The following is a 114595-nucleotide window of genomic DNA, read 5'->3' as shown; positions in this document are numbered from 1 at the left end:
CCTTTTGGCGGCTCTTGAACCTGAAGACTTCGCGTATCTGGAGCCCCATCTGGAAGGCGTGATCCTGCCTAGGGGTACGATTCTCTACGAGACGGGCGAGACTATCCGTTACACCTACTTTCCTCATGACATCATCGTATCGCTCGTCGATGTGATGGAGGACGGCGGCAGCGCCGAGATGACCGTGTTCGGCTGCGAAGCTGTGATTGGCTTCATCAGTGCGGTTGTCACCCGTGAGTCGGTCGGTCGCTACATTGTTCAAGTCCCCGGTACTGCATCCCGAATTGCCACCGATAAAATGCATGAGGCGATCTCGACCCGTCCGAAGCTTCGACGCCTGATCCTCCACTACACCGAAGCCCTGATCGCCCAGCTTGTTCACACTGTGGCTTGCAATGCGGTTCACAGCGTCGAGGCTCGGTGTTGCCGCTGGATTTTGAGCAGCCACGACCGACTTGACGAGGATACCTTACCGCTCACCCATGAGTTCTTGGCTGAAGTCATTGGGGTGCAGCGCTCCACCGTCAGCACTGTCATGGGAGCACTCCACAAGAGAGGGCTGATTCAGCAGGGCCGAGGAGACATCACCGTGACAGACCGGACTGGCCTCGAAGGAGCAGCCTGCGAGTGCTACGGCAAGATACGCCGCCGCTTCGAGCGACTTCTGCCTCATACCTTCACAAAAGGCTTTCCAGAGAGCGAACAAAGCTGATGTCGCATTGTCTCTTGTTAACGGAATTGCGCGATCAATCCAGTGCCGCCGACCCAGCCAATAGATCGGCCAACAGGAGTGCAGATGGATCGATATCATCCGGGACTGGCATTGGAGCGGAGCGGCAGCGGTTCCTCAACTATCCAGCATTTCACAGAGACGCGATCTGATACGATTGCTTGCGCCAAGAGTCCCGCCGTTCCCGCTGAGCCAGCATTCGATCCATCCCACTCGCATCGGGTCTGGCGCATGATGAACGCCTTGATCGACGCGAAGCCAGAATGGGCCGACCAAGATACGTTCGAAGCCGACCGGAGGAAGATGCTTCGGTACGGCCTCTCAGCCGGGATGTCTCTGGAGGAGCTTTTCAAACTCACTGACCCAGACGCTATTCTGGGCCTGTGGACGGCGGCTGAAGCTAAAAATGTAGAGGTTTAGAGGGTCCTCACACCCATAGAGCAGACCACATACAAGTTGCGTTGTGTGTTGCTGCTCAGCCAATCAACTCTCAGGGACACCCGCCTTAATCAATCCCTCCACAACAATCGGACCATTCGCAACTTTCCGCAGGTCGCTTCGGACCAAATTGACCGTGAACGGTGGTGCAGCAAGAGAGTTCCTGTGTGCCAAAAGCGTCTTCGTCTGATCTGGAAGTCCCAGATGGCCATAGCAGCTAATCAGCATACAGTGATGGGCAGGGAAGCTTGGAAAGGCTACAAAGGCTCTGCGAAGATAGGGAAGCGCATCCTCAAAACGACGAGCGGCCATGAGCGCTAAGCCGTGGGCGAATTCATAGAAGCTCAGGAACGTGTCGGCGGGGCTGAGGCGAAGAGCCGTCTGCGTCTCGACGACCGCATCATCAAATCTTCCGGCCTGAGTTAGTGCCCATCCATAGATCGTGTGGGCCAACCCAAAACTCGGGTTGACCCGCAGCGCAGCTTCAAGTTCCGGCAAAGCTCGTTCATGTTGTCCATCGGCGCTGAGACACAGGCCCAAGATCATGCGAGCCCATGGTTCGCTTGGGTCAAGAACAAGCGCCTGTTCCGCATGTTTTTGGGCCTGCGCAATACCTTTTTCTTCATCAGGAAGCCAATAGTTGTAGGCGGCCCACCACACGGCCCAGCTTAGGATCGCATGGGCCTTCGCATAGGTTGGCTCGATTGTGACCGCCCGTTCGAGCAGCAATCGCGCCTGCTCATTTTCGTGGCGTCCGATCTTGCTGACCAATCCGATAGCGCGGACAACAAGGCCCCATGTGCTGATGTGATCAGGAGGCTGGCTTGCTGTACGAGCACCTTCCTCGGCATACAAGTGCGGCTCTATGGCAGCGATGACGCTTGCTGTGATCTCGTCTTGAACCGCAAAAACATCATCAAGCTGTCTGTCGTAGCGTTCGGCCCAGATGTGCCTGCCGCTTGCAGCCTCGACCAACTGGCTGGTGATCCGAATACGACTTCCCAACACCCTGACACTGCCTTCAAGCACATACCGAACACCGAGGTCTTGGCAGACCTGACGAACATCCACCGTCCTCGCTTTGTAAGCGAACGTGGAATTGCGAGCGATGACGAACAGCCACTTCAAGCGCGAGAGACCTGTGATGATATCTTCGGTCATGCCGTCTGCGAAATACTCCTGCTCGGGATCACCGCTCATGTTCGTGAACGGCAGCACAGCAATGGACGGCTTGTCGGGGAGAGGAAGTCTACTGACCGAAGTACCTGCCTGAGCGGGTTCTGTGCCTCCGAACGAATACACCCGCACCGGTCTGGTGATGTTCTTGACCGTCTGCTCGCCCCGGCTCTCGAATGCGCGGTCGATCTTTCCCTCGATCTCATCGAAGACCTTGCCAGAGATCAGGACTCCACCAGGATCACATAGTGCCTCCAGGCGAGCGGCAACATTCACTCCCTCCCCATAAACATCACCGTCTTCCTCGATAATGATATCGCCAAGGTTGATGCCGATCCGAAGTTGGAGAGGACCAATTGCCGTCTTCTCCTGGATAGAGATGGCGCATCGCACAGCTTCCACTGGGCTGGGAAACTCGATCAGGAATCCATCGCCCGTGGTCTTCACCGTCCGTCCATGGTGCTGCGCCACATACGATTCAACGGTCTCCCGCTGGAGTGCTTTGATCCTCACGAGGGTGCCCTCGTCGTCCTTCTCCATCATGGACGAGAAGCCCACGACATCAGCAGCGAGAATGGCAGCGAGGCGGCGGGTGCTCATTCGGGGACCCCCACAGCTATGTCAGCGGCGAAGATGGCGGCGAGCCGCCGTTCAACCTTGGGCTCCTGCCGATCCATGGGACCCTCGGTGCCGTTCCAGAAGGAATTGTGCGGCTGGCTGGGTGAGGTGTCCAGCCTCCATACATGATACGCGGTGCCCGAAAAGCCAAGCTTCGCCGGGGGCTCCCATGGGAGCATATTTGGTCGTCGAAGGTTAGCAAACGTGATCTATGAGAACGTGTACCGTTTGCCGACAGCCGACGGTGCAACCACCGGCTCGCCGAAAGCCTGCGTCAGTGCCATGACCGCGCGCCATCCTGTGCAATGGGCGGCGGCTATGGTCTTCAGGTCGAACGCCCTCATGCCCTCGATCGTCTCAGGGATGATCTTTTCGTTCCCACCCGAGAGGTGAAACCCGCCCACAACGGCATGGAGCGGCACATCGGGAAAGCAATCCTGAGCATGCCTGAGGACATTGACCACCCCAGCATGCGAGCAGGCCGTGAACACGATCAGGCCCTTGTCCTTCACGTTGGCGGCAACCCAGCGTTCATCCATGAGCAGGGGATCAGGCTCCCAGCCACCATCCGCTGTTTGGCGGTGCTGCCCTGGAAAGCCATGCTCGAAGGCTGTCACACGAGGAATTTCGCCGCTGACATAGAACACGTCGTCCAGGAGGCTCTGCGGCTCTGTCGTGTTGATGACCTGTGCGCCGTGTGCCGTCAGGGCCTCGACGCTCGGAATGTCCTCCATCAGCCGCATGCTGCCATCCGGCTGCTTCATCGCACGGGTCGCGTACATGCCAGGATGGGCATAGAACGGCACCTGCTGCCCACCATTGCGCTCACGGATCAGGTCGAGCGCCAGCAGCATTCCGCCTGCATGATCCCAGTGGCCATGGGAAAGAACGATCCCCTCAACAGTGCCGAGATCAACTCCAAGCCGAGAGACATTGCGCGCGAAGACATCCTCTTCTGGCCCCGTGTCGAAGAGGATGGTGTGCCTGCTCTCGCCGCGATAGGCTGTAATCAAGCATGACAGACCATGGGCGGCACAGCAGATGCACCGGCCTGACAGTCTTTTCATCCCATTCCGCCAGAGATAACTCCATTCGTTCTCGACGTAGCTTGGAACAGTGGACAGGCTGTCGGTCACATTATCCACGAGGACATGGACCTCAACCCGATCAACCGCTGCGGCAGACGTCATGAATGCCTCCCGATCCAGCCCCCGGTGGTGATCCCATCAGTAGACAATGCTGCGGGTTCTGCGAACGAGAGCCACCTGTTACTCGGGAGATCCCGCAAGCCTCAGCCCCGCCATAAAGATGTCGCGCCCTGCCGATGGCATGTAAATCCGCTTGATGAAGTCGAGACTATACGTCGGGTCGATCTCCAGGAGCCGCACCACGACGGCTTTCGCTTCTTCGACCCGACCCAGGTGAGCGAGACTGCATGCCAAGGGGCGATAGCTGCCGGTCCATCTCGGCTGTTCCTGAACGGCTCTCTGCCCCCACTCAACCGCTTTCTCGTGCTGGCCGGTCATGCAGTAGGCAACCGCCAGTGCTGATTGGAACATGAAGATGTTCCGGTCGATGGGGCTGAGGCGCAACGCCGCTTGAACCTGGGGGATTGCAATCTCTGGGAAGCCTGAACAACAGCGGCTCCAAGCGCTAAAGCAGTAGGCTGAAGCGGAGTTCGGATTCAGGGCGAGCGACCGGTCCAGGAGAGCCAGGGCTGTCTCGTAGTCCCGCGTCAGAAATCCGAGTGCGTGACCGGCCATCCACAGAACCGTGGGGTCCTCCCGGTCACGTTCGAGGGCCGCATGCGCCAAGCGTTCCCCCTCGGCCTGATCCCGCGCTCGGTCATCAGTCCAACCCTGCGTGATGTAGTAGACGTGGCATTGCGCAGCCAGGGCATAGGGCGGGCCATAATCAGGGTCGAGCCTGATGGTTTCTTCGAGGAGCCGCAGCGTCGCCGCCATGCCATCCCGGCTGGCGAGATAGAACTGCGCCAGAGCCCGAAGAAAGCGGTCATAGGCGTTGAGGCTCTCAGGGCGCTTTCTCTTAGCTCGCTCCATTTCGGCCACGCGGAGGCGCGGCTCGATGGCTCCGACCACGTTCTCGGTGATCCGGTCCTGGAACTCGAACACGTCCTCCACAGCCCCCTCATAGCGGTCGGCCCAGAGGTGGCTTCCTGTCTCAGCCTCGATAAGCTGACCCGTGATCCGGAGACGTTGACCAGCCTGTCGCACGCTCCCCTCCAAGACGTAGCGCACCCCGAGGTCGCGTCCCACCTGCTTTGTGTCAGTGGCTCGCCCTTTGAAGGTGAAGCTGGAATTCCCAGCGATGACGAAGAACCACCGAACCTTGGCCAGTGCTGTGATGATCTCGTCGGTAATGCCGTCAGCCAGATACTCACGTTCGGGGTCGCCGCTGAGGTTTGCAAACGGCAGCACCGCCAATGACGGCTTGTCGGGTAGCGGGAGCGCTCTGAAGGGCTGTGTTGATGGGCTCGAAGGTGCAGGCTCCGATCCCACAGGTCCCACAAGAAAAGCCCTGACCGGCTCCTCAATGTTCTTGACAGCTTGCGGCCCCAGATCAGCGTAGGTCATCGGCAATGACTTGCGTACATAGTCGTAAGCCGCACCCGAGATGCACACCCCTCCTGGCTCAGCAAGAGACTGGAGCCGAGCGCTGATGTTCACGGCATCGCCGAGAATGTCACTGCCTCTGACGAGCACATCCCCCAGATGAACGCCAATGCGGAACCGCAGGCGGTCGTATTCCGGTATGCCATTATTGCTTGCCGCCAACTGATCTTGGACAACAACCGCACACTGCACCGCATCGATGACGCTGGGAAACTCGGCCAACACGCTGTCACCAGCGGTATTCGCGATGCGACCACCGTGTTCGGCAATGAGCCGATCCAGGACCTCGCGGTGGGCCGAGAGTGCTCGGAGGGTCCCGGTCTCATCGGCGCTCATCAGGCGCGAATAGCCTGCAACATCCGCCGCGAGGATCGCGGCCAGCCGCCGTTCCACGCGCAACTCCTGCGGAGGCATACGTTCCCCCAAGCGGTGACTACGGTTATAGTGATACGTCTGATCGAGGGATATGTCGAGGATTTTAACCGTCAGGGAGGTCCAAATGGGATGGGCTGGATCAGCGGCTTTGATCGCATGGCACGATGTCGAGGAGGGCCGCGAGGCCGAATACCTCGACTGGCACTCCCATGAACACATGAAGGAACGGCTCGCGATCCCCGGCTTCCTCCAGGGTCGCCGGTACTCCGTTGTCGGCTCTGGGCCTCAATTTCTGATCCTGTACACGGTCATGAACCCCGATGTCTTTACCTCCCAAACCTACCTGGAGCGTCTGAATCATCCCTCAGACTGGACCCAGCGAGTTATGCCTGCGCTACGGAACATGAACCGGAGTCTGTGTCGCGTTGCGGCATCAAGCGGATTTGGTGCTGGCGGCTGTCTCCAGACCATTCGGTTCTCGCCTGAACTCGGACGCGAAGCACACCTGCGTGGCGCATTGACGAGTGAAGCGCAGTCGCTCACACACCAAAGGGGCGTCTGCGCCGCTCATCTCCTGATTGCAGATAAGGATAGAAGCAAGGCACCGACCCGCGAGACAGCCCTTCGGACAGGCCCAGATGCGGTGGCCAACTGGGTGCTGCTCGTCGAAGGCTATGATGAAGCTGTTGTAGCTCAAGACCGATCCGGACTGTTAGAGCAAAGCGGCGCTGGCCCAGACATTATCGGCGATTTCTACAGGATGGATCACATCTGCTTCTGAGACGAGATGTGCGCTCCCTGAACACCACCTCGGCATTCTTTCTGCGGTAGGTCTCGTGGCAGCCGCCGCAGTTCTGGCCAACCCGCTGCACCGCAGCCAGTAAGCTGGCCTGACCCGTGATTCCGGCCTGAGGCGACTTGCCGTTATGTTCGAGCTTGGCTGTATGCACAGTTAGTCTCGAGGCCGTGTCTTTGGAAGCAGACCTCAGCGATCGTGTTTGAACTCGGGAACCGTCCGCAAATCATCCTTGGTGACGCTCATCATCAGAATGGCATGATTGGGGGTGGAGCCCCTCTTGCCTGATGCTTCTGGTGCAGCAGAGGCAGGAATGTTGTTCGTAACCATAGCCGAAGGACCAGGACTGTTGGAGCCTGCTGGCACTGCTGCCGTTCCCGTCGCTGCCGGTGAGGCAGTAGTGCCGCCACCGGGGCTGGTTCCCGCCAGTCGAGCCTCGCCCGTTGTTGTGCGGGTGGTGTTGACGCGCGGCTCGTTGACGAACCTGATCTGGTCGAAAGGCACTGCAACGTCGCGTTCGCCAATTCCCAAGTATCCGCCAACCCCGATCACCACCGCCTGGAGCTTGCCGCTGTGATTGAAAATCAAGTCGCTGATGTCGCCGATCTTATCGCCGTTATTGCTGCTATAGACATCCAGCCCCTCCAGGTTGGAAGCCTGCTATTGATCTGGCTGCAACTGGGTGGTCCCACCGCCGATCTCAGTCTGCGGGGCAGGCGCTGTGGTCTGGCTCGGTTGCGCCAGACCTGGAGTGCTAACCAGGACTGCCCCGAGGAAGGATAGCCACAAACGATGGACGCGCATGTCACCCCTGTGGGTACTTGTCGCGATGTGGGGCGTAGCCCTGGCGAGTTCTGCCGTAATTCGGCACTCCCGTACCTTGACCTTGCCACCCACCATGGATCATCCAGGCCAGCGCGTAACCCGCAGCCGCCGCCAGGAGAAGCGACAACAGGGGGCTCTCAGTGGCTTGCCGCCTGAGAACTTGCTGGCCTTCACGGTAGTAGCGTTCAGCCTGCGGATAGCGTTCGCCTGCTTGGTGGACGTAGTGCTCGCCTCGCCGATATACCTCATGGGCTGCTCCGGACGCTTGATCTGCAACGTCGTTGAGCGCCTCCCGCACCTGATCAAGAACATGCTCGGTTGAGCCCCGCTCCGATTGGCTCTGATGGTCATCCGCCGATGACGAATGAGCGTCCTGGTCAGCGTGATCAGGCTCAGGGCCTTTGGTGATGGTCACGGAGACCGGATCACTGGTCGGGAAGGTCTCCTCAATGGCATGATCGAGCCTCGCATCGAGGTTCGCCTGCGAGTTCTCAGGCAGCTTATTGTCTGGGGGACACTCCGAAGACTGACGCTCCTCTCGGTCAGGGGCGGATTGGCTGTTAACACCGGATGCGTTCACCATTTGAGCCTTCCCGAACATTCAGAGCAAGTTTATCGGCAACCTGCACGAGCGAAACGCTAAGGCTGTGACCGCCGTTCCAGAATTGGCTTAACCTATGCAAGGAGCTTGGCTGACGAGCTTAGCCCATCCACTCTTCAATCCTGCCAAGCTTCCAGCCCATATAGCAGCAATCTCATGTGGTTCTCACGGCAGGATGAGAAGGGACGTTAACATAGCCGACAGAAGCGGCTATAATGTTCACGAAGTTAGTGCTGCGTCGATCTGGGCGTTCTCTCCAACACTGCGAGGGGGCCTGCGATGACAAAGCCTCTCCTGGCCTTGGGCCTTTGGTGTGTTGCCTTTGCGGTTGGCGTCGTGGGTCTCATCACAACCGGTCCTGGCAATCCCCGCTTCACCGGCACGGTTGTTTTCGATTTCAAGCCGTTCTGCCAGAGCTTCGTTGTCCAGACCGAGCGGGGCTTTGTGCTGCTGGAGTGGGAGGACGGCACCCTGTTTTTCGGTGAAGGCGACAGCCTCGTGGGGCCGCTGCACACAACAGGGGTTCAAACCTTGAATGTAGAGGGGCGTGGTGCGATGACGGCGCGATTCGAGACCTGGGTTCCTGATCTTGCTGCCGCGCAACAGGTGTTTCGGGAGCGCTGCCGCCTTGCTCCCAACACACCCCTGGCTGGGGCAGCACGAAATTAGCTCTCCAACATGGTCCTGGGTGGCCCCAACCGCCACTCGATCCTATGCTCCTGCCGATTTATAGGACGCTCGGCGCAATCCCGCAGCGAATTGTGCTGTGGGTCGGATGAGGTGTCCAGTTTATGCTAAAGCACCGCCAAGCCTGTTACAGAGCCTCAGGCAGGCGCGAATGAGAACGGCGGTGCAAAATTTGACCACGGTAGCGGCGGGATAGACCCGCTGCGGGCGGCGCAAAAGTCGTCCACCTATTCCCTTTCTGCCGGTTGCAGGGAGGGCTGGGGGATTTTCACCGTGGAACTTTACCGGAAGGTTCGGCTGGCGTGCTCTGAAGGCATGAGCCAGCGCGAGGCGGCGAAGCATTTCAACATATCGCGCGACAGCGTTCGCAAGATGATGGCCTATGCGGAGCCGCCCGGCTATCGGCGTCATGCTCCTGTCCGGCGCCCGAAGCTGGAAACGTTCGTCCCGATCATCGATGCCTGGCTGGAGGGCGATCGGTCGGTTCACCGCAAGCAACGCCATACGGCGAAGCGGGTGTTTGACCGGCTCCGGGAGGAGCATGGGTTCACCGGCGGCTATACGACGATCAAAGACTACATCCGCGAGCGCGAGCGGCGATGCCAGGAGATGTTTGTGCCGCTGTCGCACCCACCCGGCCATGCGCAGGCCGACTTCGGGGAGGCGGTGGTCGTGATCGGCGGGGTGGAGCAGAAAGCGCATTTCTTCGTGCTTGATCTTCCGCACAGCGATGCGTGTTTCGTCCGGGCCTATCCCGCGGCTGTGTCTGAGGCCTGGGTGGACGGCCACATCCAGGCCTTTGCCTTCTTCGGTGCGGTGCCGCAGTCGGTGCTCTATGACAATGACCGCTGCCTGGTGGCAAAGATCCTGCCGGACGGGACGCGCAAGCGGGCGGCGTTGTTCAGTGGTTTCCTGTCGCACTACGTGATCCGGGATCGCTACGGTCGTCCGGGCAAGGGGAACGACAAAGGGAATGTGGAGGGCCTCGTCGGTTATTCCCGTCGCAACTTCATGGTGCCAATCCCGAACTTCCCGAGCTGGGAGACCTTCAACACCTGGCTGGAGGGGCAATGTCGCAAGCGGCAGGATGACAAGCTGCGGGGGCCGGCCGAGACGATCGGCCAGCGCCTGCAGCGGGATACCGCGGCCATGCGTCCCCTGCCGGCCTCGCCATTTGAGGCCTGCGATCAGGCCAGCGGGCGCGTCTCATCGCAGTCGCTCGTGCGCTACAAGACCAACGACTACTCGGTGCCCGTGGCCTGGGGCCATCAGGATGTCTGGATCCGGGGCTATGTCGACGAGGTGGTGATCGGCTGCCGCAGCGAGGTCATTGCGCGCCATCCCCGCAGCTACGAGCGGGAAGAGGTGATCTTTAATCCGCTACATTACCTCCCGTTGATCGAGAACAAGATCAACGCACTCGATCAGGCCGCTCCTTTGCAGGGATGGGACCTGCCCGAGGAGTTCGCGACCTTGCGCGGCTTGATGGAAGTCCGCATGAACAAGCAGGGCCGGCGCGAATATGTGCAGGTGCTGCGGCTGCTGGAACTCTTCAATCTCCCGGATCTCCATGCTGCGGTGAAGCAGGCCCTGCAGATGGGGGCGATCGGCTTCGATGCGGTCAAGCATCTGGTCCTGTGCCGGGTGGAGCGCAGACCGCCGCGGCTGGACCTCGATGTTTACCCCTATCTGCCGAAAGCCAGGGTCGAGAAGACATCGGCGGCGGCCTATATGTGCCTGATCTCGGAGGATGCCGCATGAGCGCTGAAGCTCCCGAGATTTTGCTCGCCCACCACCTCAAGGCGCTCAAACTGCCCACATTCCTGCGCGAGCACCAGAAGCTGGCCCGCCAATGCGCCACCGAGGGGCTTGACCATGTCCGCTTCTTGGCCCGGCTCGTGGAGATGGAGCTGATCGACCGCGAGCGGCGGATGGTCGAGCGGCGCATCAAGACCGCGAAGTTCCCGGCCGTCAAAAGCCTCGACAGCTTCGACTTCGCCGCCATCCCGAGACTGAACAAGATGCAGGTCCTAGAGCTGGCGCGTGGCGAGTGGATCGAGCGGCGCGAGAATGTCATTGCCCTCGGCCCCTCCGGCACCGGCAAGACCCATATCGCCCTGGGGCTCGGGCTGGCCGCCTGCCAAAGGGGACTGTCCGTCGGCTTCACCACAGCCTCTGCCCTGGTCAGCGAGATGATGGAGGCCCGTGACGAGCGCCGCCTGCTTCGTCTCCAGAGGCAGATGGCCGGATACAAGCTGCTGATCATCGACGAACTGGGCTTCGTGCCCCTCTCGAAGACCGGGGCGGAGCTGCTGTTCGAGCTGATCTCGCGACGCTACGAACGCGGCGCCACCCTCATAACCAGCAATCTGCCCTTTGACGAATGGACCGAGACCCTTGGCTCAGAACGCCTTACGGGCGCACTTCTCGACCGACTGACCCACCATGTCAGCATCCTCGAGATGAACGGCGAGAGCTACCGTCTTGCTCATAGCCGATCGCGCAAACGGCAAACATCGTCCTGAAATCAACCCGATGACAATTGGCCCAGGGGGCCAATGCGCCATGGCACGCGCCAGCTATGTGGTCAGCGCGCCCGCCACTGGCCCAGTTTTGCGCCGCCCCGTGGTCGACTTTTGAACCGCCGTTGACACGCGCGGCCTCGGCTTTTCACATTGACGCGCCACTGCATGAAGTCGGGATTTTCCAATCCGAAGCTCATGTCGACATGCCAGCCGCCATCGCCCGGGTCATCCTCGGAGGGAAACCGGATCGGAAACGTTCCTAGTCCAGTCGGCCTCAGCCAGCGTCCTTCGCCGACAAGCGCATCATAGGCGTTGTGCAGTCGCGGGGTGTTTGCGGCCGCGACGAAGGTCCGCCCCGTCATGAAGCCGAGGCGGATGACCGGCCGTGTCCACGTGTGTGGCTCGTCGAGTGAAAGCCCCATTGCTGCCCAGAGTTCGTCTCGTCCTTGTCGGGCGAGCTCAGCATCGAAAGCCTGTTCGAGCTTCAGGTAGCCATGTTCAATGAAATCGTTGATCCGAGCGTTGCTCAGACCGGAAGAGCTGGTATTCGGCATGTCCATAATTCTCCGTTCGGCCGTCAGTTCTGATCGGCCGTGAAACCTGATTGGCGCTCATTGCGCAGCGACGACGGAAGTCGTTCAGATCAGGGGGAAGAATGTGGACATGAACATCATGAGGCGGACGATAGGCGACCAGACCAGAGAGCGCAAGCAAGCAACTTGGAAGGCTCTTTGCCGCGCGTGCGCAAAACCGAGAGTGGTGGCGTAACTCCTAGTACGCAAACACTGAACCGTAGCAGACGCAAACTATGTTGGAATAGCTAGAGTCAGATCTGGGTCAAACTCGGTAGGAGCCCAGGTCCGAACGAAGGTCCGCTCATCCCAGCAGCGGGGAAGTACGGCTAAGGTCAGCCTCGTGCCATTTGCTGACCTTCCTTCATTCGAGGTCGCGGTTGGTTTCCGCTTTTGGCCATCGGGAAACTTCAACCCGCATCCCCGAACCAGATGGTTCAAATATCATCCAGGGCTGGCACAGCCGCGCCGGACTTCGCGATGTCCCGGATGACCTGCATCACTGTCCGGCATGCGAGGGTCATCTCGCCGTGGCGCGACATCGACAACGCAATGTGGCGGGTTATGGGTGGATCGATCAGCCTAGATGATTGCAGGCGGTAGTCCTTAGACGCACCCGCGATCGCATGCGGCCCGAGCAATGCGTAGGCGCCGCCGTCGGCGACGATGTGCGCCTGCAATCGCAGGGAATCCGCCTCCAAGGCGACATTGAGCGTCATGCGGCGCTCGGCTGCGAGTTGCTCAAGGTGATCGCGCCACGAGCTGGGGCGGCAGAACAGCACCAGCGGCAGGTCATGCAGGGCCGAGAATGGTACCGTCGGCTTTGAGGTCAGCGGATCGCCAGCCGCGCTCATGAGATAGGTTGGAGCCTCGACGAGGTAGGTATCGCCATCCCTGGGGACCGGACCGGTGCGGAACAGGATCGCGAGATCGACGCTGCCGTCCTCGAGCCATGTCTCGAGCTGGGCACCCTGGCCCTCCCGGACCGCGAGCTGGACGAGCGGGTATTGCTCCGCAAGGCGTCTGTGCAACGAGGTCACCAGCGGGTGTGCTGTCGACGGCAGGCTGCCGATCCGCACCTTGCCGATCGGCGTGCCGGCCGAGGTGCGGACGTCGTTGACGAGCTGCTCGGTGCTGGTCAGCCACCCGCGCACCTTGGGCGCGATGCGCTGCCCCAGTTCTGTCAGCGCCACTCCCCGCCCGGTACGCTGGAACAGGCGCCCGCCACACTCCTGCTCCAGCTCGCCGATGCGGCGGCTGATGTGCGGCTGGCTCGTGCCATAGGCCAACGCCACCTTGCTCAGGCTGCCGAGCTCGGCCGCGTCGATGAACAGCTTCCAAGCTGCATAATCCATTGAGGATCGGCTCCAGGTATACCCGATCAAGTATAGCTGAAATGTCCGCCCTATGCATTCCGATATAAAGCGTTTGCGACTACTGTTTTCCTCATGAGTTGACGGCACCCGAACGATGAAGCCGCCACCGAGCCGCTTCCCCGGTGCCGACAGCCAAAATGCTGAGTGTAAGCAAGCGTTGCCGCGAGGATCGCGCCAACCCAACCACCGATGCAACCTGGAGGAAACTGACATGACATCCACCGATCTCAGAGGACTCGTTCCCGCTCCCGTCACCCCCTTCACCCGCGAAGGCGAGGTCGACCACGACGCGATCCAGCGCCTCGGCGCCTGGCTCGGCAGCTTTGACGGCGTCAAGGGCTTGGTCGTGCTCGGCCATCCCGGCGAAGGCACCTTCCTCACCCCGGACGAACAGACCGCCGTCATCGAAAGCTTCGTCAAGTCGACCGACAGCCGGATTCCGGTCATCGCCGGCATTACCCTTGAGGGCACGAAGGTGGCGACGCTGGAGGCCAAGCGGGCCGTTGCGGCCGGAGCCGCGGCTGGTTTGGTGTATCCGTCGCACGGCTGGCTGCGCTTCGGATATCAGAAGGGCGCGCCGCAGGACCGCTATCGTGCCATCTTCGAGGAGAGCGGCCTGCCACTGATCCTGTTCCAGTACCCGGACGTGACCAAGGCCACATACAACCTCGAGACCCAGCTCGAGATCGCAGCCCAGCCGGGCGTCTTCGCTATGAAGAACGGCGTGCGCAACATGCGCCGCTGGGACACCGAGATCCCGGTGATCCGCCGCGAGCGTCCCGATCTCCAGATCCTGACCTGCCACGACGAGTATCTCCTGCACACGATGTTCGACGTCGACGGAGCTCTGGTGGGCTACGGCGGCCTGGCCCCCGAGCCGCTGATCGAGTTCATCGCCGCCGGCAAGGCTAAGGACTATGCCAGGGCCCGCGCCATCCATGACCGCCTGCTGCCGGTGACCCGCACCGTCTATCACCGCGGGTCGCACATGGAAGGAACCGTCGCGCTCAAGCATGGCCTCGTCGCCCGTGGCATCCTCGATCACGCGACGGTTCGCTCGCCCCTGCTGCCCCTGGAGCCGGGCGCGGACGTCGAGATCGCCGATGCGCTGCGCTCGGCCGGCCTGATCGGGCAACCGACCGCCATTGCCGCGGAATAGCCTGCCCGACGACAGGGCGGAGCGGATCCACGCTCCGCCATCGATCAGGGAGTTTCCGTGCGGCGTCGATGGCGAACTGCGCAACTTTCCGGGGAACCGCCGCGGATATACCCAGCCGCGTATATCTGAAATGTCTGTTCCGGTCATTCCGGCATAGGGCTTGTCGTCGTATGAAGGTCTCGTGCGCTGATCGGTAGTCGCCGATCAGAGGCGGGTTGTAACTCTCACGGGATAGGTGGACTTGCCATGAGCGCTGTCACTGCCATCAATGTGTTGCTGCGCATCCGTGAGACCGCAGCCCAAGGCAGGCCCCTGGCACGCGACGATGCCCGTTACTTCATGTCCGCCGTCGACGAATGGCTCAGCGGAACCGAATTCGCCGAGGCGTTCGGGGTGAAACCCGCCCGTGGAGAGGCCGATCCGCGCAAGACGATCATCGGGAGTCGCCGAGACGAGTTGATCCGCATGGCAGCGCGACACTTCCTCGAACACCAGCCGCTGAGGCAGCGTGCCGAGGAATTGCACCGAGCGTGGATCCGCTATTTCGACGGGGCGTGGCATACAAGAGATCGCAAGCTAAGCGACTGTCCGGAGCACTATTCAGGCAAGCCCGAGGGGTTGCTGTTTCATATCACGAGCCTGAAGCCGCAAGTTCTTAGCGAGCGCCAGATCCGCCGAATTCTGGCCACGGAACCAGGTGGTTCCGTGGCCACGGAACTGTGCTCCAACAAAGAGATCCGACGGAGGCGGCCCAAGGATGCTGCCATTACGCTCCAGGGGAGCGGAGCGATGCACGGTCCCGCAAACGATGCTGGCGTCCCCGCGCATCCGAGCGGGTGACAACGCCCAAACTTCATAAGTCGAAGAATCATTTCGCGTCAACAGGATCATTGCAGGGAGAGAAAACGTCCATGGCCCTCGAAACCACGTCTGCCGAACTCCCACGGTTGCGCATCGCCGTCGACATCGGCGGGACCTTCACCGACCTCGCCGCCTTCGACGAGGCAGCCGGCGAGCTGCGTTTCGGCAAGGCCCTCTCCACCCACGACAAGCTCGTCGACGGGATTCAGAACACCCTGGACGGTGCCCGTGTCGCCTTTCGCGATGCGCACCTGTTCCTCCACGGTTCCACCATCGCCATCAACACCCTGCTCGAGCGCACGGGTGCCCGGACGGCGCTCCTTGTGACCGAGGGCTTCCGCGACATCTACGAGATCGGCCGCGTCAACCGCCCCGACGCCTACAACCTGTTCTTCCGAAAGCACGTGCCGCTGGTGGACCGGTCCTCGCGGCATGAGGTGCACGAGCGCCTGCTGGCGAGCGGCGCCGTGCACAAGCCGTTGGACGAGGACCACCTCCGCTCGGTTGTGCGCTCGCTCAAATCACAGGGCGTCGAGGCGGTGGCGATCCTGCTGCTGCATTCCTATCGCAACCCGGCGCACGAGGTTCGGGTCAAGCAGATCGTCGAGGAGGAGCTGCCCGGGGTCTTCGTGACCGCCTCCCATGAGCTGTCGCAGGAGTACAGGGAATTCGAACGCGTCTCGACGGTCGCAGCCAACGCCTATGTCGGGCCGCGCGTCGCGACCTACCTCGGCGAGCTGTCGGATCATCTGGACCGGCACGGCTTCGGCGGTGCCTTCTTCGTGGTGCAGTCGACCGGCGGCCTCTTTCCCGTCGAGCACGCGCAGCGCGACTGCGTGCGCATGCTGGAGTCGGGTCCCGCCGCAGGCGTGATCGGCACGCAGGCAATCTGTGAAGGACTCGGCCTCACCGAAGCCATCGCCTTCGACATGGGTGGCACGACGGCGAAGGCCGGCGTGATCTACGAGGGCAAGCCGCTCACGACGGGCAGCGCCCTGCTCGGCGGTTACGAACAGGCGCTGCCGATCCAGATCCCGATGACCGACATCCACGAGGTGGGCACGGGCGGCGGCAGCATCGCGCGGTTGGCGCAGGGCAACGCGCTGCGCGTCGGGCCGCAAAGCGCCGGCTCGACGCCAGGCCCCGTCTGTTACGGCCGCGGCGGTACCGAACCCACGGTGACCGATGCGAACCTCATCCTGGGGCGTCTCGATCCCGACCACTTCCTCGGCGGCGAGATGGCCCTCGACCTGCCCGCGGCCGAGCGCGCCATGCGGGAGAAAATCGCCGATCCGCTCGGCATGGACGTGCTTCGCGCGGCGGAGGGCGTCCTGCGCATCGCTGTCACCACCATGTCCTACGCGGTCAAGGCCGTGACCACGGAGCGCGGCCTCGACGTCGGCGGCTTCACCATGGCGGTCTATGGCGGCGCCGGTCCGCTGCACGCCTCCGCGATCGCGCGGGAGATCGGCATCCGCCGGGTGCTGATCCCCTACTCGCCCGGTTACTTCTCCGCCTACGGCATGCTCTTCAGCGACCTGCGCTACGACTACGTGCGCTCCTGCTTCCGCAGGCTCGCCACCGTCGACTTCGCGGAGCTCGAGGCCCTCTACGCCGCGATGGAGGGCGAGGGCACGGCCGCCGTCGAGGGTTCTTCTGTTCGGCCCGAGAGCGTCGTCCTGGAGCGCGCTGCGGACATGCGTTACGTTGGGCAGGAGCACGCCGTGACGGTGGAGCTGCCGCGCGAGCTCTTCGAGCGAGGCGACCGCGAGGCGATCAAGAAGCACTTCGATGCCCAGCACGCCATCCGGTACGGCACGAGCGCACCCGGCGAGCCAGCCGAGCTGGTCAGCCTGCGCACCACCGTAACGGGAGTCATGCGCAAGCCGCCCCGGCACACCGTTCCCGCGGGCGGGGCCGAACCCGAGCCGGAGGCGCTGAGCCGCCGCAAGCCGGTCTACTTCGGCGACCTGCTCGACACGCCCGTGTACGAGCGCGACCTCCTGAAGGCCGGCAACCGCATCGCCGGGCCCGCGCTGATCGAGGAACGCGCCTCCACCACCGTCCTGGCCCCCGGCGATACGCTGGAGGTCGACACCGCCGGTAACCTGCTGATTGCAATCGGGAGCGACGCGCGATGAACGTCAACGTCAAGACTGCCCAAGCCGACGCCGCCCCGGCGGTGGATCCCGTCACGGTCGAGATCGTCCGCCGCGGCCTCCTCGCGGTCACCGAGGAGATGAAGACCAACCTGACGAGGACCGCCTACAACCTCATCATCTACGAGGCGCTCGACTTTACCGTCGGCCTGTTCACCAAGGAGGGCGAGACCCTGTCGATCGGGCTCGGCCTGCCGATGTTCATCCGCGGCATGTCCGAGACGGTGCGCGCGAAGATCAAGCACTTCGGCTACGACAACATCCACCCCGGCGACATCCTGGTCACCAATGATGCCTACACGACGGGCAGCCACCTGAATCACTTCACCTTCACGATGCCGGTCTTCCACGAGGGCGAGCTGATCGGGTTCACCTGCTGCATGGCACACTGGCTCGACGTCGGCGGCACCCTCGGCACGGTCACGACGGACATCTACTCCGAGGGGATCCAGATCCCGATCGTGAAGTACCAGCGCCGCGGCGAGGTCAACCAGGAACTCGTCGACATCATCGCCATGAACGTGCGCCTGCCCGAGAAGGCGCTCGGCGACCTGCGCGCCCAGATCGTGGCGGTCACCACGGGCGAGCGGCGTTACCTCGAACTGGTCGGGCGCTACGGCTGGCAGGCGGTGCACGACTCGTTCCGCGTCATCATGGACCAGTCGGAGGCGCTCGCGCGCGCCAACACCCTCAACATCCCGGACGGCGTTTATGAGGCGGAATCCTTCATGGACGACGACGGCCTCGACGTCGGCGAACCCGTGCCGATCCGCGTGCGGATTGAGAAGCGCGGCGAGGAAATGACGATCGACCTGTCCGACGTCAGCCGCCAGGTGCGCGGGTTCTACAACTCTGGCGTCACCACGGGCATCGCCTGCGCCCAGGTCGCGTTCAAATGCCTGGCGGCGCCGACGGACTATCCGGTCAACGAGGGCAGCTTCCGGCCGCTGAAGGTCATCATGCCGATGGGCACGGTGGTCAGCGCCGAGCGGCCGGCGCCGATGAGGGTCTGGATGACCTACCCCATGACGGTGATCGACACGATCTTCAAGGCGATGGCGAAGGCCATTCCCGACCGCGTGGCGTCCGGTCACCATGCCGACCTGGTCTTCCCCAACATCCACGGCATCAACCCGGCCGATGGCAAGTTCTACATCGTCGGCATCGGCCCGCTCGGCGGCGGCTGGGGGGCCAAGGCCACGGAGGACGGCGTCTCCGCCACCGTCTGCATCAATGACGGCGACACCCACAACAGCCCGTCGGAACAATTGGAGGCGAAGTTCCCGGTCCTCGTCGAGCGTTACGTGCTGCGCGAGGACAGCGGCGGCGCGGGCCGCAACCGCGGCGGCCTCGGCTGCGAGATGGTGGTGCAGGCGCTGGCGCCGTTCCAGCTCACCACCCGCATCGACCGTGTGCACTGCAAGCCCTGGGGGCTCGAGGACGGTGGCGAGGCCGCGGGCAACGGTATCGGCCTGCGCCGGGACGGCAAGTGGGAGACTGAGTTCCCGAATGCCAAGGTCTTCAACGTCCGCCTGAAGGCCGGCGACGCCTACATGATGCGCTCCGGCGGCGGCGGCGGCTTCGGGCGTGCGACCGAACGCGATCCGCAACTCGTCGCCCGCGACGTGCGCGAGGGGTATGTCAGCCGGAAGGTCGCGCTCGACACCTATCGCGTGGTCATCGACGGCGACGGGACGGCGGACGCGGCGGCGACCCGGGCACTGCGCGCCCGCAGCGACATCGCTTCCGCGGCATCGGCGGAGGTTGCGGACGATACTGGTCCGCAGTTCGACATGACGCCGGGCTGAGGAGGGCAACATGACCACGCAACGGGACGGCGGGCCGGCAGACGTCGCGGGGCAGGTCCAGCGCCTCGCCTCCCTGTGGCGGGCAGTGACGTCCCGTCCGATGCATCCTGCCGGATGTACCTGCATGGGGCACTTCCTGATCCCCGCGCTCAACCCGCGGGACATGGAGGCTGACATCCTCGACTACATGCGCGGCCGCTACGCTGCCGAGGGGCTCGATGCGCTCGTTGCGCTGCTCGATATCCGCGAGGCGGAGCGGGAGGCGGACACACCCTTGGTCCCGTTTCGGACCTGGCTGCTCCGCCTTCCGGAGAGCGGCCTCGCGGTGGCGACGCTGGAGCGCTTCGTCACCGATCTCGCCGACACCCTGGAGTCCTTTGGGGCGGATAGCCGCCCGTCGGGTTCGGGGAGCGGGATCATCTGCACCTGAACACGAACATTTTGGGGAATTGCCATGCGTCTCGTTTCCTTTGTCCATGATGGCCGAACTGCCTGCGGTGTGCTGGAGGGCGACCGGATCCTCGTCGATCCAGACTCCCGCCAGGCGGACCTGAAGACCGTGCTGGAGCAAATGCGGCTGTCCGGATTCGCCGAGGCCTGCGCCGCCTCAGGCAAGCGCGTCCCGCTCGACGGGGTCATGCTGCTGCCGGTGATCCCGAACCCCGGCAAGATCCTTTGCGTCGGCCATAACTACGAGGAGCACCGCCAGGAAACCGGCCGCGCCAAGACCGCGCATCCGTCGCTCTTCGTGCGGTTTGCCGACACGCTGATCGGCCATGAGGCACCGATCGTGCGACCTCCGGTCTCCACCTCGCTCGACTTCGAGGGAGAGCTGGCGGTCGTCATCGGGCGCGGCGGCTTCCGCGTCAAACCCGAGCAGGCCCTGGACCTTGTGGCCGGCTATTCCTGCTTCAATGACGGGAGTGTCCGCGACTGGCAATGGCATACGCAGCAGTTCACGCCGGGAAAGAACTTCCCGTCGACGGGGGCGTTCGGGCCGGCACTCGTCACGCCTGACGAGGTCGGGACGCTGGACGATCTCAGGATCGAGACCCGGCTCAACGGCGACGTAGTTCAGTCCTCGACGCTGGGCCACATGATTTTCCCGGTGGCCGACATCATTGCCTACGTCTCGAGCTTCACCCGGCTTTCGCCGGGCGACGTGATCGCCACGGGCACGCCCGGCGGCGTGGGGGCGAAGCGCCAGCCGCCCGTCTGGCTGAAGCCGGGCGACGTGGTCGAGGTCGACATCGCCGGCGTCGGCGTGTTGCGGAACGGTGTCGTGGACGAGGTGGCCTGACCCGGCCCCTCGCGGAATGAACGTCAGCCGACGAAAGAGAGCAGCGACCGGAGCGACTTCAGGCTCCGCCATCAATCAGGAGGGAACGCCAATGACCAAACGGAATGCCGAAAGAGCCATCTCACGCACCGCTACTGCCCTGCCGGTCGCCCGCCCGCGGGCGACCAAGGGAAGACGCCCATTCCTGAAGGCGCTCTTGACCGGTTTGATCTCGATCGCGTGGGTGCACGGTGTGTCGGCCCAGCCGGCCAAGTATCCGACCCACCCGATCAAGATCATCGTCCCGTTCGCGGCCGGTGGCGGCGTCGATGCCTTCGCCCGCCTGCTCGGCAAGCAGATCGAGGAGAAGCGTGGTGTCACCGTCGTGATCGAGAACCGGGCCGGTGCCAACGGGACCGTTGGCGCCAACGGCGTCCTCCAGTCCGAGCCAGACGGCTATACGCTGCTGTTCTCAGCCGCCACCCACGTCATGGCAAAGCAGGTCATGAGCAAGGTCTCGTTCGATCCGGTCACCGATTTCACCAACATCGCGCGGGTCGGCGAGGCGCCGATGCTTGTGGTGATATCCCCGAAGAATTCCCAGAAGACGATCACCGAGGTCGTCGAGGATGCCAAGAAGAACCCCACCCAGTGGCAATTCGGGGTCTCGGCCATCGGCTCCCCCGGTCACATCGCGACGATCGCCTTCAACCACCTGGCCGGGGCGAAGATCACGATCGTGCCGTACAGGGGCACGGCACCGGCACTGACCGACGTCATGGGCGGTCACATCCAGCTCATGATCGATCCCGTCATCGCACTGCTGCCGATGGCGCGGGATGGGCAGGTCAAGGCGCTTGCGACAACGACCGCGAAGCGCAGCCAGCTTGCCCCTGAGATTCCGACGGCGGCGGAAAGCGGCCTGCCGGGGCTGGAGTTCAGCTCGTGGTACGGGCTCTGGGGTCCGAAGAACATGCCGGCCGAGACGGTGGCGTGGCTCAACACCGCGATGGCGGACGCGACCCGCGAACTGGCCGCCGCCGGACGGTTGGCGTCTCTCGGCATCGAGCCGGTCTACGAGAGTCCGGAGGAGTTCGGTACCTTCATCAAGCGCGAGGTGGCCCGAAATGCCGAACTGCTGAAGGCGGCCGATTTCAAGCCCATGTAGCGGCAGTCCAGGCCTCCCCGACGAGCGCGACTGTTCGTCGGGGGATAAGCCGGGCGGCGGCAGGCACCCAGACCGCCGGAATGGGAACGATCGCACGGTGCCTTGCGCCAAGGAAGGTCACGCATGCCCGAAGTCACGTCGGCCAATATCGGGACCACGCGCCCCGGACCTGTTCGCTCATCGCAAAGCTTGGCCGGGGGGATTCTCCTCGTCGCTCTTGCCGCCCTCGCGCTCTGGCTCACCCGGGATCTCGATCAGGGCACGCTCAACGCCATGGGTCCGGCGATGCTGCCGCGCTGGCTCGCCATCGGCGTCGGCCTGTCCGGCCTCGCCCTTCTGGCCTTCGCCTTCATCAAGGAGGGCGATGCCCTGGAGCGCTGGGGCCTGCGCGGCCCGGTCTTCGTCATCGGCGCCATCGTTGCCTTCGCGCTGACCATCCGCCCCTTCTCCTTCGGCGGCGGGCTGGCCACGCCGGGCCTCGGCCTGCTCTTCGCCGGGCCACTCGCCATCATCCTCGGCGGCTATGCCACCCCCGAGGCGCGCTTGCGCGATCTCGTTCTCCTGGCGCTCAGCCTCACCCCCTTCTGCATGGTGCTGTTCGGCGACCTCCTCAACCTGCCGATCCCGGTCTTCCCGCAGGCGCTCACCAGCCTCTTCCCCTCCGACTGGTCGCAGAAGGCGGTGCTGCGCGCCACCGCCGGCATCATGGCCGCCGCCGCCATCATTCTGTTTCTCACCACCCGCAACCGCCGTCCGGCCCCGGTTGACGTGGCCGATCACAGCGGGAGGATCTGATGGGTGATTTCTTCTCCAACCTGAGCCTCGGCTTCGGCGTCGCGCTCAGCCTGCAGAATCTCGGCCTTGCCTTCCTCGGCTGCCTCGTCGGCACGCTGATCGGCGTGCTGCCCGGCGTCGGGCCCATCGCCACCATCGCCATGCTACTGCCGATCACCTTCGGGCTCGATCCCACCGGCGCGCTGATCATGCTCGCCGGCATCTATTACGGCGCACAATACGGCGGCTCGACCACGGCGATCCTGGTCAACATTCCCGGCGAGGCGACCTCCGTGGTCACCGCGCTCGACGGCCACCAGATGGCGCGTCAGGGCCGCGCCGGCGTGGCGCTCGGCATCGCGGCCATCGGCTCGTTCTTCGCCGGCACCGTGGCGACCCTCGTCATCGCGGCGCTCGGCGCTCCGCTCACCAAGCTGGCGCTGGTCTTCGGCCCGACCGAGTATTTCTCGCTCATGGTCATGGGCCTGGTCTTTGCCGTGGTGCTCGCGCGCGGTTCGATCCTGCGGGCGATCGCCATGATCCTGGTCGGCGTACTTCTCTCCACCGTCGGCACCGACCTCGAGACCGGCGAGGAGCGCATGACCTTCGGCCTGCCGTTCCTGGCGGACGGCATCGACTTCGCGGTGCTCGCCATGGGCATTTTCGGCATCGCCGAGATCATGCGCAACCTCGACCATACCGAACATCGCGACGTCGTGCGCCAGGCCATCGGCCGGCTTCTGCCGAACAAGGAGGACTTCAAGCAGTCCTACAAGCCCGTGCTGCGCGGTACCGTCATCGGCGCGATCCTCGGCATCCTGCCCGGCAACGGCGCGGTGCTCGGGCCGTTCGCCTCCTATACGCTCGAGAAGAAGCTCGCCAAGGATCCGCGCCGCTTCGGGCGCGGCGCGATCGAGGGCGTGGCCGGGCCCGAGAGCGCCAACAATGCCGGCGCGCAGACCTCGTTCATCCCGCTCCTGACGCTCGGCATTCCGCCGAATGCGGTGATGGCGCTGATGGTGGGTGCGATGACCATCCACGGCATCATTCCCGGACCCCAGGTGATGACCAAGAACCCGACCCTGTTCTGGGGCATGATCGCCTCGATGTGGGTCGGCAACCTGATGCTGCTCGTGATCAACCTGCCGCTGGTCGGCATGTGGGTGCGGCTCCTGAAGGTGCCGTACCGCCTGATGTTCCCGGCGATCCTGATGTTCTGCTGCATCGGCATCTACTCGATCAACTCGCTGCCGACCGATGTGATGTTCATCGGGCTGTTCGGGTTCGTGGGCTACGTGCTGATCAAGTTCGGCTTCGAGCCGGCGCCGCTGCTGCTCGGCTTCGTGCTCGGCAAGCTGATGGAGGAGAACCTGCGCCGTGCGCTCATCATCTCGCGCGGGTCGATGGAGACCTTCATCACCCATCCCGTCAGTGGGAGCCTGCTGGCGATCGCTGCCATTCTTCTCGTGATCGCTCTCCTGCCTTCCATCCGAAAAGGACGGGACGAGGTCTTCGTAGAGGATTGAGATCTTGGCGGCTGCCATTCACGTGTGCTGAACCGTGAAGGTCCGGAAGGGGTCAATCTGAGTCCTCAAGCGAGGTCACGTGAAGGTCGCCTCGCAGCCGCATTGCGGAAATACGGCTAAGGTCAGCCCTGTGCCAGGAGGAGCCGTCAGGGCTTGAGCATGGGACAGTTATAGAGCCATCAGCGACGTCCCCACAGCGGCTCTATGATGAGCCGATCGAGCAAAGTCGAAGTGCCATATTCAGCGTGACATGCCGCGTGTGATGAGTTCCCTCTCACTGGCTGGCATTCTCCCAAAGACGCCATCAGTTTCTATCACATCACATCGACGCCGCAGTCCCTTTGGTGAAGCAACAGGTCGGGTATTCCGTCGTGGCAGGATGTTGTACTTGGGCGTATAGTACCATCGATAATGTCCATAAATTGCACGGCTCGGGCGCGTTCTGCTCCGGCCCCTCCTCGCCTGGGTTGTCCGGCCGTCCTTGCGGTTACATCGGCGATGGGAGAGCGCCATGCTTCAACAGCGTTCGCGGCGCGAGGCGCAACGGATTTCGCGTTCAGCCGCTTCTTGTCCCACCACAACTGGAAGGCACGGATCTGGCAGACGAGCCGTGGTGGCCCTCACCGCTCTCACCGGCCTGCTTGCATCTACAGCATCCGTCAGTGGCCAACCGGCGAACGCGTCATCTGACCCGGCAGCGAGCGGATGGCAGCCTTGGGTCCTGAGCTCCCCTAAGGAGTTGCAGATTGGGCCGCCGGCCGAGCAAGCACCTGACCTCCAACAGCTTCATAGCTTGGCCAACCAGCGCGACCCAGCCACGTTGGAGCGCATTCGCTACTGGGACTTCTGGTCTCCTTCATACCGCTGGAACGAGATGCTGACCGACATTTCGGTGGCCAACCCGCTCGGCACGGGCCAAGCCTCTCGCGCCTATGCCATGATGCATGTGGCCATTGACGATGCCCTGACAGCGGCATGGGACGCCAAGTACACGGTCAACCGAAAGCGCCCTAGCGAGATCGACAATACCCTCGCCGCTGCCGTTGCTGTCCCGGCCAGTCCCTCCTATCCTTTCGAGGACTCGGTAGCGGCTGGGGCCGCGGCGGCCATTATCGCTCACATCTACCCGAAAGAGGCGCAGCGCGTCATGGCCGCGGCCGAGGAAGCGTCCCGCAGTCGCGTCCTCGCTGGGGTGGCGTTTCCCAGCGATGCGCAGGCGGGCCTTGACCTCGGGCGGAAAGTGGCTGAGCGCGTGATCGCCTATGCCAAGATCAGTGACACGAAGTGGTCCGGGAGCATGCCCTCAGGCCCTGGCTATTGGAAGGGCGAGAACCCCGGTGGGGTAAATGATGTGGAGTGGAAAACCTTTGCTCTCACGTCACCAAGCCAGTTCCGCCCTGGACCACCGCCTGCACCGGACTCGCCCAAACGTTTAGCCGAACTTGAGGAGGTGAAGACCCTGAAGCGCACCCCTCTCATGATCGCCAAAGCAAACTACTGGCAGTACGGGCAACAGGGTCAGCCGGGGCTGATCTTCCGCTTGGGCGAGGAGGTTGGCCTGCGGTTGGCCGAGGCAGGGGTCGAGAACAACACCCGACGCGCGGCACGGGCCTATGCTCTTGTCTATGTGGCTCATTATGACGGCTGGGTCGCGTCGCAGGATGCGAAGTTCCACTACTGGGCGGCGCGCCCCAATCAGTTCGACCCGACGGTCACAACAGTCTTTCCAACCCCCAACTTCCCGACCTACCCTTCGAATGCCGCCACGCTGGGAATGGGACCCGTGGTGGTCCTGAGTTATCTCTTTCCACGCGAAGCAGCGCGTTACGCCGGATGGGCGCGGGAATGGGGCGAGTCGCGGTTCTGGGCTGGCATTCACTTTAGAAGTGACATCGATTCCGGATGGGAGATTGGCCAGCACGTGGGCGAAGCTGTGGTGGAGCGAGCCCGGCGTGATCCTGCCCAATAAGATCCTGTGCCGCGGGCCTGTGGTCCCCTCAACAAGCCTGGTCGAGAGCGCCGTAACACAGCCGAACGGCAGGGGCCCGTGAAGCTGCTACTGTGACCGGATTTGCGCCAGAACCGCGGCAAGACCCTCGCCGCGGAGGTAATGCCCTCTTCTCGACGCCAGAAGGGTGGGCGCTGATATGGCGAATGGAAACCTCGGCTGGAAACCTCAAGACAAGAGTGGTGAATGTTGGGACGTGGTCAAGGCCGAAAGAGTTCCCGCGAGAGGATCCTCGACGCGGCTGCGGAGCTTGTGAGCGGGATCGGTTCGGGACGGCTGACGCTGGATGCCGTCGCCGAACGGTCAGGTCTCAGCAAGGGTGGGCTACTCTACAACTTTTCCACCAAGGAGGCGCTGCTTCAGGCCATGGTCCAGCGCCTCGTCGACGAGGTTTCGGCGGAGCGAGAGGCGCTCCGAGCCGAAGCCGAGCCCGGGCGGAACCTGGAAGCACGTCTGTGCACGGCGGCGCTGCTCAAACTGCGCAAGGGCAAGACGAAGGAGGTTGCCAGTGGCATGCTGGCCGCTTCGGCCGAGAACCCGCGCCTGCTCGATCCCGTGCGCGAGGTCATCAAGGCGACCCTGGAGAACCTGAAAGCCACGTCGGATGATCTCGACGCGGCGCTGTTGGGTTGGCTGGCCATTGAGGGCCTGAACAGCCTGGAAATGCACGACCTCAATCCCTTCTCGGAGGAGGAGCACCAGCGGGTCGTCGAAGCAGTCAACCGCCTCTTACGCCAGGGCATCGCTGAGTAAAGCCCTTAGGCGCAACACCCGGGGAATTTGTCGTGAAGAAGACAGCTCCGCCGCGGGTTGTTGGACCGGGTTAGGCACGTCAGGCAAGGCGGACGAGGCACATTGGAGGCGCAGCACGCAACCTGCGAACTGCTTGAGATGGCTCATTCATGAACTTTCGCACGGAAGGTCTGAAACGGGTCGCCCGAGGAAATTACAGGCCCCCTGGGCAGGCCCCCTGGGAGGGTCTGCAACTCCCCGCTCGACCGGACATTCGACCTACTTCGCAGATGTGCCATATGCGGAAGTCGGGTCTGCTTCGTACGGCTCTCGCGATGGATCACCAACTATCGGACAAGAGGAAGCCTGATCCGGAACGACGCGCCGCCGTGATCCCGGTTTTCTGCCCATATCTGCCCATCGTGCGCCTCGATAATGGTGCGAGCGATGGACAGCCCCATGCCCATGCCTTCGGCCTTGCTGGTGAAGAACGGTTCGAAGATCTCGTTCAGTTTGTCTTCGGGAATTCCTGGACCGTTATCCGATACGGAGAGTTCGGCAAAGTTCTCGGCGCGCGAACTCTGAATGCTGATGATGCGGTTTTGGGTCGGCGTATCTCTCATCGCGTCGATCCCGTTCACGACAAGGTTCAGAATGACTTGTTGAAGTTGAATGCGGTCGCCCAGTATCGGAAGCGCGTCCGGTGTGAGCACACTAACCAGTTCGACTTTTCGTCCGATCGCCTGCATCGAAAGAAATTTGACAGTTTCCCGCGTGACATCGTTAAGATCGAGCTTTCTCAGCTCGGACGGTGACTTTTTCAGGAGACTTCGTAACCTTTGGATGACTTCAGCGGCGCGTTGGTCATCATTTATAATATCTCCCAATATTTCGCTCACTTCCGCGATGTCAGGCTTCGGCGATTTAAGGATGGTCTGTGCCGCCTCGGCATTCGCCAGGATAGACCCAAGCGGCTGGTTGATTTCGTGAGCGATTGAGGCGGACAGTTCGCCAGCGGTCGAGAAGCGGTTGACGTGGGCCAGTTCGACCATACGCTGCCGCGACTGCACTTCTGCCAACCGACGTCGACGATGCTCAAACAACAGGACAGAGATCAGCCCGGCTTGTAGGAGAAGAACTGCAAATGTGAACGCAATTTGCCAGGAATATCGCTCCCACGCCGTCGGCTCCCGAAGCAAGATTTCGCTCCCCGGTAGCAGGCGGCTCTCGCTGATGTTCCAGCGCTGAAGTTGTCGCCAATCGTATTTCGGCATTGAAAATTCGGTTGGGGGAACCTTGATGCCACCGGCTTTCTCTCCACCCAATATTCGGACGGCAACGGCAGCAGTCCGTCGGGCACCCTCGGCCGGTGAAAACATCGGGCCGCCAACAACCTCGCCGTTAAAGTAAGACTCGTCGAACGTAAAAATCGGAGCGTTGGCGACCTCACCGATGCGCTTCAAGGGCTCCTTGTCGCCATAGACGACACCTGCGCCGTCGACATTGAGCTGCTGAAAAAAGATTGCGCTGTGGGGAGGCAAACCCGCAACCGCCTTCAGGGTCTCCTCCAACGGCCGCTCGCCGAAAAAGAGCAATTCAACCTTTTTCTCCAGCAGCGGACCCAGCACCCGTTGCATCTCGCCAGCCCAAAATCGCTCGGGAGGTGAGTTTCCGTTGATCAGCGCGATGGTCTTCGTCTCCGGCAACAGCCGCAGAATGTTTTCGAACAGAGCGACTTGATTGAACCGAACCCCGACCATGGCGTCTTGCTCGGACAACAGGGACGAATCAACCCTGCGCGGCTCGACTGCCGCGAGCAGCATCGGCGTTGTCGGAAACAGGTCTGCCCTATATCGCTGGACGAAGCGAGCCGCGGGGGCAGCAAGGGCGATGATCAAATCGGGCGGTTGTTGAGCGTAGAGTGCCTTGAGATATTCAACAAATTTCGCCTCAGCGGCCTCGTCACCATTCCGAGCCGTGACGAGGGAATATTCTTGAACGTCCAGCGGCCAAGGCGACTGTCGGTTCAGTTCACTGCGTATGGCTGTGCCCCATGTGGCCCAGGACTGGAAGTGCTGGCCATACGAATACAGGACCACGATTCTTTTTGGCTGAGCGGCAGGCGCGCCAGACTGAGGCTGCGCGGCAGGCGCGCCAATTGAAATCAAGAGAATGACGGCGACGGTAGTCCAGATATTGATCAGCCGCTCCAACCTCAATGTGCATGATACGGTCATGCGGCCTCCATGGGGCCCGCCAGTCCGCCTGGAATTTTCCGCCACCCGGTAAGGACATCCAAGGTAGCTACCTCGGGGCTCCCATAGGAGCATCCCTCCCATGTCAGCCGCCAGACCGTTGTCCGTCGCCGTTCTACTCGCTCAGTGGTCATCGAAATGCCCCCATACGACCCGTGATCACCCAGAATAATGCACGGCGGGCTGACTTGGGCTAGGGTTCAACTTCCGCAATGGGTCAGGCAGTGAAGTCCATTCACTTTTCGGAATGTCTGGTTCCGTGAGGATTGCTGCCCTCGGTGTAGCGTCTCAGGTGTGCCGATTTTGTTCTCTAATGAGTCAAGGGGTAGCTCTCCGATCCTGAGCGGTTGTGCGAACCCAAAGGGTGTCTGCGTTCTCTACGTGCTCCAGGGCACTTGATGGGGTCAGCTGGGGTGGAGCGACTTGGTTGAAACCGCAGTCGGCCCTTGGCACAGGCCGCATGCGACAGAATCGGCGTCGTCATCCACACCCTCCCTTGGGCGGCGCTCCGCTCGGGAGCTCGTCTCGACCTTGTTTCTTCTGCTCCTCCTAGGCTGCCTGGAATGTGGTGCCATGCCGGAGCATAGCATGCATGATGATCGCCAGCCGGCGGGCCAATGCCACGCGGGCCTTCCTCATGGTCGAGCGTCGCGCAATTCCCAGCGCCCACTCCTTGAGGGCCAAGGCGCCGCGGTAGCGCGTCAGCATCACATTGGCGGCCTCATACAACAAGGTCCGCACTCGCCGGTCCCCACATTTGGAGATGCTGCCGACATAATCGATCTCGCCGGATTGGAAGCGCCGCGGCACCAGACCGAGATAGGCTCCCACATCGCGCGAGCGGCGGAAGCGCTCCGGCACGTCGATGGTGGCGACAAAGGCCAGCGCCGTCAGCTGGCCGACACCGGGAATGGTCATCAGCCGCTGGCAGGCTTGCGACGAGCGGGCCAGCAGGCGCATGTCGCGATCAATCGCCATAACCGCTTCCAGAACGGCCTTGCGGGCGGCAAGCAGGCCCTGCATGGCACCGGACAGGCCTGCGATCCCCTGGCTGGCTTGGATCACCTGTTCAGTAAAGCGCGGACTGAGCCCGCGGGGTAGCCGAACCCCGAACACGACAGCCAGGCCGCGGATCTGGTTCTCCAAGGTGACGCGCTGCCCGATCAGCTTCTTGCGGGCGATGATCAGGGCGCGCACCGCATGAGCCGGCAGCGATTTGACATGCACGGGCTTGAAGAAGCCGGTGCGGGCGAGATGAGCCAGACCGCGGGCATCGTTGCGGTCGGTCTTGTGCGTGGCGAGCGACTTCAGCGCCTGGTAGGCCTGCCGGCTCTCGATGCAGATCACCGGCAGCCCAAGCGCGGCCAGGCCATGGAAGAGCATCGGGGCCATACGACCGGTCTCGAGCACGATCTTCGCGCACGTGGGCGCCGTCTCCAGCACGGCGGCAATGGCCTCTGGGGTGCTGGAGGCCATTGCCTCCAGAACAACACCTCCGTCCCGCTCGACCACACAGATGTGGGTCTCATTCATCGAGACATCTAAACCAGCGTAGTAGTCCATGGCTGCTCTCCTGTGCACGTGGCCAGCCGATGTTACCGGCATCCAGGGAGAGCCGCCCCATTACCCAATGTTGATAAAGTCCGCAACCGCTGATTTTTGCGAAGTCAGTATACAGGATATTGAGCCCGATTGAGCACGCTACACAAGTAATAGATCGGCGAAGCAGCGCCCGGGAGTTTTTCAACAAAATCTGCCAATTGGAGACATTCTCACTATCTAAATTTGGGACAGATCAATCTGGAATATCCGCCCCAAGACTCGCCGATCGTCCTTCCAACCTTGTCGGCCATTTAGTACCCGCATCAGGATGCGGGCGTCGACGTCTCGCCTTTCTCGGCCCGGGCTGGCTGGTAGGGCCTGATCGAGAAGGTCTGCATCCGCACGAGCGCGGCACTCAGACGAGCGGCCTCCTCGTAGCGGGTCTCGTCATGCGGCGGCTGATCTACGCGGGCGCTGGCGAGCGCCTCCGCGGACTGCCTGGCAGAGGCTCCGCGCCTTGGAAAATCGTCAAAGCTTGAGGCGCATTTCCTTGGCCCGCTCAAAGCCAAGCTCCTCATAGAGCTTCTCGCCGGCATCGGACGAATGAAGCACGGCAATCGTACATCCAAGCGCCTTGAGATGGGCGAGTGCGGCCTCCATCAGGTGGCGGGCAACTCCCTTCCTTCGGAAGTCAGGTTCGACGTAGACGCTCCAGACATAGCCCATGAGGCGATGGGCAGGCATGACCACCTCCGGATAGGGCGCCAAGTGCAACTGACATGCGACCGACCCGGCGATCCTGCCGTCGCTCCTGGCGAGGAAGGCCTTGAGGCCACGCTGCCGGCGCCCGTCCTCGATGAAGGCAGCGATCCTTGATGTCGCATCGGGCTCGATGTGGTCCGGAGGAGTGCCGTAGCTGTCCCACAAAGCGAGGTAGTGCCTGACGAGTGTGGCATCGTCGTTTGGAGTTGCTTCGATGATCTCCACCTGTTCCTCCGCCGTTCACAGGGATCGTCGCCGTACCTAAAGCCACAGGCCCTCGAAGCAAGAGACGTGCGTGCTCTTCACGGAGAGCCCGATCATGGAAAAGGCGTCATCCAACGTTCGACAGTGGTTCGGAAACCGCCGTTCATCGACGTTTCGCAACGTCTGATGTCCCTCTTCCAAGCGGACGTTCGACCTACTTCGCAAGTGTGCCACAAGCGGCCCTTCGATGCTGGACAGCTACGCTTCTGACATTGGCTAGATCCGTGCCCGCCGTGGGAGGGTTAGGGAAGGCTCGCTCCCTCAGCTCTCAAGGCGTAAACTGGTCAGGTGGCTACGAGCGTCTGCTCTGCGGCACAGCGGAGCAGACGCTGGCATGGCACCAGCATTGGGAGTTCGGCATGGAGCGCCGCTTGGCCGCGATCATGGTCGCCGACATCGTCGGCTACTCGTCCCTCATGGAAAATGCTGAGGAGCAGATTGCCGATGAAGTCGCACGCTGCCAGGAGCTGATCCGGGAGAAAGTATCCCCTCTCGGTGGAAGAGTCTTCAACACGGCAGGTGACTCGTGCTTGGCGGAGTTCGGCAGCGCCATCAATGCCCTGCGTGGCGCGACCGAAATCCGCAACGCGCTGGCCAGCAGCTCAGATAGCGATCCGCTGAAACTGCGGATCGGGCTTCATCTCGCCGACGTCGTTGTCCGGGGTGGCGATCTCATTGGGGACGGCGTGAACGTTGCAACCCGCATTCAACAGGAGGCGGAGCCCGACAGCATCTGCGTGAGCGGCGTGTTCTTCGACAACATCCGCCGCAACTCGCCCTTTATCTTCGAGGATCTGGGCACGCGATGCCTCAAGAACCTGTCCAAGCCGCTCCGCGTCTACCGGCTGCGGGAGGAAAGCGCCCGGCACAGACTACAAACCGCCCCGACCCGAACCCAGGCGATCAGGGAAAAGCGGCCCTGTTCTGTTGCGGTCCTGCCCCTCCGGGTCATGGGCGGAGATGAAGAGCAGCGGTTTCTCGCCGAGGGTCTGACGGATGAGTTAATCGTCGAACTCGCCCGCTTTCGCCGCCTGTTCGTCAGCTCACGCAGCGCGAGCTTTGCCATTGCCGACGCCAACCCGGATCCAGTCAAGGTCGGCAACACGCTGGGAGTTCGCTATGTGCTGGAGGGACAGGTCAGGAAGATCGGCGATCAGGTGAGGATCAATCTTACGCTCTCTGAAACGGACGGGGGCTCGGTGGTGTGGAGCGACAAGGTCGCTCGCCCGTTCGCCGAACTCCTGGATCTGCTCGACAGCACAGCGGCCAAGATCGCTGCGACCGTGTTCGGCCGGATGGAAGACGCCAGCATGATCACGGCCCGACGCAAGCAGCCTGAGAACATGTCCGCGTTCGAGTGCCTGCTGCGGGGGATTGATCATCACCGCCTTGGCGGGGTGTTGGAGGAGCATTCCCGAGAGGCGGTGGAATGGTTCACCAGAGCCATTGAGCTGGATCCGAACTACGCGGCGGCGTACGCTTGGCGGGTCTGTGCGGCATCCGACCTCCCGGAGTTCAGCTTTCCCGAAAGCGAACCTGACATTCGACGGGCGCTGGAACTGGACCCTTGTGATGCCGAAGCCAACCGGATTGCCTCGTTCTTCGAACTGCTCAAGAGCGACTTCGATCAGGCGGCAATGCTGATGCGGCGGGCGATGGAGCTGAACCCGTCCGATGCCTACATCAAGGCCCGTTGTGCGGCGGTCTCCACCTTCATGGGCGAAGGTGAGACCTCGTTGAGACTGCTCGATGAGGCAGAAGCCCTCGACCCGCTTCTTCCGGTGTGGTGCATTGAGGAGCGCGGCATCGCTTATTATGCACTGGGCCGGTACGAAGAAGCCCTAGAGGCTCTGAGCAAGCTCGTGTTCCAAACCTTCCGCTCGCGGCTGTATCGAGCGGCGGCGATGATGGCGCTCGGCCGGCCAGAGGATGCCAGCAAACTCGTCAAGGAAACGATAGCGAGCAAGCCGAACTTCACTGTGTCCCGGTTCCTGTTTCAGGAGCGCTACCGTGATCCGCTGCTGTGTCAGCAGTTGCGCCGCCGGCTGGAGGACGCGGGACTACCTCCCTGAACTCCAGTGTAACATCTTCTCCAACTCGCTTCGGCAGATCACGAACGTCCGGAGCCGATCACCGACAGCCCTTCAGCGCGACCATAAAAAGGTCTGCTGACCGGGACTTTGCAGAATTTCAGCGTACTTCAGGAACGTGCCACATCCTGACCTTCGGCATCGCGACTCAAGCGCGAGCGGGTCGGTTAGTACGAGTAGCCGCAAGCACTCTGGAACATTCCCAGGATCTGAAGAAGGAAGGCCTGCTCCCGTAGGCCCCAGGTGCTGAGATACAGGGCTTGGGTGCCGTAGGCGTCCGCCTCCAGCACTCCTGGGCATTGGACGTGCTCATGCGCGCGGCTCGTGAACTGCTGCGCATGCACCAGTTCGTGAACAAGATAGCTGCGTGTGAGAAGCGTGCCAGGATTTAGATCGTCAGCTAGGAGGATCTCTCGCGTGGCCGGAACGTAGACGGCAGCCACGGCCTCGCCGAGGGCAACCGGGAACACGAGCCCGTCCAGTCGCTCCTTGCTGGCCAGGCGCACGCAAGCCTCGGGGGCCGGAATGCCTGTCTCGTTCGTCACGAAGGCTCTTGCTTCGGCGATCCAATCGGCCTCAAGGCATCCGCCGGATCCGTCCGCGTGGGCTGGCGCAGAACCAAAGGCGGCCAACGGCAACGCGAGGACACAGGCGACCAGGGTGGTCACATGGGACGGGCCGTTATGGCCGCCTTGGTATTGAGCTTTCCTCATGGACCAATACTCCCGGGTGTGGTGCTTGCAGGAGTTGGGCTGACGGAGCGTTAGGGGAGCGTTAGGTGGGTGCCTTCCGGCGTTTCGCGTATCCTGAAGCGGTGCTAGACTGGTCCTGCTGCGACAGCGTCCGAGGCATCCATGACGGAACTCGAGATTGCATTGCTCGGCGGGCTTCGCCTGCGGCATCCCGACCGCGGACCCATCGAGCTTGCGGGGGAGAAGGGTTCCCAGCTTCTCGCGCGTCTGGCCTGCCCTCCCGGAACGAAGCACCGGCGCGTCACCCTCCAGGCGTTGCTGTGGCCGGACGCGGACCCGCCGCACGCCCAAGGCAACCTGCGCTTCGTCCTGCATCAGCTCAGGAAGCTCCTTGGCGGAAGCGAGGGGCCGCTCCGCAGCGACAGCCGATTAATCTGGCTCGACCCAGATCGCATGGCCGTTGATGTCGTGCGCTTCGAGGTTCTCGCGACTGAAGGGACGCTTGAGGCCCTCGCTACGGCCTGCGATCTGTACCGCGGCGATCTCTTGTCGGATGTCGGCGATCTCAGCCGCGAGTACGAGGACTGGCTGCTGCCCGAACGGGGACGCTTGCGCGATCTGGCCCGATCTGCCTTCTGGAACCTGTTCTCGCTCAGGCTGTGGCGTGGCGAGGTGACGGAGGCCAAGGCCTGTGCCCAGCGCTATCTCGGGATCGATCCCTATTGCGAGCGCATGCACGCGGCGCTGATGCGGCTACATTTGACCCAGGGCGAGCGTAGGCTTGCGGCCGGACACTATGGCGAGTTTCGTGCCCGCCTGGCACGGGATCTCCAGATCCAACCGGGCGCCGAGGTCGAGCAACTCGCCCGGGCCGTGAGTCAGATCGGTGGGCGCTCTGCCCCGGAGCCGTTCAATGCCGCCTGGGTTCTGGGCCGCAGCGATGTGTCCTCAGCGGGCAAGCCCCTCGTGGCCGTGCTGCCGTTCCGGGACCTCTCCGAGGACCAGACGCTGGTCAGCCTGCCAGCGGCCCTGACGGAGGACGTCATCGCCGATCTGGCGCGCTTCCGGCGGCTCGGTGTCCTGGCCCGACACACGTGCTTCGCACTCGGTCGCGATCCCGATCCTGAAGTCCGGCTGCGCCAGCTCGGCGCCCGCTACACGGTCGAGGGCAGTGTCAGGCGCACCGGCAACCGATTGAGTGTGACGGCTCGTCTTGTCGACAACACCTCACAGCGGCAACTCTGGGGCGAACACTACCAGGGTGACTGGGAGGAGCTGCCGTCGTTCCAGGAAGAGGCGGCTATGGCCATCGTGGCCACCATCCCAGTGCAGGTCGAGCAGGCGGAGCTGGAGCGGATACGCCACCGGGAGATCCATTCATTGAGCGCGTATGAGCACTGCCTGCGCGGCCGCGAGCACCAGCGCTCGATCGCCCACGCCTCGCATGCCAAAGCGCTCGAGCATTTCAGCCGCGCGCTGGAGCAGGATCCGACCTCGGCGGCCGCCCATTGCGGGCTCGCCGTGTGCTACGTCTCGACCGGCGGAATCACGCCTGGGGAAGAAGACCGCCGGCGGGAGCGGGCGATCAGCCATGCGCAGCAGGCGATTGCCCTCGATCCCCTGGATCCTCAGGGACATTGGCTGCTCGGCATGCTGCTCCAGATGCGGCGCGACTTCTCCGGAGCCCACTTTCACCTGGATCGGGCCATGACGCTCAGTCCTGGTGATGTCGAGACGCTCGGCTACACAGGGTTGGAATACGCCTATGCGGGTGAGCCCGAGCGCGGCATCGGGCAGGCCGAGCAAGCGATCCGGCTCAATCCTTACTTTCCGCCTGTATCCGCCGAGCAGATCGGCAAGGCCTGCTTCGTCGGCCGCCGGTACGAGGAGGCGCTGTTCTGGCTCAGGCAGACGCCGGACCGGATCACGACCAACCGCGGCTGGCTGGCCGCGGCAGCGGCCTATGCAGGACATTTGGACGAGGCGGCCATGCATGCCCGGCGGATGCGCGCCACGCTGCAACACCGTCTAGGCGAGGAGGAGCTGCGGGCAGTCGGCGGCCCGATTGGGTGGCTCCGGTTGCCGGCCCGGTTCCAGCACGCGGCCGACCTGGAGCACTACGAGCGCGGTTTGGCCATGGCCGGCCTCGAATAGGGATTTCGACGACGGGTCATGCGAGCCGACCCCGAGAGGGCCGAACCCTCCTGCCGGCATGGAAAACCATCCGTTCGTTGCTGTTTCAGGTGTATAATCGATGCTCTGACCCGGGATCCCGTCGGGTCTTCGGGTCGCACGGCGCAAGAGGATGCCATGCGGGCCAACGTCGAACTGATCCAGATGCTTTACGAGGCCTTCCGGAACGGGCGGATCGACACCATCCTGGAGCACTGCTCGGACACGATTGCTTGGGACTGCGTCGGCAACCCGGACTGGGTGCCATTGGCCGGAACCCGCAGCGGCAAGGAGGCTGTCCAGCGCTTCTTCGCGGAGCTCAACCGCGGCTACACGTTCGAAGAGTTCGCGCCGGAGCGCTTTCATGACGCGGGGGATCATGTGTTCTGCTTCGGCCACGAACGGGCGACCGCGGCCGCGACAGGACAGACCATCGACATCCGCTTCCTGCATGCCTTCCGGATCGACAGCGGCAAGGTGGCCGCGTTCACGCAGTTCTCGGATACGGCGGCAGTAGCCGTCGGGAGTGGAACCCTGCGGGTAGCCGGAGAGAAGAAGGCGGCCTAGCACGACGCACCGATACATCGACCTCCGTGGTGATTGGGGATAACCGACATTGGGAGACAGTGTCATGATCAACGCTCTCGCATTGATTGCCGTCGGCCTGACGGCAAGCCTGCTCGCAACGGCCGCCTCGGCCCAGGCGACACTGAACAGCGTGAAGCAGAAAGGGGTTCTGACCTGCGGCTCGAACCGGGGCGCCCCCGGTTTCGGCGCGCCGGATGCGCAGGGCAATTGGTCAGGTCTCGACGTCGATCTCTGTCGCGCCATCGCGGCCGCAATCTTCGACGACCCGGCCAAGGTGCAGTTCGTCCCCCTCTCCGCCCAGGACCGCTTCACGGCACTCACGTCCGGCCAGGTTGATGTCCTTGCCCGCAACTCAACAGTTACCATGTCGCGAGACACCCAGCTCGGCCTCGAGTTCCCGGCGATCAACTACTTCGATGGCCAGGGCTTCATGGTCCGCAAGACACTTGGACTTGCCTCGGCCAAGGAGTTGAATGGCAAGTCGGTCTGCACCGACCAGGGCACCACGACCGAGCTCAACCTCGCCGACTACTTCCGGGCCAACAACCTGACGTATCAGCCGGTGAGCTTCGCCAACGCGACGGAGGCGAAGAAGGCCTACGAGGCCGGCCGCTGCGAGGCTATGACGACCGACGTCTCGGGCCTTTATGCCGCGCGGCTGACCCTCCCCAACCCGGACGATCACGTCATCCTGCCGGACGTCATCTCCAAGGAGCCGCTTGGGCCGGCGGTGCGCCAGGGCGATAACCAATGGGCCGACATCGTGCGCTGGACCTTCAACGCCATGCTCGATGCCGAGGAGCTCGGTGTCACCAAGGCCAATGTCGAACAGATGAAGGCCTCCGAGAACCCGGAGATCAAGCGCCTGCTCGGTACCGAGGGCAGGTTCGGTGAGGCCATCGGTCTGAGCAACGACTGGGCCGTGCGCATCATCAGGCACGTGGGCAACTACGGCGAGAGCTTCGAACGCAACGTCGGCGAGGGATCCCCGCTCAAGATCAAGCGCGGCCAGAACGCCCTGTGGACCAAGGGTGGCCTGCAATACGGCATTCCGGTCCGCTAGCGGGCCGACGGCTCCGGAGCGCGGGATGCGGCAGGACGCTGGGTCTCGTGCTACCCTTGGGCCAAGGATTGTCGCAGGAGCCTTCCGAATGGCGAGCACCCGGACCGAACGGCGGCTGGCCGCGATCCTGGCGGCCGACGTGGTCGGCTACTCCCGCCTGGTCGAGCAGGATGAGGAAGGCACGCTCGCGGCCCTGAGGGACATCCGCCACGCTGTGGTCGACCCACTGCTGGCCGAGCATCGCGGCCGGATCGTCAAGCTGATGGGCGACGGGCTACTGGCGGAGTTCGGCTCTGTGGTCGACGCGGTTGCCTGTGCCCTTGCGATCCAGGCCGAAACGCCAGCCCGCCAGGACGACACCCTGCCGGAGCGCCGGATCATGTTTCGGATCGGGATCAATCTCGGCGACGTGGTGCTCGAGGGCGAGGACCTCCTGGGCAACGGTGTGAACATTGCCGCGCGGCTGGAGCAGCTCTGCGAGCCAGGTGGGGTGATGGTCTCGGGAACCGCCTACGATCACCTGAAGGGCAAGCTCAATGTGCCCTTCGATTTTGCCGGACAGAAGCGCGTCAAGAACATCTCGCAACCCGTACGCACCTACACCCTGAGAATGGCGGGCGTCCAACGGAGCTGGTCGTGGCGCACCCGGCTCGTCCGCCGTTGGCATCTGGCAGCCACTCTTGCGGCGGTGTTGCTCGTCATGGGGCTCGGCCTCTGGTGGTGGTCTCAAAGGGTCGAGCCCACCATCGGCAAGCCCTCGATCGCCGTGCTGCCGTTCGACAATCTCGGCGGCGACGATGCGACAGGCCGTCTGGCGGCTGGAGTGACCGAAGACATCATCACGGATCTGTCCCGCTACCGAGACCTGGACGTCATGGCGCGCAACGCCACCGCGGCCTACGCCGGCAAGGCGGTCGACATCCAGGCGGTCGGCAAGGCGTTGAAGGTCCGCTACGTGCTGGAAGGCTCGATCCAGCGGCGCGGCGAACAGGTTCGCGTGACGGCGCAATTGATCGAAGCCGATCGCGGCACACATCTGTGGTCCGAACGGTGGGACAGGCCTGCCACGGACGTCTTCGCGGTGCAGGCCGAGGTCGCCAAGCAGGTGGCGACCCGGCTGGCGGCCTCCGGCGGGGCGATCCCGGAGGCCGAACGGGCGGCCAGCCGGCGCGCGCGACCGGAGGACCTGAAGGCCTACGACCTCTACCGGCTGGGCCAGGAAGCGATGGGCCGCTTCACCAAGGAGAGTACCGAGGAGGCTCTCCACTGGCTCGAGCAGGCGGTGGACAAGGATCCGAAACTCGCCCGCGCCTGGGTCGCACTGGCCGCCGCCCACGACGCGACGATGCATTATGGCGCGGATGCCGACACCGCGCGGGCGGCCGCGATGCCGGCGATCCGGCGTGGCCTCGAACTCGATCCCCAGGATGCTGCCGCCCATGCAACGTTTGGCCATATCCTCGGGATGGCCGGCGACCTGCCCCGGGCAGAAGCCGAGTTCGAGACGGCGCTGCGGCTGAACCCGAGCGATGCCGGCATCCTGACGAACTATGCCGGGTGGGCGAGCACCTTCGGTGATCCCGAGCGTGGTGCCCAAGCCGCGGATCGAGCCATGCGCCTCAACCCGAACTACTCGGTTTCGGCTGCGGGGTTCTACCGGCTGGCCTACCTGATGGCCGGCCGCTACGAGGATGCCCTGCGTCTCGTGGAACGTGAGGACCCTCAGACCCGCACGCGCGGCGGTTGGGTGCAGCGAGCCGTGATCTATGCGGCGCTCGGCCGTCAGGAGGAAGCGAGGGCAGCGGTCCTCGAAACGCTCAAGCGCCATCCCGACCTCACGATCGAGAGCTTTGCCCTGAACAGCCCCGGCTACAGCGACGCCGAGCGGCAGCGGCTGGTCGAGGGGATGCAGTCCGCCGGCTTCCCGCCTTGCGCCAAGCCTGAGCAGTTGCAGGCCATGGCGGCGCCAGTCCACCGCCTCCCGGAATGTCAGACGGTCTTTCCACAGTAGGCCGGGCGGCTTCACGGTGTGGGCGGCGACTTCGGGTCTCCTCGTCTGCTCCGCATCAACACACGGCCTGGAGCAGGCAGCGGCCGCCGTCTATAAGGACAAGTTCCCGGCGGAGGAACCCTCGAGCATCGATAAATCAGGATGGCTGCTGATGCCCGATCAAGCACGTCTTGCCAAAATGCGCGCCTCTTCCGGAGAGGAGCGTGACATGCAACGCATTCCTCCCGTCCTCGCCTGCAGCACAGCTTTCGACAGCAAATACGAAGGTCCGATCGTCGCCACATCACGGACCTTCGGCGTACTTCCGCCTCGTGCCAAGAGCCGACATCCACATCGATTGCGTCCAAACCTTCTGCTACCGCTGCGTCGTACGTGAGTAGGCAGTTTTCCCGCAAATTCCGGCATCGCACCTCGGTATGCGACGTTCGTGTGGCTAAGCTCGATTAGGCTCACTGTCGGGTCCTATGGCCAAGGGTGGCGCTCGGTAACCTGGCCAATCGCGACAATAGCCTCGGAACCACCCAAGCTCTGCGGAATTGGTCTACATTGAATAATTCTTCGGCAGGAAAGTCGGCAATGGCCGACCGTCACACGACGCGCGCCGACAGAACAACGCCTGGGTGTCACCCGGCCCAAGCTCTGCTTGAGTTTCGTCGACGGACAATCCGGACGGAAGCGCGCTTCCGGAAGAGGCGCTCAAGGAGGCTAGGACCATGAGCAACTTGGCCTTTAACTCCGCCGGAAACATTTACGACGTTCCGTCTGAGTGGAGCCACCGCGCCTATCTGGACGATGCCGGCTATTTGGCGAAGTACGAGGCTTCCATCAAGGATCCGGACGCCTTCTGGGCCGAGGAAGCCAAGCGCATCCACTGGTTCAAGGCCCCGACCCGGATCAAGAACACCAATTTCGGCCCCGGCAACGTCGCGATCCGCTGGTTCGAGGACGGCGTCACCAACGTCGCCTATAACTGCATCGACCGGCATCTCCACACGAGAGGCGATCAGGTCGCGATCATCTGGGAAGGCGACGACCCAGCCGAGTCGAAGACGATCACCTATCGTGAGTTTCACGACGAGGTCTGCCGCATGGCCAACATCATGCGCAACCGCGGCGTCGAGAAGGGCGACCGGGTCACGATCTACATGCCGATGATCCCGGAAGCGGCCTATGCCATGCTCGCCTGCGCCAGGCTCGGCGCGATCCACTCGGTCGTGTTCGGCGGCTTCTCGCCGGATTCGCTCGCAAGCCGCATCCAGGACGCCAAGTCCGCCTTCATCATCACCGCCGACGAGGGCCTGCGCGGCGGCCGCAAGGTGCCGCTGAAGGTGAACGTGGACGCCGCCATCGAGCGCGTCGGCGCGGGCGTCGTCGATCACGTGCTGGTCGTGCGCCGCACCGGCTCTCCCGTCAACATGGTGCCGGGCCGCGACGTCTATTACCACGAGGCCGCCGAGCTCGTGTCCGACGAATGCCCCTACGAGGAGATGAACGCGGAGGATCCGCTCTTCATCCTCTACACCTCGGGCTCGACCGGCACGCCGAAGGGCGTGCTGCACACCACCGGCGGCTATCTCGTCTACGCCGCGATGACGCACCAACACGTCTTCGACTACCACGACGGCGACATCTACTGGTGCACGGCCGATGTGGGCTGGGTGACGGGCCATTCCTACATCCTCTACGGACCGCTGGCGAACGGCGCCACGACCCTGATGTTCGAGGGCGTGCCGACCTATCCCTCGATCTCCCGCTTCTGGGAGGTGATCGACAAGCACAAGGTCAACATTTTCTACACCGCCCCGACCGCGATCCGCTCGCTCATGCAGGCGGGCGAGGAGCCGGTGAAGCGGACCTCGCGCAAGTCGCTGCGCCTCTTGGGCTCGGTCGGCGAGCCGATCAATCCGGAAGCCTGGGAATGGTACCATCGCGTGGTCGGCGACGACCGCTGCCCGATCGTCGACACCTGGTGGCAGACGGAGACTGGCGGCATCCTGATCACGCCGCTCCCCGGCGCGACGAAGCTCAAGCCGGGCTCGGCCACACGGCCCTTCTTCGGCGTGAAGCCGGAGGTGGTGGATGCGGACGGCAAGGTGCTCGACGGCACGGCCGAGGGTAATCTCGTGATCGCCGATTCCTGGCCCGGCCAGATGCGCACGGTCTACGGCGACCACGAGCGCTTCGTGCAGACCTATTTTTCGACCTATCCGGGCAAGTACTTCACCGGCGACGGCTGCCGGCGCGATGCGGACGGCTATTACTGGATCACCGGCCGCGTCGACGACGTGATCAACGTCTCCGGCCACCGCATGGGCACGGCGGAGGTGGAATCGGCGCTGGTCGCCCATCCGAAGGTGTCGGAGGCCGCGGTCGTCGGCTACCCGCACGACATCAAGGGCCAGGGCATCTACGCCTATGTCACCCTGATGGCGGGCGAGGAGCCGTCGGAGGACCTGCGCAAGGAGCTGGTCGCCTGGGTGCGCAAGGAGATCGGCCCCATCGCCTCGCCCGACCTGATCCAGTTCGCCCCCAGCCTGCCGAAGACCCGCTCAGGAAAAATCATGCGCCGCATCCTGCGCAAGATCGCCGAGGACGAGTTCGGCGCGCTCGGCGACACCTCGACGCTCGCCGATCCGGCCATCGTCGACGACCTCGTGGAGAACCGCCAGAACAAAACTCGTTGACCGTCTCTGATGGAGGGTTCCAGCCATGGCTTCCCGTGACTACGACCGAGTTATCCAAAGCCCGAGGTTTCAGGAGCTTGTCCGCCAGAGAACCAGGTTCGCCTGGACTCTGACCATTGTGATGCTCGTCATCTATTTCGGGTTCATCCTCCTCGTGGCGTTTGCCAAGCCCCTCCTCGCCATGAAGGTCGGCGACGGCGTCACCTCCTTGGGGATCCTGCTTGGGCTTGGCGTTATCATCGCCGCCTTCGTCCTGACCGGCATCTATGTTTACCGCGCGAACAGCGAGTTTGACGAACTGACCCGCAATCTCACGAGGGAGTTCATGTGATGCGCAGGCTCCCCATCATCGCGGTCGCGGCTGTTCTCGTGGTCGATGCCGTTCTCGCGAGTTCCCTTGCAGCGGGTTCAGACTTGGGCGCGGTCCAGAAGCAGCCATTAAACTGGGCCGCGATCGTCATGTTTCTGCTTTTTGTGCTCGGCACGCTCGGGATCACTTACCGGGCAGCCACTCAGACAAAGACTGCCGCGGATTTCTATGCGGCGGGCGGCGGCATCACCGGGATGCAAAACGGCTTAGCCATCGCCGGCGACTATATGTCGGCAGCATCCTTCCTCGGCATCTCAGGTCTCGTCTTTGCCAGCGGCTTCGACGGTCTGATCTACTCGATCGGATTCCTGGTCGGCTGGCCGATCGTTCTCTTCCTCATCGCCGAGCGCTTGCGGAACCTGGGCAAATTTACGTTCTCCGACGTGGCCTCGTTTCGTCTCGACCAGACCCAGATCCGCATTCTGTCGGCGGTCGGTACGCTTGTGGTGGTTGCCTTCTATCTCATCGCGCAAATGGTCGGTGCGGGTAAGCTCATCGAACTGCTGTTTGGCCTGGACTACCTGTACGCGGTTGTCATCGTCGGCGTGCTGATGATCGTCTATGTTGTGTTTGGCGGCATGAAAGCCACCACATGGGTCCAGATCATCAAAGCGTGCCTTCTTCTTGCCGGTGCAACTCTGATTGCCCTGATGGTCCTCTGGCGATATGGCTTCAGCCCTGAGGCAATGTTCGCGGACGCCGTTGCAATCCACCCGAGAGGCGACGCCATCATGGCTCCCGGCGCCCTCGTGGCCGACCCGATCTCGGCCATCTCGCTCGGGCTCGCGCTGATGTTCGGGACTGCGGGACTGCCACACATCTTGATGCGGTTCTTCACCGTGTCCGATGCCCGCGCGGCTCGGAAATCGGTATTCTACGCCACTGGCCTGATCGCCTATTTCTATGTTCTCACCTTCATCATCGGCTTCGGCGCGATCACGTTCCTGATGAACGACCCGAGTTACTTCAAAGTCGGCCCGAACGGAGTTTACGACAAGGTCAAGGACCTGATCGGCGGAACGAACATGGCCGCGGTCCATCTCTCCGCGGCCACCGGCGGCTCGCTCTTCCTCGGTTTCATCTCCGCCGTTTCCTTCGCGACGATCCTTGCCGTTGTCGCCGGGCTCACCCTTGCGGGCGCTTCTGCCGTCAGCCACGACCTCTATGCGGAGATCATCGCACGCGGCCGTGTTTCCGAACAGAAGGAGGTCAGGATCTCGAAGATTTCGGCGATCGCGATCGGGATCGTCGCCATTATCCTGGGCTACATCTTCGAGAACCAGAACGTGGCGTTCATGGTGGGCCTCGCCTTTGCGGTGGCCGCGAGCTGCAACTTCCCGGTTCTGCTCATGTCCATTCTCTGGAAAGGAACGACAACCCGGGGTGCTTTGGCCGGCGGGCTCCTTGGACTCGTCAGCGCCGTCGTGATGGTGGTGCTGAGCAAGGCCGTCTGGGTGCAAACCTTCGGCTTCCCAAAGGAAATCTTCCCGTATGACAACCCCGCGATTTTCTCGATGCCGATCGCGTTCCTCGGAATTTGGGCTTTTTCCAAGCTTGACGCCAGCGAACGGGCGAAGGCGGAGATCGAGGCGTTTGATGCCCAATATGTTCGATCCGAGACCGGCATCGGCGCCACTGCTGCCCACGTGCACTAGCGATTAGGAGATCTCCACCTTCCGGTTGATCAACGGCGGAGGGCTCGCGATCCATGCCAAGTCAATCCATGCAGGGCTTCGACACCGCCAATCCGCCGTTCGACCGGCTCGCACATCAGGAGGTCGAGGAGCTCAGGGCGGTGCTCGACATCGGGTATTTCAGCCCCGATGAGATGATCGTCCGGCAGGGACATGCGTCGGACCTGCTGCACATCGTCATCAAGGGAGCCGTCGAGGTTCGGGACGGAAACACACTCCTGGCCGTGCTCGGCCCCAAAGACAGTTTTGACTCGCGCGCCGTTGTGCACGGGGCGGCAGGTGAAGACTTCGTCGCGGTGGAGGAGACGCTCTGCTACCTGATCCCCCGCAACGTTGTTCTTGATCTCATCCGTCACAACGCAGCCTTCGCGGCCTTTTTCTATGCGGATGTATCCCGCAAGCTCGATGCTTTTGCCCAGCAGAGGAAAACAGAGGGAGTCGAGAGCGTGCTGCGGGCACGCATCCGCGAGGCGCGGCAAGGGGGCGCCGTCTTTGTCGATGGTGCGACCACCATCGAGCAGGCCGGGCATTGCATGAAGGACAATGACATCAATGCCCTTTTCGTGCGGGATGGACAGCGGGTTGGCGTGGTCACGGGCATGAACCTGTCGAAAGCAGTCGTCCTGCGTCGACTTGCGCTCGACACGCCGGTCCGGGAGGTCTGCCATTTCGATGTTGTCTCGGTCGACGGGAGCGACTTCATTTTTGACGCGCTGCTTTTGATGACGAAGCACAACAAGCGGCGTCTCGCAATCCGGTCGGACGGCGATTATGTCGGCTTCCTCGAGGACATCGACATCCTGGGGCTATTGGCCGGCAACTCCCAACTCATCCCTGGAAGAATTGATCGCGCCCGCAACCTCGACGACCTGGCGGGCGCAGCTCGTGACATCCAGGGCCAAGTCGAGCGGCTCCATCGGCAGGGGTTGAAGGTTGACCTGATCGCCGAAATCACCTCAGACTTGAACCGACGGTTGTTCAGAAAGCTCTTTGAGATGGTGGCCCCACTGGCCATCCGACAGGATGGCTGCCTGCTGCTGATGGGTTCGGAAGGGCGTGGCGAGCAAACCGTGCGGACTGACCAGGACAACGCCCTTCTTCTTGCCGAGGAGGTTCCAGACGGTGACCTCGCGCAGTTCCGCGAGGCCTTTTCCGGCGCCTTGGACAGGTTTGGTTTCCCGCCCTGCCCCGGGAACGTCATGGTTCGCAACCCGGTCTGGTCGCAGACCCTCGAGGGCTTTATCCGCCAACTCAAGGCCTGGGTGTTCAGCCGCGATGCGGCAGCCGCCATGAACATCGCCATCTTCTTCGACGCCGTGGCGGTCGCTGGGAACCCGGACCTTGTCGTCCGAGCAAAGGAAGCGCTCATCGATCTCATGCGCGGCGAGGCTGCCCTCTTGGCGCATTTCGCACACTTGATCGAGACCTTCACGACCCCGAACCTTGGTGTCCTCAGCACGATCATGGCATCGGTGGGTGTCGGCTCCGGCGAGATCGATCTCAAGAGAGCCGGCACATTCCCTATCGTGCATGGTGTCCGGACGCTGGCGATCGACAAGGGCATCCTTGTCAATCCGACAGCCGCGCGCATCGATGCTCTGGTCCAGATTGGATCCCTGGACACGAGGTTCGGCCGGGAATTGACCAGTGCGCTTCATGCCTTCATGGAATTCCGTCTCAGGTCGCAGTTACGCGCCTTGCACAGGGGAACCATCGGAGCCGAGTCCGTCGTGCGGCTCGACGAGATCACCACAGTGGACCGGGATATGCTCCGGGATGCCCTCCGGGTCGTCCGCCAGTTCCGCGAACTGGTCCGCAACCATTACAATCTCGGGGCATTCTGAATGATGCGCTGGTTGCGGAATATGTTCTATCGCGTCTCCCTGGGAGATCACTCCTATCGATTTCTGTTCGAGCCTGGCCCTCCTGACGAGATCGTCGTTCTCGATTGCGAGACCACAGGGCTCAATCCAAGAACCGATGAGGTGATCGCCATCGCGGCACTGATCGTCCGCGGCCAACGCATCATGATGAGCACGCCCTTCAGGGCCGTCATACGGCCCGACAAGGATCCGACCTCCACGTCGATCAAGGTGCATCGGCTCCGGGCCCAGGATGTGGCGGTGGGACGGGCAATGCACGAGGTGCTTCCCGAACTTCTCCGGTTTATCGGTGGGCGGCCGATCGTCGGCTACTATGTCGACTTCGACATCCGCATGCTGGACAAATATATCCTCCGCTATATCGAGGCGAAGCTTCCGAACCGTCGCATCGAGGTGTCCTCCATGTATTACGCCCTGAAATACGGTGGCGCTCCACCCGGAACGGTGCTCGACCTGCGGTTCGCCTCCATTCTTGCGGATCTTGGTATCCCAAGCCTTGAGCAGCATGACGCGTTCAATGATACGCTTATGACGGCCATGATGTACGTTCAGCTCCAAGACATGCAGAAGCGTGGCACTCGCCTTAGCCGCACACGGATCGTGCATCAGGTTGCGCCGATTGGCGCTTGAGGAGGATCATTCTCGAGAATTTGGCCTAACACTACAGTTGCACGCTGCACAGGCGCCCTAATTACCTCCTGATCTGATACAGGAGGCTGCCATGTCAGGCGTGGCCATCGAGCAGATGCTCGAACTCTGGTGTGTGGAGTTGCGTCAGGTCAAAGCTGATCTCAAACTCCAGTTTGCTCATCCCAGTGTCGCGGCCTCTGCGGCCGCCTTCCTCGACGGTCTGCTCGGGCCGGAGCGGCGCAAGACCGGCTGGATGCGGGCGGAAGCCGCCGGTGATCCGGGACCATGGCGCCAGCAGGCGGTGCTCGGGCGCAGCCACTGGGACGCGGATGCTTTGCGGGACATGGTGCGCGACTATGCGCTCGAGACGCTCGCCTCTCCCGGAGCGGTACTGGTGATCGATGAGACCGGCTTTCTCAAGCAGGGGCAGAACTCGTGCGGGGTGGGACGCCAGTACACTGGGTCAGCCGGCAAGATTGCCAGCTGCCAGATCGGCGTGTTTGCCGCTTACGCGTCGGACAAGGGCTGCGCCTTGATCGACCGCCAGCTCTATCTGCCCAAGGACTGGACGACGAAGCCCGAGCGCCTGGCCACGGCTCACGTGCCCGATGCGATCCGCTTCGTCACCAAGCCGCAGATCGCCGCCGCGATGATCGAGCGGGCCCTGGCGGCCGGCGTACCGTTTGAGTGGGTGGCCACCGACACCATCTATGGGGCCCTGGCCATGCAGCTGCGCCGAGCTGGCAAGGGTTACGTGCTGGGCGTTCAAGCCACAGACCGCTTCAATTCCTGGGACAAGAGCCCGCCGGTGGCCGGCACGGCCGCGACGATTGCACAGGGGCTTGCTCCCAAGACCTGGCAGCGTCTGTCGGCCGGGATCGGCACCAAGGGGCCGCGCCTGTATGATTGGGCCTATGTCGCGTTGGCCGATCTCGAGGCCGAGGAATTCAACGAGGCGCTGACCGGCCTGTGGACGCGCGGCCTGCTGATCCGGCGCAGCATCAGCGATCAGGATCTGGCGTTCTTCTCGACCTGGTGCCCGGCCGGCACACCGATGGAGACCCTGGTGCGGGTGGAGGGCCAGCGCTGGGCGATTGAGGATGCGTTCGAGACCGCGAAGACGGAGTTGGGGCTGACGCACAATGAGACGCGTTCGTGGCACGGTTGGCATCGGCATGTGTCGCTGGTGATGCTGGCGTTTGCCATGATGACGGTGGTGCGTGAGCACGCCAACCGCCTTACCTCACCCCAAAAACGAAACGACGAAGCCCGACTGCAGCGCTGGTATGCTGGTCTGTCCAGGAAATCCGCCGGGTCGCCACACGTCTCCAGCAGCGCCGGATCGAGCCTGCCTTCGTGATCGCCTGGTCCGCGTGGCGACGAGCGCATCAGGCCATGGCGCAAGCCTCACATCGCAAACGAAAGGTGCAACTGTAGTGCTAGGCATTCAAGGAGCCCGGAAACGGCTCGAAGGTCCGCCTTGGGTGTGCGCCGTGACAAGGCGGCGCTTTCCAGTGGGTGCAAGTCCCACCCGGCCACCGCTCCAGCCGGAAGCAACCGGAGCAGTCATGGAGGTAACGAAATGGCTGAAGCCTTCGGATAGCGGGTCACGAATTGGTGACCGCGCGAGTGTGCAGGCCGCAACGTGAGTGAACGCTGAGCAAGCCTCGAAAAGGACGATGTGCAGGCCGACCCGACAACCCTTTCGGGGAAGGCTGATACGGCTGGGTGAATGAGCAAAGAGTACGCCCAGGCGCTGCACCGGGGTAGTGGCGGCAGCATGGACACAAGGAAAGCGCACGCAACACGGGAAGCCCCAGGACGTGGTCAGGGATGACCAACCGGAGGCCCGCGAGGGACAGGCCGGGCGCCCTGGGGTGGCGGAGAGGTCCGTAGTACCGCTGAAGCCAGTCAACGCTGGTCGAGGAAAGGGACCTCAGTTCAAGACAGACGCACGACGTGGTGAGGGATCTGGAGATTGGGCAACCTATCAACTCCGAAGAGTGTTCAGAAACTGCAGACGGCGTTGCACGCGAAAGCGAAGGCAGAAGCCGGTTATCGCTTCTACGCCCTGTACGACAAGATCAGCCGCGAGGACATTCTGGCGCATGCCTATGCCCAGTGCCGCTCCAATAAGGGCGCACCGGGTGGCGACGGTCAGGACTTTGCGGACATCGAGGCGTATGGGGTCGAGCGGTGGCTGGGTGAACTGGCGCTTGCGCTCAGGCAGGAGACTTACCGACCGGACCCGATCAGACGCGTGTTCATCCCGAAGGCCAACGGCAAACTCAGGCCGCTGGGCATCTCGACCGTGCGGGATCGGGTCTGCATGACAGCAGCGATGCTGGTGCTGGACCCGATCTTCGAGGCCGACCTTCCACCAGAACTCTACGCCTACCGGACTGGGCGCAATGCCCAGCAGGCGGTGATCGAGGTGGAAGAGCTGCTGTTCCGAGGCCATCCGGACGTCGTGGACGCCGACCTCGCGGACTACTTCGGGAGCATTCCCCATGCCGAGCTGATGACGTCAGTGGCGCGCCGCATCGTTGATCGGCGCGTGCTGCACCTGATCAGAGGGTGGCTGGACTGCCCCGTGGAAGAGACCGACACACGAGGACGGACGACACGGACAACGGAGGCGCGCGATCAACGGCGCGGCATCCCGCAGGGCTCACCCCTCTCACCCTTGCTGGCCAATCTGTACATGCGCCGGTTTGTGCTGGGATGGAAGAAGCTCGGGCTGGAGCACAGCCTCGGCAGTCGCATCGTGACCTATGCGGACGACCTCGTGATCCTGTGCAGGAAGGGCAAAGCCGAAGAGGCCTTGCACCGGCTGCGCGAGATCATGGGCAAGCTGAAGCTGACGGTGAACGAGGAGAAGACACGCATCTGCAAGGTTCCGGAAGGTGAGTTCGACTTCCTGGGATACACGTTCGGACGGATGTATTCGGCGAGAACCGGCCAGGCCCGCCTGGCGCAACGGCCCTCGAAGAAGAGCATCCGGCGCGCGGTCGAGAAGATCCACGCGCTGACCGCCCGAGCGGGAACATGGCAAGAGACCACAGTGCTGGTGGGCAAGTTGAACCGCACGCTGCGCGGGTGGGCGAACTACTTCTCAGTAGGCACCGTCAACCCGGCGTATCGGGCGCTCGACACCTACACAGCGGTGCGGTTGCGCCGGTGGTTGCGCTCCAAGCATAAGCTCAGGCGACGCAAGGGCGGGGCTTATCCCCTCTCGCATCTTTACGGGCACTTCGGGCTCGTCCGCCTGAGCCGGCTTGGGCACGACGTGCCGTGGGTGAAGGCGTGAGGTCTTGTCCGAGAGCCGGATGCGGGAGATCTGCATGTCCGGTTCGATGAGCGGGGTGTGGAAACGGAGCAACGGCTCGGCTAGTGAGGCACCGCTCGGCGAAAGCGGCGGAAACAGATAGGCTGATCCTACCGCCACCGCGCCACACCTCGACTCTACCAATCTGAGCCATACAGCGCGACCGTAACAAGGTCCGCTCTCTGGCTGATTCCTGACATTCGCTGATTCTGGCAGTAAGGTTCGACCTGCGGGAGAACCGATGCGATCGCAGAGGAAATAGCTCACTCAATGAGCGTGCTTCCCATACGCTTCCCAATCCGGTTTTCTGGGAAGCAGGACCAAACCCGATCAGCATTTAAGTGCTTGATAAAGCTTGGTGAGCGCGCTGGGACTCGAACCCAGGACCCTCTGATTAAAAGTCAGAGGCTCTCCCTGATGCTGGGAAACGGGTGTTCGGATGTAAATCAGGTTGGGAGCGTGCCTGCTCGACCTGGGAGCCTACGGGGTCTCTTCAAGCACCTTGCGGACGGCGGCAAGCGGCAGGCCAAAGTGCTTCGCGACTTGTGCCGGAGCCACCCCAGCCAGAAGGGCAGCGCACACCGCCTTGCGTTGGCCCTCCTGTAATGTGGATGAGCTCTTGCTGAATCGTGAGGGCTTGACCCGGCGTTTCGATGGGTGCGGAATAAGTCGCTCAAGCAATACGCTGGCATTGCTAACCGCTGCCTTCAACTCAGGCCCGCTCTCCCTGCCCGCCTCCATCCGGCGCTGCACTTCATCCAAAAGCTGGCCAAGGTGCTTTGCCAGTCGTGCATCGGACAGACCGGCAAGCTCCCACAACTCGGCCGAGGTAGGAGCCGGTTCGGACCGAGGGGTCGGTACAGTCAACGTGACCTCGAACAGGTCGAGCGTGCGAGGCGAAGATCCCTTGTGCGGCATAGGATTTATATGGGTATTCCGCTGCCCTCATCCAAGCCTGGAGGGAGTTCGTCGCACCATGGTCAGAGGGATCCAAACGCTCCTGGTTCCGGTGAGTTGGGAGGTCATTTCCACCATTTCACGAACCCGTCCGGGGTCAGTTCGATCTCAGGCTTGGGCATTGTCCGCTGACCCTTGCCTTTCACGGCCTTACGATCTCGGATCCGCTTGGGCGCCTTTTGAGGCGTGGAGTCATCGAGGGGCCGAGTTTGCGCAATCGGCGCAGCGGAATGGGGCGTTCTGCCGGCCTTGCCGGTTTCACAGATCTGCCGTGCCAGTGGTGCGGCGTGCGTGTTCGCCTTTGGTGCAGCGGGTGCCGGGCGTGACCGAACGACAGTCTTGCGTCCCACCGCCGTTGTGCTGGTCCGCTTCTGTCCAACTCGGGCCACCGGCTCGGGGGCAGCTGGTATGGTTGGGACCGCACCTCCGGTCTCCGCTATGTCCAGACCGAACAAGGCCGAGATGTCGTCAGTCTCCAGGACCTTTCCGGCATCAAGCGGCTGGCTCGAGATTGACAGCGCCGTATCAAGATCGGCCACCAGATCCTGCGCGTCGACTGATCGTAGCCGGAACAGAAGCTCGGGCCTCTCATCGAGACGGGCACCGACGCCATACAGCACGGCGGCGACGTGCTTGCACATCGAGGCTCCGTCCGGGCAGGTGCAGGAGAACCGGATATCCGACGGCTTGGGGAACAAGCCTCTGTCCTGGCGGCAGATCCGCTCCATCACGCCCTGGGAGAGCCGGCCTTGCAGCAGTTCGACCAGGGAGTCGATGCCGCCGGCACAATCCGTGCAGATCGACCGCCACAGCGTCGGTGCCAGCGCTGTGATGCTGACATTGACCCTGTAGATTGACGATCCGCTGACCCTCGCGCTGATCTCCAGCGGCGCCATCTGAAGGTCGATGACCGCGCCTTGGCGCACGTAGGTCCGGCCGCGCGGCAGGCGGTTGTCGAAATCGCGATAGCTCTCCAGGTTGTCGCACCACGCCTGGCCCCAGAAGGTCCGGGCGATGGTGCGCCCCTCCAGGATGACAGGGGCGACCGGGTGTCCTTTCTTGCGCAGCTTCTCGATCTCGCGCGCGGCTTGCTTCCGACGCTCTGCCACCGGAACGTAGAGGGGCCATCCGTCCTCAAACCCTGGAGCCATCCGCCTTACTCCGCTGTGACCGATTTCAGATCAAGAGCCACCATGCGCAGCAGATCCTCGTCCTTCATCTCGGTCAGGTTGATCTCGTCTCCGCCCGCCAACAGATCATCCGACAGGCCCTTCTTCGCCTCGATCAGCGCGTCGATCTTCTCCTCCACTGTACCCTGGCAGATGAATTTGTGGACCAGCACGTTGGTCTTCTGGCCAATCCGGAAGGCGCGGTCGGTCGCCTGGTTCTCCACTGCCGGGTTCCACCACCGGTCGAAGTGGACGACATGCGACGCCGCGGTCAGCGTCAGCCCCGAGCCCCCCGCCTTCAAGGACAGGACGAAGAACGGCACGTTCTCGTCCTCCTGAAAAGTCTGGACCAGCGCCCTGCGGTTCTTGACCGCGGTATCTCCATGCAGGACCAGCCCGCTTCGACCGAAGATCCCGCCAAGATACGCCGCCAGGGGCGCCGTCATCTCGCGGAACTGGGTGAAGACCAGCATCTTCTCCTGGCGGGCCGCCACCACCTCGGCGATCTCGCGCAGGCGGGCCCACTTGCCGCTGTCCGCCTCGGCCCACTTGCCATCATTGAGCCACTGCGAGGGATGATTGCAGATCTGCTTCAGCCGCATCAGTGTCGCCAGCACGATGCCCTTGCGCCGGATGCCATCGGCATCCTGCAAGGCTGCGGCCAGGCCCGTCACTGTCTCGGCATAGAGGGCAGCTTGCTTGCGGCTTAACGGGCACAGCGCCTTGACCTCCGTCTTGTCCGGCAGGTCAGTAATGACAGTCTTGTCGGTCTTCATCCGCCGCAGGATGTAGGGTCGGACCAGATCGCGCAGCGGGCCATACGGATTGTGCGGCCGCTCGGCCAGAGCCTTGGTGGTGCGGCCGAATTCCTTGGCGCTGCCAAGCAGGCCGGGGTTGATGAAGTCGAAGATCGACCACAGATCGCCGAGGTGGTTTTCCACCGGGGTTCCGGTCAGGGCAATCCGGGCTTCAGCTTGCAGAGCCTTGGCGGCGCGCGTCTGCTTGGCGTTGGGGTTCTTGATCGCCTGCGCCTCGTCCAGCACCACGAAGCGCCAGGACGTTTTCTCCAGCACCGGCAGGCGCAGCAGCGCGCCATAGCTGGTGATCACCAGGTCCAGGCCAGACAATCCCTCCACCGTCATCTGATTGAGGTCTTCGGCCGACATCGCCGAGGGATGCACGATCTTCGCGTTCAGCTCGGGGGCGAAGCGCTCGAGCTCCGCCGCCCAGTTGGCCAGCAGCGATGCCGGCGCTATCAGCAGGCTCGGCTTGTGCGCGGCTCCCGTCCGCTTCTCGATCAGCAGCAGTGCCAGGATCTGGATCGTCTTGCCCAGACCCATGTCGTCGGCCAGGCAGGCGCCCAGCCCAAGTCCGCTCAGCAGGTGGAGCCATTCGACGCCCGCCTTCTGGTACGGGCGCAAGTGTCCCTTCAGGGCTGGACCTGGATCAACCCCGGCACCGTCCGGGGTACGCAGCGCCTTCAGCGTCTCAGTCAGCCACGCTCCGGCCGTGACCTGCGACCAGTCGGCAACTGCGTCGGGCTCGTCGTCCCGGGTGGCCTCAGCGCCGGCCAACAGGCGCATGGCCTCTGCGAAGGTGAGCCCCTCCTGTTCGGCGAGCTCCTGCACCTCCTGGAAGCGGCGCATCGCCCGGTCCAGACGCGGACGGTCGATTTCCACCCATTGACCGCGCAGCAGCGCCAGCGTCTCGGTCCCGGCAAGCAATGTGGCCATTTCCGCGGCGGTGAGCGGCTCACCCTCCAGGGTCACGTCCATGTGGAAGTCGAGCAGGGCATCAAGGCCTGTCCCGGATGGCGGACGGGCGCCAACCGTGGCGGTGACCTGCGGGCGCGGCGGGCGGCCCGCGCGCCAATGAGCGGGCAGGCGCACGACCACACCGGCGCTTTCCAGGTCGGGCACGCTGTTCAGGAGCCGTGCGGCCTCGGCCGGACTCCAGCGTAAGGGATGAAAGATCTCGCCGGCATCGACCATGGCCTTGAGCCAACTGACGCGCTCCGCCGCACGCTGCACCGGCACCAGCAGCGACAACAGCTTCTCCCGATGGGCAGCGCCGGCGTATTCGCGCATGGCCTGGCTGAGCGGCACATGCTGGGCCTTGGCCTGGGCCGACAGGCGCGTGGTGTAGGTGGCCAGGAAGGCAAAAGGCCATTCCGGGTCGCGGCGGTTCTCGGCCAGATTGAAGTGGACACGGCCGATCAGATTCCAGGCCGGGTTCAGCGTCTTGAGGAAGGCTTGCAGGTCAGTGCCGGCTGCGGTGAATGCCGTGGCCAGCGCGATGCTGAGATCGACCCATAGCCCACGCAGGATTTCGGCGGTCAGGTATTCCGCCCCCGGCATTATCGGGGCCGTCAGGACGAATGTGGCGAGTTCGGCCTCGGCCGGCGGGGCAATGACGGACAGGACCGCGGACGGCATCTCTCCGGCCCCACCCAACCCGTGAAAACAGACCGACTCCACATAGCGTACGGCGAAATCGCGCCACCAGACGAAGGCGGGCGGCAAGGATTGGCCGATCTCGCCCGCTCCGAGCTGCAACAGCCCATACCCGGTGCCACGGCCAAAGGCCTCGGTCAGCCGTGTCGCCACGTTGTCATCCAGGGTGGGCGCGTCGTTCGCCTCCTCCAGCAGGAGGTGCCCACGCGGGGTAAGGCGCAACTGCATCCGGGGCATTGTGGGTGAGTGAACTCCGAAGTGTTTCAATCCGCGCTGCTCGTTTTGCAGGGGCGGCAGTCCCCATTGAACACCGCAGAGGGCCCTTCACAAGAAGTACTGGAAGGCGTCGGGCCGTTGTCGCGATCGGGTCCAGATCGCTGCCGCTCCGCCTGATTGGGCGCCACTGGAACAGGGCGGCACTGCGGGCAACAGGGATGACCTACAGATCCTCATGCTCCCGATCTCGTCCCACCAGGTGTCACGCTGTCGTGATTTGGTCCTCCCGTCCCTCGACCGGCGTCTCGGCGGCACGCCGCAGGATCCCGCGCCGCCGATCATACAGGGGCATGATTCTATCGGGCGCCAGTGCGTCCGGCCAGAACCTAAAGCCGGCGTGCTGCTGCAGGAATGGGTCCCGTCCGCACCCTGGGACCAGGCATTCCCGCTTGCCCTTCGGGCACTGCGAGAAGGAGCAGAGCCGGCCGCAATAGGCGTTCACTTCTCCTTGCAGGATGAAGATCTCGACCTGATGGTGAGCAACCCCGATCTGCTTTTCCTTGAACAACTGGTGGAGGGCCAGGCTACGGGCCCGATTGAGGGTCTGGAGCCGGTCCAGGCGATCGAGCCACACCGCCAGATCGACATCCTTGCATTCGTGCCAGATCGGAATGTCCCAGTATCGGAACGGCTGAAACCGCGGTACCTCTCGCCACAACGGCCGAGCCACTGAGCCGATCAACGCCACCGCCTCGACCTCAGGCACCCCAGCGAGCGCTGCGGTCACGGCATCCGCTGCCAAGCGAAACTGCGCCTGTCGGTCCAGCATGTGGCGGTCCTGCGCGGCAATCTCCCGGTGTGTGGGTCGTCTCATGGTCAAACCCGTTCCAATCGGGCGTCATAAATGCGGATCGTAACTGACTCCATCCCCGTTGAGATCAAGACCTCCGCCAGGGACTAGTAAGCGGGGCATTTTCGAAGGCATTCGTTTTCATGGGGCATGGGCGACAAGCGTCCGCCAGGAGGTAGAGCAAGCCCCGCGCACATTGCGAAACATGCGCTCCGTCTGGGTCAAGGAGTTCGAGGCCGTCGTGGAGAACGATCAGGTCTCCCAGTTCCGGGCCATCCTGAAGATTGCGTTCAAGCTCGATGAGGGCGCCAACGCGCGGAGCACAAGGAGCATGGGAAGCGAGGAGATCCTGGGCTTGGGCTAATGCTCCGGTCAGCTTGGCTCCATCACATCAGGTCCTCACTCCTTCGGCCCAGGCGACACCATGCCAAAGCGCAGCGTCCGGTCGCCTGTGCCATGTGGCAAGCACATCCAGCAGAGCTTGCACGGTCTCGCGCGGCGTGCCGGTCTCGACAATCGCGTCCATGGCTTCCTCGATGATCTTGACCAGGTTGGCGACATAGCCCTCGAAGTCCGGCTGCCCGGAGCAGCCGCCAAAGAACACCCAGGTGTTCCGCCGGGGCTGCGCGCCAGCCTCATGCAGAAGCTGCACGAGGCGGCGGCCGACAATAGGATCGTTGCCGTGGCGGTCGTACGTGCGCTGGTAAGCGTGCCAGACCGGGGCCAGCCCCGGCGGCTCCGGCCAGAGCCGCATCACGTCGTAATCATCGTCCGCCAGGATGATCCGTCCGCCCGGGCGCACAGCGCGAACCATGGTTCGCACGATGAACAGCGGATTGGAGACGTGCTCGAGTAGAAACCGGGCATGCGCCAAGTCGAAAGCGCCCCACTCGCCGTCGGTCAAAGGTGCGATCTCTGCATTTCCCTGCCGCATATCGATGAGATGGGCTTCGCCGTCAGCGTCGGCCTGCCTCTTCGCTTCGAGGATCTGCTCATTGCTGCGTTCGATCCCCACAACCGGCACGCCTGTTACCTTGGCCATGGCTCGCGAGAACTGGCCCAGACCAGCGCCGAAATCAACGATGCGTTCTCCGGGGGCGAGAGCGGCTTGTGCGAGGAACCGCTCGTTGAGGAGATGGTTCATCGCCGTGAGCCGTTGCTGCTCCTCGGGGCTGGTTCCGTGGATGTAGTGAGACGAGGACATGCAGCGCTCCCAGGATGATCTAGCGCGACATCCCAAGCCATGGCCACGAGCGTTCACAGCTTGGTTCCTCTGCTTGCATGAGGTCACCGTGCTGCCGGCGCAGGATACCACCAATGCGTTTCGGCGGCGACGTTGTTGGATGGACGATCGCTCGGTCGGCAGCGCAGTTCCAGGGACCGCATCGGCTCAGGCTGTGATGCCCTTAACAGAACCCGCATGAGCCGAAGCGCTGACCAAAGCGCCTGATCGCTTGATCGGCTCACCCGCGAGCAGCCTGCGACGGCTGGTCGGAACCGCCGTGAGCCATGACGCTCCTGAACCTGTTCTCCTCCCGTGCCCGCGCGGGCACGGGGACGCTCCAGCCGACGACCGCAGCATCGTGCTGATGGTCTTCCTCCTGCTCGGCTCTTCTTCGCGCCCGTCATCGGCCTGCACATCGCGGTCACCGCCGTCAGCCCGTCCCCTGAGGCAGCCTCGCCGGACAGCCTTTCCCGCCACACTATCCCACCGGCGAAGCCGACGCGCGGCTGATCCCATACGCTGAGGATTACCCGATGAGGAACTTCCATGGCCTGGGTCAGGGCCGTCTTGTGCGCCTCGCGCACCCGTGTTGGGGTGCAGCCTTTCATCTCGGCTTGACAAACCGGGGGCTTGGGCCGACAGGCGGTCAAGTCCCGTAGCCGCGCAGCGGTGCGCCAGAGGCGCAGGGCTTGACGGCATGGCGGAGCCCCAAGCGATCAATCATAGGCCGGGATGAATTCGGTCGGACACTGTCCGTCAAATCAAGTCCAGGATTCGACACACCTGTCGTGATGAGGCGTCGCCCGTCTACCTCTTCAGTGTGGCTGGGGGCTGACCACCTGTTGAGGTGGTCCACCTTGAAGGAAGTCCTGTGGCCGCATTCGCCCTCGTCTTGGGATCCATCCTTGTTTGAGCTCCTCACGCTGACCATATCAGCAGTGCTTCCCCCACTGATCTGAACTGCTTACCCGAACGGGTGCCACGATGGCAGAGCAACCGAGATCCGAGATCATTGGCGCTGATTTTGAGCGATTGGTAACAGAGTACAACAAAGCACTCGCCAATGGCGAGGCCGGCCCCATCAGCGCGATCCAGTGTGACGGGACTGAAGCAAGCTCGTGCGCGAGCGAGCAGACATTCCGAAAGCTGCTCGATGCATTCCCGGCCCCGGTCTACACCACAGACGCTGCGGGCCGGATCACCTTCTACAATGAAGCCGCCGTCAAGTTTTCAGGGCGGCAGGCACGGCTAGGCACCGATCGATGGTGCGTGACGTGGCGCTTGTACTGGCCGGATGGAACGCCGCTGCCGCACGACGAATGTCCGATGGCAATTGCACTCAAGGAAGACCGAGCCGTCCGGGGAACACGGGCTGTCGCCGAACGGCTGGACGGCACGCGCGTTTCGTTCATCCCTCATCCGACCCCGCTGCGGGATGCTTCGGGCGCTCTCGTCGGGGCCGTCAACATGCTGCTCGAGATCGATGAGGTCGCGCTGGACGGTGTGCAGGTGCTGATCGTTTCCGATGACATCTTCGTGGCTGCTGAACTTGACCTGTTGATCGACGAGGCTGGAGGCGTTGCGGTGGCCATTGCAGCAACCGGCAGCGAGGCCCTTGCGCTGCTCGACGAGCATTCGATTGACGCCACGCTGGTGAGTCTGCCGCTGCGCGAGGGGCATGGACCTCTCATCAACGCACTTGTGAGACAGGATATCCCCTTTGTGCTGCACGAGGGCAACGAGGAGCATGTTATTCAGATGCTCGGGGATGCCCTCAAGCTTCGTGGCAGGAGGAACCAAGAAGCGATCCTCTAGGATCGCAGACCCCATGCACACGACAAGGTTGCTCGGGGGGCCTGAACCGTGGGTCTGGCGCCCTTAGCAAGGTAAGAGCCGATCCACGGGACTCGGCCTGGCCCGAGACAGATCTCTGCAAGAGGGGTATCATTCATCCTCGCTTCAAGGGGACCATAGTCTGCCGTGAGGATGAGCCATGAAGTCAATCCTCATTCCTGTTGAAGAGCATGTTTTGATCCATCCGGTGCTGGAGACCGCGCTGCTCCTGGGGCAGGTCCTGGACGGCTATCTGGAGGCCATGGCGATCACACCCAACATGCCGCCGTACATCGCCTCCGACATCACCATTGGTGACCTGTCGTTTCTCGATCCCGAGCTTCGCCGCGAGCGGGCCACCGCTTCCCGGCGGCTGTTCGAGACGTTCATGGCAGCACAGGGTGTTCCGCGGTTCGACGCAGAATCCACGGGTCTGTCCTTTGGCTGGCGCAGGATCGATCTGGAGGATGACGACTTCGTCGGCAGCTATGGACGAGCCTTCGACATCATCGTTCTCGGGCGACCCAGCGATCAGCCCAACCACCCGCGCCTGCCATCGGTCGAAGCTGCGCTGTTCGACAGCGGCCGGCCGGTTCTGCTCGTGCCGCCGACCGCACCCGCCACTCTTGGTACGACGGTGGTGATTGCCTGGAACAGAAGCACCGAGACGGCTCGGGCGGTGGCCTTAGCCATGCCGCTTCTGGCTGAGGCGCAACGGATCGTCGTGATCGACTTTGACGACTGGGGCGTGTCCGGCCCCTCAACCCAGGATCTCAGCCACACGCTCGCACGGAACGGGTTGCCGGTGGAGACGCGAACCGTCCCGAACCCGCATGGACATGCCGGCGAGGCCATCCTGACAGCGGCTGTGTCGCTCGGGTGCGATCTGCTGGTCAAAGGTGCTTACACCCAGAGCCGGTTGCGGCAGTTCATTTTCGGCGGGGCCACCAGCCACATTCTGTCGAACACCACAATGCCGGTCCTGATGGCGCACTAGGTTGGGGCGCCCCAGTTCGCCATCGCGGCGGATCACCAGAACGGCAGTTCGATTGTCGCTCGCGAGCCAGAGGCGTATAATAGATGAGTGCGAAGCAGCCGCGCCACGCGGCGCCGGTCTATCAGGACATGCCTCGTGACGCAGGGAACTCCTTGCCAATGGGAGGCACATCATGACGATCGCACCCACACTCCAGAAGTACATGGACGAGCAAGGGATTCGGTACGACCTGGCCCCGCATGAACCGACCCGGTCGGCGCTTGGGTCCGCCCACGCGGGTCACATCCCGAGTGACAGGCTGGCCAAAGCTGTGGTGCTCAACGATGGTGGCCGCTACACGCTCGCCGTTCTCCCCGCCTCGCATCATCTCCGGCTGTCCGACCTCAGGACGGAGCTCGGTCATGAGATTCACCTGGCCAGCGAACCGGAAGCCGCGGAGGTCTTCCGCGACTGTGCGCTCGGCGCGGTTCCGCCAGTGGGCGCCTGCTATGGGCTGGCTGTGATCATCGACAACAGCATCGACCAGAAGCAGGAGCTGTATTTTGAGGGTGGTGACCACGCGACTCTGGTCCATGTGAGCGGGGCCGAGTTTGCCCGGCTCAATCCTCAGGCTCAGCACGGATCCTTCAGCGCCCGCGATTGATGGCAGGGCTCAGGTGAAGGTGGGCATGGAGTCAGACAGAATACGGCTCAAGCTAAGGAGAATGATCATGAAAGCAGCTCTGGTGTTTGCCGGCAGCGGACCCATCGTGATCCTGACATCGCACCCGTCCTTGTCCGACACTGGCCTGTTGCGCGCTCTGAAGGCGCACGGGATCGGCAAGTTCATTGCGTACGAGCTTCCGCTCGATATCGTAGCAGCCCGCTATGGCGGCCATTTCCAGGTGGTGATGAACGACGCGCGCGACAGCGATGACCTGCGGGTGCTCGACGTCAATGGCGATCGTGCCTTCCGGCTCTTCCGGTTTTCCGAGCTTGGTCCGCCGGTCATGCATGACGACGAGCAACCGGATCGGGCAGAGACGGCAGCCTGAACGGCTGTGTTGCAGCGGTCGTCTCGACCAGGTGTTAGGGATTGATCGGCGGATGGGACGACTCGAGGATCGCTCCGGAAGCGCCTATATTGAGCAGACGCCCTATACAGGGAGCCCTACTGATGAACGGGCCGACGAATGCGATGATGCCGGGGTTCGACTGGTGACCAAGATCGAGTTTGGGGATCGTGCTGTCCTGATCGACGCCTCCATCCTTGGTGAGGGGCTGGGCCTTGAGGCATCATTTGTACCGGTGCTGATGCGGAAGGGAGCGATCACCAGTTTGTGTGAACGCGGCATTGACGCGGACGCCGGACGCTTTCGCATGACTTTCTTCTACAAGAGCCGACGGTTACGCTTGGTCGTCGACGCTGCGGGAAACATTCTCCAACGTTCGACCATCGACTTCGGAGATCGTCCTCTTCCCGACGCCCTGCGCATCCCCGCTTCCATTAGACATCGTAGTACAGGACAAACTCGTAGGGGTGGGGCCGCATACGAATTTCGTCGATTTCATGCGCGCGCTTGTAATCAAGATAGGTCTCGATGACCTCCGTCGTGAATACATCACCCTTGACGAGGAATGCGTGGTCGGCCTCGAGAGCATCAAGGGCCTGATCGAGGGAACCTGGGGTCGATGGCACTTTGGCCCGTTCCTGCGGCGGCAGGTCGTAGAGGTTCTTGTCCAACGGCTCTCCGGGATCGATACGGTTCTGAATCCCGTCGAGCCCGGCCAGCAGCATTGCCGCAAAAGCCAGATACGGATTGCACGACGGATCGGGGCAGCGGAACTCCACCCGCTTGCTTTTCGGGCCCGTCGAGTACATCGGGATGCGGCATGCCGCCGAGCGATTGCGGGCCGAGTAGCCGAGATTCACCGGTGCCTCAAAGCCCGGCACCAGCCGCCGGTAAGAATTGACGGTGGGAGCGCACAGGGCAAGGAGTGCCGGTGCATGCCTGAGCAGACCGCCAATGTAGTAGCGCATCAGGTCGCTTGATCCGGCATAACCCTCGCCTGCGAAGAGCGGCCGCTCCTGCTTCCAGAGGCTCTGGTGCACATGCATGCCTGAGCCATTATCTCCGAAGAGCGGTTTCGGCATGAAGGTCGCCGTCATGCCGCGTTCGTGGGCGACGTTCTTGACCACGTATTTGTAGATCATCACGTTGTCGGCCATCCGCTTGAGCGTCGTGAACCGCATGTCGATCTCGCCCTGTCCGCCGGTGGCAACCTCATGGTGATGGGCCTCGACCGAGATGCCAATCTCCTCCAGAGTGAGCACCATGCTTGTCCGGACATCCTGGAGAGCATCGGCCGGTGGGACGGGAAAGTAGCCCTCCTTGGGGCGGAGTTTGTGGCCGAGGTTCGGCCCGTCGCTCCTCTTCGCATTCCAGTTCGCCTCGAGGGCATCGAGTTCATAGTAACCGTAGTTTGTTCCTTGATCGTAGCTGACCTCATTGAAGACGAAGTGCTCCAGTTCGGGGCCGAGATAGGCAGTGTCGCCGATCCCCGTGCTGGCCAAGTAGGCCTCGGCTTTGTGAGCGATATGGCGCGGATCGCGCCCGTAGGGCAGACCACTGACGGGGTCCATGACGTTGCAGATCAGGACCAAGGTCCGCGCCTCGGTGAAGGGGTCCAGAAATGCGGTGGTTGGATCCGGAACGACGAGCATGTCGCTTTCCTGGATTTCCTGAAAGCCGCGGATGGATGAGCCATCGAAGCCAACGCCATCGGTAAAGCTGTCCTGGTCAAGGGCGGTTGGGGGAACAGAGAAGTGCTGCCACAGCCCGGGAAGGTCGGTGAAGCGAAGATCAACCATGGCGATCTCGTCATCCTTGATGACCTTGAGGACTTGGTTGGGTGTCTCACAAGTGTACGCCATCGCCGTCTTCTCCTTCAGAGCCGCAGTTGCAGGAGGAATCTCGAATCCGTCGAAGGAGCCGCAGCAAGGGCCGGTTATGAATCCGATCCCCTCCTCCGACCGTACCTTGCCAAGACACCCGCGACCGAGATCACCGAGGCTGCGTTTGTTCACGGGCCGTCGGTAAAGGCTCCATGCCGGGCGCGGGTGTTGAGCCGCGCAAACTCAGCTTGGCCCATGTGGATCAGTGTGGCGTGATCCCCGCCTTCGAGGTAAAGCTCCGGTTGCTGATCGATGCTGGAATCGATGATCACATCCAGCCCATAGCATTCGCCAACCGGCGGGATGGCCCCGCGGACACAGTCTGGGAAAATCTCGGCAACCTCGTCCTCGCCAGCCAGATCCACGCGGCCGAGGTCCAGCTTAAGCTCAGACAACCGAAGAAAGTGCGACGCCGGCAGGACCGCGAGCCAGTAGCCCTGCTGATCCCGGAGCAGAATACCCTTGGCCAAGCGGTTCCCCGGGATATGGCTAATCTGGGCCGTGTCCCACGACGACCCTGTCGGCTCATGTGAGATCACATCGTAGGTGACATCTCGGTCGTCCAGGTATTTTTGGAGTGTTGCGGCAATCGCCATCACGACCTCCGGCGCTTGCGCATGTCGCCGAAACAGTCCGCTGTGAAGACCGTCGCCTTCCTGCGCCGTCATTCAGCTCCACGATTTTACGTCGCTTCTCGTCTGCCCACAATGAGTTTTGCACGGGATAACGCCCTGTGCCCTTTCCCCGTCATCCAAACATCCAAATCTGGGATAGCGCTACAGCTGTGGAGAGCGGGGCCCGACCAAGAAATCCGAGGGTGATCGAAATGGATGTGGTTTCAACGGCTAGAGCCGTGAGGACAAGTGAGCGCCTCGTGCGGAAAACCGGGTCCAGTTTTCCGCACGAGGCGCTGGACGCACAGGGTGTCCCGGCACCCGCGCCGCTTAATTCGACTTATTCGTGGGTCATCGCTCTGAAGATCCGAAACGGGTCAAACACGGCCCATCGGCGCGACCATGTAAAGGTCTGCTCGGTGCGTCTCTCCGGAAGTCGGGCGTACTTTCGAGGAGTGCCAGTCGCGGCCCTTTAGCCACTGTGACGATCCATGCCCGTGCGGAAATAACGTGCTATCATGCGGGCGTCGTCGACCTGCGGAAAAACGTGGCACGCGTCACCTGCTCGAGGAGATGTGCCATGAGCATCACGCCATCCATTGCCCGTCCGGACAGGACTCGCCGGCCCTCTCAGCGCGTGCTTGATTACTACACGAGCCAGTCGAGCTTCAGCACCCCGGGCCGCCAGGCCATGCGACTGGATGCTCTGCCATTCGATCCGGCTAGCGTGGCACGCACCGTCCAGGGTCTCCTCATCTATGAGCACGTGGCTGAACCATTCTATGGTTGCCCAATTCCCGCGGAACGCCGTGCCGAGAGCCCTATCCGGCCGGTGGAGCGGATCATTGACGCGCTGATGGCGCTCGACCGGCAGCCTCTCGACGTCGCCCGTTCGCCCGAGAGGCGGCTGGTCGGCATCTGCCGCCACTTCATGCTGCTCGCCATCGCCATCTTCCGCCATCACGGTGTCCCGGCCAGAGGCCGGGGCGGCTTCGGCACGTACTTCAATCCAGGGATGTTCGAGGATCACTGGATTTGCGAGTACTGGAAGGCGGACGAGGAGCGCTGGGCGCTGCTCGATGCGCAGTTCGATGACGTGTTCATCCGCAACCTCTCCATCAGCCACGATGTCCTCGACGTGCCGCGCGACAAGTTCCCGCTGGCATCCGAGGCTTGGCGTAGATGCCGCAGCGGCGAATTGAACCCGCAACGGTTCGGCATTGAATTTTCGCACTTGCGCGGCCTCTGGTTCATCGCGGGCAGTCTGGTTCGGGATCTGGCGATGCTCAATGGCCGTGAAGTCCTGCCTTGGGATGTCTGGGGGGCGCAGCCTCGGCCCAATGCCAAGCTCGCCACCAGTGAGCTTGAGTTCTTCGACGAACTCGCTTGGCTGCCGACCGACCCCGATATCAACTTCGACAGATTGAGGCATCGCTTTGCGACGGATGCCCAAGTCCGGCTGCCCGAGCGGGTCTTCAATACGCTGTGTCAGCGCGAGGAGAGTGTCTTTGCGGGCTGAAGGGGGATGCCCCGCCCGGAAGGCTAATGCTGTGGCTGTGGCTGTGGCTGTGGCCTATGAACTTGGCCAAGGCCTCTGTTGTGCCGACAACCGAGGGCACCCTTGGCCTGAACCCGCTTGCAGAGCCTCGAGGAGAGCAGGACGATGTTGGATGGTCGCAGTGGACGTCATCAGGTTGATCGAACCGTACCGGCTAAGAGTTCAGCCACTTTGAGAGATGCCGCCATTGGAGTGGCCCGAATAGGTGCCTCCGCGGTCGGGGCTCTGGCGCTCGGCGCTGTGGCCCTGGGAGCCATCGCGATCGGCGCTCTCGCTGTTGGGCGGCTGATGGTCGGAAGGGCGCGGATCGGGCGCGTGGAGATCGATGAGCTTGTAGTTGGCAGGCTTGTTGTCCGCGACAGGCGGCCGTGAGGTCTCGGACGGAAATCCAGCGCGTCGTGGGGGCTCCGCTGAGCGGTGCCCCGGGACTTGCTCGGTGCTGCTGAGGCACGTCATCGGGTCGATCTGAACGTCGTCTGCGGATTAAACCCGATCGAAGAAGTGGGCAGTACGGCGATCCGCTTGTCGCGCCGCCTTGCGGAGGTTTGGCTGACTGCCGGCAAGTGCCAGGTGCGGCCCTTCAACGGCTCATGCGTTTCGGAAGATCGCGCTATCATGCCGACCATGACCGAGAAGCTGAAACGGCGACTGACCACCGTGCTGTGCGCCGACGTATCCGGTTATACCCGCCTGATGGAGGCGGACGAGGCCGGCACGCTGGCGACGCTGCGCCGCTATCGGACGGCCATGGCGGCCCTGATCGAGCGCCATGACGGGCGGATCGTCAACACCTGGGGCGATGCCGTCATCGCCGAGTTCGCCAGTGTCGTCGAGGCGGTGCAGTGTGCCATCGAAATCCAGCAGGAGCTGTCCACCCAGGACCCTCATCTGCCCGAGGCACGGCGCATGCGGTTCCGCATCGGCATCAACCTGGGCGACGTGATGGTCGACGGCTCCGACATCTACGGCGACGGCGTCAACATCGCGGCGCGGCTGCAGGAACTGGCCGAGCCGGGCGGCATCCTGATCTCCGGCCCGGTCTACGATCAGGTCCACAACAAGCTGTCCGTCGGCTTCGACTATCTCGGCCCGCAGCAGGTGAAGAATGTGGCTGCCCCGGTGGCGAGCTACCGGGTGGCCCTGAGCGGAACAACCGTCGGACAACCTGAATCCAAAGACGGTTTGGAACCCGCTCCTAAAGCAACCGCACTCAGTGGTGCGCCATCATTTGGTGTCCAGGCTGGGTCTCGGACGCGGGTCCGTGCCGTCTCCAACTGGTTGGCTGATCTCCCGCGCGCCCTCCGAGCGGCTCTTGTGATCTCCGTGTTTCTGTTTCTGATCAACCTCTTCAGTGGCCTGCACAGGATCTGGTTTCATTGGCCAGCCGTGTCCATGCTGTTGATCGCCACTTTGTGGACGATGTTCCGGCGCAGCTCGGAACAGGTGCGAAAAAACAAGCGCCGGACCGGCCGCGATTGACGTGGCCCGGCTCCTGCACCCGACGAACCCGCAGCCAGACGAGGCGGCCATGACGCCCACGCCCGGACTTGCAGCCCTCAGCATCGTGGGGACCCTTGCCTATCTCGGCCTCGCCGTCCTCGGCGCGGGCGGGCTGGCCGCCTTCTTCTCGCATCCGTCCCGGATTGCCCTGACGATCGTCGTGTTCGCGCTGTCCGGCGCCGCGCTGTTCAGCCGCGGCAACCTGAGTCCCGGCGAACGCGAGGACCGGGGCAACCGCTGGGTCATCGCGGCCTTCGGGGTGATCGGGCTGCTGGCGGCCTATCTGCCCGCCTACACGGAGCGCAAGGAGGTCTGGATCCTTGACGGCGATGCCGTGCGCTGGCTCGGCGTCGCCCTCTTCGCCATCGGGGGTGCGCTGCGGATCTGGCCGGTGTTCGTGCTCGGGCGCCGGTTCAGCGGGCTCGTGGCCATCCAGCCGGGGCACACGCTGGTGACGAGCGGGGTCTATGGCGTCATCCGCCACCCCAGCTATCTCGGCCTGCTCGTCAACGCACTCGGCTGGGCCCTCGCCTTTCGGTCCGGGGTCGGGGTGTTGCTGACAGCACTCCTCGTGCCGCCGCTTCTCGTGCGGATCCACGCGGAGGAGAAACTGCTGCGGGATCAGTTCGGCTCCGAGTACGAGGCGTACTGCCGTCGCACGTGGCGGCTGATCCCCGGGCTCTATTGAGGTGAGCAACCATCAAAGGTGCCCGTCGAGCGCATCGTGCTTAAAGGTGGATCCGGTTTTTCGCTGACGCGAACCTTCGGTTCGCCGCACATTGCACGGCTTCAGCCGCGCGACGGTCATGCATATCGGCTGGGTGGACGAGCACGTGCAGGATCAGTCCTTGCGTGTCGACCACCAGATGCCGTTTGCGGCCGGAGATCCGCTTGCCACCACCATAACCCCGCACCCCACCAGCCTCGCTGGTGCGTGCGGTTTGACTGTCGATGATGGCAGCGTGCGGTTCTGGACTGCGCCCGGCCAGCATCCGGGCTCGCGTACGCAGGGCATCATTGATGGACCGCCACGTGCCGTGCTGGCGCCATCGCCGGAAGTGGTCGTACACGCTTTGCCACGGCGGGAACTCGTGCGGCAGCAGACGCCAGGGTTCACCGGCCGCGCAGGATGTACAGGAGCGCGTTGAGCACCAGCCGCAGATCATGTTTGCGAGGGCGCCCGCGGCGAGTGGTCGGGGCAAGGAGGGGCGCCAGGATCGCCCACTCCGCATCGCTCAGGTCGGTGTCATAGCAGAGGGCTGTCATGCCCCTTCAGATGGGAGCCGCCCGATTTTCCAGACACCCTCTAGCTCAATCCCAGCTGTTGAGCTTCGGGCCAGCGATAACGGCTCCTCAGATCGTTCTCACACAGGCGGAGAGAAGCTCGATGTGATCGAAACTTGGGGTCCGCCTGGCGAGAATCCTTGGGAAGATCGTCGACCGGATGAGGTCTTCATAGCGATCGGCATTCTCAGGCCTTGTCCACCCATGCACGGCTGATCATGCTGTGCATCCTTATGATGCCGGTGCGGGTATCGCCTGGGTTATCCTGCCGCCACGGCGAACACTTCGTGCTCGCCCGCCAGCCCCTTGAGCTCGAACCGACCCAGGGTTCGGGTGAACGTGCCTGCCAGGGCTGAGGCGCAGGCATCGGAGCAAACCACCCTCTCACCGGTCGCGTTGGCGATCCCCTCCAGGCGGCTGACGACGTTGACCGTCGGCCCGACCACGGTAAAGTCCAGGCGGTCCAGGCTGCCGATGTTGCCATACATCACGGATCCCACGTGCAAAGCCGCGACGAAGGGAGGTAGATCGTCCGCGTGGGCCGTTGCCATGGCGCGCGACACAGCGCGCACGGCCGCCGCACAGGCCGCCCGGCGGTTGTCCTCGCCCTCCCCCACCTGAAAGATCGACAAGACCCCGTCACCCAGAAACTTGAGCACGTCGCCTCCCTCCTCCCGCACGGCATCCACCACGGCTTCGAAATAGCGCCCCAGGAGGGCCAGGAGCTGGGGTGGCGGTGAAGTGAGCGAAAGGGGCGTGAAGCCGCGCAGGTCGGTGAGCAGGATCGCCGCTTCGGTCTCGACGATGTCGCCACGGCGGATCGCGCCGGCTTGCACGCGCGCGGCCGGCCCCTCGCCCAGGAAGGTGGCCAGCAGGCTTGCGGTCGAGCGGCGCATGGCGATGGCTTAGAGCGCCGCCGAGAGGGGAACGGAGTGGCTCTGATCAGATCGGTATGGCTCTCGGCAAACCCGCCGTCCTGTCGTGTGGCGAACATCGCCGCTTGAACTATTCCATTGCCGAAGGCAACCGGCACCGCTGGCGTTGACGAAGGTGCCACCACCTTGGCCCTGGGTCTCAGCAGCGGGCCGGCCAGCACCGCGGAAGACGTCATCGAACAGGCGGTTCATCTCGCGATGCAACGAGAGGAAGGGATCACCAGGGAATATTCCGCCACCGGGACGGAACGGGGTCATGGGATTGCGGGCCATCGTGCGTTCCTCCTCGTTCAACTTGCGATCTCGGCGGAGGTGGATCCGCCGGAAGGGCAACACAACTCGGACTGGATAAGGTCGGAGCCAAAGCACTCGACCATCGGAACCAATTATATTCCGACACCAATCCGTCTGGAATGGAGATTGGGCCATGATGGATAGACAGCAGGATTGGGTTTGCTTGGGCCCGCCAGTGCTCCTCCGGTCTCCCCAGGCCAGCGAGAATAAGCATTCCGGTGGCCCGGACCACTGCGGCAAACCCGGTGCCGATGGAACGTCATCCGCATCGGAGGCCCGTCACGATGCCGGCGCGGTCCACCTCGATGTTCAGCCGATCGGCGTTGAGATCGGTCGTGTAGGCGCCCCCGGCTCGATCTTTTGGACCTCGCGAGCCCCGGCTGTCCGGCGGGCCCTCTCGGCCAGCTCAGGCGAGTAGGGTTGCCCGACGACGGCCTGCGCCTCACCCGTCGCATAGGCCTGCCGGTCCGGAGCCGGTTGGGCGAGCCCTCCGGCCGAGATCAGGGCGAGAGGGGTCAGCAGGACCGCCAAGAACCGGATTACACGCAAGCTCATGCAATGCCTCCGCTCCCAGATCAACCCAGGTGACGCAAGCTCTCTGCGCCTCGGCGTTCCGCCCGCTCAGGGTGCGAGAACCGAGTGCCGATGGCATCGTCCGGTCCCAGACCAAGGATCTGTGCGAGATGGTGGCGGGCGCGGTTGACCCGGCTCTTGACGGTGCCCACCGTCACGTGCTGACGGGCGGCAATTTCCTCGTAACTCATGCCTTCCGTGCCAACCAGCAGCAGGACCTCGCGCTGCCACGCCGGCAGCTTCGACAAAGCCTGCGAGAGATCCTGCAACTCCAGCCCGGACAGCTGATCCGGCAGCGTGGTCAGACGGGCGGCATAGGCGCCTTCGATGTCCTCCACCTCCCGCTGCCGTTTCCGGTGCTCGGTGTGAAAGTCGTTCTTCAGGATCGTAAACAGCCAGGCCTGGAGGCAGGTACCTGGCTCGAACCGGTTGCGCCGGTCACAGGCCTTCAGCAGCGTGCTCTGCACCAGGTCTTCCGCCCGGTTCACGTCATGGGTGAGCGAGATCGCAAAGGCACGCAGATGATGGATGGAGTTCAGGAGGTCGTGGACGAAACCTGGATCATGCCGATCCTCGGGGATCCGGATGGAACTCTCCAGGCGTCCGATCAGCCTGACGAGATCCGAAGGCAGATCAGAGACGATGAGGTCGGAATAGACGCCACGCAACTGTTGTCCCAGATGCTCTCGGACCACATCGCCAAGAACAATGGGGTTGGGTGGCCTGAACTTGGAGCCAGCCATAAGAAAGAGATGTGGTCTGATCCCTGCGACATCAACCTGCAAGCCTGTGGCACGCTCACGCAGCCGTCCTCCTGACCGATTCAAAGCCTTGCATCATGGGCGTCTCACATGAACGGCCGTTTGGGATACCTGAAGCGTTTCGCGAACGCATGCTGGTGGCCGACAAGCAGAGAGGCTTCGGCCGGGAGCTCGCCGTCACCGGTCTGCTCGAAGCCTGATAATGCGGTCAGAAGAACCGTGTTCGGGAGGCTGGCGTAGAGCATGGTCGCGCCGGGACCGAAGGTGGCCACCAGCATCATCTGGCCCGGGCACCCGAGCTTCACGAACAGGCTTTCGAACTGATCCTGGACCTCATTCCACTCGCCCGGGGCGACAATCCTGCGGGCCCAAATCATTGAGCGCCTCCCGGGCCGCACGGACGCGTCGAGGACAAGACGCCGGACGGCCCTGTCCTAAGCCCGCCTGTCCCTCGGGCGTCATCGGATCACCGGGGAGGGGCTCTGTAACGGCCCCTCCCCGCGTACCAACTCACGTGCGCGGTCCGCCGGTCTGGCTGTGCTGGCCACCCAGCTGCGAGATGCCGGCCACCGCCTCGCCGGCCCGGCCGGATTTATCCGACAGGGCCATGTCGCCGAGCGAGATGATGCCGACCAGGCGCTTCTCGCGGGTGAGCACCGGCAGGCGCCGCACCTGGATATCAGCCATGTTGCGGGCCACATCGTTGGTGTCGTCATCCTCGTAGCAGTACTTGACCTCGTCCGTCATCACCTCCCGGACAGCGGTGTCGGGTCCCCTGCCCTGAGCCACAGCCCGCACGGCGATGTCCCGGTCGGTAATCATGCCGACGAGGCGATCGCTCTCGCGCACCGGCATGATGCCGGCGTCCATCTCAGCCATCAGACGGGCAGCATCCCGGATGGTCTGGTTTGGTTCGATCAGCCGCACATCCCGTGTCATGACTTCAGCTACACGCATATCTACCTCCATCAATCGGGTTGCAGTTGCTTGATCCGCAGCAGGATCATCACTCCCGGACAGGGCCCGCTGCGGCTAGGGCGAGGGCTACCATTCCCTCGCGTCCCGCACACCACGAGGTGCGGACCGCCCTCAGGCGCGCCCGCCGGCCGTCGCGGCATCGTCACCCCGTGTGATGGCCCACTCCACCTCAACCTGTGTGTCGGGTGTGACCTCGATCCAGATGGCCTGCACCTCGCCTGGGAGCGCGTGCTTGACCTTCTCGATCTGCCCCGGGGTCAAATGGCGCGACAGGATCCGGAACACGGCTTGGGTCGCCTCGCAGGGATCAACTGGCCGGGTGTGAGCCAGTTGCTCGCCGATCGACTTCACGAACTCGTCGAGCGAGCGGGGCTTGTCGTCCATGTGGCCGGGCGCATGCCACTGGTCATAGTAGATGCCGCGCACCAGGAGCGGCAGTTGCGAGCCGAGATGAACGGCAAGCTCCAGCGGGACGCGGTCGCGCACGGCGCGCAGGACGGTGCCGAGGACGTGCCAGGCGACCTGCCGGTCGGGGCCGATCTCAGCCATCAGCTCGTCAAGCCAGATGTTGGTGGTTTGCAGTGTCTTGTCGAAGACGTCGAGACCAGTCGCGCTCATGGGAAACCTCCCGAGACTGCGAATGCTCACAAAGCCAACCCGGGGGGCGGCCAGTCGTTCCAGGACACTTTGACGGAAGAGAGTGGGCGGCATGACGCAACGGGCGAGCTGGGGAATGCGGCAGGGTGACAGCATAATCCAGCAGCGGATGTGCCTCGTGTTCCTGCCGCCCGAGCGGATCATGCCCCGCAACATCCAAGAGGGAATTTGCCCCTCCGGCTGGGGCATCAATTCCGCAAGGGACGGCTCCTGCGCTATCCGAACTTGGCTCATCGTTCCCACAAGGCTCCGAGACCATGGCTAGCGCAATGAGCGGCTGAGGAAGCGCGCTACCCCTTTGCTCCTGATACGCCTACGATCAGCCCCAGGAGGTCTTCGCAAGAACGCGCGTGGGATACACGACGCTTCTTTGAGCACCGGAAACGCGCAGATTTCACAGCGCCATGCCAATACGATTAACGGCTTTGCCGTTCTTAATAGCGGTTCAGCTCACGCCTGTCGCAGACTTGCAAAATCCAAGCGTCAGCCGCGGTCATACCTTGGTTGAGGCGGCCTGCGCGGCCTGCCACGCTGTCGGGCGTTTCGATGCCAGTCCTTTGAAGAGTGCGCCTCCTCTCAGGGATGTGCACAAACGTTATCCCGTCGAGAATCTCGCGGAGGCGCTCGCTGAAGGTCTCATTACAGGTCATCCCGGCAAGCCCGAGTTCCAGTTCGATGCGCGCGACGTCGACGACATCATCGACTACCTGAAGTCACTCGAACATTGATTGGCTTGCAGCTGTAATCCCCTCTGCAGGGCAAGCGCGAGGATCGTGCCCCGACTGTTTTTGGCAATGCGTCTGCGCCGACAAGGAAACGTGCATATCATTCTCTCCGAAGAGCGAGCCGACTTCGAAGGGACGTGACGAAGTGCGTCAACGACCTTCATCGCAGCTTGCAGCGTAACCAGCCAAACGGTCAGGTCGCTGCGCTGGATAGCCCGGCCAGTTCTGGTTCGTCTACTCCCGCTTGACAACGCGGGGTGTGGGCCGACACGCGTGTAGGCGTACTGGGCCAAAGCGGCAAGTAAAAGCTGTAACGCCCTATGCGAACTGGTCAGCACCTTCCACCCTCCTGCAACGCCGCGGGTGAGGGGCTGCTCCGCCAGCCGTGGCCGCATCGACCCTCTAGCGGTCACCGGGGACTTCACTGGAGCGCTCAAGGACCGTTCGCAGCTGATCCAATTCCGCTCCAAAGCCCTGCCAGTCTCCCGCCTTCAGCCGCTCCATTGCCTGTCGGTAGTGGCGGAGAGCCTCCCGGGCTCGGTCGGCTTCCGGGGGTGCCATCAAGCCTCGGGATGGCACCCCTGCTTGCTCCGAGGCGTGCAGTGGTTCCGTGAACAAAGCCGCCAGGGCCTGAGCGAGCGTTTCCTCCATGACGACTTGGTCGCCATAGGCGGCGATCACGCGCTTGAGCTCCGGGATCTGTCCCGTCGACGCGCGCAGATACAAGGGTGACACGTATAAGAGGGAGTGCTCGATGGGGATCACGTGCAGGTTCCCGCGGATGACTCGCGAGCCCAACTGGTTCCAGAGGGAGAGTTGCTGCGAGATCGCCGTATTCTGATTGATGCGAGCTTCGATCTGGAACGGACCATAGACAAGCTTGTCCTTGGGAAACTCGTAGACGATCATCTCACCGTAATGGGGCGGATCGCACCGGGCTGCCAGCCAGGCGATCATGTTCTCGCGCTGGCTCGGCACCATTGGGAGCATCAGGATGTTCTCGGCCTGGTGCTCGCCCGGCAGGCGCATGATCATGTAATAGGGCGTCATCATGGCAGTACCACTGTCCGCGGGCTGGCGGGGAAACTGCCAGAGATCCTCCCGATTATAAAATACCTCGGGGGCTTCCATGTGGTACGCCGCGTACGTGTGCGCCTGGATGAGGAAGAGATCCTCCGGGTAGCGCATATGCCGCTGCAAATCCTGCGGCATGGCCGCAAAGGCCTTGAGCAAACCTGGAAAGATGTGCGCGTAGGTCGCGGCAATCGGGTCGGACGGATCCGCCAGGTACAAATCGACAGTGCCATTGTAGGCATCAACGGTGATCTTAACCGAGTTGCGAATGTAATTGAGCCCTCCCGCTTCGTCGTAAGGGACGGCGTATGGGAAGTAATCGCTCGTCGTGTAGGCATCCTGCACCCAAAACAGGCGGCCCTCGCTGACGACGAGGTAGGGGTTGTGGTCGAGGTGAAGAAATGGAGCAATCGTCTCCACGCGCTCTTTGATGGTCCGTCGGAACATGATCCGGCTCTCGGCAGTGACGTAGCTGCTGATCAGGATGTTGGGATCGTTGAAATACCAGGCAAACAGCGCCCTTCGGGCAGCACTGCCCACGGAGACCCCACCAAGGCCCCCGTACGGCGCATAGACATTGTCTTTGCCCTTGGGGTAATCGAACTCCGGTGTGCTCCCCTTGACGAGGACGTAGGTGTCGGTCAGCTCGCCGTAATAGATACGGGGCTCGCGAACAGGAGGCCCCCCGGTCGCCACGGGCGGAATGTCGCTGAGATAGAAGACCGGCAGCCCTTCGGCACTTTTGTGGGTGACCGGGCTCATGATCACACCATTCCCATGCGTAAATAGCACATGGCGGTTGACCCAGGTCTGAGCATTGGACGGGAGGAGCGTGGACGCGAGTTCACGAGCCGACAGCATCACCTGCCGGTATGCGCCGTCAAGCCAGTAACGATCGACATCAACGTCCCCGAACCTGTAGTAGGTGCGGATTTCCTGCAGTTGACGATAGGTGGCCATCAGCGGCGGCTCATCCCACAACCGGATATTGTCGATGGTCGCCTGATTGGCCTGGAGCGAGGCGGACGTGAGGCTCTGCTCGACCGGGAAGGCTCTGGTCGCCATTTGATGAAGGTTATAGGCCTGTCGGGTCAGCGTGATGTTCTGCTGGATGTAGGGCCTCTCCAGCTCCAACTCGTTGGGTTTCACGAACAGGCGCTCGAACAGGACAGGAAACACCTCAGCCAGGACGAAGGCACTCCCGAAGACCAGTGCCGTCGCAGCAAGAGGAAGCTTGTAAGTGCGGACCCACAGATTGGCCCACGACACAATCGCGGCAATGACCGCAAGCCCGATCAGCAGCCAGAGGACCGGCAGCTCAACGTGCACATCCGTGTAGCTGGCACCAACCACGACGCCATTGTCGCCATACAGCAGGAGATAGCGGTCTAGCCCATAAGACCACGCTTTCACAGCGAAGAAGACGCCGAGCAAAGCGGAGCCATGGGCGATCGCAGTCTGGGATATCCTCCGACGCTGGCCGTCGAGTTCGATGTGGCCACACACCCAATAGACGGTTCCGGCACTGAGAACGCTCAGGCTAACCGTCAGCAGCATCCAATTCTTGAGGGCGATATAGGCCGGGAGTGAGAAGAGATAGAAGCCAATGTCGTTGCCAAAGATCGGGTCACGTTGGCCGTAGGGAACCTGATAGAGAAACCTTAATAGAACGTCCCAGTTGGTCATCTCTGCTGCGGCCAGCAGCCCTCCGAGGAAGGCGGCTGCACCCGCGACGAAAAGAGGGAGACGTCTACGCACAACGTCCGGCACATTAGCCGACAATGGCGGGCGCACAGTGGCTCCCGCCAGTTCAAGGAAGCGCCCGATCCCTGGCTTCGCAAGGCGGGATGCGAGCCAGCCATTCGCCCAGAGGATGATCGTGGTGGCCGCAAAGACCGTCAGGAACAATAAGGCTCTGGTGCTGAAGACCGTCCAAAAGACGTCACGGTAGCCGATGGCCCCAAACCAGGTCCAGTCGACCACGAAGTCTATAATAAAATTCAAGATGGTCAGGCAGGCCACTATGGCAGCTGCCGCGACGGCTGTGCGTCTCCACGGCATGATCCACCTCCATCGGGTGGCTCGCGCGGGCCCCTTTCTGGCGGGATGCACCCAAAGCTAATCGTCTCAGTATATGCGCTCTCAGACCTCGGCGTTAGTTAGATTTAGACTCATAGTGTCTTGGAGCGTTTTGCTCGTCCTGTTTGAGGAGGAGCTATGCTGACGGATGCACAATGGGCCATGCTGGAGCCGCTGGTGGAGCAGTGCCGTCCCAAGGGCAAGACACCACCGCAGGATCTGCGTCCCACAATGGAAGCGATCCTCTGGCGTCATGAGAACGGCGCGAAGTGGCGCTCTGTCCCCGCTGAACTGGGGCCCTGGTGGCGGGCCGCTCAGACCTTCATCCGCTGGGCGCGTCTGGGTGTCTGGGAGCGCCTGCTCAACCTGGTGCAACAGCACGGAATCCAGCTTGGCATGACGTTCCTCGACGGCACCAGCGTGCGCGCGCATCAGAAGGCTGCCGGCGCACGCCGAAAAGGGGCTCTCAAGCTCAACGAGACGATCGTGAAGCGCTTGGTCGGTCTCGTGGCGGCTATGGCACCAAGGCTTGCGTGATCGCCGACAGTCTCGGACGCGCCGTCGCATTTCGGATCGCGCCAGGCCAAGCGCACGAGTTGCCGCAAGCCGTTCCGCTGGAGCAGCTACCAGGCGTGCCGACTTGGGTGGTGGCCGATCGCGGCTACACTAGCCATGCATTTCGTGAGCATGTCTGGAGCATGGGTGCCCGACCGGCCATCCCGCCGCAGCGGCACGAGGCGCCGGTCGCTTGTCCAGATTGGATCTATAACAATCGCAATGTCGTCGAGCGTCTGTGGGCCCGGCTCAAGGAGTGGCGAGCCGTTGCAACCCGCTACGAGAAGACCGCATCATCCTTCATGGGCATTCTCTGTCTGGCCGCTGCCTTCGACTGGCTCAAGACCTAACAGGCCCTAGTGTGGCCTTGGATCCGTGTAGCGGTGAAACGCCTTGCCCTTCGCAGCAGGAGCCTCGGTCCGACCGAGATCAAGAATGGAAAGCCTTCTACAAGATGCAATCCTGTGACAGGTGAATCTTGGTGGCTCTGACGTTCTTGAGCATCCAGGTATTGCACGCTCGCTGTTCTCGAGGCTCATGCCCAACGCGTGGGGTTACTGAGCTTCGCTTCTGGCGTGCCGGGATCGATAAGCAGCCCTCCTGCGGAGGCGCAAAATGAAAGACCGAGCAGAACCTCCCGGCAGTCAAGCCAGTGAGCCAAGCCCTAAATCACACTGCTCGGTTCCGCCAGACGCGGGATTTACAAGCATCCATCGGGCACCCACATCACTGGCTGAGGGATCGACAATGCCAGAGAGGAAGGATCTCACCCGCTCTTCGTCTGCCGTCACCAGTTCAGGTCGGACGATCGACTCATTCCTGGATGAAGCGAAGCGGCTCGGCGCTCTACAGAGTGGTGCGCCTCGGGCACGGCTTGTCTTCGCCCTCGATGCCACCATGAGCCGGCAACCCACCTGGGATCTCGCCTGCCAGGTCCAGGGCGAGATGTTCGCCGCGGCTACCCAGGCTGGCGGGCTCTTAGTTCAGCTTGTCTATTTCCGGGGCTTCGGGGAATGCCGCTCCTCGCGCTGGGTCGCCGATCCACGGGCGCTGACCGACCTTATGACAAAGATCAGCTGCCAGGGTGGCCAAACCCAGATCAGCCGGGTGCTCCGTCACGTCCGGAATGAGGCGAGCCAAGCACCGCTGAAGGTGCTCGTCTATGTCGGGGACGCCATGGAGGAGCCGATCGACGATCTCTGTGCCCTCGCGGGTGAGCTCGGCCTCCTTGGAGTCAAGGCGTTCCTGTTCCATGAGGGCCATGATCCTGATGCGGCCCGAGCTTTTCAGGAAATCGCGCGCCTGACCGGCGGTGCCTATGCTCGCTTTGACACGAGGGCATCGCAGGCTCTGGCCGAGCTGCTGCGGGCCGCGGCCACCTATGCAACGAATGGAGTTGAGGGGCTCACCCGCCTCGCTCATGGCAGCCCACAAGCCCGTGCTCTCCTCACTTCATTGACCGGGCGCTCATAATGGAGTTGCTCTACGGTCTTGTGGCTGTTGCTCTCATATGGGGGCTCGTGAACTCATTTGCGTATGCCAACACCGCCGCGCTGGCGACAGCCGGCCGGGTGATTGGCGGTGTTCTGGCCCTCGTCATTGCGGTGCTGCTTGGGGTGCGCGGGCGGATTGACATCGCCCTCGCGCTGGCAGGCGTGGGAGCCTGGCTTCTCGGATGGGGTGGCTTAAGGCTTCCAAACTTCGGTGGGCGACCGCAGCAGAGCCGTGGCCGGATCTCGCGGGTGCGATCGCTCCTGATCGAGATGACCCTCGATCACGACACGGGTAAAATGGATGGGGTTGTGCTAGCTGGGCCTTGGGCAGGGCGGCAACTCAACTCGCTCGATGCAGCGAGCCTGCAGCTCCTGTTAGCCGAATGCCGCACCGATGACCCAGAGGGAGTGCGCCTTCTGGAGGCCTATCTTGACCGACGGTTTCCGCACTGGCGCCAAAGCGCTCAAGATCAGGAGACCCCGAAGGGAGCCCAAGCTCGTTCCGGTGCAATGACGGACGCAGAGGCGTATCAAATCTTGGGGCTTCAGCCAGGCGCAAACCTCAACGCGATCCATCAAGCTCATCGCAGGCTGATGAAGAAGCTCCATCCTGACCAAGGCGGGTCAACTTATCTCGCGGCTCGGGTCAACCAGGCCCGGGACTACCTTGTGCGCCAACAGCGCTGACACTTCAACTCCACCACCACGCAAAGGGTGAAGGTGATCGGTTCGCCGGTCGCGTGCGCCACATGCCCGGCGAGGTCCGCGAAGCTTCGGGACAGCGACATCGGCGCCTCCATCGCGGGAGCTGGTGTAAGTGACCTTACCGGGGCGGCCTTCACAGCCCATTGTCTGCCTCCGAGTTCAAGAGGGTCAAACGGATGCTGCGCCTGGTATGTGGTCGGATCGATGCGGAAGAGAACATCGCCCGCTTTGACCGGTGTATTCGCCGCGACCGGTACGTCGACGACCTCTCCGGCCACCGATGGGACGACCTGCACCGAGTTGCGGATCACCGCCGCCGGACCCGAGGGTGCGCCCCAGCCCATCGGGATGAACAGGCCGATCAGGAGGACGAGCATGACTACGGCCTGTTAGCGCTTGAGCCAGTCGATTGCTGCGGCGAGGCAGAGCACGCCCATGAAGGATCGTGCGGTCTTCTCGTAGCGGGTTGCAACGGCTCGCCACTCTTTGAGCCTGGCCCAGAGCCGCTCGACGACATTGCGGTTGTTATAGATCCAGTCCGGACAGGCCACCGGCGCCTCATTGGACTTAGCCGGGATCGCCGGCTTCGCACCGATGCTCCAGATGTGCTCGCGGAAGCTGTGGCTTGAATAACCGCGATCGGCCACCACCCAGCTGGGCACACTCGGCAAACTGTGAAGCAGCGGAATGGCGTCAGGCAGCTCGTGCGCCTGACCGGGTGCAAGGCGAAACGCGATGGCGCGTCCGAGCCCGTCGGCGATCACGCAAGCCTTGGTGCCATAGCCGCCACGAGACCGACCAAGCGCTTCACGATGGTCTCGTTGAGCTTGAGAGCCCCTTTTCGACGAGCCCCGGCGGCCTTCTGATGCGCGCGCACGCTGGTGCCGTCGAGGAAGGTCATCCCGAGCTGGATGCCGCACTTCTGTACCAGGTTGAGCAGGCGCTCCCAGACACCCAGACGGGCCCAGCGGATGAAGGTCTGAGCGGCGCGCCACCACGGCCCCAATTCAGCCGGCACGGCGCGCCACTTGGCGCCGTTCTCATGGCGCCAGAGAATGGCCTCGAACGTCCGACGCAGATCCTGTGGCGGTGTCTTGCCCTTGGGACGGCATTGCTCCACCAGTGGCTCCAGCATGGCCCATTGTGCTTCCGTTAGCATGGCTCCTCCTCAGACAGGACGAGCAAAACGCCTCCAGGTGCAAAGGGTTCAAGTCATAACAGGCCGTAGGATCGGCGATAGCTTCCAGAACGTGTTGAACGGGATGAACCGGAGCCAGACGAACAGGGCGAGGATTGCGATATAGGCGTTGAGCAGGACGACGATCATCGGGGCGTCTCCTGCTGTCGTGCCGGCACGTCGACATAGGCCCAGATCAGGACGAGCGGCCAGAACACGAAGCCGAAGACGAGCGTCGCCCAACTTCCGACGGTGACCGCCTCCGGCCAGGGATGTCCACGCTTGCGGGCAATGCGGCCGGGCATCATGCCGAGAGCCACAACGATCCCGATACCTGTGACGATGAGGACGAGCAGCACGATCCAGGCAAAGATGTCGATGAAGGACATGGAGCTGCTCAATATTTGGCCGTTACAAGACGTGCCTGATTTGGCGGAGCCTGCCCGCCCAGCGTCGATCGTAGGCGTGGACCATAGAGACTGACGTCGCCCTCCGTGTCATGGGGCGGGGAAATGGCAAACCCACTCGGCAGGGTCAGTAAGACCAAGGCCGCAAGACGTCGCTTCATGGATTGCCTCTTGGCCTGACGCTCGGAACGAATACCTAGGTCGGATTTCCCCGAAGGCGAGAGGACAATTACCTTGAGGAAGCTCCGAACGGGGTGGAGGGTGAAACCTGTTGGGGGGATGGTCTCCTTCGGGTCATTCTCTGCCGATCCCCTGCCCTTAGGGAAGGCCCGCTATTCACCGCATGAGCAGACATTCTAACCACCAGAATTCGAGACGATCCGGGGCTTAGCGTCCGCTGTTTGGTAAAGATCATGTGACCGTTTGTGCTGGCCGCGCGGCCCAGGCCTCCACCTCCACCAGATACTCTGGACGGATCATGGCGGAGACATAGGCGAACATCGATGCTGGCGGCTCATCACCGTGAAATCCACGCCAGATCTCCACATAGCGCTCACGCTCAACAGGCTGCGTCAGCCACATATTGATCTTAAACACGGCCCGGTGATCCAGACCCTCGCTCTGCAAGATGCGCGTAATGTTTGCGAAAGCGTTGGCGAGTTGCTCCTCGACCGTATCCGGCAGTTGTCCCTTTTCATCCAAACCTACCTGACCCGCGATTGCGAGGATGTCGCTGCCAGCCGGAATGACCGTCAGATGATGGTAGCGGCCAACCGGCGGAGCGAGGTTGGACGGGTTCTTTCGTTCAATCATGACCTCAAACTCCTGAACTGCAGATAGAGGCTCAAGCCGCCAGCGGAGCGGGCGCACGCACGAGGCATGCAGCGCGAGTGCCGCTCGGCACCGGTTGCAGCGACGGCCGGATACTGCTGCATGGCTCAATCCGGATCGGGCAGCGTCCAACGAAGGGGCAGCCGGTGGGCGGATTGAGCGGACTCGGCAGGTCTCCTTTGAGGATGATACGTTCGCGCGAGCGCTGGGTCCGTGGATCGGGCAATGGGATCGCGGAGATCAGCGCCTGCGTATACGGATGCCGCGGCGCTTCGAACAAAGCCTCAGCCCCACCTTCCTCCACCACTGTTCCCAGATACATGACGATTACATCATCGGCTAGGTGACGAACCACCGAAAGATCGTGGGAGATGAACAGATAGGATAGTCCGAGTTCTTTCTGCAGTTCCATGAGAAGGTTGAGGATCTGCGAGCGAATTGAAACGTCAAGTGCAGAGACGGGTTCATCCAGGACGAGCAGCTTTGGCGATAAGGCGAGAGCCCTGGCGATCACCACACGCTGGCGCTGTCCGCCGGAAAGGGCGTTGGGCGTCCGCTCTGCGTAGGCGGCAGGCAACCCCACAAGATCGAGAAGCTCACGGACGCGCTGCATCCGCTTGTCCCTGCGCCAGCCCTGTATGATGAGCGGTTCGCCGATACTGTCGCCAATGGTCATCTTCGGATTCAGCGCCGCACTCGGATCCTGGAATACGATCTGGATCTCGGTGGCGAGAGCGCGCCTGGCCTGCCTGTCCAGATGTGCGATCTCCCTGCCCTCAAACCGAATAGACCCAGAGCTAACCGGCTCGAGCCCAATAATGGCGTAAGCAGTTGTGGACTTGCCACAGCCACTCTCGCCAACCAGCGCGACCGTGCGTCCAGATGGAATGTCGAAGGAAATGTCGTCGACCGCTTTGACTACACCTCCCTCTGATCCGCGGACAGGGAAGTGAACCTTGAGATTGCGCACGCTGAGGAGAGGTAAATCTGGTTCAATCATGCGAGTTCCCTCAGACGATTGGTGTGCCAACAGGCAGCGGCGTGCCCAACTGCGTCGACGGGATCGAGAGGCGGGCGGCGCTCGCAAACGTCTGTCGCAAGGGGACAGCGGCTGCGAAACCGGCAACCTTTCGGCCACTGATCGACACCGGGTACGATGCCCTCGATTGTTCGCAATGCACTCTTGCGGTGGCCGTCGAGACGAGGAACCGTCGCGAGCAGGAGATGAGTATAGGGGTGAGCGGGAGCCGAGAAGATAGTGTCTACAGGCCCGCGCTCGACCACCCTGCCCCCATACATGACGGCAACATCGTCCGCCATTTCGGCCACGACTCCCATGTCGTGTGTGATGATGATGATGGAGGTGCCGACTTCGTCGCGCAGGCGTTTCATCAGGTCGAGGATCTGCGCCTGGATCGTCACGTCGAGGGCGGTGGTTGGCTCATCAGCGATGAGCAGACGCGGACGGCAGATCAGTGCCGCTGCAATCATCACCCGCTGGCACATGCCACCGGAGAGCTCGAACGGATACTGCCTTGCCCGTCTCTGCGGATCGGGTATACCAACGCTCGCGAGCATTGCAATCGCCTCGCCCTGCGCTTCCGCGTGAGAGAGGCCGCGATGCAGGCGTAGCGCCTCCTCCACCTGCGCCCCAACCCGCATCAATGGGTTCAGCGAAGCAACCGGTTCCTGGAAGATGATTGACGCTTGATTGCCTCGGATATCCTCCAAGTTCTTTTCGGACAGATGCGCGAGGTCCGTTCCTTCCAACTCGATCCGGCCCTCGGCAATCCTGGCGGCTTTCGGCAGAAGCCGCAGGATCGAGAGGGCTGTCAGGCTCTTTCCGCAGCCGCTTTCGCCGACAATGGCAAGAATGCGCCCCTTGCCCGCCATGAGCGAAACTCCGTCGACCACGTCGAGGCCGGCGATTTGGATCCGGAGATCCTTGATCGCGAGGACTGGAGCCTCGTCGCGCTGCGCGGTTTCAGTCATCATCGGTTGCGCTTCCAATGGCGACGGCAGCCCAGGGGCTGGTTGGATGGGCCATGCCTAGGTTTTCTGTTCCGGCCCTCATCACAGCGGATGGAATTGCGAAGTTCACCGGGTACAGGGTGTCCTCGACAATCTCAACCGGGTACCGCGTACCGACGGTCGCAGCAACGGCCGGATCCGCCTTGGCATTGATGCGAATCGTCGGTGTGCTGGCGTCGATGCGCGGCGCGTGAAACGCGTCTTCCAAGGAAAGACCGCGGTCGACCATGTAAGAGAGGATCTGAAGAACTGTGGGAAAGATCGTACGCCCGCCGGCTGCGCCGATGGCGAGTGCGGGGCGGCCGTCTCTCTTCACGATCAGCGGACACATGTTGGCAAGCGGCCGTACGCCGCCCTTGATCGAGTTCGGCTGCTGCGGACGCGGATCGAACCACATGACGCCATTGTTCATCAGGATTCCGGCCCTGGGCAGCACAACCTTGGAACCGAACCTCGACAACAATGTGTTGGTGAGCGACACCATCGTGCCGCTAGAATCCACGACACTGAGGTGACTGGTGCATCCGGCCTCAGGCGTGGCCGCATGCCCCATTCTCGTCAAGCGCTTCTCGTAGGCGTCACGAATTACGGTCGCGTAGGCCAGAGCAGCATCTGCCATGGAGATTCCGGCCGAAAGGTCATAGGCCGCGAGCCGTCCGCAGGCATCAAGGAAAGTGGGACCTCCGCTCAAGCCTGGGATCGCATTGACCTCCAGGTTTCGGTACCCGGCGACGAGAGGGTCGCGCCAGTGGGTCCGATAAGCCACCAGATCAGCCGCCTCGATCCGGGAACCTCCCGCCCTGAGGTCCTTGACCAGCAAATGCGCTGTTTCGCCGTCGTAGAAGTCGCGCGCGCCCGCCGCAGCAAGTCGCTTGAGGAGTTTTGCCTTGTTGGGCATCGGTCGATAATGCACGGCCTCGCGTTCGCTGGCCCGAGGGGCCCGGCCATTGTCGAGGAAGATCTCCGCAGTCGCAGGATACTTTGCCAAGGCTGCAGCTTCGACGGCGAGGGAAAGGGACGTGAACCAGTCTACCTCCAACCCACGCTCTGCATGCTCAATCGCGGGTTGAAGCGCGTCGCACCAGGAGAGCGTCCCGAACCGTGACAGCGCTTCCGCAAACCCGGCGACCGCGCCGGGGACGCAAATCGAGCCGTAGCCCGCAATATTCCGGTCACCCTCAACCGACGGCCAATCAAACCAGTTCCCAGTCTTAGCTCCCGCAAGCGGATAGTCTGCAGGATCGAGGGCCTGCGGGGACATCACGTTGAAGTCAAGCGTATGAACGGTGCCAGTTGCCCCATCGGCGTGGAGGAGAAACCCTCCACCTCCGATGCCCGAGAGCCAAGGCTCCACGACGCTCAAAACGAGAGCCGTCACGACGGCGGCATCCATAGCATTGCCGCCGTTCGCCAAGACAGCGGCTCCCGCTTCTGCGGCGTAGCGGTTCTGTGCGGCAACCAAACCGTGAGGGGAACGCACTTCCGGCTTGTGAACCGTGAAAGTCTGCATCAACGTCCCCTTCCGAAGCGCGCCTCGGCGATCAGTTCCGGGACCCGCACCGGCACTGTGTAACGCTCTGCGTTGGCCGACGCCGCATGGTGGGCTGCAACTTCGCCCACTGTCGCGATCCACGCCCCCTGCTCTGCCGTAATCCGCTGGAGAAGGCGCTCAAGCATTAGGATGCGGTGGGCCCGGCCTGAAATCCAATCATGGATCGTCAGCATCAAGAGGCCACCTTCCTTGTGCAGCATCGACCACTCGTCGACCCAGCTGTCGAGGATCGGGCCCGTCGCTGAGGGCGGCCAGGAATCCGCCCCGCCTCCCACGAACTTGAAATAGACCGCATCGTCGATGGCCCATTGCACCGGCACTTCGGTGACGCCGCCTATTGTGTAGGGATGGTCAAAGCCTGAGAGCGAGCTGTCGTACAGGCTGCGCCTCTTCAGTTCGCCGAGCATATGCGGCGTCATCTCCCATGCCGGTGACCGAAAGCCCTTCGGAACGATCCCAACCTGGGCGCGGAAAACCTCGAGCGAGGCCTCCAGAGCTCCTGTGAACTCCTCATCGCTCACTTGGGAAACAATCTCGTGGAAGTATCCATGCAGGCCGATCTCATGGCCACGCTCTACAAAGGCGGGAAGAAGGTCGGGATGGTTCTTCGCCACCACGCCGGGCACAAAGAAGCTGCCTTTGATTCCGAACCGATCCAGGAGATCGAGGATGCGCCAGATCCCAACCCGCGGTCCGAAGAGCCGCTGCTCCATCTGGCCAATGACGCGGGAACTGGTCTCGCTCTTCATGTTCCAAAGGAGCGGGGATTCCGCATCCACGTCGACCGTAAAGCAGAAAGCGCTGGTTTTGCCTGTGGGCCACTCGTACGGAGTCTGGGAGAACTGGGTCATGGTGATATCACTCACAGCGGATGCTTCTTCGCCTGGTGGACGGCGAGCGAGCCGATCGAGTTACCGCCATCGATGGTTAGGGTGGCCCCGGTCACGTAAGAGGAGGCGTCGCTCGCGAGATAAAGCAGGCCGTTGGCCACGTCGGACGGCGACGAGGGCCGGCCGAGCGGGATAGCCGCGATGGTGTTGTTAATGTGTTCGTCCGTGAGGCTGCTCACCGAACTGCCGGCGGCGAAGCCAGGCTCAAGGGCATTCACCCGGATGCCGAACTCCGCGAGTTCGATGGCGAACCCCTTGGTCAGCCGGTCCAGAGCGGTCTTGGAGGTGCAATACGGCACGACGGTACGTCGCATCTTGCGCGCTGCGCCGGACGAAATGTTGATGACAGAACCCTTGGTACCCTTCTCGATCATCTGGCGCGCAATGCCACGGGTCAGGATGAAGGGCGCCCGCAGGTTCACCGAGAAGATCCGATCGAACTCGGCTGTCGAGATGTCGAGCAGGAAGCCGCTCGGGTAGATTCCGGCGTTATTGACCAGAACATCGGCGGCGCCCCAGCGTCGGCCGATCTCGGTGATCAGTCCTTCGATCGATGTCTCGTCGGTCAGGTTCGCCGGATGCGCGAAGCCGCCGGTGCCAAGCGAGACTTCTCCGGCATAGGCGTTAAGCGCAGCCTCCTGCGCATCGGTGAGACACAATTCGGCGCCGGCCGCTACGAAAGCGTCGACGATCCAGCGACCGACAACCCCACAGGCGCCTGTGACGACGACGCGCTTACCGGAAAGATCGGAGAAAAAATCCATGACAGCCTCATTGTGAACGGGGATCGAAGCGATCGCGCAGGTCGTCGCCGATGAGATTAACGGCGAGGATCAGCAGGAACAGGCAGAGACCCGGGAAGGTGGCAATCCACCACGCAGTGGCGAGATAGTTTCGCCCCGAGCTGAGCATGGCCCCCCAGCTCGCCGTCGGTGGCTGTACGCCCAGGCCGAGAAACGACAAACCCGCCTCGAACAGGACCATGAGGCCGAATTCGAGCGTTGCCACCACGGTGACCGCCCCGATGATGTTGGGCAGGATGTGCCGGAGGAGGACGCGCGGCGTGGAGGCCCCCATGAAGGCGGCGAGCCGCACATAGGGCATGTTGGCGACGCTCAGCGTCTGGCCGTAAGCGATACGAGCATAGCGCGGCCAGCGGGTCAGGGCAAGGACGACGATCACGTTCACCAGTCCCGTGCCAAGGACCGCGACCGTGATGATGGCGAGCAGGATCGCTGGGATCGACAGGAACACGTCGACGAGGCGCATGACGATCAGTTCAACCCAGCCGCGAAGATATCCCGCCAGCATCCCGAGCAGAACACCGACAACGCCGGACAGGATGACTGAGGCAATGGCGACGAAAAGGGACACCCTGGCCCCGTAGATCAATCGTGAGAGCAGGTCGCGGCCGAGTTCATCGCTACCGAGCAAATAGTGGAAGCTGCGGGACACGGTTCCCGGCGGCCTCATCCGGCCAAGGAGATTTTGGCTGTTCGGATCGTAGGGTGCCACCAGGGGCGCGAAAACGGCCGCCAAAACAAAGAAGGCGATGAGGATGATGGGCACCCATCGCATGATCGAACGGCGCGGTTTGGCAACGTGTCGCACCGGTGCCGATGCGGTTGTGGATGTCATCGGCGGCTCCCGTCGAGGCGAATGCGGGGATCGACCGCGCTGTAGAGAAGATCGGCGGCGAGGTTGAGAGCCACCGTGACGAACGCACCCAGCAGGACAATTCCCTGCACGACGAGGAAATCGCGAGCGAGGATCGACTGCACGGTGACCTGCCCGAGGCCGGGCCAGGCGAAAACGGTCTCGACGATGACGGCGCCGGCGAGAAGATTGGAAATCTCCAGCGCCGCGACGGTAATCACGGGAATGGAGGCGTTGCGGGCCAGATGCCGGCGAAGCAGCCGTCCCATCGGCACCCCCCTGGAACGGGCCGTGCGGACGTAGTCTTTGGAGAGTTCATCCAACAGCGAGGTGCGAGTAATGCGGGCAAAGGTTGCCATGCTCAGTAGCCCGAGCGCGATCGATGGCATGATCAGATGCTCAATGCCGCCGGTCGACGACGGAGGAAGCCAGCCCAGCGTCACGGCAAAGATCAAGATCAGGATAATCCCGCTCCAGAAGGTCGGCATGCTCTGCGCCGCCAGAACGACGCTCGCGAGCAACCGGGAAGCTGGATGATCCCGATAGAGGGCAAGAATGATCCCGACCGGGATCCCTAGACCGCATGCGACCAGCAGGGCGCCGCCCGCCAGTTGCAGGGTATATGGCAGCCGCGAGGCGATGATATCCCAGACCGGCACATTCTGAATCACGGAGCGACCCAGATCGAAGCTGGCGATCTGTTTCAGGAACGCCAGGTACTGGACGATGAGTGGGCGGTCGAAACCGAGCGCCGCACGCATGGCGTCGATATCGGCCTGGGTCGCCGTTTCGGGGACGAGCAGGTAGGTCGGATCACCGGTCAGACGTTGAAGAAAGAAGATCAGCGTCACGACACCGAAGATTGTGCCGATAACCTGGCCGACCCGCCGAAGAAGAAAGCGTCGCATGGATGATCCGAGGGTCCGTTCAGTCTTTCCAGGTCATGCGATTCAGGAACATGCTCTCGTTCGGCGTGGGTTGCCATTGGAGGCCTTTCGCTGCGCCGTAGATGATGCCGACCTGATAGAGCGGGACGAGGAAAAGCTCCGTTGCGACGCGCTCATGAACCGAGCGGTAGAGCGAAAGCCTCTTCTTTTCGTCGAGCGTTTGACGGGCCTCAACCAGAAGGTGTTCGACCTCCGGATCCTGCGCATTGGCCCAGCCACTGGAGGAATGAAGCAGCGGGAAGAGCACACCATCTGCATCCTGGCACGCACAGGACCAGCGGCTGAAGGCCATCTGTGGGATCGAATCCGGCCCGGTTTGCATCTGCTTGAGCCAGTTGGCCATATCGGTCATTTCGATCTTCACCGTCAGACCAGCTTCGGTCAGCATCTGCTGGATCGCCTGCACGACACGCTGGTCGTAAACGGGAGAGGTCAAGAGCGAAATCGGCTGTTTGGCCTTCGATCCCGCCTCCGTGACCAGCGCCTTTGCCTTGGCGAGATCATAGCCTCGCGCCTCGATCCCTTCGACCCAGCCGACATGGGCTGGCGAGAGCATCTCCGGGACCGCCTTGTCGTAACCGCCGAGGATTCCGTCAACCAGTCCGTCCTTATCGATGGCATAGGCAATCGCCTCGCGCACCTTCGGATCGTTCACTGGCGGCTTTTGAATGTTCATGGCGAGGTATGCCACGCGTTCGGTGAGGACGGAGAGCACCTTGGCCTTGGGCGAGTTCTTGAGCTGCGCGGCAAGGTCGGAGTCGAGGGTGACCGCCAGATCGCTCGTGCCCGCCTGCAGGTTCGCCACCCGGGTCGCCGCATCCGGCACCGCCCGGAACGCCACGCTGGCAAACGGACCCTTGGTGCCCCAGTACTTGTCGTTGGCCGTCAGCGTCACCTGCACGCCGCGCTGCCAGCCATCGAACTTGTACGGGCCGCTGCCCACCGGCTTCAGGTTGAAGGCGTCCTTGCCCACCGCGTCCACCACGTGCTTGGGCACGATCGACAGCTTCACGAGCTGGCCCAGCAGCGCCGGATAGGGCCCGTCGGTGGTCAGCTTCACCGTCGTCGGGCTCGTCACCTCGGCTTTGACGATCTTGTTGAACTGGCCGAGCTGCGGGCTGGCGAACTTTGGATCAGTGATCCGCTGCACGCTGAAGGCCACGTCCTCCGCCGTCAGCTTCTGGCCGTCATGGAACGTCACGTCGTCCCGGAGCGTGAACTCGATCTCGGTATCCGACAGATACTTCCAGGATGTGGCGACCTGCGGGACGATGTCGCCCTTGTCATCGCGTGTGATGAGGTTGTCGAAGATGTTGCGATAGACGTAGTAGCTGTCCGGGTTCCACTGCACGTGTGGGTCCAGCGACGACGGCTCGTTGACCAGATCGACCGTCAGCTTCTCTTTTGCGAGCAGCGCGCCGGGCGCAACCGCCAGGCACAATCCCAGAACAACAGCCGCTAACCCTCTCCCTCGTCTCACCATGTCAGGTCTCCTTCTGGTGCGTTGCCTGAGCAATCATGATTTGGCCGTAGAGCCCGGTTCGCCCCGTGCTCCTTTGCCTGTCGAGCGTGTCAGCTTTTGTACGCGGGACCGGCGGGCGCTCCGCTGCTGTGATCGGCCCAAGAGATCTTCCGGACGACGCAAGAGGGCGCGTGAGACGAACGTCTCAAATTGATCAATGTCCCGCGATAATTCCGCAGTCGCGCCGGCGCGATCCGATGCGGCCAGCGCTTCGAAAAGGTCCTCGCGGCTGAGCGGTCGGTATTGAACCTCTCCCGCCTCGAGAAAGCACACGACGCGTTGGGAATGATCCCAGAGCTCGCGAAGCCATTTCCTGTGAAACCAGTTGGTGCGATCCGCGAGAAGATCGAGGATTTGCCGGTCGGTCACGCGCGCGGTGACGAGGGCTTGCGGGTCCTGACGTCCCGCCAGCGTGGCGGCAAGCATGACGAGCGTTTGGACGCGCTCGCGTGCGGAGGTGGTCAGCTTTACATACGCAATTGTCGCCTCAGCTTGGCGCCGCGCCGTGATCACGTCGCCGATGAAGGCGCCGGTGATCGGTTTGGCCTGCCATCCCTGCCGCGGGAGCGGAGCAACCAAACCTTCCGCGGCGAGGACCTGTAATGCTGCCCGGATCCCGGCGCGCCCGAGCCGATACCGGGTTTCAAGCTCTACTTCAGAGAATGCCGCTCCAGGGGCGAGTTCACAGGTCAGGACAGCATGCCGAAGCACTTGGAGAGCCACCGCACTTTTGGCAGTTGGGCCAGGGGGCTGAGGCAACGCGAAGGGCGAAGACCGATCGTACATGACACTAGGTCAGCATGGTTTGTAAGATCACACAAGATGTTTTGTGACATCTCACAAGGCTAAAAGATGGGCATTCTGTTTAGCCGGACGCGTCGCCGCGCCTGCACGTGACAGGCCAACTTATCCAGGCGCACCGCCTTGTTGCAGGGATGAGCGAGTTGGTAACCGCGGCTGGATAGTGTAACGGCCTGATTGGCTTCCGAGTAAAGATCCTCACCATGCCCTTCAAGGCCAATGCCGCCCATCGACATCGCATCTCCAAGCAGCGGTACCGGGTGACGAACTGGGCTGAGTACGACGCCAGCCTGCGCCAGAGGGGAAGCCTGACGGTCTGGTTTTCTGCGGAAGCCATTGCCGCCTGGCGGGCTGAGCCCCGTACCACGCGGGGCGGTCAAGCCCACTATTCGGCCCTCGCGATTAGGACGGCGTTGACCCTGCGGGCAGTGTTCCGGTTAGCGCTGCGTCAGACGGAAGGCTTAATCGGTTCGATCCTCCAACTCCTGGGTCTGGATCTGGCGGTACCGGATCACTCAACCCTGAGCCGGCGTGCCGAAACCTTGGAGGTGCCAAGACGGCACTGTCAACTTACCTTAGTAAAGACCGCTTACCGCGGTTCTCAGCTATTCCGCGATGGGTCTAAGTAATTGAAAATGCGTGGCCCGCTCCGGACCTAAACACCGCCAAGAGCAAGTAAAAGCGTTAAGTTGACGGTGCCCGCAGCAGCCTTTGCCGTCGCGTGGTGGTCAGCGCCATGGGCGCCGCACGTCATTGAAGCGTCAGGCGTATTCCTCAATCGCCCAACGCACCCGGTCCCAACAACATTCTGCTACCAAACAGCTAATTCTGTTCTGCTGATTGAGTTGGTTGAAGGATAAACCGATCTGTCAGGAAGCTCACGATCCTGGCAATCTTGTCCCCCGGAAGGGTGAAACCTACTGGTCCAAACTTTGGGTGATAGAACGCCACCAGAATTCCTGTCGGCGGAGACGCTCGGATATACCACTTTGCATTGGCAACCGTGCTGATGATGACTTCCTCTTTCTCGAAGTCAGGCGGTGAATGCCCCTCAACCATCTTGCTTCTTGCATTGCCAAGTTCGCTAATCAGCGTATCAAGCTCATCAAGCCTGAGTAGGAGCCGCTGTGTTGATTGCCCCAGAGGCGCAATCTCTATTGCTGTTGCCGTCCTGTCGTGAGCGACTTGTATTGTCATACCAACATCGGGCATGGCCCTAGCCCGTCCCTTCGGTTCCTTCGCTCAAACATGACCTGAATCAGCGGCATTTTGATGCCCGCCTGGAACCGGAACGTAATGGACAATGATGAGGCCCAGCCAGAAGCTTGGCCTCATCAACGACTGGGTGATGAGCGCTCTAGGCAATCAGCCACGCATCCCCGACGTTGAGTCCCATGTCCTTCATGATGGCTAGGTCGACCTGCTTGATGTCGTAGCGGAAGCCCCGCATGTAGAACGTGTTTCCCTCCATCAGGTTGTCGTCGAGCCCGTCCGAGGTCTCGTGCCCGTAATGGGCGTAGTTGTTCAGGTCTCCCTGTAGAGGGTTTGAGAGCGGCAGCGGCCTGCCGAAGACCTCGACCGTAGTCGGCCCGTTGAAGAATGGGTTGCCGCCTTGGAAGGTGATGAGGCTGTCGTAGACGGATGCGATCCCCCTGTTCAACGTGCCGTTCGCCTCCCCGAACCCGGTCATGCCCAGTGCATGGCCGAATTCATGCATGAACACGCTCAAGGCATCCGTCTTGTCGGTGGGCACCGGTTCGGTGCTGTCGGTCGGAGTCGGATCGAGCCAGAGTTCATTGAGCAGGTAGTTTACGGGAAGCGAGACGCGGGCATCGGCTTCTGCTCCGTTGAGGTCGACTCCGGTGATGAGTTCGTGTGGAACGCTGTCCCTGACAAGGACATTGCCGTTGAAGTCGCCGATCTGGGTGTTCGTCACGCTTGCCGCCGATGCGGTGCCAGCCTCCTCCGTGATGACGATCTCGATGTCGATGGTTCCGTCGCCGGAGATATATCGGGACCAATGCTCGACCGCCGCGCTCATGTTGCTGATGATCGCGTCTTGCTGGGTGGCCGCAAGTCCGTTCGGGTCGACGACGCTCACGGTGAAATCGAAGCCGTCAGCCTTGGGAGACAGGATGTCGTCGAGGCTGCGGGTGCCGTCCGCGAACTGGAACCTCTCCATGTTGCGAACCGTGTCGGTGCCGTCGGTCGTCAGGTTGTCACCCGGTCGCAGGTCCTGAATGGTCAGGGAACCGTCGACATTCTGCGTGATTAGGTAGTCGGAAAGGTTGCCCCGATACTCAGCGGTGTCGTTCCCTGCCCCGCCGTCCAGGGTGTCGTTCTCGCCTCGTCCCCTCAGGATGTCGTCGCCGGCATTGCCTAGAAGGGTGTTGGCCTGCCCGCCGCCCCGGATCCAATCGTTCAATGAGGTGCCGTTGATATTGCGGATTTCGGCAATGTGATCGGTGTTGCCGAAGGTATCGACGGCGCAGTCATGGGGGAGCGAATCGGTGCCGTCGTCGATCGCCAATTGATTGACGCTGACGCCCTGTGCGGTCTCGCCGGCCAACCGCGGGATCAACTCCTCGGCACCGTAGTCGAGCCAGTCCTGGCCCGCTCCACCCACCATCTCGTCCTCGCCCCGCCCGCCGATGAAGGTGTCGACGCCGTTGCCTCCGAGCATCTGGTCGTCGCCGTCCCCGCCCTCGAGCCTGTCCTCGCCGTCGCCGCCGCTGAGCTCGTCGTTGCCCGCGCCGCCAAGGAGAGTATCGAAGCCCGCACCACCGATCAGGACGTCGTTGCCGTCGCCGCCGTCGAGCAGGTCGAAACCGTTACCGCCAGCGATGAAGTCATTTCCGCCCAGGCCGCTGAGCGTGTCGCCCATCAACAGGCCGCTGATGTTGTCCTCCTCGCCCGTCCCGGTGAGTGTGTCCATGGTCGGAACGCCGCTGGGATCTCCGGTTAGGGACGTGCCGGGCTGGTTCGAGATCGTGACCGCGATGTCCTGCGTGTCCGTCCTTCCGGTGCGGTCGGTGACCCTGACCGTGACCTCGTAGACGTTGTCCTGGCCAGCATCAGTCGGGTTCTCGAAGTCGGGCGCGGCGAGGAACGCAAGTTCGCCGCTGTCTGAGATGGAGAACAGGGCCGCGTCGGGGCCTTCGAGCGAGTACGTGACCTGTACGGCCAACACCCCGATCGATGCGATGGACGGCGCGGCGGTGTCCGGTTCGTCCGGGTCGGTGACGGTGATCGTGGTCACCACGAGGCTGTTCTCGTTCAAGGTGACGGCCGCCGTATTCCCGCCGCCGTTCGACGTGATAAGCGGCGCGTCGTCGTCCACGGGCGTGACCTCTATGGAGACGGTCGCCGGCGACTGGTCCTGTGACCCGTCGTTGTCCACGGATGCATACGCGAGCGTCGCCGTCCCGTTGAAGGTGGGACCGGGAAGGAACCAGACCGTCGCCGAGTTGCCTGCGCCTGCCGGGATGTTGGCCGGGTTCACGGGCTGGGTTCCGGCCTGATCAAGGAACAGTTCTCCGCCGCTCGGGGCCGTGGTGATCGCAAAGGAGGCTACCGTCCCGTCGGTGTCGGCGCCGGACAGGAGGATGGCAACAGCCGTACCTTCATTGGTCGAGGCTGTCGTCGCGGTCGTATCCGGCGCGGTGTTCTCGCCCCCGGCCGGAACCACGTCCACGTTCACGGTGGCCGTTGCGGTGCCGCCCTTGCCGTCCGAGATCGTGTAACTGAAAGAGGCTGGTCCGCTGTATCCGGTCTCGGACGTGTATGTGATCCGCCCATTCTCCAGGATGACCGTTCCATGAGTGTCGGCGGTTGGCAGCCACTGCTGTGACCGTCAGGACGTCGAGGAGGTCGATGTCGGTATCGTTGGCCAGAAGGTCGGCTGCGGCGATGGTCAGCGGCGTGCCCCCGTTCGTAGTCGCCGCGTCGCTGACCGCTGCCGGACCGTCGTTCCTGCCCTGTATCGTGAGATTGACCTTCGCGGTGTCGTACTTTCCTGATCCGTTGCCGACCCTGTAGGTGAACTCCCTGTGGAGCGTCTCTCCTGCCGAAAGGTTGTCGAAGGCCGTGCCGGGGTCGAATGTGAGCCTGTTGCCCGCTCCAAGCTTGACCGCGATGCCGTCGACGAGGGCGACGGTATCACCGACCGCGGCATTCCCGCCGCCGAGCTTCTGGATCCTGAGCGCTCCCTTCGAGAGAGACTGGTCGTTGGCCAGGACGTTGATGTCGATGGGCTGGTTCTCGCCGAGGGCGGCCTCGTCCGTGCGGGCAATCGGCCCCTTGGTGCTATATGTCTTGCCCCCGATCTTCAGGTACTCGACGCTCTTGAGGATGTCGGCGCCTTCGATGCCGCGGACCTGGAGGAAACCGCCGGGGAGCAGCCGGAAGGTGGTGGAGTCCGCCGAGCCGCCGAACACCGCTGTGTCCGTGCCGCTGCCGCCGAGGATCGTGTCGTTGCCGATGCCGCCCGTGACGGTGTCGTTGCCGTTTCCTGCGTCGAGGAGGTCACGGCCGCCCTTGCCGTTCATGGTATCGTTGCCGGACCTGCCGAAGATGGCATCCCTTCCGTTCTTGCCAGTGAGCGTGTCCGAACGATTGGATCCCCTTATGAGCGCCATGGCATTCCTCCTGGATTGCCCCCTGTAGACCCACCTTTGCCGTTCGACGGCGCGGCGGGTTCATTGGCTGCGCGGCAGCATGACATCGTCTGACTGGGAATTATGCCGCTCTTGGGAGATTTCTCATCTCCCGTTTGGGTTATGGCAGGAGGCCTGCCCGCCGGAGGATTGTGGCGGCCGGCCGGCTTTCTAACCCGGCGTGAAGCCTGGACCGCTCTGGAGACCAGTCATGACTTCGCCGTCCGGGCTTATTTCGTGGATCAACTCGCCCGGAAGCGAAACACGGGCGCCATGATCGATGCTGAGGAGGTCGATGGGGTTCGGGAGGCGCTGGACAGCCACGAGGTGCGCCAGAGCTGGCTAGGGCGCATCTATCGTTGTGACAGACCACGAAGGTATAAAATTCAGTTATGGATTTCTTTTTGTTTTGTGATCGATCGTACTCGGAAGGACGTATTTAAGGCGCTGGTAGTCGTCATCAATCTGTCAAAATGACTAGCTCGCCTCTAAAGTATAATTTTGTATGGTGTTTGCGCCGTAGCTGCACATCAGATTCTCCGTGCAGTCCGTATGAGAGGGGCATTGTCTCTGCGGGACCTCCAGTATCAAGCAATCGTCTTCTGAGTGACCCGGCGAAGCTGCGCGCGAGCGCGATTGCCATTCTTTGCCAATTTCTAGGAAGGAAGATCTGTCGTGAAGTGGAAATCCGTCTCTTCGTTAGCTGCGCTTGTACTTGTCGCCGGGAACATGTCCGCAATGTCGGCACCTGCCGACGCAAGCAACAGTAAAACTGCGGCCCTCTTGCAGGACCTTTTGCGTTTCGATACCAGCAATCCTCCCGGGCGAACATCAGGCCGAGTATCTGAAAAAGATCTTCGACGCCGCCGGAATCCCAAACGAAATCATTCGAACGCCCGATGAAGGACGTGCTCATCTCATCGCTCGCTTGAAAGGAGACGGAAGTAAGCGACCTGTGCTTCTCGCTGGACACTCCGATGTTGTTCCCGTCGAGCGGTCGACTTGGACGGTGGATCCGTTCGCCGGTGTTGTCAAAGATGGTTTCGTCCTCGGCCGCGGCGCCATGGATTTCAAAGGCGGCCAAGCCGTTTTTGCCCGAGCCGTGCTTATGCTTGCGGAAAGCAAGATTCCCCTCGCCCGCGACGTGATTTTCTTGGCCGAAGCCGACGAGGAAGCAGGGGAATACGGCACGGGATGGCTTGCCAAAAATCACTGGGACAAGATCGACGCAGAATTCGCCTTGAACGAAGGCGGCTGGATTTTCCAAGATAAAGCCGGCGTCACCCGCCAGGTGAACATTACCACCCGCGACAAGATCTATGCGGGCCTGAAGCTGCAGGTCTTAGGCACTCCCACCCATTCCTCACGTCCGATGCCCGACAGCGCGATTGGCCACCTGACCCGTGCGCTCGCCAAGGTCTCGGTCTGGGATACCGACCCGACCCTGACGCAGCAAACCCGGGCTTATTTTGACGCCCTGTCCAAGAGCACTGAGGGACCGCTGGCAGCGGACCTGGCGACCCTTGCCAAGAGCGAGGATCCGGCAGTGCTACGAGAGGCGGGCAAGAGGGTATCGGAGCAAGGCGATTATCCCCTCCTTTGGCATGCCCTGATGCGCAACACGGTCGCGACGACGATCGTCAAGGCAGGCGTGAAGGAAAACGTCATCCCCGGAGCCGCGGAGGCTTACATTAACGTTCGTCTTGTCCCGGGTTCCGTCCCATGGGATGTGCTCAAGCAGGTTGAGGCCGCCATCGGCGATCCTTCGGTGAAAGTGTCCTTGGCAACCACGATGTCCGAAGCAGAGGCCCGCGACTATTACGACAAGGCGACGAAAGCCACTGCCTCTTCCACAGAGACCGACCTCTACAAGGCTCTCGCCGAGAGCAGCAAGAAACTCTGGCCTCAGGCGGAGGTGGTCTCGGCATTGTTCGAAGCGGGAACCGATGCCTCGGCTTGGCGTCAGCGTGGCGTGCCGGTCTACGGCATTTATCCGTATCCGTTGGACAACAATACGCTCGAGCGGATGCACGGAAACGACGAGAGGATTTCCATCAAGTCCCTCGACGAAGGCACGCAGATGATCTTCGACACGCTGTCGAAGGTCGCCGGCAAATGATCAGATGACACGCAATGGGCCCACCGGGCTTGTTTCGGGGGGTCGGCGCTGGGTGATTAAGGGCCACCCATCGTGCCCTCCATTTTGGCACCAAGAGCAAATTCCAAGCGCCACTACCCCTATCGGATAGGTGCCAAATCGGGGTCTATTAGCGCTGCCGACAGCAATGGGAACTGTCTGGCAGGTCCATTCGCACGAGGGAATAATATGCAAAACGAGTCTGGATCACAGGGCGTCAGTCGTCGCAGTCTGCTTGCCATGATCGGCATGACCGCCGGTAGCGCGGCCATGTATCAGGCGATGACGAGCCTAGGTTTTGCGGCGGAGTCCGGGTACACGGGGCCGATCAAGCTTGATGGCGATGCCAAAGGGGCTTCTGTCCTCGTGCTCGGCGCCGGGCTTGCAGGTATGACCGCGGCACTGGAGTTGCGCCAGGCAGGGTACAAAGTCCAGATCCTCGAATTCAACCAGCGGCCGGGCGGCCGAAATTGGTCTCTCCGCGGCGGGGATACTTACACCGAGCTCGGCGGAGCGACCCAAAAATGCGAATTCGACTCCGGGATGTATATCAATCCGGGCCCGTGGCGGATTCCCTATCATCACCACGCGGTTCTCGACTATTGCAGACGCCTGGGTGTGCAGCTGGAGCCATTCCAACAGCTCAATCACAACGCCTACTTGCATTCAGCCAAGGCCTTCGGCGGCAAGCCGCAGCGCATCAAAGACATCAAGACTGATTTTACGGGAGGTGTCTCGGAGCTGTTGGCGAAGGTCACTCAGCAGGGCAAGCTCGAGGGTGCTGTGTCGAAGGAGGATCAGGAGATCCTGCTGCAGGCGCTCAAGTCATGGGGCGCACTCGATAAGGATTATACCTATAAGGCGGGGCACCTGACCTCGGAGTACCGCGGCTTCAAGCAGGATCCGGGTGGCGGATTGACGGCACGCCCGATCGACAGCGAGCCGATCAAGTTCACCGATGTGCTGAATTCGCGTCTATGGCGGTCGCTCGCGAACTTTTCGCTCTACGAATTCCAGACGACCATGTTCCAGCCGGTTGGCGGCATGGACATGATCGGCAAAGCGTTCGCAAAGCAGCTCAGCGACATCATCCGATACAATGCGAAGGTAAAAGCCATTCAGCAGGGTGAGAAGGGCGTCACCATCACATACGAAGACACGACGAATCCCGGACCTACCGTCCAGGCAACCGCCGACTGGTGTGTGTGCACGATTCCGCTCACGATCTTGAGCCAAATCGAGCTGAATGTCGGCGCACCGATGCAGGCTGCGATCAGCGCTGTGCCCTATGCATCATCGGTGAAGGTCGGCCTGCAATTCAAGCGCCGGTTCTGGGAAGAGGATGAAAGGATCTATGGTGGCATCAGCTACACCGATCTGCCGATTTCCCAGATCTCGTATCCCAGCACCGGGTATAACCAAGGCGGCAAGGGCGTGTTGCTGGGTGCTTACACCTGGAATGGCGCAAACTCGTACGAGTTCACCTCCATGGACCCTGCCGAGCGCGTGAAGCGAGCTGTCGAGTTCGGCGCTCAGATCCACCCGCAGTACCGGCAAGAGTTCGAGACTGGCATTTCAGTCGCATGGCATCGGGTGCCGTTTACTCTCGGCTGCGCTGGTGACTGGACCGAGGATGCGAGGAAGGAGCACTACGACAACCTGTGCCAAATCGACGGCCGCATCGTACTGGCCGGCGAGCACGCCTCCTACATTCCTGCCTGGATGGAAGGCGCGATCCTGTCGGGCCTTGATGCTATCTCGCGGCTTCACAAGCGCGTCCTGGCAAGCTGATCCCGCTTCAACACGATCCTACCTCCGTCCGTTTGAAGGATGTCATGAGTTTCAAATTCCAAAAGCGAGCGATGGGCGCCTGGGCATTGGTGCTGGCGGCCGTTTTTATGTCCTGCATCTCAAGCGCGAGCGCACAGGACGCTGCCAATCCCTCCGCCGAGCCTAGGTTGAGCCCAACGCGCGTCTTTGCTCATAAGTCGGGTGAGGCTTTGTTTAACAACGTTTGCGCAGCGTGTCATATGCCAGGCGGCAAGGGTGCCGCTGGGGCGGGGATCTATCCTGCTCTTGCCAACAACCCGAAGCTCGAGGCGGCCGGTTATCCGATCACGGTCGTGCTCCATGGCCTGAAGGGCATGCCGCCGGTGGGCAAGATGATGACCGACGAGCAGGTCGCCGAGGTCGTCAATTACCTGCGGACTCACTTTGGGAACTCATATGAGGAAAAGGTGACGGCGCAGGAAGTTGCCCAGTCGCGATAATTAACATTCAGACCCATTCCACCCACCTACTGGAGATATCTACGATGCATCGGCTTCTTGGAGTGTCTGCGCTTGCCACGCTGCTTGCACTGGCCGCACCTGCCTTTGCTCAGGACGTGACCCGGCACAAGATCCCGAACTCTGACTTTCCTATTGCGCAGGCGGTCGAGATCCCGGCTGGCAAGACAACGGTCTATGTCAGTGGTGCTGTCCCACCGATAACCAGCCAGAGCGCCGAGAAGAACACCATTGCAGCCTATGGTGATACAAAAACCCAGACTGAAACCGTCCTGAGATCGATCGAGAAGACGCTGAGCGGGATCGGCCTGACGATGGGCGACGTGGTTAAGATGCAGGTCTTCCTCGTTGGTGACCCAGACAAGGGCGGAAAGATGGATTTTGCCGGGTTCATGCAGGGCTACACCCAGTTCTTCGGCACTAAGGAGCAGCCCAATTTGCCGACACGCTCGGTGTTCCAGGTTGCCGGACTGGCTAACCCAGGGTTTCTGGTGGAGATCGAAGTCACCGCTGTTCGGCCGTGAGCCCAATTGAGAGGATTTTTTGGGAATACCCAAGAGGAAGGGAGGCGGCACCTCCCTTCCTCATTGCACCGCCTGGACGATCTGGGGCTGGAACAAGAACTGTTTCCAAACGCACGGTTCCGGCCTCGAACTCGGCCACAACCATCTCATTGGGTAGCTCCAAGCTCTAGAGAGTGAACTCGGACTCGATATCCGCCCTTTTAGGATTGCGGAATTCGTGAGGGTCAGTGACCCAAGCTCGCATGAAGGCGACCCATTCCCCGCGCAACTGGTCTATGGACACGCTCTCGAGGCTTCTCCCCCGGCCGACATAATCCCGAACCAACTGCACCTTATGCCGTCTGGCGAGGAAAGCGCGCACGCGCTCGGTGACGTACTGGTCCATCCCGCGGAAAGCCGGCCGACATGTCCCATAGGAGAAGTAGTTCGACCAGCCGCGCAGGGACCTGTTCAGCCTGTCGCGCACGTCCCACCATGGTTCGTTGTGGCCGGGCGTCAGCAGGTTGGCGACCTTCGTCTTGAGCCGTTGCACGCTCTTCTTGCACGGGCTCGCGCCCAGATACCATCGACCTTTCCCTTGCTCCGTCGGCGTTACCCTGCCTCAGCGCTCGTATGACCCTGTCCGACCCCGCCCTGGCCGGCGTCTTACAACACCGTTGAGGCCGCTACCCTCGCGCAGAACGGGTCTCCCCCGATGACCCGCATCACCCTTCCGATGTGCCGTGCCCACGACCCCGGCGGATCGAGCGGGTGCGCGTGTCGATTGCTTCCCCGCTCGCACGGCCTTCCCCAAATGGCAGGAGGGTCGGCATCCGCATTGTCACGCTCATAGCCTGCTCAGGCTTCACTCACGTTACGGCCCATCGGATTGCTCAGCCGCCTTACAGCGACCTTTGTCACGAGGCTCCGGCCCGTCCGGTTGCCCGGCCGAACCGCTCGTCAGCGACCAGATCAATCGACAACTCTCTGGGTGGAATCTTCCTCCACTGGTGATCCGCGCCTTTGGGGCGCACTGCCATTTCCTGACGTTCTGGGCAAGCGAACGGTACCAAACCGAAGTGGCCTCATTCACTGATAAAACGTCCACAGAAGACTTTCGCTGAGTTCCTTCAAAGCCGCGACGGCATCGGGCCGCTCTCGAGCAATGGCAGCAACGATGGCATCGGCGAGCGCGAAGGTTGCCGTGGGTGAATTTGGCAGCAGCCGGTTTCTTGCCGGGGCGAAGAAGGTCATGTCGGCGATGGGCACGAGCGGCGAACTCGGCGCGTCCGTCAACGCCAGTACCGTCGCTCCACGGTCCTTGGCGAGTTTCGCCAGATCGACGGTGCCACGGGAATAGCGGGGAAGTGAGATGGCCAGCACAAGATCGTCCGGCCCCACGTTCATGATATGCCGGATCGCTTTCTCAGGCCCGCCGCGCGAGGATGTGAAGATCACGTTCGCATCTAGATAGAGCGTCAACCCTTCATCGAGATGAGCCGCCACATGGTGGCTCGCTCCGGATCCGATGATGAAGATCCGGCGGGCGCGCAACAACGCTTCCATCGCCCGGGAGAAGGTCTTCTCATCGATCGCGGCAAGGGTCTCATTTAAATTGGCAGCCTGATCCTTGATAGCCGTGACAAACGTGGAGAAGGCGGTGCTTTTCGTGCTGTGGGCATCGGCAAGGCTGTCGACGGGAGCCATGGCAAGCCGGAGTGCCTCAGACAGCGCCGCCCGGAACTCGCTGTAACCGGCAAAACCGAGAACGCGAACGAACCGGGTGACCGTCGCGGTGGAGGTGCCGCTGCGTTCGGCGAGGCCCTCGATCGTCATCGTTGCCGTCTCGAGTGGGTTGTGCAGCACGAAGTCCGCGGCGCGCCGATGAGCCCCACTCAACGAGGGATAAACCAGCCCAATGCGATGGGCCAGGTCCGTCGTCGGCTTCAGGACGTGCGACATGGATGCTCCGGGCTGGTTGACGTCATAAAATTTTCATGATCTCTAATCTGCGAAAATAAATCTGTCAAAAGACAGTTCCAGAGGAATCGGAGAACTTTACGATGCGTCATCCTGCCCTATTCGCCTTCATGGTTGGCACCTGCCTGCTCAGCGCTCCCGCATGGGCTCAGTCGCTCAAGATCGCGCTCAGCTCTGAGCCGACCGCCATCGACCCACATTATCACGATCTGACGCCCAACAACGCCTTGGCGGCGCATATCTTCGACGGCCTGACCAAGCAGGACGAAAAGCAGAAGGTCATGCCCAGCCTTGCCACCTCCTGGGAGAACGACGGCAAGAATCGTTGGACCTTCAAGCTCCGCCAAGGCGTGACCTTCTCCAACGGCCAGCCTTTCACCGCAGACGACGTGATCTTCAGCTTCTGCCGCACCCTGAAGAACGAGACTGCGATTGCAGGCTCCTTTGCCGACATCACGGGCAACTTCACGGCTGTCGAGGCGCCCGATCCGCAGACCATCGTCATCACCACGAAGGCGCCGGATCCCCTGCTGCCGAACTTCCTTTCGGGCCTCGCCATCCTGAGTTCATCCATCGTTCCGCATGACAAGCTGTCTTTCGACCCGGCTAAGAACTGCGGCGTTACTGGACCATGGCCGGTCGTCGGCGACTTCAACGACGGCAAGCTCGCTATCGGCACGGGCCCTTACAAGTTCAAGAGCTATGTGAAAGGCACGGGCATCGAGCTCGAGCGCAACGAAAAGTACTGGGGCCCGGCAGAACCCTGGGCCAGCGTGAACTTTGTGCCGGTTCCCAATGCCGGCCCGCGCTTGGCGGGCCTGCTTGCCGGCGATTACGACGTGATCGAAAATCCGGCCGCGCGCGATGTGTCGCGCATCAAGGACGACAAGCGCTTCGGCCACGTGATCACTCCCTCAACGCGCGTGATCTACTTCCAACTCGACGTGGAGCGCGAGCCGAGCCCGTTCGTGAAGGCCGAGAACGGCAAGAACCCGCTGAAGGATCCGCGCGTGCGCAAGGCGATCTCGCTTGCCGTCGACCGTGACGCCATTATCAAGCGCATCATGGACGGCGCGGCCGAGCCGGCCTACCAGTTCCTGCCCAATGGCATGTTCGGTGCGTTAGCCAATCCGCCCAAGCTTGCCTATGATCCGGCGGCGGCGAAAAAGCTCCTGGCCGAGGCCGGCTATCCCAACGGCTTCCAGGTCACGCTCTCGACGACCAACGACCGTTACATCAACGACAGCCAAATCACCCAGGCCGTTGCACAGTACCTGACCCAGGTCGGCATTCGCTCTGAGGTGGACGCGATGGCGCGCGCCCTCTACTTCCCGCGCCGCGCCAAGAAGGAGTTCAGCGTGGCGCTCGGCGGATGGGGTTCCACGAGTGGTGAGGCCTCGTCCTTCCTGCGTCAGTGGCCAGTGACCCCGGACGAGGCGAAGACCATGGGCGGCTCGAACTACGGCGGCTACAGCGATCCCGAGTTCGACAAGCTGCTCCGCGCAGCCATCGTCACCCTCGACGACGCCAAGCGCTCCGAGTTGCTCCAGCAGGCCGGAACGAAGGCACTTGAGGGCGGCGCGTTCATTCCGCTGCATTTCGAGAGCTCCATCTGGGCCTATAAGGCGAACCTGACCTATACCGGCCGCGCGGACCAGTTCACGATGGCCATGCAGGTCAAGCCCACGAAGTAAGCAAAGCCTGAGACCACGAGCGGACCGGAACGCCTGACATGACGGCCTACATCCTGCAGCGTCTGATCCAGAGCGTCCTGGTTCTGCTCGCGGTCTCGGTCGTGGTCTTCCTTGCCGTCTATGGCATTGGAGACCCAATTGAACTCTTGGTTCCTCCGCAGGTCAGCGCCGCGGAACGCGCGGCGATGATCCGGCGCCTCGGGCTCGATCTGCCCGTCTGGCAGCAATACTTCGCCTTCCTGGGCAATGCCCTGAAAGGCGATCTCGGACGCTCCTTCGTCCACGGCGTTCCGGCCGTCGATCTGATCCTGGCGCGCTTGCCGGCCACGTTCGAGCTTGTTCTTCTGGCCATGAGCCTTGCGGCGGTCGTCGGCATTCCGCTCGGTCTCCTCGCCGGCCTCAACCCCGAGAGCCGTCCGAGCCGCGCGATTATGGCCGGAACGATCCTCGGCTTCTCGCTTCCGAGTTTCTGGAAGGGGATGATGCTTATCCTGCTCTTCAGCGTTTTGCTCGGCTGGCTGCCGACTGCGGGGCGCGGCGAGACGGTTTCGGTACTCGGGATTCCCACAAGCCTGCTGACGCTCGACGGCTTGAGGCATCTCGTCCTGCCCGCTCTCAACCTCGCCATTCCGAACATGGCCTTGATGATCCGCCTTGTCGCGGCGGGAACGACTGAGGCAATGACGCAGGACTACGTCAAATATGCCCGCGCCAAGGGCGTGCGGCGCAAGCGCATTGTCGGGCGCCATGTGCTGCGCAACATCCTGATCCCTGTCGTGACGGTTGCTGGCATGGAGTTCGGCAGTCTCGTTGCCTTCTCGACGATCACCGAGACCGTGTTCGCTTGGCCGGGCATGGGCAAGCTTCTCATCGACAGCATCTATAACCTCGACCGCCCTGTCGTCGTTGCCTACGTCATGCTCGCCACCCTTCTCTTCGTCGCCGTGAACTTCCTGGTCGACATTCTCTACGCAGCGCTCGATCCACGCGTGAAGCTGACCGGAGACATCGCATGACCCTGTCGAACCCCCTTGCGACGGACATGACGGCTAGGGCCGACACGACGCTGCGCAAACAAGTCCTGCGCCGGATCGGGAGCCGCCCCACCACACGCGGCGCCGTCATCCTGTTGGGAATTCTCCTGCTTCTCGCGCTTCTTGCCCCCTTCATCGCTCCGCAGAACCCGCATGACCTCGCGTCGCTGAGCGTGATGGACAATCGCCTTGAGCCCGGCTCTCAAGGGATGACCGGCGTCATCTACTGGCTCGGCACCGACGCGCAGGGGCGCGACATGCTCAGCGCCATCCTGTACGGGCTGCGAACCAGCCTGCTTGTCGGCCTGACATCGACGGCGGGCGCGCTCGCCATCGGCATTCTCGCGGGGCTGGTCGCGGCCCAGTTCGGCGGAGCCATCGATGCGGCGATTATGCGCGTCGTCGACTTCATGTTGGGCTTCCCGTCGATCCTGATCGCCCTCGTGCTGCTCGCCTCCATCGGGCGCGGCGTCGACAAGGTGATCGTTGCGATCATCCTGGTGCAATGGGCCCAGTATGCTCGCCTGATGCGCGCGGCGGCGCTCGTCGAGCGGCGCAAGGAGTACATCGAGGCCGCGGTCAATTTCGGGCTGCCGACGCGCCACATCATGTTGGCGCATTTGCTGCCGAACTCCATCGGCTCGGTGCTCGTCGTCTCGACGATCAGCATCGCCGGCGCAATCACCCTGGAAGCCACCCTCTCCTTCCTCGGGGTTGGCGTTCCGGTGACGCAGCCATCGCTCGGCCTTCTGATCGCCAACGGCTTTGAATTCCTGCTCTCCGGCGAATACTGGATCGCCGCCTTCCCCGGCATTGCCCTCGTCCTGCTGATCATGTCGCTCAATCTCGTCGGCGAGCGCCTGCGCCGCAGCTTCAACGTGAGGGGCTGATGGTGTCGCCGCTGCTCGTTGTTCGTGGGTTGAGAACGGTGTTTCACGATCTCGCGGGCGCATGGCCCGCCGTCGATGGCGTCGACCTCGTCGTGCACCCCGGCGAAATCGTGGGACTCGTCGGAGAGTCCGGCTCCGGCAAGTCAGTGACCGGCTTCTCGCTGGTCCAGCTGATCGATGCCCCGGGCGAGATCGTGTCCGGCGATGTCTTGTTCAAAGGAGAGGATTTACGCCGGGCCCCCGAGGAGCGCCTGCGGGCTCTGCGGGGCGATCGCATCGCGATGATCTTTCAGGATCCGCTGATGACCCTCAATCCGGTCCTCACCATCGGCGAGCAGATGGGTGAGGCCATTCTCGAGCACCGCCCGTGCAGCCGGCAAGAGGCCATGGCAGAGGCCTCGCGCGCCTTGTCGCGGGTCGGCATCTCCTCACCCGAGGCGCGCCTGAAGCAGTATCCGCACGAGTTCTCGGGCGGCATGCGCCAGCGGGTGGCGATTGCGACCGCGCTTCTGAACAAGCCCGATCTGATCATCGCCGATGAACCGACGACGGCCCTCGACGTCACGATCCAGAGCCAGATCCTGTTCGAGGTTCAAAAGCTCAGCAGCGAGACCGGCACGGCGGTTCTCTGGATCACCCACGATCTCGCCGTCGTCGCGGAACTCGCCGACCGGGTCGCTGTCATGTACGCCGGGCGGATCGTCGAAACGGGCACCGTCGACGACGTTCTTGATCGTCCCCGCCATCCCTACACGCTTGGTCTGCTTGGCTCCTCAGCCACGACGGTCGCGCCCGGCGAGCGGTTGAAGCAGATTAATGGTGCGGCCCCCAGCATCGACGCGCGCCCGAGCGGATGCCCGTTCCGGCCGCGCTGCGAGCGCGCCCTGCCCCTATGCGCCGAGATCGATCCCCTGCCGCAGGTCACGCGCACTGGGCAGAGCTATCGGTGCCACAATCCCGTGCCAGAGGGCCACGCGCTATGACCGAACCATTCTTCGAACTGCGTGGTGTTAAAAAGCACTTCCGCGGCAAGGCGACAGTGGCACAGCGCATCCTCGCCGCCATTGGGAGCGCTCCGCCGCCACCCGTTTTGAGAGCGGTCGATGGGGTCGATCTCAGCGTGGCGCGCGGCGAAGTCCTCGGCCTTGTCGGCGAATCCGGCTGCGGCAAGTCCACGCTGGCCAGGATGGCAACGGGCATCACCAGGCCCAGCGCCGGAGACATCGTTTACGACGGGCGGCGCGTTGCCGAGCTTCGCGGCAAGGAGCGGCTCGATTATTTGCTCAAGGTCCAGATGGTTTTCCAGGACCCCTATGCGTCGCTCGATCCGCGCATGCAAGTCCGCACCATCGTCGGCGAGGCCCTGCGGGTTCATCGCCTGCTGCCGAAGGGCGAGATCGATGCCGCGGTCGACAGGTCCCTGACCGAGGTCGGCCTCGACGTCACCTATCGCAACCGCTACCCGCATCAGTTCTCCGGAGGGCAGCGCCAGCGCATCGGCATTGCCCGCGCGCTCGCGGTGAAGCCGGGCTTTCTGGTCTGCGACGAGCCGGTCTCGGCGTTGGACGTCTCGATCCAGGCGCAGGTCATCAACCTGTTCATGGACATTCGCGAGAAGCACGGCCTGACCTATCTGTTCGTCAGCCACGATCTTGGGATCGTTCGGCATATCAGCGACCGGGTCGCGATCATGTATCTCGGGCGCATCGTCGAGATCGGGCCGGCCTCCGCCATCTTCACTGAGCCGGCCCACCCCTACAGCGCCGCGCTGATCGCGGCGAGTCCCTCGACGGCGCGGCGCAAGCGCGCGTTCCAGCCGCTCAAGGGCGAGCTGCCCTCCCCTCTGGCGCCGCCCGGCGGCTGTCCGTTCCACCCGCGCTGCGAGCACGCCATGGCGAAATGCCGTGAGGTTCGCCCGATGCTGACGGAAATCGCACCCGGACGCAGCGCAGCCTGCCATTTGCACCATTCGGACAACGCATGACGACCACGCTTATTCCTGAGACCGGCCGCAGCACGCTTCCCTTTATCGATCCGCAGCACCCAGACCGGCCCATCGAGGTGAATTTTTATCGCCCGGTGGATCATGGCCTCGACGATCCGGTCGTCATCGTCCAGCACGGCATGCTCCGCAATGGCGACGAGTATCGGGATTTCTGGGTTCCGGCCGCGGACAAGCATCGCATTCTGATCGTGGCGCCGACTTTCCCCGACGCGCATTTCCCGGAGGCCGAATCGTACAACAACGGATGGGTCATCGGGGACGACGGAAGCGTGCGCCCTTTCGAGAAGTGGCTTTATGCCGTCCCGGCCCGCGTTCTCGCCGTCCTGCGGAACGGCGGCGTGACGCGACGCTCGAAGGTACGGCTCTTCGGTCATTCCGCCGGCGGGCAATTCGCGCATCGGATGCTCGCAACCCAGAATCATGCCCCCTTCGAGGCCGTCATCGCGGGCAATCCAGGCTGGTACACCCTGCCGACGCTGGAACGCGACTTTCCGGAAGGCCTCGGCAGGCTGGGGCTCGACGAGGTCGGTCTGGCGCGCTGGTTTGCCTATCCCATGCACATCTTCGCCGGCGATCGGGATATCAGCACCGACGATCCGAACCTGCCCGCCCAGGCCGAGGCCTTGAGGCAGGGACCGCACCGCTATGCGCGCGCGCAGTTCGTCTACGACTTCGCCCATCAGGAGGCCGAACGCCTCGGAGTGCCTTTCCGTTGGTCGCTGATCCACGTTGGGGGTGTAGGCCATGACGGCGCCGCCATGTCGCGCGCTGCTGCTGCCTATTGGTTCGAGGGGCGCATTCCGTCTGCCGAAGAGCTGGTCACGGCGGAAGAGGGCGCTTTGTAAGACCGCAATCCCGATTGATCGCTATCCACGCATGACCCCGGAGCAAGACATGAACGTCCGAAATGAGATCTGGCAGCATGTGGATGCTGCAAAGAGCCGCCTGATTGCCTTGAGCGATCGCATTTGGGGAATGCCAGAGGTCTGCTACACGGAAATCCGCTCAAGCGCCGAGCATGCCGCGGAATTGCGTCACCAGGGGTTTCGCGTCACCGAGGGCGTTGCCGGCATTCCCACCGCCGTCATCGGCGAAGCGGGTGAAGGCGGCCCAGTCATCGCTTTTCTGGGCGAGTACGATGCGCTTCCGGGCTTGAGCCAGGAGTCCGGCGTTGCGGAGCATCGGTCCATCGAGCCGGGCGGCCATGGGCACGGATGCGGGCACAATCTCCTCGGAGCGGGCGCAATGCTCGCCGCCGTCGCCCTGAAGAACTGGCTCGCGGAGAAGGGCATCCCGGGACGCATCCGGTATTATGGCTGCCCGGCCGAGGAAGGGGGCGCGGCCAAGGCCTTCATGGTCCGCGCCGGAGCTTTCGACGATGCCGATATCGCGATCTCCTGGCATCCCTACAGCTTCTGGGAAGTCGCACCGGCTTTGTCGCTGGCCAACACGCGCGCCGACTTTGCCTTTGCGGGCCGCGCAGCTCATGCCGCTGCAGCTCCTCATCTGGGACGCAGCGCACTCGATGCCGTCGAGCTGATGAATGTGGGCGTGAACTATATGCGCGAGCACATCCCCTCCGATGCGCGCGTACATTATGCCTTGCTCGATACCGGCGGCATTGCGCCGAACGTGGTGCAGGCCTATGCCCGCGTACGCTATTCGATCCGCGCCATGGACCTGCCTGGCATGCTCGATCTGATCGAGCGCGTGCACAAGATCGCGCAAGGCGCGGCTCTCATGACGGAAACGAGCGTCGAAATGCGCATCGTCAGCGCCGTCTCGAACACGCTCGGCAACACGCCGCTCGAGCATGCCCTGCACAATGCCATGGAGGAGCTCGGAGCGCCGCCTTTCGACGATGCCGATCGTGACTTTGCGCGCAAGATCCGCGCAACGCTGTCAGAACAGGAGATCGCATCCGTCTACCGGGCCCTCGGCCAGCCGAAGTCCGATGCGCCTCTTGCCGATTTCCTGACGCCCCTCGACTCGCCTCGCAAGCCCATGATTGGCTCGACCGATATCGGCGATGTGAGCTGGGTGGTTCCTACCGTTCAGGCGCACGCGCCGACGGTGGCGATCGGCACCCCGTTCCACACATGGCAGATCGTCGCTCAAGGCAGGATGCCGGCGGCCCACAAGGCGATGGTGCATGTCGCTAAGGCCATGGCCGCGACCGGCATGGCCGCAATCACCGATCCGTCCCTGATTGCTGCCGCCGAAGCCGACCTTGCGGAGAGAACGCGGGAAAACCCTTATGTGAGCCCGCTGCGCGAGGGCGTCGAACCGCCATTGGACATGTCGCGCAATTAAGCCCTGACTGACTGTAGGCTCTGGTGCGAGGGAGCCTCACCCGCGGCGTGATCTGCCAGGATACACTCCACTTGTCCTTGTCCCAACCGCACCTACTCTCGTTGCCGACGATGGAATTTTCGGCAGATTGCGGCCAAGTATGGCGTCGAGTTCATTGAGCCTCAGGCGAGCCAGCACTTGTTCGCCAAAGCGGACCAAACTCCTATGTCTCGGGAGTGCCACGAAGGGACCTTTGCATCTGCCCAACAAAAGTAAGCAAACCTATACCGATGGATGACATTCCTGGGCCCAATCTAGCGGGTGCTCCGGGTTCGAGAAACCCGACGGAGCAGGCGTGACAACTCCTCAGCGGCGTAGGGCTTCTTCAAGGGCACCGTCAAATTAACCAGAGGGTGACCGGATCAGGGCATACGTGAAGGATGAAATCTTCTCGCCAGCCTCGCTACGCCCGCCACCGTTTCCCGGCGGAGGTCATCAGCCATGCCGTGTGGCTGTACTTCCGCTTTCCCTTGAGCCTGCGCATGGTCGAGGAGATGCTCGCTGCCCGAGGGATCGTGGTCAGCCATGAGACGGTGCGGCAGTGGGCGCTGAAGTTCGGACAGACCTTTGCCAACCAGATCCGCAGGCGGCTTCCCGCACCCGGTGACAAATGGCACTTGGACGAGGTTGTCATCAGCATCGCGGGCCGGAAGCACTGGCTCTGGCGAGCCGTGGACCAGCATGGGGTCGTGCTCGACATCCTGGTACAAAGCCGGCGCAACGCGAAAGCGGCGGAACGCTTGCTGCGGAAACTGCTTAAGAAGCAAGGAATCGCACCGCGTGTGATGATCACAGACAAACTGGCCAGCTACGCCGTTGCGAAGAGAGTGGTCATGCCAGGTGTTGAGCATCGACAGCACAAGGGCTTAAACAATCGCGCGGAAAACTCTCATCAGCCGACCCGACGACGCGAACGCATGATGAAACGCTTCAAATCAGCCGGGCAGGCCCAGCGCTTCCTCTCCGTTCATGACCAAGTTGGAAATCTCTTCCGCCGTCCCGCCAACACCAACGCCGCTGAGCATAGAGAGGCCCGAGCGTCGGCCTTTGTGGCCTGGGCTGAGGCGACAGGCGTCGCTGCGGATTTCTGATTTGACGGTTCAGGGAAGGTCAGCTTGTCTCAAGCCGTTAAGTTGACGATGCCTTTTCGGCATAGCCGGGGCGGGTTGGCGTAGGGCAGAGTGAGATTCTGAGAGGGTATGATGTCCAGTTGGCTCGGGCTTCTGTTTTGGGGGGCAATCCTGCTCGGGGTCGTCTTCCTTGCAAGGCTTCACGTACTCTCATGAATCGCCATGCCTGATGAACGATCCCCGATCCCTGATGACGACATCGAGGCCGAGGCGCGCGCCATGCTGCGCGAAACAATCGAACGCTCGGATTGGTATCCAACTCTGCGCAGGGAAGAACGCGAGCTGCTCATTCAGCAGGATGTGGACCGACACTGGCACCTGATGATCGACGAGGCTCGGAGGCGGCTGTTGCAGGGCATTCGGCAAAGCCGGGGCGGTTGAGGGTAGGGCAGAACGCAACAAGATTCGTGGAAGCAGGAAGGAGCTAGGGCCATGGCTGAGGATCGAGCGGATGAGTACCGCCGCAAGGCGGAGGAATGTCGGCAGCAGGCGGCGAAAACCAACCATGAGGCCGATAAAGCCACTTGGCTCAGGATGGCCGAGGACTGGCTGCGGCTAGCAGCTTCCGTAGATCATGCGAGGGACAACGCGCAGAAGCCGACAAATTCAAAATGAGGCGTTGATGGCGATCTACTGGATGAAGACCGCCGATGTGTATCCGGATGGCAGATGGCACGACCAAGCCTTCATTGCCCTCGATCCGGACGTGCGTTTCCCCCGCTTTAACCCGACTGGAGGCGACGAGATCATCGGCGCCGTCGCCTTGGTGGAGCGCGGCCCCGATTCCGGTCTTTGGCAATGGTCCATGACGGTATCGCTTCCCGGCCCGGCCTATCGCTTGCCGACTAGAGGCACCGAGACGGACAGGAGCACGGCAACCGCGCGCATGATCGAGAAATACCGGCATTACCTGTCGACGCGTCCGAAGCAGTATCCGCGCCGTGCCTGACGATCTCCGGTCCCCCATCAAGCACCATCTCGTGCTGCACCGGATCGATCCGGAGGATGGCATTGCGCGATTCCACTCGCTCTGATCGAGCGCGACCGAGATCGGGTGGTCTGCCATGGGCTTGTGTAACACGACTAATACTGGATAGGAGTTACACCCAGGGCAGGGATACGGCAGGCGATAGGATACGATCGGGTTTCAACCGGTCGGCAGGGGCGCGCAGCGGGCGGGAGCAGGGTGGTGAATACGAATGCAGTCTTTGTTTGCTCTATTCTTGTGACGTCATCAGCATTCGCTCAGCCGACGGAGCAGACCGTTGCGATTGGTCCTTGGGAAATCGCGACAACCTATAAGGCTGGAAAGTTCGATAGCTGCTCAATGTCGAGAACGGCGGGCGATCTCGCGGTAAGCTTTGTGCGTGCCGAAAGCGGCTTGCTGCTGCTACTCGACTCGTCCAAGTGGAAGCTTGAGCGTGGTAGTGCCTATCCAGTTCGCTTGGCGGCGGCCGGTCAATCCGTGGAAGTCAAAGCGCTGGCGGAAACGAAGGGCGTCACGATCGCCCTCGCGGAGAGTTCGTTTAATGCCAAGCTCCGAACAGCGAATGCCCTGGAGGTGCAGGCAGAGGGCGCCGCACTTCGCGTGCCGTTGGACAAGAGCGCGCAAGCGCTTGAGCGACTTGAGATGTGCTTCGACAAAAATTCGCGGGAGGGGCCGGAGACTAATCCGTTCGTCGCTCCAAGTCGGAGGCCCTAAGCGGGCAGCCCGAGAGACCCAGGCTCTGATCGACCTGAGAGGCTCGCGCGTGCTCTGAGAGAAATCGGTGCCGATCTGAACAGGGGCGGCGTTCGCCCCTGTTCTGTGCGCGTTCGAGGGTGCCTGGGGAAGTTATGCCCCTCCGGGCACCCTCGTCCATTTCTAGCCAAGGTGATGCTATCAGCCAGCAGGCTTCGCATCCATGGCTTCCACGAGTGCCGTTGCGCACGCGCTTGCGACGGCAGATCGATATTTTTCGTTCACGTTAGCGACCCAGCCGGCCTTGGTGACAAAGGCGTCACGACTCCAGGTGCTCTCTTTCTTCAAGAGCACAAGCTGTTCCGGTTGCTGCTCCCCCTTTGCAACGCAGAGCGGCGTAAGTGCTAGGACTGTAGCATCTTGGGCGCTGGCCGACGCCATTTGTCCGGCTGTTCCTCCCGTTACCCAACCCCCCCAGACGAAGCCGATTATCATTGCAGCGACCGCGCCGCCGATTGCGCCCCATATTGCGGGCTTTACCGATGCTGGTACCTGCATTGTGAAACTCCCACTTCCAATTTTGACCCAGGATTAGGCGCTTTCTGAACAAACTATAACCCAATTGGCTCCCGCGACATATCAGAAAGCTGGCCCCGTCGGCGGAGCCTCCTTAGGAGGCGGTGACGGGGTTTGAGCATACCGTTTGCGGACACGAGGTCATCGCTGGCCCAGCTCAATGTGCCGGGCTGATCTGGCGCAAGCCCTGGATGGCGCGCAGCATCGCGGTGCTGGTGGCTCCAGAACATCTGCCCGTGCTACGCCCATCCCAACCGGTCAAAACCTCTGAGCCAAGAATCTAGTCCGATCAACCCATCGAGAAATTCGAGCACGTCAGAGCTGTCCACGTAGGACGTCGGCGTAATTCCGATAACTGCCTTTATGAAACGGCCAAGCGGGCCGCACGGGTCCTGATGAGGGAGGCTGTCTAGCGCCCCTTGGCTAGGCATTGGCTGATCTAGTCCTGGGCTATGTCCAGAGTGGAGAAGGTCGGGTGGTTTGTTCCATCGATCCGGCCAAAGCCTGCCTACAGGTACCACTGCCCCGCAGCCACCTCGTTGGCATCCGAGAGGCGAACCAGCACCGCAACCAGCCGCTGCC

At 62.5% G+C, this 114595-nt stretch carries 105 protein-coding genes and 7 pseudogenes (2 of these 112 only partly in view); 60 read left to right on the top strand and 52 right to left on the bottom strand.

Annotation, left to right across the window (positions count from 1 at the left end):
- On the top strand, positions 1 to 712 hold the 3' portion of the coding sequence (locus tag BB934_RS41420; protein ID WP_099515404.1) for a Crp/Fnr family transcriptional regulator. 41 nt of this gene lie to the left of the window's left edge; only the last 712 of its 753 coding nucleotides appear in the window; its start codon lies off the left edge, out of view; its stop codon occupies positions 710 to 712.
- Positions 713 to 796: 84 nt separating this feature from the next.
- Positions 797 to 1150: a hypothetical protein gene (locus BB934_RS48070; RefSeq protein WP_157934649.1), complete on the top strand. Its 354-nt coding sequence runs from the start codon at positions 797 to 799 to the stop codon at positions 1148 to 1150.
- Between the two features lie 63 nt (positions 1151 to 1213).
- Here BB934_RS48070 and BB934_RS41410 read toward each other — a convergent pair whose 3' ends face one another.
- From BB934_RS41410 to BB934_RS41400, 3 genes are all read right to left on the bottom strand, one after another.
- Positions 1214 to 2944, bottom strand: a complete 1731-nt coding sequence (locus BB934_RS41410; RefSeq protein ID WP_099515402.1) for an adenylate/guanylate cyclase domain-containing protein — start codon at positions 2942 to 2944, stop codon at positions 1214 to 1216.
- A 227-nt stretch (positions 2945 to 3171) separates the two neighbouring features.
- Positions 3172 to 4152 (bottom strand): MBL fold metallo-hydrolase, encoded by a 981-nt coding sequence (locus BB934_RS41405; RefSeq protein WP_099515401.1) that lies wholly within the window; start codon positions 4150 to 4152, stop codon positions 3172 to 3174.
- 78 nt (positions 4153 to 4230) lie between these two features.
- Positions 4231 to 5988, bottom strand: a complete 1758-nt coding sequence (locus BB934_RS41400; protein ID WP_157934648.1) for an adenylate/guanylate cyclase domain-containing protein — start codon at positions 5986 to 5988, stop codon at positions 4231 to 4233.
- Positions 5989 to 6118: 130 nt separating this feature from the next.
- On the opposite strand from BB934_RS41400, the gene BB934_RS41395 reads away from it, so the two are divergent.
- Positions 6119 to 6751, top strand: coding sequence for a hypothetical protein (locus BB934_RS41395; RefSeq protein WP_157934647.1), 633 nt, complete (start codon positions 6119 to 6121; stop codon positions 6749 to 6751).
- A gap of 204 nt (positions 6752 to 6955) precedes the next feature.
- Here BB934_RS41395 and BB934_RS41390 read toward each other — a convergent pair whose 3' ends face one another.
- Positions 6956 to 7363 carry a PRC-barrel domain-containing protein gene (locus tag BB934_RS41390; RefSeq protein ID WP_237050807.1) on the bottom strand — a complete coding sequence of 136 codons (408 nt, stop codon included), beginning with the start codon at positions 7361 to 7363 and terminating at the stop codon, positions 6956 to 6958.
- A 208-nt stretch (positions 7364 to 7571) separates the two neighbouring features.
- On the bottom strand, positions 7572 to 8174 hold the full coding sequence (locus tag BB934_RS48770) for a hypothetical protein (protein WP_175608904.1): 603 nt from the start codon (positions 8172 to 8174) through the stop codon (positions 7572 to 7574).
- A gap of 297 nt (positions 8175 to 8471) precedes the next feature.
- Here BB934_RS48770 and BB934_RS41380 point away from each other — a divergent pair, with 297 nt between their 5' ends.
- From BB934_RS41380 to istB, 3 genes are all read left to right on the top strand, one after another.
- Positions 8472 to 8861: a hypothetical protein gene (locus tag BB934_RS41380; RefSeq protein WP_099513495.1), complete on the top strand. Its 390-nt coding sequence runs from the start codon at positions 8472 to 8474 to the stop codon at positions 8859 to 8861.
- 291 nt (positions 8862 to 9152) lie between these two features.
- Positions 9153 to 10640 (top strand): IS21 family transposase, encoded by a 1488-nt coding sequence (gene istA, locus BB934_RS41375; RefSeq protein WP_157933989.1) that lies wholly within the window; start codon positions 9153 to 9155, stop codon positions 10638 to 10640.
- Positions 10637 to 11404 carry an IS21-like element helper ATPase IstB gene (gene istB / locus BB934_RS41370; RefSeq protein ID WP_099508287.1) on the top strand — a complete coding sequence of 256 codons (768 nt, stop codon included), beginning with the start codon at positions 10637 to 10639 and terminating at the stop codon, positions 11402 to 11404. The genes istA and istB overlap by 4 nt, the downstream gene beginning before the upstream one ends.
- Positions 11405 to 11466: 62 nt before the next feature.
- On the opposite strand, the gene BB934_RS41365 is transcribed toward istB, so the two are convergent.
- The gene (locus tag BB934_RS41365) at positions 11467 to 11958 is read right to left on the bottom strand and encodes a hypothetical protein (RefSeq protein WP_335645675.1); all 492 of its coding nucleotides are present in this window, start codon (positions 11956 to 11958) and stop codon (positions 11467 to 11469) included.
- A 455-nt stretch (positions 11959 to 12413) separates the two neighbouring features.
- A complete protein-coding gene (locus BB934_RS41360; protein ID WP_099515398.1) occupies positions 12414 to 13331 on the bottom strand; it encodes a LysR family transcriptional regulator in 918 nt (305 codons plus the stop codon).
- 232 nt (positions 13332 to 13563) lie between these two features.
- Here BB934_RS41360 and BB934_RS41355 point away from each other — a divergent pair, with 232 nt between their 5' ends.
- The 11 genes from BB934_RS41355 to BB934_RS41305 all read left to right on the top strand — a co-directional run bounded on the left by BB934_RS41355 (position 13564) and on the right by BB934_RS41305 (position 26847).
- Positions 13564 to 14511: a dihydrodipicolinate synthase family protein gene (locus BB934_RS41355; RefSeq protein ID WP_099515397.1), complete on the top strand. Its 948-nt coding sequence runs from the start codon at positions 13564 to 13566 to the stop codon at positions 14509 to 14511.
- Between the two features lie 246 nt (positions 14512 to 14757).
- Positions 14758 to 15351 carry a hypothetical protein gene (locus BB934_RS41350; RefSeq protein WP_099515396.1) on the top strand — a complete coding sequence of 198 codons (594 nt, stop codon included), beginning with the start codon at positions 14758 to 14760 and terminating at the stop codon, positions 15349 to 15351.
- 71 nt (positions 15352 to 15422) lie between these two features.
- Entirely contained in the window at positions 15423 to 17513 is a 2091-nt protein-coding gene (locus BB934_RS41345; RefSeq protein ID WP_099515395.1) for a hydantoinase/oxoprolinase family protein, read from the top strand.
- Entirely contained in the window at positions 17510 to 19339 is a 1830-nt protein-coding gene (locus tag BB934_RS41340) for a hydantoinase B/oxoprolinase family protein (protein ID WP_099515394.1), read from the top strand. Before BB934_RS41345 ends, BB934_RS41340 begins: the two co-directional genes overlap by 4 nt.
- A 10-nt stretch (positions 19340 to 19349) precedes the next feature.
- Positions 19350 to 19769, top strand: a complete 420-nt coding sequence (locus BB934_RS41335; protein WP_099515393.1) for a hypothetical protein — start codon at positions 19350 to 19352, stop codon at positions 19767 to 19769.
- Positions 19770 to 19793: 24 nt separating this feature from the next.
- Positions 19794 to 20639, top strand: coding sequence for a fumarylacetoacetate hydrolase family protein (locus BB934_RS41330; protein WP_099515392.1), 846 nt, complete (start codon positions 19794 to 19796; stop codon positions 20637 to 20639).
- Between the two features lie 91 nt (positions 20640 to 20730).
- Complete coding sequence (locus tag BB934_RS41325; protein WP_099515391.1) at positions 20731 to 21786, top strand: Bug family tripartite tricarboxylate transporter substrate binding protein; 1056 nt, start codon at positions 20731 to 20733, stop codon at positions 21784 to 21786.
- A 123-nt stretch (positions 21787 to 21909) separates the two neighbouring features.
- Entirely contained in the window at positions 21910 to 22581 is a 672-nt protein-coding gene (locus tag BB934_RS41320; RefSeq protein ID WP_099515390.1) for a tripartite tricarboxylate transporter TctB family protein, read from the top strand.
- Positions 22581 to 24086, top strand: a complete 1506-nt coding sequence (locus BB934_RS41315) for a tripartite tricarboxylate transporter permease (protein ID WP_099515389.1) — start codon at positions 22581 to 22583, stop codon at positions 24084 to 24086. The genes BB934_RS41320 and BB934_RS41315 overlap by 1 nt, the downstream gene beginning before the upstream one ends.
- Before the next feature lie 793 nt (positions 24087 to 24879).
- Positions 24880 to 26055, top strand: a complete 1176-nt coding sequence (locus BB934_RS41310) for a phosphatase PAP2 family protein (protein ID WP_162299276.1) — start codon at positions 24880 to 24882, stop codon at positions 26053 to 26055.
- A 225-nt stretch (positions 26056 to 26280) separates the two neighbouring features.
- Complete coding sequence (locus tag BB934_RS41305; RefSeq protein WP_099515387.1) at positions 26281 to 26847, top strand: TetR/AcrR family transcriptional regulator; 567 nt, start codon at positions 26281 to 26283, stop codon at positions 26845 to 26847.
- A 326-nt stretch (positions 26848 to 27173) separates the two neighbouring features.
- On the opposite strand, the gene BB934_RS41300 is transcribed toward BB934_RS41305, so the two are convergent.
- The 4 genes from BB934_RS41300 to BB934_RS41290 form a co-directional block, all read right to left on the bottom strand.
- Positions 27174 to 29063 (bottom strand): sensor histidine kinase, encoded by a 1890-nt coding sequence (locus tag BB934_RS41300; protein ID WP_099515386.1) that lies wholly within the window; start codon positions 29061 to 29063, stop codon positions 27174 to 27176.
- Positions 29064 to 29630: 567 nt separating this feature from the next.
- Complete coding sequence (locus BB934_RS41295; RefSeq protein WP_099515385.1) at positions 29631 to 30644, bottom strand: IS110 family RNA-guided transposase; 1014 nt, start codon at positions 30642 to 30644, stop codon at positions 29631 to 29633.
- A gap of 302 nt (positions 30645 to 30946) precedes the next feature.
- Positions 30947 to 31186, bottom strand: coding sequence for a hypothetical protein (locus tag BB934_RS48060; RefSeq protein ID WP_157934645.1), 240 nt, complete (start codon positions 31184 to 31186; stop codon positions 30947 to 30949).
- Positions 31152 to 31610 carry a GNAT family N-acetyltransferase gene (locus tag BB934_RS41290; protein WP_099515384.1) on the bottom strand — a complete coding sequence of 153 codons (459 nt, stop codon included), beginning with the start codon at positions 31608 to 31610 and terminating at the stop codon, positions 31152 to 31154. The genes BB934_RS48060 and BB934_RS41290 overlap by 35 nt, the downstream gene beginning before the upstream one ends.
- A 398-nt stretch (positions 31611 to 32008) precedes the next feature.
- Here BB934_RS41290 and BB934_RS41285 point away from each other — a divergent pair, with 398 nt between their 5' ends.
- A complete protein-coding gene (locus BB934_RS41285) occupies positions 32009 to 33721 on the top strand; it encodes an adenylate/guanylate cyclase domain-containing protein (RefSeq protein WP_099515383.1) in 1713 nt (570 codons plus the stop codon).
- 185 nt (positions 33722 to 33906) lie between these two features.
- Here the strand turns inward: BB934_RS41285 and BB934_RS41280 are convergent, their stop codons facing one another.
- On the bottom strand, positions 33907 to 34452 hold the full coding sequence (locus BB934_RS41280; RefSeq protein WP_099515382.1) for a DUF6647 family protein: 546 nt from the start codon (positions 34450 to 34452) through the stop codon (positions 33907 to 33909).
- A 141-nt stretch (positions 34453 to 34593) separates the two neighbouring features.
- On the opposite strand from BB934_RS41280, the gene BB934_RS41275 reads away from it, so the two are divergent.
- The 11 genes from BB934_RS41275 (at position 34594) to ltrA (ending at position 50836) form a co-directional block, all read left to right on the top strand.
- Positions 34594 to 36585 carry a BTAD domain-containing putative transcriptional regulator gene (locus tag BB934_RS41275; protein WP_099515381.1) on the top strand — a complete coding sequence of 664 codons (1992 nt, stop codon included), beginning with the start codon at positions 34594 to 34596 and terminating at the stop codon, positions 36583 to 36585.
- A gap of 156 nt (positions 36586 to 36741) precedes the next feature.
- Positions 36742 to 37170 carry a nuclear transport factor 2 family protein gene (locus BB934_RS41270; RefSeq protein ID WP_157934644.1) on the top strand — a complete coding sequence of 143 codons (429 nt, stop codon included), beginning with the start codon at positions 36742 to 36744 and terminating at the stop codon, positions 37168 to 37170.
- 64 nt (positions 37171 to 37234) lie between these two features.
- The gene (locus tag BB934_RS41265) at positions 37235 to 38254 is read left to right on the top strand and encodes an amino acid ABC transporter substrate-binding protein (RefSeq protein ID WP_099515379.1); all 1020 of its coding nucleotides are present in this window, start codon (positions 37235 to 37237) and stop codon (positions 38252 to 38254) included.
- A gap of 88 nt (positions 38255 to 38342) precedes the next feature.
- Positions 38343 to 40265, top strand: coding sequence for an adenylate/guanylate cyclase domain-containing protein (locus tag BB934_RS41260; protein WP_099515378.1), 1923 nt, complete (start codon positions 38343 to 38345; stop codon positions 40263 to 40265).
- Between the two features lie 713 nt (positions 40266 to 40978).
- The gene (gene acs, locus BB934_RS41255; RefSeq protein ID WP_099515377.1) at positions 40979 to 42949 is read left to right on the top strand and encodes an acetate--CoA ligase; all 1971 of its coding nucleotides are present in this window, start codon (positions 40979 to 40981) and stop codon (positions 42947 to 42949) included.
- Between the two features lie 25 nt (positions 42950 to 42974).
- Positions 42975 to 43280 carry a DUF485 domain-containing protein gene (locus BB934_RS41250; RefSeq protein WP_099515376.1) on the top strand — a complete coding sequence of 102 codons (306 nt, stop codon included), beginning with the start codon at positions 42975 to 42977 and terminating at the stop codon, positions 43278 to 43280.
- On the top strand, positions 43280 to 44974 hold the full coding sequence (locus BB934_RS41245) for a cation acetate symporter (protein ID WP_099515375.1): 1695 nt from the start codon (positions 43280 to 43282) through the stop codon (positions 44972 to 44974). The genes BB934_RS41250 and BB934_RS41245 overlap by 1 nt, the downstream gene beginning before the upstream one ends.
- Before the next feature lie 53 nt (positions 44975 to 45027).
- Positions 45028 to 46857, top strand: coding sequence for a DUF294 nucleotidyltransferase-like domain-containing protein (locus BB934_RS41240; RefSeq protein ID WP_237050670.1), 1830 nt, complete (start codon positions 45028 to 45030; stop codon positions 46855 to 46857).
- The gene (locus tag BB934_RS41235) at positions 46858 to 47526 is read left to right on the top strand and encodes a 3'-5' exonuclease (protein WP_099515373.1); all 669 of its coding nucleotides are present in this window, start codon (positions 46858 to 46860) and stop codon (positions 47524 to 47526) included.
- Positions 47527 to 47617: 91 nt separating this feature from the next.
- Positions 47618 to 48886 (top strand): IS701 family transposase, encoded by a 1269-nt coding sequence (locus tag BB934_RS41230; RefSeq protein ID WP_237050040.1) that lies wholly within the window; start codon positions 47618 to 47620, stop codon positions 48884 to 48886.
- A 666-nt stretch (positions 48887 to 49552) separates the two neighbouring features.
- Positions 49553 to 50836 (top strand): group II intron reverse transcriptase/maturase, encoded by a 1284-nt coding sequence (ltrA, locus tag BB934_RS41220; protein ID WP_237050668.1) that lies wholly within the window; start codon positions 49553 to 49555, stop codon positions 50834 to 50836.
- 498 nt (positions 50837 to 51334) lie between these two features.
- On the opposite strand, the gene BB934_RS41215 is transcribed toward ltrA, so the two are convergent.
- From BB934_RS41215 to BB934_RS41200, 4 genes are all read right to left on the bottom strand, one after another.
- Positions 51335 to 51772: a hypothetical protein gene (locus tag BB934_RS41215; RefSeq protein WP_099515371.1), complete on the bottom strand. Its 438-nt coding sequence runs from the start codon at positions 51770 to 51772 to the stop codon at positions 51335 to 51337.
- Between the two features lie 104 nt (positions 51773 to 51876).
- Complete coding sequence (locus tag BB934_RS41210; protein ID WP_157934643.1) at positions 51877 to 52962, bottom strand: SWIM zinc finger family protein; 1086 nt, start codon at positions 52960 to 52962, stop codon at positions 51877 to 51879.
- Positions 52963 to 52967: 5 nt separating this feature from the next.
- Positions 52968 to 55670, bottom strand: coding sequence for a DEAD/DEAH box helicase (locus BB934_RS41205; RefSeq protein ID WP_099515370.1), 2703 nt, complete (start codon positions 55668 to 55670; stop codon positions 52968 to 52970).
- A 241-nt stretch (positions 55671 to 55911) separates the two neighbouring features.
- Positions 55912 to 56523: a hypothetical protein gene (locus BB934_RS41200; protein WP_099515369.1), complete on the bottom strand. Its 612-nt coding sequence runs from the start codon at positions 56521 to 56523 to the stop codon at positions 55912 to 55914.
- Between the two features lie 181 nt (positions 56524 to 56704).
- Between BB934_RS41200 and BB934_RS41195 the strand changes: the two genes are divergently transcribed.
- The gene (locus BB934_RS41195; RefSeq protein ID WP_237050666.1) at positions 56705 to 56863 is read left to right on the top strand and encodes a dodecin domain-containing protein; all 159 of its coding nucleotides are present in this window, start codon (positions 56705 to 56707) and stop codon (positions 56861 to 56863) included.
- 27 nt (positions 56864 to 56890) lie between these two features.
- Here BB934_RS41195 and BB934_RS41190 read toward each other — a convergent pair whose 3' ends face one another.
- Positions 56891 to 57703, bottom strand: coding sequence for a class I SAM-dependent methyltransferase (locus BB934_RS41190; protein ID WP_175608903.1), 813 nt, complete (start codon positions 57701 to 57703; stop codon positions 56891 to 56893).
- 1146 nt (positions 57704 to 58849) lie between these two features.
- Here BB934_RS41190 and BB934_RS49925 point away from each other — a divergent pair.
- The 5 genes and pseudogenes from BB934_RS49925 to BB934_RS49920 all read left to right on the top strand — a co-directional run.
- Positions 58850 to 59207: pseudogene (locus BB934_RS49925) on the top strand (PAS domain-containing protein); the annotation flags it as partial.
- 510 nt (positions 59208 to 59717) lie between these two features.
- On the top strand, positions 59718 to 60554 hold the full coding sequence (locus BB934_RS41180; RefSeq protein ID WP_099515367.1) for a universal stress protein: 837 nt from the start codon (positions 59718 to 59720) through the stop codon (positions 60552 to 60554).
- A 172-nt stretch (positions 60555 to 60726) separates the two neighbouring features.
- Positions 60727 to 61197: an aminoacyl-tRNA deacylase gene (locus BB934_RS41175; RefSeq protein WP_099515366.1), complete on the top strand. Its 471-nt coding sequence runs from the start codon at positions 60727 to 60729 to the stop codon at positions 61195 to 61197.
- Positions 61198 to 61264: 67 nt separating this feature from the next.
- Positions 61265 to 61588 (top strand): cytosolic protein, encoded by a 324-nt coding sequence (locus BB934_RS41170; RefSeq protein ID WP_099515665.1) that lies wholly within the window; start codon positions 61265 to 61267, stop codon positions 61586 to 61588.
- Positions 61491 to 62138 carry a DUF6522 family protein gene (locus BB934_RS49920; RefSeq protein ID WP_335645672.1) on the top strand — a complete coding sequence of 216 codons (648 nt, stop codon included), beginning with the start codon at positions 61491 to 61493 and terminating at the stop codon, positions 62136 to 62138. The genes BB934_RS41170 and BB934_RS49920 overlap by 98 nt, the downstream gene beginning before the upstream one ends.
- On the opposite strand, the gene glnA is transcribed toward BB934_RS49920, so the two are convergent.
- Together glnA and BB934_RS41155 are read right to left on the bottom strand one after the other, a co-directional pair.
- Positions 62041 to 63468 carry a type I glutamate--ammonia ligase gene (glnA, locus tag BB934_RS41160; protein WP_099515664.1) on the bottom strand — a complete coding sequence of 476 codons (1428 nt, stop codon included), beginning with the start codon at positions 63466 to 63468 and terminating at the stop codon, positions 62041 to 62043. The genes BB934_RS49920 and glnA overlap by 98 nt on opposite strands.
- A 149-nt stretch (positions 63469 to 63617) precedes the next feature.
- Positions 63618 to 64157, bottom strand: a complete 540-nt coding sequence (locus tag BB934_RS41155; protein WP_335645671.1) for an aminoacyl-tRNA deacylase — start codon at positions 64155 to 64157, stop codon at positions 63618 to 63620.
- 526 nt (positions 64158 to 64683) lie between these two features.
- Between BB934_RS41155 and BB934_RS41150 the strand changes: the two genes are divergently transcribed.
- Positions 64684 to 65622, top strand: coding sequence for a transglutaminase-like domain-containing protein (locus BB934_RS41150; protein ID WP_099515365.1), 939 nt, complete (start codon positions 64684 to 64686; stop codon positions 65620 to 65622).
- A 201-nt stretch (positions 65623 to 65823) separates the two neighbouring features.
- Here the strand turns inward: BB934_RS41150 and BB934_RS50765 are convergent, their stop codons facing one another.
- Positions 65824 to 66117, bottom strand: a complete 294-nt coding sequence (locus tag BB934_RS50765) for a hypothetical protein (protein WP_157934642.1) — start codon at positions 66115 to 66117, stop codon at positions 65824 to 65826.
- Positions 66118 to 66276: 159 nt separating this feature from the next.
- On the opposite strand from BB934_RS50765, the gene BB934_RS41140 reads away from it, so the two are divergent.
- Positions 66277 to 67140, top strand: a complete 864-nt coding sequence (locus BB934_RS41140; protein WP_237050664.1) for an adenylate/guanylate cyclase domain-containing protein — start codon at positions 66277 to 66279, stop codon at positions 67138 to 67140.
- 49 nt (positions 67141 to 67189) lie between these two features.
- A complete protein-coding gene (locus BB934_RS41135) occupies positions 67190 to 67849 on the top strand; it encodes a methyltransferase family protein (RefSeq protein ID WP_099515363.1) in 660 nt (219 codons plus the stop codon).
- 40 nt (positions 67850 to 67889) lie between these two features.
- On the opposite strand, the gene BB934_RS49910 is transcribed toward BB934_RS41135, so the two are convergent.
- The 10 genes and pseudogenes from BB934_RS49910 to BB934_RS41090 all read right to left on the bottom strand — a co-directional run bounded on the left by BB934_RS49910 (position 67890) and on the right by BB934_RS41090 (position 72604).
- Complete coding sequence (locus BB934_RS49910; RefSeq protein ID WP_237050663.1) at positions 67890 to 68153, bottom strand: transposase; 264 nt, start codon at positions 68151 to 68153, stop codon at positions 67890 to 67892.
- 121 nt (positions 68154 to 68274) lie between these two features.
- Positions 68275 to 68427 (bottom strand): transposase, encoded by a 153-nt coding sequence (locus BB934_RS48495; protein WP_162299274.1) that lies wholly within the window; start codon positions 68425 to 68427, stop codon positions 68275 to 68277.
- A gap of 278 nt (positions 68428 to 68705) precedes the next feature.
- A complete protein-coding gene (locus BB934_RS41120; RefSeq protein ID WP_237050657.1) occupies positions 68706 to 69341 on the bottom strand; it encodes an adenylate/guanylate cyclase domain-containing protein in 636 nt (211 codons plus the stop codon).
- A 183-nt stretch (positions 69342 to 69524) separates the two neighbouring features.
- Positions 69525 to 69653: pseudogene (locus tag BB934_RS49905) on the bottom strand (Hsp20/alpha crystallin family protein); the annotation flags it as partial.
- A gap of 280 nt (positions 69654 to 69933) precedes the next feature.
- Positions 69934 to 69987, bottom strand: a complete 54-nt coding sequence (locus BB934_RS51340; protein ID WP_418294841.1) for a hypothetical protein — start codon at positions 69985 to 69987, stop codon at positions 69934 to 69936.
- Positions 69984 to 70229, bottom strand: a complete 246-nt coding sequence (locus BB934_RS41110; protein WP_099515361.1) for a hypothetical protein — start codon at positions 70227 to 70229, stop codon at positions 69984 to 69986. The genes BB934_RS51340 and BB934_RS41110 overlap by 4 nt, the downstream gene beginning before the upstream one ends.
- A gap of 20 nt (positions 70230 to 70249) precedes the next feature.
- Entirely contained in the window at positions 70250 to 70915 is a 666-nt protein-coding gene (locus tag BB934_RS41105) for a sigma-70 family RNA polymerase sigma factor (protein ID WP_237050655.1), read from the bottom strand.
- Between the two features lie 179 nt (positions 70916 to 71094).
- The gene (locus BB934_RS41100; RefSeq protein WP_099515359.1) at positions 71095 to 71385 is read right to left on the bottom strand and encodes a hypothetical protein; all 291 of its coding nucleotides are present in this window, start codon (positions 71383 to 71385) and stop codon (positions 71095 to 71097) included.
- 133 nt (positions 71386 to 71518) lie between these two features.
- Positions 71519 to 71965 carry a CBS domain-containing protein gene (locus tag BB934_RS41095; RefSeq protein WP_099515358.1) on the bottom strand — a complete coding sequence of 149 codons (447 nt, stop codon included), beginning with the start codon at positions 71963 to 71965 and terminating at the stop codon, positions 71519 to 71521.
- A 132-nt stretch (positions 71966 to 72097) separates the two neighbouring features.
- Positions 72098 to 72604: a DUF2267 domain-containing protein gene (locus tag BB934_RS41090; protein WP_099515357.1), complete on the bottom strand. Its 507-nt coding sequence runs from the start codon at positions 72602 to 72604 to the stop codon at positions 72098 to 72100.
- Between the two features lie 443 nt (positions 72605 to 73047).
- Here BB934_RS41090 and BB934_RS41080 point away from each other — a divergent pair, with 443 nt between their 5' ends.
- Positions 73048 to 73371, top strand: a complete 324-nt coding sequence (locus BB934_RS41080) for a c-type cytochrome (RefSeq protein ID WP_099515355.1) — start codon at positions 73048 to 73050, stop codon at positions 73369 to 73371.
- A 399-nt stretch (positions 73372 to 73770) separates the two neighbouring features.
- Here the strand turns inward: BB934_RS41080 and BB934_RS41075 are convergent, their stop codons facing one another.
- Entirely contained in the window at positions 73771 to 76503 is a 2733-nt protein-coding gene (locus tag BB934_RS41075; RefSeq protein ID WP_099515354.1) for a UPF0182 family membrane protein, read from the bottom strand.
- A 156-nt stretch (positions 76504 to 76659) separates the two neighbouring features.
- Between BB934_RS41075 and BB934_RS41070 the strand changes: the two genes are divergently transcribed.
- The 3 genes from BB934_RS41070 to BB934_RS41060 all read left to right on the top strand — a co-directional run bounded on the left by BB934_RS41070 (position 76660) and on the right by BB934_RS41060 (position 79256).
- A protein-coding gene (locus BB934_RS41070) for an IS5 family transposase (protein WP_099515353.1) occupies positions 76660 to 77426 on the top strand; the annotation gives its coding sequence in 2 pieces (ribosomal slippage) (positions 76660 to 76981 and positions 76981 to 77426; 768 coding nt in all).
- 397 nt (positions 77427 to 77823) lie between these two features.
- Positions 77824 to 78549 carry a vWA domain-containing protein gene (locus BB934_RS41065; RefSeq protein WP_099515352.1) on the top strand — a complete coding sequence of 242 codons (726 nt, stop codon included), beginning with the start codon at positions 77824 to 77826 and terminating at the stop codon, positions 78547 to 78549.
- 47 nt (positions 78550 to 78596) lie between these two features.
- Positions 78597 to 79256 carry a DnaJ domain-containing protein gene (locus BB934_RS41060; RefSeq protein ID WP_335645670.1) on the top strand — a complete coding sequence of 220 codons (660 nt, stop codon included), beginning with the start codon at positions 78597 to 78599 and terminating at the stop codon, positions 79254 to 79256.
- Here the strand turns inward: BB934_RS41060 and BB934_RS51505 are convergent.
- The 13 genes and pseudogenes from BB934_RS51505 to BB934_RS40990 form a co-directional block, all read right to left on the bottom strand.
- Positions 79232 to 79657: pseudogene (locus BB934_RS51505) on the bottom strand (hypothetical protein); the annotation flags it as partial. The gene BB934_RS41060 and the pseudogene BB934_RS51505 sit on opposite strands and share 25 nt — an antisense overlap.
- 6 nt (positions 79658 to 79663) lie before the next feature.
- Positions 79664 to 80433 (bottom strand): IS5 family transposase gene (locus tag BB934_RS41050; protein ID WP_099515253.1). Its coding sequence is split into 2 segments (ribosomal slippage): positions 79664 to 80112 and positions 80112 to 80433, totalling 771 coding nucleotides; the frame shifts between segments, so codons are not numbered across the junction.
- Between the two features lie 164 nt (positions 80434 to 80597).
- Positions 80598 to 80840, bottom strand: coding sequence for a DUF3302 domain-containing protein (locus tag BB934_RS41040; RefSeq protein ID WP_099515350.1), 243 nt, complete (start codon positions 80838 to 80840; stop codon positions 80598 to 80600).
- Between the two features lie 429 nt (positions 80841 to 81269).
- The gene (locus BB934_RS41035) at positions 81270 to 81671 is read right to left on the bottom strand and encodes a RidA family protein (RefSeq protein ID WP_099515349.1); all 402 of its coding nucleotides are present in this window, start codon (positions 81669 to 81671) and stop codon (positions 81270 to 81272) included.
- 31 nt (positions 81672 to 81702) lie between these two features.
- Positions 81703 to 82689, bottom strand: coding sequence for an ABC transporter ATP-binding protein (locus BB934_RS41030; RefSeq protein ID WP_099515348.1), 987 nt, complete (start codon positions 82687 to 82689; stop codon positions 81703 to 81705).
- Complete coding sequence (locus BB934_RS41025) at positions 82686 to 83684, bottom strand: ABC transporter ATP-binding protein (protein WP_099515347.1); 999 nt, start codon at positions 83682 to 83684, stop codon at positions 82686 to 82688. The genes BB934_RS41030 and BB934_RS41025 overlap by 4 nt, the downstream gene beginning before the upstream one ends.
- Positions 83674 to 85230 (bottom strand): gamma-glutamyltransferase family protein, encoded by a 1557-nt coding sequence (locus BB934_RS41020; protein ID WP_173909567.1) that lies wholly within the window; start codon positions 85228 to 85230, stop codon positions 83674 to 83676. Before BB934_RS41020 ends, BB934_RS41025 begins: the two co-directional genes overlap by 11 nt.
- Positions 85230 to 86123 (bottom strand): polysaccharide deacetylase family protein, encoded by an 894-nt coding sequence (locus tag BB934_RS41015; RefSeq protein WP_099515345.1) that lies wholly within the window; start codon positions 86121 to 86123, stop codon positions 85230 to 85232. Before BB934_RS41015 ends, BB934_RS41020 begins: the two co-directional genes overlap by 1 nt.
- An 11-nt stretch (positions 86124 to 86134) precedes the next feature.
- Entirely contained in the window at positions 86135 to 86926 is a 792-nt protein-coding gene (locus BB934_RS41010) for an SDR family NAD(P)-dependent oxidoreductase (RefSeq protein WP_099515344.1), read from the bottom strand.
- Between the two features lie 7 nt (positions 86927 to 86933).
- Entirely contained in the window at positions 86934 to 87800 is an 867-nt protein-coding gene (locus BB934_RS41005; protein WP_099515343.1) for an ABC transporter permease, read from the bottom strand.
- Positions 87797 to 88669, bottom strand: a complete 873-nt coding sequence (locus BB934_RS41000; protein ID WP_237050653.1) for an ABC transporter permease — start codon at positions 88667 to 88669, stop codon at positions 87797 to 87799. The genes BB934_RS41005 and BB934_RS41000 overlap by 4 nt, the downstream gene beginning before the upstream one ends.
- A 76-nt stretch (positions 88670 to 88745) precedes the next feature.
- Positions 88746 to 90248, bottom strand: a complete 1503-nt coding sequence (locus BB934_RS40995) for an ABC transporter substrate-binding protein (protein ID WP_099515341.1) — start codon at positions 90246 to 90248, stop codon at positions 88746 to 88748.
- Positions 90249 to 90281: 33 nt separating this feature from the next.
- On the bottom strand, positions 90282 to 90998 hold the full coding sequence (locus BB934_RS40990) for a GntR family transcriptional regulator (RefSeq protein WP_157934641.1): 717 nt from the start codon (positions 90996 to 90998) through the stop codon (positions 90282 to 90284).
- A gap of 293 nt (positions 90999 to 91291) precedes the next feature.
- Here BB934_RS40990 and BB934_RS40985 point away from each other — a divergent pair.
- Positions 91292 to 91639 (top strand): annotated as a pseudogene (locus BB934_RS40985) (transposase); the annotation flags it as partial.
- Between the two features lie 271 nt (positions 91640 to 91910).
- Here BB934_RS40985 and BB934_RS40980 read toward each other — a convergent pair.
- The 4 genes and pseudogenes from BB934_RS40980 to BB934_RS40970 all read right to left on the bottom strand — a co-directional run.
- Entirely contained in the window at positions 91911 to 92300 is a 390-nt protein-coding gene (locus BB934_RS40980) for a hypothetical protein (RefSeq protein ID WP_099515339.1), read from the bottom strand.
- Positions 92301 to 92445: 145 nt separating this feature from the next.
- Positions 92446 to 94788, bottom strand: a complete 2343-nt coding sequence (locus BB934_RS40975) for a calcium-binding protein (RefSeq protein WP_157934640.1) — start codon at positions 94786 to 94788, stop codon at positions 92446 to 92448.
- Between the two features lie 45 nt (positions 94789 to 94833).
- A pseudogene (locus tag BB934_RS51335) lies at positions 94834 to 94878 on the bottom strand (hypothetical protein); the annotation flags it as partial.
- Positions 94879 to 94978: 100 nt separating this feature from the next.
- A pseudogene (locus BB934_RS40970) lies at positions 94979 to 95725 on the bottom strand (calcium-binding protein); the annotation flags it as partial.
- Between the two features lie 102 nt (positions 95726 to 95827).
- Here BB934_RS40970 and BB934_RS40965 point away from each other — a divergent pair.
- The 5 genes from BB934_RS40965 (at position 95828) to BB934_RS40945 (ending at position 100692) form a co-directional block, all read left to right on the top strand.
- Positions 95828 to 96220, top strand: coding sequence for a hypothetical protein (locus BB934_RS40965; RefSeq protein WP_157934639.1), 393 nt, complete (start codon positions 95828 to 95830; stop codon positions 96218 to 96220).
- A gap of 238 nt (positions 96221 to 96458) precedes the next feature.
- The gene (locus BB934_RS40960) at positions 96459 to 97862 is read left to right on the top strand and encodes a M20/M25/M40 family metallo-hydrolase (RefSeq protein ID WP_157934638.1); all 1404 of its coding nucleotides are present in this window, start codon (positions 96459 to 96461) and stop codon (positions 97860 to 97862) included.
- 207 nt (positions 97863 to 98069) lie between these two features.
- The gene (locus tag BB934_RS40955; protein WP_099515334.1) at positions 98070 to 99671 is read left to right on the top strand and encodes a flavin monoamine oxidase family protein; all 1602 of its coding nucleotides are present in this window, start codon (positions 98070 to 98072) and stop codon (positions 99669 to 99671) included.
- A 239-nt stretch (positions 99672 to 99910) separates the two neighbouring features.
- A complete protein-coding gene (locus tag BB934_RS49900) occupies positions 99911 to 100150 on the top strand; it encodes a c-type cytochrome (RefSeq protein ID WP_237050652.1) in 240 nt (79 codons plus the stop codon).
- A 44-nt stretch (positions 100151 to 100194) separates the two neighbouring features.
- Entirely contained in the window at positions 100195 to 100692 is a 498-nt protein-coding gene (locus BB934_RS40945) for a RidA family protein (RefSeq protein WP_099515333.1), read from the top strand.
- 166 nt (positions 100693 to 100858) lie between these two features.
- On the opposite strand, the gene BB934_RS40940 is transcribed toward BB934_RS40945, so the two are convergent.
- Positions 100859 to 101224, bottom strand: coding sequence for a group II intron maturase-specific domain-containing protein (locus tag BB934_RS40940; protein ID WP_237050651.1), 366 nt, complete (start codon positions 101222 to 101224; stop codon positions 100859 to 100861).
- Positions 101225 to 101760: 536 nt separating this feature from the next.
- Complete coding sequence (locus BB934_RS40935; protein WP_099515331.1) at positions 101761 to 102633, bottom strand: MurR/RpiR family transcriptional regulator; 873 nt, start codon at positions 102631 to 102633, stop codon at positions 101761 to 101763.
- Between the two features lie 101 nt (positions 102634 to 102734).
- Here BB934_RS40935 and BB934_RS40930 point away from each other — a divergent pair, with 101 nt between their 5' ends.
- The 7 genes from BB934_RS40930 to BB934_RS40900 are packed head-to-tail and all read left to right on the top strand — an operon-like array spanning position 102735 to position 110587.
- Complete coding sequence (locus BB934_RS40930; RefSeq protein ID WP_099515330.1) at positions 102735 to 104345, top strand: ABC transporter substrate-binding protein; 1611 nt, start codon at positions 102735 to 102737, stop codon at positions 104343 to 104345.
- A gap of 38 nt (positions 104346 to 104383) precedes the next feature.
- Positions 104384 to 105361 (top strand): ABC transporter permease, encoded by a 978-nt coding sequence (locus BB934_RS40925; protein ID WP_099515329.1) that lies wholly within the window; start codon positions 104384 to 104386, stop codon positions 105359 to 105361.
- Positions 105358 to 106269, top strand: a complete 912-nt coding sequence (locus tag BB934_RS40920; RefSeq protein WP_099515328.1) for an ABC transporter permease — start codon at positions 105358 to 105360, stop codon at positions 106267 to 106269. Before BB934_RS40925 ends, BB934_RS40920 begins: the two co-directional genes overlap by 4 nt.
- Positions 106269 to 107252, top strand: coding sequence for an ABC transporter ATP-binding protein (locus BB934_RS40915; protein WP_099515327.1), 984 nt, complete (start codon positions 106269 to 106271; stop codon positions 107250 to 107252). The genes BB934_RS40920 and BB934_RS40915 overlap by 1 nt, the downstream gene beginning before the upstream one ends.
- Positions 107249 to 108253, top strand: a complete 1005-nt coding sequence (locus BB934_RS40910) for an ABC transporter ATP-binding protein (RefSeq protein ID WP_099515326.1) — start codon at positions 107249 to 107251, stop codon at positions 108251 to 108253. The genes BB934_RS40915 and BB934_RS40910 overlap by 4 nt, the downstream gene beginning before the upstream one ends.
- On the top strand, positions 108250 to 109119 hold the full coding sequence (locus BB934_RS40905; RefSeq protein ID WP_099515325.1) for an alpha/beta hydrolase: 870 nt from the start codon (positions 108250 to 108252) through the stop codon (positions 109117 to 109119). The genes BB934_RS40910 and BB934_RS40905 overlap by 4 nt, the downstream gene beginning before the upstream one ends.
- 49 nt (positions 109120 to 109168) lie before the next feature.
- Positions 109169 to 110587 carry a M20 family metallopeptidase gene (locus tag BB934_RS40900; RefSeq protein ID WP_099515324.1) on the top strand — a complete coding sequence of 473 codons (1419 nt, stop codon included), beginning with the start codon at positions 109169 to 109171 and terminating at the stop codon, positions 110585 to 110587.
- A gap of 36 nt (positions 110588 to 110623) precedes the next feature.
- Here BB934_RS40900 and BB934_RS49895 read toward each other — a convergent pair.
- Positions 110624 to 110705: pseudogene (locus BB934_RS49895) on the bottom strand (VOC family protein); the annotation flags it as partial.
- A 301-nt stretch (positions 110706 to 111006) separates the two neighbouring features.
- On the opposite strand from BB934_RS49895, the gene BB934_RS40890 reads away from it, so the two are divergent.
- The 5 genes from BB934_RS40890 to BB934_RS40865 all read left to right on the top strand — a co-directional run bounded on the left by BB934_RS40890 (position 111007) and on the right by BB934_RS40865 (position 113458).
- The gene (locus tag BB934_RS40890; protein ID WP_099515323.1) at positions 111007 to 111717 is read left to right on the top strand and encodes an IS6 family transposase; all 711 of its coding nucleotides are present in this window, start codon (positions 111007 to 111009) and stop codon (positions 111715 to 111717) included.
- 201 nt (positions 111718 to 111918) lie between these two features.
- Entirely contained in the window at positions 111919 to 112137 is a 219-nt protein-coding gene (locus BB934_RS40885; RefSeq protein ID WP_099515322.1) for a hypothetical protein, read from the top strand.
- Between the two features lie 51 nt (positions 112138 to 112188).
- The gene (locus tag BB934_RS40880; protein ID WP_099515050.1) at positions 112189 to 112371 is read left to right on the top strand and encodes a hypothetical protein; all 183 of its coding nucleotides are present in this window, start codon (positions 112189 to 112191) and stop codon (positions 112369 to 112371) included.
- 7 nt (positions 112372 to 112378) lie between these two features.
- Positions 112379 to 112705 carry a hypothetical protein gene (locus BB934_RS40875; protein WP_099515321.1) on the top strand — a complete coding sequence of 109 codons (327 nt, stop codon included), beginning with the start codon at positions 112379 to 112381 and terminating at the stop codon, positions 112703 to 112705.
- Between the two features lie 240 nt (positions 112706 to 112945).
- Entirely contained in the window at positions 112946 to 113458 is a 513-nt protein-coding gene (locus tag BB934_RS40865; protein ID WP_157934637.1) for a hypothetical protein, read from the top strand.
- A gap of 1063 nt (positions 113459 to 114521) precedes the next feature.
- On the opposite strand, the gene BB934_RS40855 is transcribed toward BB934_RS40865, so the two are convergent.
- On the bottom strand, positions 114522 to 114595 hold the 3' portion of the coding sequence (locus BB934_RS40855; RefSeq protein WP_237050650.1) for a hypothetical protein. Its footprint extends 73 nt past the window's final position; the window shows 74 of its 147 coding nt (coding positions 74–147); the start codon falls outside the window, past its right edge; it ends in the stop codon at positions 114522 to 114524.

This window comes from Microvirga ossetica, assembly GCF_002741015.1.
In the GTDB taxonomy this organism is placed as follows: domain Bacteria; phylum Pseudomonadota; class Alphaproteobacteria; order Rhizobiales; family Beijerinckiaceae; genus Microvirga; species Microvirga ossetica.
This window is presented reverse-complemented; position numbering and strand designations above follow the sequence as displayed.

Coding starts and splice junctions, on each gene's coding strand:
- BB934_RS48070 (WP_157934649.1), top strand. CDS start 797: ATGGATCGATATCATCCGGGACTGGCATTGGAGCGGAGCGGCAGCGGT.
- BB934_RS41410 (WP_099515402.1), bottom strand. CDS start 2,944: ATGAGCACCCGCCGCCTCGCTGCCATTCTCGCTGCTGATGTCGTGGGC.
- BB934_RS41405 (WP_099515401.1), bottom strand. CDS start 4,152: ATGACGTCTGCCGCAGCGGTTGATCGGGTTGAGGTCCATGTCCTCGTG.
- BB934_RS48770 (WP_175608904.1), bottom strand. CDS start 8,174: ATGGTGAACGCATCCGGTGTTAACAGCCAATCCGCCCCTGACCGAGAG.
- BB934_RS41380 (WP_099513495.1), top strand. CDS start 8,472: ATGACAAAGCCTCTCCTGGCCTTGGGCCTTTGGTGTGTTGCCTTTGCG.
- istB (WP_099508287.1), top strand. CDS start 10,637: ATGAGCGCTGAAGCTCCCGAGATTTTGCTCGCCCACCACCTCAAGGCG.
- BB934_RS41365 (WP_335645675.1), bottom strand. CDS start 11,958: ATGCCGAATACCAGCTCTTCCGGTCTGAGCAACGCTCGGATCAACGAT.
- BB934_RS41360 (WP_099515398.1), bottom strand. CDS start 13,331: ATGGATTATGCAGCTTGGAAGCTGTTCATCGACGCGGCCGAGCTCGGC.
- BB934_RS41355 (WP_099515397.1), top strand. CDS start 13,564: ATGACATCCACCGATCTCAGAGGACTCGTTCCCGCTCCCGTCACCCCC.
- BB934_RS41350 (WP_099515396.1), top strand. CDS start 14,758: ATGAGCGCTGTCACTGCCATCAATGTGTTGCTGCGCATCCGTGAGACC.
- BB934_RS41345 (WP_099515395.1), top strand. CDS start 15,423: ATGGCCCTCGAAACCACGTCTGCCGAACTCCCACGGTTGCGCATCGCC.
- BB934_RS41340 (WP_099515394.1), top strand. CDS start 17,510: ATGAACGTCAACGTCAAGACTGCCCAAGCCGACGCCGCCCCGGCGGTG.
- BB934_RS41335 (WP_099515393.1), top strand. CDS start 19,350: ATGACCACGCAACGGGACGGCGGGCCGGCAGACGTCGCGGGGCAGGTC.
- BB934_RS41330 (WP_099515392.1), top strand. CDS start 19,794: ATGCGTCTCGTTTCCTTTGTCCATGATGGCCGAACTGCCTGCGGTGTG.
- BB934_RS41325 (WP_099515391.1), top strand. CDS start 20,731: ATGACCAAACGGAATGCCGAAAGAGCCATCTCACGCACCGCTACTGCC.
- BB934_RS41320 (WP_099515390.1), top strand. CDS start 21,910: ATGCCCGAAGTCACGTCGGCCAATATCGGGACCACGCGCCCCGGACCT.
- BB934_RS41315 (WP_099515389.1), top strand. CDS start 22,581: ATGGGTGATTTCTTCTCCAACCTGAGCCTCGGCTTCGGCGTCGCGCTC.
- BB934_RS41305 (WP_099515387.1), top strand. CDS start 26,281: ATGTTGGGACGTGGTCAAGGCCGAAAGAGTTCCCGCGAGAGGATCCTC.
- BB934_RS41300 (WP_099515386.1), bottom strand. CDS start 29,063: ATGACCGTATCATGCACATTGAGGTTGGAGCGGCTGATCAATATCTGG.
- BB934_RS41295 (WP_099515385.1), bottom strand. CDS start 30,644: ATGGACTACTACGCTGGTTTAGATGTCTCGATGAATGAGACCCACATC.
- BB934_RS41285 (WP_099515383.1), top strand. CDS start 32,009: ATGGAGCGCCGCTTGGCCGCGATCATGGTCGCCGACATCGTCGGCTAC.
- BB934_RS41280 (WP_099515382.1), bottom strand. CDS start 34,452: ATGAGGAAAGCTCAATACCAAGGCGGCCATAACGGCCCGTCCCATGTG.
- BB934_RS41275 (WP_099515381.1), top strand. CDS start 34,594: ATGACGGAACTCGAGATTGCATTGCTCGGCGGGCTTCGCCTGCGGCAT.
- BB934_RS41270 (WP_157934644.1), top strand. CDS start 36,742: ATGCGGGCCAACGTCGAACTGATCCAGATGCTTTACGAGGCCTTCCGG.
- BB934_RS41265 (WP_099515379.1), top strand. CDS start 37,235: ATGATCAACGCTCTCGCATTGATTGCCGTCGGCCTGACGGCAAGCCTG.
- BB934_RS41260 (WP_099515378.1), top strand. CDS start 38,343: ATGGCGAGCACCCGGACCGAACGGCGGCTGGCCGCGATCCTGGCGGCC.
- acs (WP_099515377.1), top strand. CDS start 40,979: ATGAGCAACTTGGCCTTTAACTCCGCCGGAAACATTTACGACGTTCCG.
- BB934_RS41250 (WP_099515376.1), top strand. CDS start 42,975: ATGGCTTCCCGTGACTACGACCGAGTTATCCAAAGCCCGAGGTTTCAG.
- BB934_RS41245 (WP_099515375.1), top strand. CDS start 43,280: ATGCGCAGGCTCCCCATCATCGCGGTCGCGGCTGTTCTCGTGGTCGAT.
- BB934_RS41240 (WP_237050670.1), top strand. CDS start 45,028: ATGCCAAGTCAATCCATGCAGGGCTTCGACACCGCCAATCCGCCGTTC.
- BB934_RS41235 (WP_099515373.1), top strand. CDS start 46,858: ATGATGCGCTGGTTGCGGAATATGTTCTATCGCGTCTCCCTGGGAGAT.
- BB934_RS41230 (WP_237050040.1), top strand. CDS start 47,618: ATGTCAGGCGTGGCCATCGAGCAGATGCTCGAACTCTGGTGTGTGGAG.
- BB934_RS41215 (WP_099515371.1), bottom strand. CDS start 51,772: ATGCCGCACAAGGGATCTTCGCCTCGCACGCTCGACCTGTTCGAGGTC.
- BB934_RS41210 (WP_157934643.1), bottom strand. CDS start 52,962: ATGGCTCCAGGGTTTGAGGACGGATGGCCCCTCTACGTTCCGGTGGCA.
- BB934_RS41205 (WP_099515370.1), bottom strand. CDS start 55,670: ATGCCCCGGATGCAGTTGCGCCTTACCCCGCGTGGGCACCTCCTGCTG.
- BB934_RS41200 (WP_099515369.1), bottom strand. CDS start 56,523: ATGAGACGACCCACACACCGGGAGATTGCCGCGCAGGACCGCCACATG.
- BB934_RS41195 (WP_237050666.1), top strand. CDS start 56,705: ATGCGCTCCGTCTGGGTCAAGGAGTTCGAGGCCGTCGTGGAGAACGAT.
- BB934_RS41190 (WP_175608903.1), bottom strand. CDS start 57,703: ATGTCCTCGTCTCACTACATCCACGGAACCAGCCCCGAGGAGCAGCAA.
- BB934_RS41180 (WP_099515367.1), top strand. CDS start 59,718: ATGAAGTCAATCCTCATTCCTGTTGAAGAGCATGTTTTGATCCATCCG.
- BB934_RS41175 (WP_099515366.1), top strand. CDS start 60,727: ATGACGATCGCACCCACACTCCAGAAGTACATGGACGAGCAAGGGATT.
- BB934_RS41170 (WP_099515665.1), top strand. CDS start 61,265: ATGAAAGCAGCTCTGGTGTTTGCCGGCAGCGGACCCATCGTGATCCTG.
- BB934_RS49920 (WP_335645672.1), top strand. CDS start 61,491: ATGGCGATCGTGCCTTCCGGCTCTTCCGGTTTTCCGAGCTTGGTCCGC.
- glnA (WP_099515664.1), bottom strand. CDS start 63,468: ATGGCGTACACTTGTGAGACACCCAACCAAGTCCTCAAGGTCATCAAG.
- BB934_RS41155 (WP_335645671.1), bottom strand. CDS start 64,157: ATGACGGCGCAGGAAGGCGACGGTCTTCACAGCGGACTGTTTCGGCGA.
- BB934_RS41150 (WP_099515365.1), top strand. CDS start 64,684: ATGAGCATCACGCCATCCATTGCCCGTCCGGACAGGACTCGCCGGCCC.
- BB934_RS50765 (WP_157934642.1), bottom strand. CDS start 66,117: ATGACGTGCCTCAGCAGCACCGAGCAAGTCCCGGGGCACCGCTCAGCG.
- BB934_RS41140 (WP_237050664.1), top strand. CDS start 66,277: ATGCCGACCATGACCGAGAAGCTGAAACGGCGACTGACCACCGTGCTG.
- BB934_RS41135 (WP_099515363.1), top strand. CDS start 67,190: ATGACGCCCACGCCCGGACTTGCAGCCCTCAGCATCGTGGGGACCCTT.
- BB934_RS49910 (WP_237050663.1), bottom strand. CDS start 68,153: ATGCTGGCCGGGCGCAGTCCAGAACCGCACGCTGCCATCATCGACAGT.
- BB934_RS48495 (WP_162299274.1), bottom strand. CDS start 68,427: ATGACAGCCCTCTGCTATGACACCGACCTGAGCGATGCGGAGTGGGCG.
- BB934_RS41120 (WP_237050657.1), bottom strand. CDS start 69,341: ATGCGCCGCTCGACCGCAAGCCTGCTGGCCACCTTCCTGGGCGAGGGG.
- BB934_RS41110 (WP_099515361.1), bottom strand. CDS start 70,229: ATGAGCTTGCGTGTAATCCGGTTCTTGGCGGTCCTGCTGACCCCTCTC.
- BB934_RS41100 (WP_099515359.1), bottom strand. CDS start 71,385: ATGATTTGGGCCCGCAGGATTGTCGCCCCGGGCGAGTGGAATGAGGTC.
- BB934_RS41095 (WP_099515358.1), bottom strand. CDS start 71,965: ATGCGTGTAGCTGAAGTCATGACACGGGATGTGCGGCTGATCGAACCA.
- BB934_RS41090 (WP_099515357.1), bottom strand. CDS start 72,604: ATGAGCGCGACTGGTCTCGACGTCTTCGACAAGACACTGCAAACCACC.
- BB934_RS41080 (WP_099515355.1), top strand. CDS start 73,048: ATGCCAATACGATTAACGGCTTTGCCGTTCTTAATAGCGGTTCAGCTC.
- BB934_RS41075 (WP_099515354.1), bottom strand. CDS start 76,503: ATGCCGTGGAGACGCACAGCCGTCGCGGCAGCTGCCATAGTGGCCTGC.
- BB934_RS41065 (WP_099515352.1), top strand. CDS start 77,824: ATGCCAGAGAGGAAGGATCTCACCCGCTCTTCGTCTGCCGTCACCAGT.
- BB934_RS41040 (WP_099515350.1), bottom strand. CDS start 80,840: ATGTCCTTCATCGACATCTTTGCCTGGATCGTGCTGCTCGTCCTCATC.
- BB934_RS41035 (WP_099515349.1), bottom strand. CDS start 81,671: ATGATTGAACGAAAGAACCCGTCCAACCTCGCTCCGCCGGTTGGCCGC.
- BB934_RS41030 (WP_099515348.1), bottom strand. CDS start 82,689: ATGATTGAACCAGATTTACCTCTCCTCAGCGTGCGCAATCTCAAGGTT.
- BB934_RS41025 (WP_099515347.1), bottom strand. CDS start 83,684: ATGATGACTGAAACCGCGCAGCGCGACGAGGCTCCAGTCCTCGCGATC.
- BB934_RS41020 (WP_173909567.1), bottom strand. CDS start 85,230: ATGCAGACTTTCACGGTTCACAAGCCGGAAGTGCGTTCCCCTCACGGT.
- BB934_RS41015 (WP_099515345.1), bottom strand. CDS start 86,123: ATGACCCAGTTCTCCCAGACTCCGTACGAGTGGCCCACAGGCAAAACC.
- BB934_RS41010 (WP_099515344.1), bottom strand. CDS start 86,926: ATGGATTTTTTCTCCGATCTTTCCGGTAAGCGCGTCGTCGTCACAGGC.
- BB934_RS41005 (WP_099515343.1), bottom strand. CDS start 87,800: ATGACATCCACAACCGCATCGGCACCGGTGCGACACGTTGCCAAACCG.
- BB934_RS40995 (WP_099515341.1), bottom strand. CDS start 90,248: ATGGTGAGACGAGGGAGAGGGTTAGCGGCTGTTGTTCTGGGATTGTGC.
- BB934_RS40980 (WP_099515339.1), bottom strand. CDS start 92,300: ATGCCCGATGTTGGTATGACAATACAAGTCGCTCACGACAGGACGGCA.
- BB934_RS40965 (WP_157934639.1), top strand. CDS start 95,828: ATGCCGCTCTTGGGAGATTTCTCATCTCCCGTTTGGGTTATGGCAGGA.
- BB934_RS40955 (WP_099515334.1), top strand. CDS start 98,070: ATGCAAAACGAGTCTGGATCACAGGGCGTCAGTCGTCGCAGTCTGCTT.
- BB934_RS49900 (WP_237050652.1), top strand. CDS start 99,911: ATGCCAGGCGGCAAGGGTGCCGCTGGGGCGGGGATCTATCCTGCTCTT.
- BB934_RS40945 (WP_099515333.1), top strand. CDS start 100,195: ATGCATCGGCTTCTTGGAGTGTCTGCGCTTGCCACGCTGCTTGCACTG.
- BB934_RS40935 (WP_099515331.1), bottom strand. CDS start 102,633: ATGTCGCACGTCCTGAAGCCGACGACGGACCTGGCCCATCGCATTGGG.
- BB934_RS40930 (WP_099515330.1), top strand. CDS start 102,735: ATGCGTCATCCTGCCCTATTCGCCTTCATGGTTGGCACCTGCCTGCTC.
- BB934_RS40925 (WP_099515329.1), top strand. CDS start 104,384: ATGACGGCCTACATCCTGCAGCGTCTGATCCAGAGCGTCCTGGTTCTG.
- BB934_RS40920 (WP_099515328.1), top strand. CDS start 105,358: ATGACCCTGTCGAACCCCCTTGCGACGGACATGACGGCTAGGGCCGAC.
- BB934_RS40915 (WP_099515327.1), top strand. CDS start 106,269: ATGGTGTCGCCGCTGCTCGTTGTTCGTGGGTTGAGAACGGTGTTTCAC.
- BB934_RS40910 (WP_099515326.1), top strand. CDS start 107,249: ATGACCGAACCATTCTTCGAACTGCGTGGTGTTAAAAAGCACTTCCGC.
- BB934_RS40905 (WP_099515325.1), top strand. CDS start 108,250: ATGACGACCACGCTTATTCCTGAGACCGGCCGCAGCACGCTTCCCTTT.
- BB934_RS40900 (WP_099515324.1), top strand. CDS start 109,169: ATGAACGTCCGAAATGAGATCTGGCAGCATGTGGATGCTGCAAAGAGC.
- BB934_RS40890 (WP_099515323.1), top strand. CDS start 111,007: ATGAAATCTTCTCGCCAGCCTCGCTACGCCCGCCACCGTTTCCCGGCG.
- BB934_RS40885 (WP_099515322.1), top strand. CDS start 111,919: ATGCCTGATGAACGATCCCCGATCCCTGATGACGACATCGAGGCCGAG.
- BB934_RS40880 (WP_099515050.1), top strand. CDS start 112,189: ATGGCTGAGGATCGAGCGGATGAGTACCGCCGCAAGGCGGAGGAATGT.
- BB934_RS40875 (WP_099515321.1), top strand. CDS start 112,379: ATGGCGATCTACTGGATGAAGACCGCCGATGTGTATCCGGATGGCAGA.